Below are 111,607 nucleotides of genomic sequence, written 5' to 3' on the forward strand. Positions count from 1 at the left end.
TGGGCTGCTCGTGTCCTGGTACTGGGGCACCGCCGCCGGGGCAACCATCGCCGCCGTCGCGGTCCTGCTGTTCTTCGTATCCGCAGCGGCCGCGCGCGGACGAGATCGAATTCGCCGGAACAAATCCGCAGAGGAGCATCGTGCTTTCGCGTAGCAAAGTCGCCGTACTGGCCGTCACCGCGGGACTGCTCACCGCATGTGGCGGCGGTACGGAACCCACCGAACCCGCTGCATCGAGCACCCCGCACGGATACGTGGAAGGTGCGGAAGAAACCGCGGAGGCCCAGTCCAAACTACTGCTCGCCGACGCGGAAAGCGGTGCGGTTCGGGTACTTGACCTGTTGTCCGAAGAGGTCACCGAACTCGACGACGTCCAGGGAGTTGGTGGGATCAGCACCGACGGGCGCTTCGGGTTCCTGACCGCCGGCGATACGACCACCGTCGTCGATACCGGATCGTGGATGGTCGATCACGGCGATCACGTGCACTACTACCGCGCGGAGATCCGCAAGGCTGGCGAGCTGGATGGCAATACCATCGCCGCGCATTCGGACTCGGCGATAACCGCCACTCCGCTGTCGAACGGTACGACGGCGCTGCTTGACACCGAAGCGCTTGCCGACGGCGAGACCAAATTAGACGATCCAGTCGCCGGGATCGCTGTTCCCTACGCGCAACATCTGGTCGTCGCGAGCGAAGACCAGGTCGAGGTTCGGGACCGCAAAGGTGGCTCTGCGGCGGAAATCGACGAGTCCTGCGCTGAGCCGAAAGGTTCGGCGGTGACCGGGCGGGGCGCGGTGCTCGGCTGCGCGGACGGCGCCCTGCTTGTGCACGAGGAGGACGAGCGGTTCGCGGCAACCAAGATCCCCTATCCCCGCTCGGTTTCCGCTACCGAGCGGGCAGCCGAGTTCGCGCAACGCCCCGGCAGTGAAACGCTTGCCGCCACCGCGGGTGGCCGGGGTTTCTGGGCGCTGAATACCACGGAGCGCGAGTGGACCTTTGTGGCGGAACGTCAGGTGGTCGCGGTGAACGCGGTAGGTGCGGGCGGCCCGCTACTGGCGCTGACCTCGGACGGGGTACTGCACGCCTATGATCCGGCGACCGGTGAGCAAACCGCGAGTAGGGAACTGCTCAGTGAAGGGGTTCCGGATGGTGCTTCGCCGACGATTCAGGTTGATACCAGCCGTGCCTATGTCAATGACGCCGCCGGCAGCAAGGTCTACGAGATCGATTACACCGATGAGTTGCGAGTAGCCCGCACTTTCGATCTGGACATCAAACCTTCCTACCTGGTGGAGACTGGCAGATGAGGGCGAAGCTAGGTGTACTCGGAGTTGCGCTGCTGCTCACGATCGCCGGTTGCGCGGGTTCCGGCTCGGCATCGGGTGAGGGCGGCGTCGTGGTGACGACCAATATTCTCGGTGACCTGACCGAGGCTGTCGTCGGTGACCAGGTTCCGGTGACGGTGCTGATGAAACCCAATGCGGATCCGCACTCGTTCGCTATCTCCGCGCAGGAGGCCGCGCAGTTGGAGCAGGCCGACCTGGTAGTCCATAACGGACTTGGCCTCGAGGAAGGCGTGCAGCGCAACGTCGACGCGGCCGAGGAGTCGGGAGTGCCGACTCTTGCCGTCGGTGACCAGGTCGATCCGATCAGCTATCGGGACAATGAGTCTGCTGGCGAGCCGGACCCGCATTTCTGGACCGATCCGCGCAGGGTGCATACCGCGGTCGAGCTCATTGCCGACCAGGTTGTGTCCGAAGTAGATGGCGTGGACGAGGAGACCACGCGCGCCAACGCGCGGGCCTACCTTGCCGAAGTCGAGGAGTTGGACGGCTGGATGGCGGATCAGTTCGCCGCTATCCCGGAGCAGGACCGCAAGCTCGTCACCAACCACCATGTGTTCGGTTATCTCGCGCAACGCTACGAGTTCGAGGTACTTGGTGCCGTACTGCCGAGCGGGACCACGCTGGCCTCGCCAAGTGCCTCGGACCTGAGTGAGCTGGCCGGAACCATCCGCAAGGCCGGGGTGGCAGCCATCTTCGCCGACTCCTCACAGCCTGATCGGCTGGCCAAGGTGCTCGCCGAGCAAGCCGGACTCGAGGTTCGAGTGCTCTCGCTCTACTCCGAGTCGTTGACCGGTCCTGAAGGCTCCGCGTCAACCTATCTGGACATGATGCGGGTGAACACCACGACGATCGCGGATGGGCTAAGCCGGAACTGAAGTGTCGCAACGGGAAGGATACGAAGACAATGCGAAGTAGTCCCCGGTCAAGAAACCTAGCCGGACTATCCATAGTGGCCACATCAGTGATCGCACTGAGCGCCTGTGGTACGGGCGAATCGGAGCAGGCGGAGCAATCCGGGAAACAGATCGCGGACCCGCTGGTCACCACCTATGACGGCGGGATCTACGTACACGACGGCAACACGCTCGAGGTGAAAGCGGATATCGAGCTGGACGGGTTCAACCGGATCAATCCGGCTGGCGATAACCAGCACGTCATGGTGTCCACACCGGATGCTTTTCAAGTACTGGACGCGACCGGCGGTGAACTCACCGATGTCCAGTTCACCGGGGCCGAACCCGGCCACGTCGTCCGCCATGCCGGCCGTACCGTGCTGTTCGCCGACGGCACTGGCGAGGTGACCAGCTTTGCCTCCGACCAGCTTGGCGAAGGGGAGCCGGAGACCGAAACCTACGAGGCCGAGGAGCCGCACCACGGGGTAGCGGTTGAGCTGGCGAACGGCGAAATGCTGGTCACCATTGGCAACGAGGAAGAGCGGCCGGGCGCGATCGTCCTGGACGAGAACCGCGAAGAGATCGCGCGCAATGAGCAGTGCCCCGGGGTGCACGGGGAGGCGACCGCCGAGGGCGAAGCGATCGTGATCGGCTGCGAGGACGGCGTACTGGTCTACCGGGACGGCGAGTTCAACAAGATCGACAGCCCCGACGATTACGGCCGGATCGGAAACCAAGCCGGGACGGACAGCTCGCCGATCGTGCTCGGCGACTACAAGCAGGATGAGGACGCCGAGCTGGAGCGCCCGACCAAGGTGTCGCTTGTCGACACTGAGCGGAACTCGCTGCAGCTGGTGGAGCTAGGCACGAGCTACACGTTCCGATCGCTTGCTCGTGGGCCCGAAGGCGAGGCACTGGTGCTCGGTACGGACGGCGCCATTCACGTGATCGACCCGCGCAGCGCGGAGGTCACCGACACCATTCCGGTGTTGGATGAGTGGGAAGAGCCGTTGGAGTGGCAGGAAGCGCGCCCAGCGATCTTCGTGCGGGGTGCTACCGCCTATGTGACCGACCCGAGCAAGCGTGAACTGCACGCGGTGAACCTGGAATCGGGCGAGCAGACCGAGTCGGTGCAGTTGGACCAGGCGCCGAACGAGCTGAGTGGGGTAGTGGCACAGCGCCACTAGTGCCCCAGTAGCGCGCTGTGACCGCGCTCTTTGAGAATCCTGCGGTCACAGCGCGCCGGCCTGGGTGATGTTGAGGCTGAACAGCGGCTGTCGGTATATCGGCTCGCTAGTATGCGATGCATGGCCATCAAACTCGAGAACGTCGGCATCGCCGTCCGGGATATCGAAGCAACGATCTCGTTTTTCACCGATCTTGGTCTCACCGTTATCGGTAGGGACACGGTCAGTGGCGAGTGGACAGACACCGCCGTTGGCCTCGATGGCAACCATGCCAAGATCGCGATGCTCCAGACGCCAGACGGGCACGGCCGGCTGGAGCTTTTCGAGTACATCCACCCGGAAGCGATCGAGTCGGAGCCCACCCGGCCCAACGAGATTGGCATGCACCGCGTCGCGTTTTCCGTCGACAGTATCGACGATGCCCTCGAGATAGCCGCGAAGCACGGCTGCTACCCGCTTCGCGGCGTAGCGAACTACGCGGATGTGTACAAGCTCAGCTATGTTCGAGGCCCGAGCGGCATCATCGTGATGCTCGCCGAGGAGCTACCGCAGAACTGACGGCTCAGCTGCCCTGGTCGGCGTTGCCGAAGGTCTTGGTCAGGGTACGCAGGCACTGGTTGAGTACGGTGTGTTTCGGCACGCAGGAATCCAGCGCGTGCATCCAGGCGGCGTAGAGTAGTGCCCAGAACACCTGCTGTGCCCAGTCGACGTCCAGCTCGGGGTCCAGCGTGCCGTCCGCCCGCCCTCGCTCGAAGAGCTGTACCAGCTCGGGGTCGGACTCCGAATCGTTTTCCCACGGTGTGCCGGTAAGCAGCTGCGGATTGTTGAACAGCAGCTGCAGCGTCTCGCCGAGTTCGAACAGTTCCTGGCACAACCGGCTCAGTGCGGCCGATGCCGGGCCATCGGCCAGCCGTGCCCGTTCGTAGGCGGCGTTCACATGCTCGTCCGCATCGGCGGTCAGTGCGATGAGCAGGTCCGAGCGTTCCGGGAAGTAGCGGTGCATGGTCGTCCGCCCGACGCCGGCGACTTTGGCGATCTCGCCGAGTGATGCCGAGACGTCCTTGGAGAGCGTGCTGACCGCGGCGTCCAGGATGGCGCGCCGGGTGCGGGCTCGTGGGCCGGACGTGGCCGGCGCTGAGCTGGGCTGACTCACGAAGTTGAGGATAACAGACGACCTATTAAGAAACCGATTGGACAAATCTGGAACATCAGTGTTCCATTGAGAACCATGAACGTTCCGACAAGAGATCAGGCTCAACCAAGCCGGCTGTCCATCTTGTGGTCGCTCGCGCGGCCGCACTGGGGCAAGCTGCTCCTCGGGCTCGCACTCGCGCTGGTTACCTCCGCGATGGGCCTGGCCACGCCGATGGTCACCAAATGGGTGTTGGACGCGCTGGCCGCATCGACGTCACTTGCCGGTCCGATCTGGATGCTCGTCGTATTGCTGGTGGTGGGCGCGGTCGTCGGGCTCTGGCAGTGGGTCCTGCTCGGTTCGCTCGGCGAACGGGTGGTGCTGGATGCCCGTGAATCCATGGTGCGGCGGCTGTTCCGGGCGAAGGTGCATGCGGTGACCGGCCGGCCCAGCGGCGAGTTCGTCACCAGGGTCACCTCGGATACCGTGCTGCTCCGCGAGGCTGCCTCGTCGAGCATCATCGGGCTGATCAACGGCGCCGTCATGCTGATCGGCTCGCTGATCTTGATGGGCGTGCTCGACCTGGTGCTGCTTGGTACCACGGCGATCGCGATCGCGCTCGTGGGTGTGCTGTTCGGGATGCTCATGCCGGCGATCGCCAAGGCGCAGGAGCGCGCGCAGGAACACGTCGGACGCCTTGGCGGCATGCTGGAAACCGCCCTGCGCGCGGTGCGCACCGTGAAGGTGAGCCGTGCCGAGCAGCGGCAGTCCGATCGCATCCTTGCCGACGCACGGCAATCCGCCGAGTACGGGGTGCGGGCAGTGCGCCAGGAGGCGGTGAGCTGGACGATCGCCGGCTCCGGTCTCCAGCTGGCGATCATCGTGATTCTGGGGCTCGGCGCTTGGCGGGTGAGCCAAGGACACCTCGAGGTGTCCGCGCTGATCGCCTTCCTGCTGTACGCGTTCGGTTTGATGGAGCCGATCAGCGAGCTCACCGAGAACGTGACCGGTTTGCAGTCGGGCATCGCGGCGGCTGGCCGGATCAGGGAGGTCAACGAGATCGATGTGGAGACCGATCTGGTCGAGACTCGTCAAGGCGGGCGCGGATCCACACCGAACACGGGGCCGGTGCTCGAGTTCAGTGGGGTAACCGCGGCGTACGGACCAGATCTACCCCCGGCACTGGCGGAGGTCGACCTGGCGATCCCCCGGCGTGGACATACCGCGATCGTGGGGCCGTCCGGGGCGGGTAAGACGACGATGTTCTCGCTGATCCTGCGGTTTCTCGAGCCGCAACAGGGCAGCCTGCGGCTGAACGGCGAACCGTATCTCGCGCATACGCACAACGAGATCAGGTCCGCACTGGCCTATGTGGAGCAGGAATCGCCCACGGTTCCGGGCACGATCCGGGAGAACCTGTTGTTCACCCACCCGGATGCGACCGAAGCCGAGCTACGCGCCGTGCTCGAGGAGGTCCGGCTCACCGACAAGATCGCGGAGCTGGACGAGGGGCTGGACACCCCGTTGTCCTCGACCTCGCTCTCCGGTGGGCAGCGCCAGCGGATCGCGCTGGCGAGGGCGATCCTGCGGACCCCGCAGGTGCTGCTGCTCGACGAGGCAACGGCACAGGTCGATGCGCTTACCGAAGGCGCCATCCACGACTGCATCCGGGATCGGGCAAGTAAGGGCGCCGTGGTCACCATCGCCCATCGACTGTCCACAGTGGTAGATGCGGACACGATCGTGGTGCTCGACGAGGGGCGGGTCAGGGCGATGGGTACCCATCACGAGCTACTGGCGACCGACGAGCTGTACGCCTCACTGGTGGCGGCGCTACGCCTGACGGAGGCGCCGCCGGTACCGGTCGCCAGCGAGTGAGGCGGCGGTTCACCCGGTGGGCCGTTCCGTGAGGGCACCGTCACGCAACTCGAGTACCAGGTCGGGCGCGAAGCTGCGGAGGAACGCCTCGTCGTGGCTCACCACCAGGACGGCGCCCCGGTAGGCGCGCAGCGCGTCGAGTAGCTGGTCAACCGTGTCCAGATCGAGGTTGTTCGTCGGCTCGTCGAGGACCAACAGCTGTGGCGGCGGATCGGCCAGCAGCAGTCGCGCCAGCGCCACCCGGAAACGTTCACCGCCGGACAGCGAGCTGACCGGCCGGTGTGCGGTATCGCCCCGGAGCAGGAAACGAGCCAGCCGATTGGTCAGCTCGCTATCCGGGGTACCGGGTGCCGCGGCGCGCACCACCTCCAAGACCGACGCGGCTTCGTCGAGTCCGTCGATTCGCTGCGGCAGATACCCGATCCGATCCGTGTACAGCGTGGATGCCGCGCGTACGGCCGCACTCGGATCGGCTTCGGGCTGCTGGCCCGGTGCTGTGGCAAGTGCTTGCAGCAGCAGGGTTTTGCCCGCGCCGTTGGGTCCGGTCAACGCAACCCGCTCGGGGCCCTGCACGATCCACGAGCGATAGTCGTCGCCAAGCTCGGCGATCCGGCGCGATTTTGCCACGCCAGGATCCGGTAGATCGATGCGTACGGAGGGATCCTCGCGCACCCGCCGTTCGGCCGCGTCGAGCTGGCGGCGAGCCTCGTCCTCCTTCTGCTGCACTTCGCCGCGCAGCCGCCCAGCGGATACCTGTGCTTCCCTGGCGCGCAGCTTCATGACCACACGCGGGCGCCGCTTGTTCTCGTAGTCGGTATTCGCATAGCGGGCGCGCCGGGCCAGCTTGGTCTCCGCCTCAATGCGCTGCCGTTTCTCTTTCGCGAGGGCCTTCCTCGCGTCGACCTCGGCCTGGCGGGCGGCGTCCTGCTCGGCATCCAACCAGGCGCGCCACTGCGAGTAGGGGCCACTGATGGTCGTCAGCTCGTTGCCGTACAGCTCGGCGGTGTTGTCCATCAGCTCGAGCAGTTCGACGTCGTGCGAGACGACCACGAGCGCGCCACGCCACGCTCGGACCATCTGGTAGACCAGTTGGCGGGCGTCGCGATCGAGGTTGTTCGTCGGCTCATCGAGCAGGGTGATGGCGGCGCCGCGCAACCGGATTCCGGCCAGTGCCACGAGCATCGCTTCGCCACCCGACAGCTCGCCGATGCTGCGCTCGAGCGTGCCGGGTGGAAGTCCAGCCTCGGCAAGGGCCGCATGGGCCTTGGCCTCGATATCCCAGTTATCGCCGATCTCGTCGAAGCGCGCCGGATCCGCGTCGCCAGCCTCGATCGCGCGCACCGCATCGAGTGGTGTCGCCACGCCGAGCAATTCGGCGACGCGGGTGCCGGTGTCCAGTGTGAGGTGCTGCGGCAGGTACGCCACCGTGCCGGTAGCGCTGATCTGGCCGGAGGTGGGCGTCAGTTCGCCGACCGCGAGGCGCAACAGCGTGGTCTTGCCGGAGCCGTTGCGGCCGATCAGGCCGGTGCGGCCAGCGCTGAACGCTCCGGACAGCTCGTCGAGTGCGACGGAGCCGTCCGGCCAGGTGAAGGAGAGATGGTCGAAAGTCAATGCGGTCAACGAAGCCTCCGGGGGTTGGGTGCACGAATGCGCTGACCCCGGCATGGGTATGCCTCGATGAGGGCTCGAAAACAGGCGAGCATCGACGGATCAGCGCGGGATGCGCTGCGCGATGCTCCGGCCGTACGGCGGGCGTCGACGATCAGCGCGGATCACGCGATGGCGTCGGGATTCCTCACCGGTTCATCCGTTCCTCGGGTACACGGCCGCCACGAGTGTAGCAAGCTTGTGGCGCGGCGGCATCCGGAATCGTCGGATCCATATTGGATGGTCGACTACCGTGCCGCCCCGGTTGGTCGCAGATTCACAGGAACAGGAATCCGATCGCAAGGGCGGCGATCACCGTGCCGATCAGTATGGCCAGCGCGATCTCTGTACTGCTCGCGCGGGACTGCCGGCGGAGCCAGGTGAAGTAGAAGACGGTGGCCGGGATCGCGACGACGGCGCCGGTTACTGCGCCGGGGGCGTAGTCGCCGAGCACGATCCAGCTGGTCAGGTGGAAGACGGCGTTAACGGCGAACTGCCATTGGAAAGCCGTTGCCATGACCACCCAGCCACCGTGGTGGCCAGTCCGCATGGCTCGCCAGGAGCACAGCAACACCAGCAGCATCAGCGGGATGTGATATGCGGCAAAGGTGTCGGTGGTTTCCGGGCCGAAGTGCGTGCTCGCCCAGGAGGCGAATCCTGGCAGTTCTTCGAGGGTGTGCAGGACATAGACCACGAACGGCAGCAGGAAAGGCATGGCGCGGAGGGTCTGCTCGCTGGCTGTGGAGCTGGCCCCCTCCAGGCCGAGTGCACGGGAAGTCATTGTCGTCCTCTGGTGGTTGGCGGGTCTGGCCTGAGATTCATATAAACATAGCAATGTATGCATATGTTGTCACCTCCAGCACTGCGCCGATAAAGCCGGCTCGCATACCCTTGTCGGCGGAGTCGCCAACCTGTTGGAACTGTGCTCAGCGCCGATCGGAGACATGATGAACTTGGGTGAAGTGATCGCCGCGCTACAGGCAAAGGCCAATGAGCTGCCTACTGGGATGGACACCAGGGTCGAGGTGTGTATGTGTAATGGCAGCGATGTCCAGCTGACCAGCGAGATCGTGGTCGACCATATGGCTGAGCTGGCGACCGACGGGGAACTGCTTGACCTGTTCGCGATCGTGCAAGGTCATCCGCACCGGGACGAGAACGCCCGAACGCTGCGCGGCGCCGCGGAAGACGCGGACGAGCAACTTCGAAACTGGACCGCGGAAGAAGACTGACTAGCCGAACTCGGCCGTGGGCAGCTCGGCGCATAGTTCGAGAAACCGTGCCGCGGCTGGTGAGAGGTGCCCAGTGCGGTGCAGCACCGCGATGCGCCGGTATACGGCGGGATCGAGCTCGGCAACCACCGCGCCTCGTTTACGCGCTCGCTCGGCCTGTGCCGGTCCGATGAAGGTCGCCCCTGCGCCGGCCATCGCCATCGACACGAAGGCGTTCCGATGCGCGATACGCACGGTGATATGCCGATTGATATCCGGACAGGACGTCAGCAAGGACCGGTAGAACGTGGAGCTCTCCCAGTACGGCCCGACGATAATGCCGTACTCCAGCACGGTTTCCAGTGCAACGCGCGCTCCGACGCGCCCGCGTGCTGCTGGCGGCAGCACCACCCGCATCTCCTGCGCGGGCAGTTCCAGCGTGGTCAACTTCGGGTCCTGTGCCGGCATCTCGGACAGCCCGATCTCTGCCATGCCAACGCGTACCGCATCGGCCACGGCTGAGGTAAGCGGTTGCGGGGGAGCACTGATCCGCACTGAGATACCGGGATGTCGTTGTCGCAACTGGCCGATCAGCCCAGCGGTTGGATCATACGACAGCGTTGAGATGGTGGCGATGTTCAGCTGCGCCCTGGCGAGGCCGCGCGCCTCGGCCGTCGCCTCGGTGACCGCGTCGAGGCCGTGCAGGGCATTACGTGCCGGGCCGAGCGCCGCCGTGCCCAGCTCGGTGAGCCGCATCCGCCGGTTGACCCGTTCGAACAGCCGGCCGCCCAACGTCCGTTCCAGCTTGCGGATCCCGTGTGAAAGGGCGGACTGGGCCAGGAAGAGGCTTTCCGCCGCGCGCGTATAGCTACCATGCTCCACGACCGCCAGAAAGTACTCCAGCTGACGGCGATCCACTTGGCTGACCGCGGGCTTGCCATCGTCCGATGTGGAGTCCTGTTCCGTCATCCCGGAACTCCCATCAGCTGGAGAAAGGCGCGGGCCGACGGCGACAGCGGGCCATGCCGGTGGGCCACAAGAATATCCCGCCGCATCTCCGGTTCCGTGGCGACAGCGACCAGCCCCAACCGGTCTGCTTCCGCCGCGAGTGCCGCTGGCGCGAAGCATGCACCAGCACCGGCATGCACCAGTGGGATCACGGCTTCCTCGAAGTCCGTTTCGGCCACGATCGCGCCGGTAACGGTCGGCTCGCCGAGTAGGTCCTCCAACATCCGCCGCACCGGTCCGCCGCGCTCCGTGGCGACCAACCCGTGGGCGAGCACTTCCCGCACACTCGGGTTCGCGGAGATCGCGGTGCCCGGCGGCAGGAAGGCGTAGAGCGGTTGGCTGTCGTACACCGTGGTGACCAGCTCCGGGCTGGCTGGCTCGCCAACCGTCACGCCGATCTCGGCCTGGCCAGATTCCACGAGCCCATGCGTGGTAAGTCCGGATTCCGGCGCGTGCACATGGACCAGCACACCCGGATAGTGCAGGTGAAACGCGCCAATCAACTGGGCAAGCGGCTCGGCGGCCAACGTCGAAGGGCAACCGACATCGAGCACCCCACTGTCGAGTTCGCGCACACGAACCACCGCTTCGGTCGCGTTCTCGAAGGCACGGAGCGCTTGCCGAGCCGGCCCCCGCATCGCCTGCCCCGCGGACGTCAGTTGAACACCTCGGGGCAACCGGAAGAACAGCGGTGTGTCCAGCTCGCCCTCCAGTGTCGCGATCGCCTGCGACAGGGTTGGCTGCGCCACGCCGAGCTGGCTGGCGGCACGGGAGAAACTGCCCTCCTCGGCAACCGCGAGGAAATACTCCAACTGCCGCCGCTCCACCACGCTATTGTTCCACCCGCTCCCGGTCAGCGGAGGCAGCCGCGCTGGCGCGCCGGCGACGGACGAGCCCGGCCAGTGCTGGAACCACAAGGTAAAGCGCGGTGGCGGCGAGCAACACGATCGCGAACGGCGAGTCGACGAAGTAGCCGAGGTCGCCCTGCGCCACGGTAAGCCCTTCCCGGAAGTACTTCTCCGCGAACGGTCCGAGAATGAGCCCGACCGCCATCGGCGCCAGGTGGAAACCCGTTCTGTTCAGGAAGTAACCCACCACACCCGCGCCGAGCAGCACGTAAACGTCGAGCATGCTGTTGTTCAACGCGTAGGTTCCGGCAAGCGCGATGACCACGATGATGGCGACCAGCACGCCACTTGGCACCATCAGAATCCGTACCCAGACCCCGATCAACGGGAGGTTCAGGATCACCAGCAGCACGTTGCCGATGTACATCGACGCGATGACACCCCAGAACACATCGGGATGCTGGTCAACGAGCAGGGGCCCGGGCGTGACGCCCTGGATCATCATCGCGGCGACCATCAGCGCAAGCGGCGCGGTGAACGGGATGCCCAACGACAGCAGTGGCACGATCCCGGCGGTAGCCGCGGCGTTGTTGGCTGCCTCCGGCCCGGCGACTCCCTCGATCGCGCCGGTACCGATCTCGGCACGGTTCTTGGCTACCGACTTCTCGACCTTATAGGACACGAACGTGGACATCGTCGGTGCCGCGCCAGGCAGCAGACCAAGTACGAAACCAATAATGCCGCCGCGCCCCCATGGCGCCAGCGATCGGCGCCACTCCGCCTTCGTTGGTACCAGGTCAGCGATTCGGACCTTGCGCACGGTTGGCGCCTGTCCCGGGTTGACTACCGTGCGCATGAGCTCGGCCAGCCCGAACACGCCAACGGCGACCGCTACCACGGATATCCCTTGGGCCAGCTCGGTACTGCCGAAGGTGAATCGCGGTGCTCCGCTGATCTCGTCGAAACCAACGGTGCCGGCGATCAGGCCGATAGCCAGCGGTATCAGACCGTTGGACAGGCGACCGCCCATGACCCTGGCAAGTACCACCAGGCCAGCAACGACCAGTGCGAAGAAGTCCGCGGCGCCGAACTGCAAGGCAAGCGAGGCAGCTGGCGGCCCGAACAGGGTGACCAGTACGACCGCGACGGTGCCGGAGATGAACGAGCCGATCGTGATGATCGTCAGCGTGGCACCAGCACGACCCTTCTGCGTCAGCTTGTAACCGTCGAAGGTGGTGACGACCGAACTGGACTCACCAGGGATATTCAGCAGGATCGCGGTAGTCGAGCCACCGTACTGCGATCCATAGTAGATTCCCGCGATCATGATCAGCGCGGCGACTGGGTCCAGTGTGAACGTCAACGGGAGCAGGATCGCCGCGCCCGCCGTGGGACCGAGACCGGGTAAGACACCGATCAGCGTGCCAGCGAAGGTGCCGGCGAAAGCCGCAAGCAGATTCTGCAGCGTGAAAGCAACCTGTAAGCCGTAAAGCAGTCCGTCCATCGGCCGCGATCACCCGCCGATCAACGGGAACGGCGGCAACTGGATGGCGAACAGCTCGACGAACGCAAGATGGGTGAGTACCGCGATCGCGGCCGCACCCAGCACGGCCTTGATCCAGCCGAGCTGAGCGGTTAGCCGCAGTACGGTGAGCGCTGGTACGAAAGCGCCTACGGAGAAACCAAACAACGGCATCAACACGATGCCGACCAGCACCGAGCCGGTAAACAGCAGCCAACGCAGCGCTGCCGTACGGTCCGACCAGCGCCAATCCCGCAGACTCCCGATCGCCCCGCGCGACTCCCAACTCACCAGCAAGCCAGCGAAAACGGCCAGGCCGCCGGCAAGCAGTGGGAACACACCTGGCCCTGGGCGCTCGATACTGCCCCTTGGCACATCGAGCGCCATCAGCAGGTAGCCGGCACCAAGCAGTACCGAAAGCAGGCAGATCATCAGCCGAGCCCTGGCCTGGTTGTCCTGTTCGGCGCCTTCGGGTTGGTCCGCCGTTCGGGCTGCCTCAGCGTCGGGCGTGGACATGTTACTGACCACCCGTCAGTTCTGGCTCGCGTTCGAGGATCTTGTCGTAGACCTTGGTGCGCTTGGCCAGTTCGTTCGCCGAAGCGGCCGAGTCGCGATAGTCGACGATATAGCCCAGGCCGCTGACCCGGTTGGTGAACTCCTTGTCCGAAGTCACTTCCCGCACCGCGTCCTCGAGCGTGGCGACCACGTCGTCAGGGACGTCCTTGGGAATATTCAGGTAAACTTCACTGTCCAAGATGGTCTGATCGGATACGTCAGCCTCCTCGAGGGTCTGCGCGCCCGGCGCCCCGGGTGCTTCCTCGTTGGCAAGTACGCCGAGAATCTTCAGCTTGCCCCCTTCGACCAAGCCTTTCGCTACTGGAACGGTGGTTGAAGCGAGCTCGACTTCACCGGAAAGCACCGCGTTCACCGCATCGGAGCCGCCGCCACTGAACCCGGCCATGGCAAGATCCGCTCCCGACTCGGTACCGAAAGCGCGCGCGGCCAGGTCGTTCGACGAGCCATCGCCTGGCGTGCCTACGCGGATCTTGCCGGGCTGCTTCTTGGCGGCCGCGATCAGCTCGGCAAGGTTGTCGTAGGGCGCATCGGGGGCGGCGACCAGGACGAACGGGACCCGACTGAACCCGATCAGGGCGAAGTCCTCGTAGGTGTAGTCGATATCCGGCGTGATACTTGGTTGCAGGGTGAGATTCGAATCAATCGCGACACCCAGCTGGTAACCGTCCGGTTTGGCCGCGGCGATCTTCGCGGTGCCTACGGTTCCGCCACCGCCTTCCTGGTTGACGATCACGACCGAGCTGCCAAGGCGGTCCTGCAACGACTCGGCGAGGGCGCGGGCGGCCGTATCGGTGCCGCCGCCCGGTCCGTATGGGACGGTGATCTGGATGTTCCGCGCCGGGTAGTCGCCGGCGCCGTTGGCCGCGCAGCCAGCGAGAGGGGCGGTGAGTAGCGCGGCGATCGCAAGTACGCCGGTCCTGCCGAATCGCGCACGACGCTGTGCCATTCCCATCTTCGAGTCCTTTCTGGACTAGATCGTCCCGCGTTCCCGCAGGGCGGAGATCTCGGTATCGGTGAGCCCGGCGGTATCCCGCAACACCTCGTCGGTGTGCTCGCCGAGACGTGGTCCCGGGTGCCGCACTTCGCCGCTGATGGTCGAGAAAGTGGGCACCGGGGCCTGCATGAGTAGATCGGTGCCCAGCTCGGGGTCGTATACCGTGGTGAGGTTGCCGCGGTGGTTGATCTGCGGGTCGGCGACGATATCCGTGACATTGTTGATCTTCGAAGCGGCCAGCCCGGCTTCGGCACAGACCTCGAGCAGATCAGCCAATGGGTACTTCTCCGTGAAAGCGCGGACCTTGCCGTCGATCAGCTCACGGTTGGCGAGCCGCGCGGCGTTGCTCTCGTACTGGGTCAACTCGGGATCATCGAGGAGCTTGACCAGCCGGAGCCACATGCTGTTGGTGGACACCGGGAGGATGACGAACTCGCCGTCCGCGGTCGGATACACGTCGTTGGGTACGACATGCGCCTGGGCGTTTCCGCTGCGCTGCTTGACCCAGCCGGTGGCGCCGTGACCCACGACGAAGTCTTCCATCAGCCGAAGTACTGGCTCGTAAAGCGCAAGGTCGATCAGTTGGCCTTCGCCGGTCCGGTTCCGGTGTTCAACCGCGACCATCGTCGCGAAGGCCCCGTAGTAGCCGGTTATCCCGTCGGCGAGCGGGTAGCCGGTGAAAACCGGTGGTCGGTCCGGGTAGCCGGTGATATGGGTCAACCCCGCGAAGGATTCCGCGATCCTGGCGAACCCTGGTTTGTTGGCATACGGCCCGGTCCGGCCGAATGCACTGATATGCAACATGATCAGACGAGGGTTGTGCTTCACCAGATCCGCGTAGTCGATCTTCCATTCCGCCAGCTTGTCCGGTCGGAAGTTCACCACGACGATGTCAACCTCGCGCACCAGCCGATAGAACAGCTCAACCCCGGATTCCTGATGGAAGTCCACGGTGACGGATCGCTTGTTCCGGTTCGTCACCTTGAAGCTCAGCGACCGCTCGTCCTTGGTTGGCTCGAAAACCCTTGCTGGGTCCCCGGAACCTGGATGCTCCACTTTGATCACATCCGCGCCAAAGTCCGCCAGCAGGCTGGACACCAGCGGCGCGGCGATGACCGTGGAAGCATCCAGCACGCGAAGCGCGGACAGGCCTCCGGTGGCTTCAGTCATTGTGGCCCAACCGGTTGCGCAGCGCGCCGGTGGCGGTGCTGGTCTGGGTCGCCAGGTCGGCCATGAGTTCGGGCACTGTGGTTTGTCCGCTGAAGTAACCGACGCTCTGCCCGGCTTCGGACTTCATCAGCGGCTCGATCCGGTTGCGTTCGACCGATCCCAGCAGATCACCCACCAGAATGTCCTGGTAGGGCATGCCGAGCGGGGTTGGTGCCGCCGCTGCCGACCACTCCTCGGTCCAGGCGCTTTTGATCTGCCGCAAGGTTTTACCACTGTCCGCCCTGGAGCGGACGGTATCGCCGGAACCGGCGCGCACCAGCTTGGCCGCGATGATCGGGTCGATCTGGTGTTCCGTGGTAAACAGCCAGGCGGTGCCCATCCATACGGCCTGGGCGCCGAGTGCGAACGCGGCCAGGATATGCCGGCCGGTGGCCACCCCGCCGGCGGCGATCACCGGTATCTCGCCGGCGAGTTCGACGATCTGCGGTACCAGGGAGAACGTACCGATCTCACCGGTATGCGCTCCGGCGTCATAACCCTGCGCTACCAGGATGTCCGCGCCGGCATCGATCGCTCGCTGTGCGTGCTTCGGCGCGCCAACCAGCGAGATGATCCGCTTACCCCGCTCCTTCGCCGCGGTCACCGCGGCAGGCGGCGTGCCCACGCCCATCGCGACCAGTGGGACTTCGCTGTCCAGCACGGCATGGAGCTGGTCGGTGGCCATCTCTTCGGAGCGGACGAACCGGGACCGCACGCCGGGCAGGCCGTCGTCGGGAACCTGGTATTTCCGGCGTAGCCCGTCCACGAACGCGCGGTGCTCGGTGGGGATCGCTTCCTCGATCGCGGAACGATCCTGCCGCGCCGGCATGTCCTTGGGTAGCACCAGATCAACGGCGAAGGGCGCCCCGGCGGTTTCCGTGGCGAGCCGCGCCAGCCCCGACTCGATCTCGGCCGGCGTGTTGCGGGTAGCGCCCCATACGCCGATCCCGCCGGCTCGGCTGATCGCGACGACGACGTCCAGGGAATGGCTGAACCCGAAGATCGGGACGCTGGCGCCCAGTCGCGAACAGAGCGGGCTGTCCGGGTATTGGCTCATGGTCGGCGCCCTTCCGGTTGAGCAGGGTATGACCTGAGCAATACTCGGCGCCTGGTTAACCAGGGTCAAATAGATCTAATCGAGGCTACCTATTGGTATTTCCTATACCTCTAGGTCGCTCGATTGTTGCCAGTGCTGGCCGACTCCGCGCTGGCCGCTTTGCCGAACAGGTAGTGCTGCTCCGGGATGCTGGTGGTCAGGCGGGCGGCGAGGCGAAAGGCTTCGACCGCGCCCGCGTTGTCCCCGGCCATCTCCAGCAGATGCGCGCGCACCGCATGCAGCCGGTGGTGCCGGATCAGCCGCTTGTCGGCAGCCAATGGTTCGAGCAACCGCAGCCCCTCGGCGGGGCCGTGCACCATGGCCACGGCGACGGTGCGGCCCAGCGTGACGGTCGGGTTGGGCGCGGCCGCTTCGAGTAGCCCATACAGCTCGACGATCTGCGGCCAGTCGGTATCTTCCGCGCGGAGCGCCTCGCCATGCACGGCCGCGATGGCGGCCTGTAACTGGTACGGGCCAACGCGGGAACGCGCGAGCGTCCGCTCGACGAGTGCCAGTCCCTCCTGGAGGGACTCCCGGTCCCATTGACTACGGTCCTGTTCGGACAGTGGAACCAGGCTGCTATCCGGCCCGGTACGCGCAGGGCGCCGGGCGTCGGTAAGCAGCATCAGTGCCAGTAGCCCGGCGACCTCGCCGTCATCGGGGAGTGCCCGATGCACGATTCGGGTCAGCCTGATGGCCTCGCTGGTCAGTTCGGCGCGGTAGAGGGCCGATCCCGAGGTGGTGGTGTACCCCTCGTTGAAGATCAGGTACAGCACGTGCAGCACCACGGGCAGGCGCTCGGCCAGTTCGGGCCCCGCAGGCATCCGGAACTCGGCGCCAGCTGCCCGGATGCGTTGACGTGCCCTGCTGAGACGCTGGGCCATGCTCCTTTCCGGAGTCAACAACGCCCGCGCGATTTCCGCCGTGCTGAGGCCGCCGACCGCGCGCAACGTGAGCGCGAGCTGAGACGACGGGGTAAGACTCGGATGGCAGCAGAGCAGCAGCAGGATCAGCGTGTCGTCCGCATCGGATGGCTGGCTGTCGCCCAGTTGCACAGCCGGCGGCGTCCGCGCGAGCTCCCGTTCCGCCCGCTGCCGGCTGGCCTGCTCGCTGCGCGTCTGGTCGGTCATCCTGCGGGAGGCGACCTTGATCAGCCAGCCAAGCGGTTTGTCCGGCGTGCCACGTTCCGGCCATTGTGTCGCGGCGGCCAGCAGTGCTTCCTGGACCGCGTCCTCGGCGGTCTCGAAATCGCGGTGCTGGCGTAACAGCGCGGCGAGGACCTGCGGCGCCAACGGGCGCAGCAGGTCCGCCAGCTCGCGGTTACTGCTCACATCTCCTGGCCAGACATATCCATGATCGGCTGGATCTGCACCGCGCCGAACCTGGCGTCCGGGATGCGTGTGGCGATCTCGACCGCCCGTTCCTCGTTCTCGCAGTCCACCAGGAGATAACCAGCCAACTGCTCCTTGATCTCCGCGTACGGGCCGTCCGTGGTAAGCGGTACCTCGTCTCGTACGCGGATCGTGCGAGTGTTGACCGGATCCGCCAGTGCCGCGGCCACCAACAGCTCACCGGACTCGGTGATCTCCCGGTGCAGCGCGTCCGACTGCTCGGTCAGGGCGTCCTTTTCAGACTCGGACATGGCCAGGAACTCGGGGTTGCGCAAGAAAATCGGGTGCTCCCAGTTCTCCGGATTGCTGTAGATCAGCAACAGGTACTTCATCGCGCCTCCTTTCTTTGCACCATACGGCGCCAAGGACTAAGCCGAGGGGCCGGCCACGCCGACCACATTGCCCTCCGGATCGGTGAACTGGCCGACGGTGAAATCGCCCGATTTCGGTTCCGGGCCGAACACCCGTTTCCCGCCCAGACTCTCGGCATTACGCAGCGCTTCGGCTACATCCGGCACACCGACGTAGCAGAGCACCCGGCGCTCGTAGCCAGCGCCGCCGCAAACGCCGCCGTTGATACCGTCGCCGTCGCCGGTCGTTTCGCCGGCCACGAAGTGGTACTTCCCTGGCTGGGAAACCTTCTCGGTGACGGCGTCACCAGTGCTGAACTCCCAGCCGAACAGTCCTGCGTAGTAGTCGCGGAGCGCGTCCGGAGCGGTCCCGACGATTTCGAAATGCACCACTGGCATGCCCATGCTCGATCCTTCCGGTGAGGTGTGGTGACCACGGTGGCCACCACACCTCAAGGTCGGAGCCGAGCTTCCTGGATCTACATCACGGCGTAGCTGTGGTCCGTATCACAGTGGGCGCTGTTGGGTGGCGCAGTGGATACCGCCGCCACCGTCGGCGAGGGTATCGATCCGGACCTGCACGACATCGCGGTCTGGATGCAGGTCGTGCAGCAGGCCAGCCGCTCGGTCATCGGCAGCGAGATCACCGAAAGCGGGTACCAGCACAGCCCCGTTGACCACGTAGTAATTGATGTACGAGGCAAGAAACTCCGGGCCGCGTGGGCCGAGCTTCCTTGGATCGGCTTCCGGTAGCTCGACCACGGTCAAGGCTCGGCCGGCCGCGTCCGTGCTGGTGGCAAGGGTTTCCTTCGCTAGCTGGAAAACCTTCTGCTCCTCGGCGGGCGCATCGGGGCCCGGGACGTTGAGCACGACCTGTCCCGGCGCGGTGAAGCGGGCGAGACCATCGATATGCCCGTCGGTGATATCGCCCCCGATGATGCCCGGCATCCACAGCACACAGTCCACACCGAGCATCCCGCGCAGGGCAGCATCCAGTTCCGGGCGGGTACGGCCGGGGTTGCGGTTGTCGTTGATGACGCTGCTTGTGGTCACCATCAGCGTGCCTTCGCCATCGACCTCGATACTGCCGCCCTCGGTAACCAGCGGAGCGACAATTCGAGGGATGCCGAGACAGTCGAGCAACCGTTCGGCGAGCTTCCTGTCGTTCTCGCCGTCCTGCTTGCCACCCCAGCCATTGAACCGGGGGTCGATGCCAGCGACCCCGCTGGGCGTATGCACGAAAGTTGGGCCAGTGTCCCGTATCCAGAGGTCGTCGACGGGCAGCGGTAGTACCTCTACGGCACTACCGACCGCCCTCGCGGCCTGCGCTGCGTCCTTTTCGGATGCCAGTAGAACAACCGGTTCATAGTCCGAAATGGCACGGGCAAGGCCAGCCACATCGGACCGTACGGCATCGAGCAGATCGTCCCATTCCGCGGTGCGAGCGGGCCAGGCCAGGAAGGTGCAGTGGTGCCGACTGCCTTCGTGCGGCATCCATACCGTGCTGGCTGGCGTTGTCTGGGGATCAGTGGTCATCGCAGACCCCCGGCTCACGCGTCGTCGCTCTGGCAGAAGCGCAGGTTGTTGCCCGATGGGTCGATGACATCCAGCGTGGGGCCACCGGGCGCGTCGGGTTCTACCCCCGGACGCTGCGACGAGTAGCGTTTCTGTTCCAGCTCGGCATGTAGCCGATACACGTTCCGGACGTTGATCCAGACGACCGAACCCGGTGTCCCGTCACCGTGGTGTTCGGACAGGTCGAGCCGGGTGTCGCCACGGGTCAGCCGGATGTAGAGCGGCATGGACGGTTCGAAGCGATGTTCCCATTCGACGGTGAAGCCGAGGAAGTCGAGATAGAACTCGCGGACATCGTCGAAGCGCTGGACACGTAGCACGGGTACTGGCACGCCAATGCCGGCACCATCAGTTTCCCGATTGCCGAGAATCGCGCTGGCGGTGTTCCAGTCCTGCAGGCCGAGTTGGTGTGCGACCAGCTCGAGCGCAGTACTGTGGCTGATGGGGAAGTCGCGGTCGGCGAGATCGGCACGCAAGGCTCGAGCCGCCGCCTTTGCCGCTTCCACGGTCATTTCCATGAGGGTCCTCGTCCTGGTGCCAGTTGCCCAGCGCCCGCGTTACTGGACAGACACCGTGACGTAGACCGACGGTGACGACCTGATCTGGTGTGTTCACCACGCCTTACGGCGAGCGGGCGGCAGGCCACACCAGTGCCTTCGATTGCGAGGCTAGCGCAGGATGTCGAACTCCGCCACCGATAAGCGCGCTGCGCGGTTGGGGTCACCGCGCACCCGCGTCGAGCAGCAGGTCTAGTTGCGCGCTGAGCAGTTGGTCGATTCGTTTGACCGGGAGCCGGTCTGGTTCGACGACCCCACCGGTGGCCAGCCCATCGAGGGTGGCGAGCAACAGTGCGCCGCCAGCTCGATCGACGGCGAGAGGTCTGCCCCGGTTCCCGGCGGCCGCGAGCAACCTGGCGAAAATGTCCTCCAGCTGTTGCCAGGTTTGCCGGTGCTCGGTGGCCACGTCATCGTCGACCGCTGCCCTGGCCAGGAAGGCGAGCCAGATTCGGGCGTGCACCATGCGCTCATCGTCAAGCGGGACGAGCATCCGGCAGATCGAGCGCAATGCCGAGCCTGGCGGCAGGCCCGTTTGCGCCTCGGCGACCAGTTCAGCCAGATTCTCGGTGATCGCGGCCATCGCCGCGCGAATCATCTGCTGCTTGGTCGAGAAATGGTGTTGCACCATACCGCCCGTGACGCCGGCCTGCGCCGCGACCTGGCGGACGCTCACCGCCTCGAGTCCCCGTGTCGCAACGAGTTCGACCAGTGCGGTCAGGATCCGCTCGCGCGCCGAAGGCTGCACGAGTCCATCGGATTCGCTAATCAAGTTGCCTCCGTTACGTCTGTATGGGACAGTCTTGCATATGGTCCATTACAGTCGTAACGGAGGGCGTTTGGCGTTGCGCGCGCCGGCCGCGCTGCTGACGCTGATCGCGTTCCTGCTTACCGTCACGCCGGCGGCCAGCGCGGACGCGCGAACAGAGCACCCGTCCTGGGCGGGTCGGTTGCTGAGCGCGAAGCCGGTACAGCCAGCCGGGGGGCTGCCCGAGGGGACACGAGTTCACCGGATCAAATACCTGTCCAGCACGCCAGAGGGTGCGCCAACCGTGGTCACCGGGCTGACCCTGGTGCCGCCCGGCCCGGCACCGGAAGGCGGTCGGCCGGTGATCTCCTGGGCGCACGGCACCACGGGAATCGGGGACAGCTGCGCGCCTTCGGTCGATCCCGCAATGGCCGGCTACGGTCCGCAGTTTCAGCAGTTCCTCGCCGCTGGTTACGCGATCACCGCCACCGACTATCCAGGGCTGGGCACTCCTGGTGTGCATCCGTACCTGATTCCCGAATCGGAGGCGCGTTCGGTGATCGATGCGGTTCCGGCGGCGCGGGCAGTTGACCCCGCGTTCGGTACCCGATGGTTCGCCGTCGGTCACTCGCAAGGTGGCCAGGCAGCGCTTGCCGCCGCGGAGATCGCTGGGGAGTACGACCCGGGACTGTCCCTGCGTGGCACGGTTGGCTACGCACCGGCGCCAAACGCGAACGTGGCCAACGAGCTGTCCCCCGTACTGGATCCGGTTTCCCAAGCCTTCTACACAATGATGTTGGTGGGGCTGAAAACCCAGTACCCGCAACTGCGCTACGCCGACTATCTCGGCCCGCAGGCGCGGAAGTTGTTGCCAGCCGCCCACTCGCTGTGCTTTGACGAACTCGCCGAACGGTTCACGCTGGCCGAGATCCCGCCGGAGGAGTTCGAGACCAGGGACGTAGCGGCGGACCAGCGCCTGCGCGAGTGGTTTGCGGCCAACGAGATCGGTCACAAGCGGGCCGAGGGGCCACTGTTGGTGCTCCAGGGCGACGCCGATCCCGTTGTGCTGCCCGAATTCACCGAATCCTTTGTGGCGGACAGCAGGGCACATGGATCGGACCTGCGATACCAGGTTTACCCGGGTGCGGATCACGGCGAGGTGCTCGACGCGGCCGCTTCGGATGCGCTGGCCTGGTTAGCGCAACGACGCTGAGCCTCGGATCGCGGCCAAGTGGGAACCTAACGGTATTGACATGACGGTGTGACGCTTTAATACGATATGTAACCCATGAAGGTGTTGCGCGTCGTGTTGTTGATTGCCGGACTCGGCTTACTGGTGGGTGGCGTGGTGGAGGCGGCTTCCGTTAGTGGCGACGACACGAGATGGATATGCGAGGAGCCGCCGGAGCCCAACGGCACGTTGATGCGGTGCGCAACAAGTGGGAGCCCCGGGCTGGTCGATGGTGCCGGGCCGGTCACGTTGAGCCTGCTCGGGCTCGGACTGCTGGTGGTCTTCGCGGCACTGGGGCAGTACCCACGCCGGCAGCCAGCCACGCCGTACGGACAGCCAGCGCCGCAGCCGTTCTACCAGCAGCACGAGCAGCCAGCTGGGCAGCCACCGGCAGGAATGCCGCAACCACAGCAGCACTGGGGGCAACCCGGCCCGTCCGCGTGACCTGCGCGCGGTTGCGCGTGGTGCCAGGATGGGCGGTATGGCCACCAACACCGCAGATGTGCTCGTGCTCGGAATGGGACCCGGCGGCGAGTCGCTTGCCGGCCAGCTCGCCGAGGCAGGGCTGTCCGTGATCGGGATCGAGTCTCGCCTGGTTGGCGGGGAATGTCCGTACTACGGCTGCGTGCCGAGCAAGATGATGATCAGGGCGGCCGATGCGCTCGCTGAGGCCAGGCGCGTTTCGAGCCTGGCGGGTAGCGCGACGGTCCAGCCGGACTTCGGCCCCGTAGCGGATCGGATCCGCGTGGAGGCAACGACCGACTGGGACGACACCGTCGCGGTGGAGCGGTTCACCGGCAAGGGTGGCCAGCTGGTTCGCGGTCGGGGCGAGGTGACCGGGCCACGAACGATCCAGGTGGCTGGCGAGGAACTGACCGCGAAACGCGCGATCGTGCTGAACAACGGCACCGACCCGGCGGTCCCACCGATCGATGGGCTTGCCGACACGCCGTACTGGACAAACCGGGAGGCGGTTAAGACGCGTGTCGCGCCGGAATCACTGATCGTGCTCGGTGCCGGCGTGATTGGCCTGGAACTCGCGCAGGCATTCGCCCGATTTGGCTCCACGGTGGATGTTGTGGAGATGGCGGACCAGATCCTGCCGCCCGAGGAGCCCGAGGCCGCCGAGGTGGTACTGGAAACACTTGCCGCGGAGGGGATCGCCGTGCACACCGGGGTTGCCGCCGAGCGGGTCGAGCACGACGGCAAGGCATTCACCGTGCGCGTCGGTGCCCAGACGTTGATCGCGGAACGTCTGCTTGTGGCGACCGGGCGGGTCAGCGACCTGGCCGGGCTGGGGCTGGCCTCGATTGGCGTGGACACGAACAGCCGGTTTGTGTCGACCGATGAGTACCTGCGCGTCCGCGACGGGGTTTACGCGATCGGCGACGTAACCGGTCGCGGGGCATTCACGCATATGTCGATGTATCAGGCAGCGATTGCCGCTCGGCATATTCTCGGTGAGCAGGCGCACGGCGCCGAGTATCACGCGGTTCCCAGGGTCACCTTCACCGATCCGGAAGTTGGCGCGGTCGGGCTGACCGAGCGGCAGGCGAGGGAGCGCGGGCTACGGGTGCATACCGCCACCACGCAGCTGGCCAGTTCGGCGCGCGGCTGGATTCATCGCGCAGGCAACGCGGGAGTGATCAAGCTGGTAGTGGATGCCGATCGTGGCGTGCTCGTCGGTGCCACCTCGGCGGGACCGTCCGGGGGCGAGATGCTTTCCGGATTGACCGTGGCCGTGCATGCCGAGGTTCCGGTGGCCAGGCTACGGCAGATGATCTACGCCTATCCCACGTTCCACCGAGCCATCGAGGACGCACTCGGACGGCTTGCCGGCTGATGTTCTCCCGAGGGGTCGGATCGCGGATATCTGTCGAGATTGGACATATTCGTGGCGACCGTGAAGTGCTTACTGGGCGTCGTTACTCATACGAGATATGGCCGATCGATGTCCACAGGCCAGAAGAAGGTGAGCGGACCGTCGCCGCGGAATGCCCGTGCGGCGCTTCAGTCAAGTTCACCGTGTACAGCGCGCCGGAAACGGTGCGCCGACGTCAGCGATGGGGGCTACTAGCCCTGCTTGGCATTGTGCTGCAAGCGTGCTTGGTGTGGTGGGTCTTCGGTTATGCGCTCGACCACGGGGCGGTCTGGGCTGCTCTCGTCACGGCGGCGGGGCAGCTGGGTGCCCTCCTCGCGATCATCAAAGGCTTCGCTTCGCTGGTGAGCGAGCGCGGGGTGCGCTCGCTGGAGACGCCGTTCGCGAAGCATGCGGTCTTTCTGTCTGGTCGGCCGGTGAGCAGTACCCGCTAAACCGCGGTCGGGGTTGGTTACGCCCCGTAACCGCGTTCTTTAAGGTTAGCGACGTTGTTGGGCAGCCGTGTTCGTGTAAGTATACTTTTGAGTATATACTTTCCTGTAACAAAGGAGGCTCGCATGTCCGAACAACTGCCAGAGCTGCCCGTTGGCCAATCCTCGGTGCTTGCGCATGATCCGCGGCTGCTCGCCTTGCGCGACGGCGGATGTCCGATCAGTCGAGTCCGTATCGGAGCCACCGATGAAGCCTGGGTTGCTACCCGGCACGCCGAAGTGCGCGCGATCTACGCGAACAGTGAACTGGGCAGAACGCACCATGATCCGGACACGGCAGCCAGAGTCAACGCGCATCCGGTGTTGGGTGGCCCATCCGAGCTGTACTCGCACGCCGATGAGGAGACCGAACACAAGGAGATGCGCCGGCTGCTTGGCGGCTACTTCTCCGCGCGGCGGCTACGGGATCTTCAGCCATACATTACCGACGTCGCGGCGGAACTGCTGGACGCGATGGCGCAGCGCGCCCATCCGGTTGACCTGCATGAGGCGTTCTCCTACCCATTGGCGCTCCGGGTGTTGTGTGAACTGCTCGGTGTGCCGTACACCGACCGGGACCTCTTCGAGCGAATGGTCGTCCGGATGGACAATCTGGACGATGACGATGAGGTCAACGCCGGGCACCAGGAGCTGTTCGGGTATCTGTGCCGGATCGTGCCAGGTATCCGGAAAACGCCCGAAGGATCCAGCGTGCTCGCCGGTCTCTGCGCGCAGGGGCTCGACGACGAGACGATCGCCGGGTTCGCCTCGTTGTTGCTGTTCGCCGGGCATGCCAGCACGGCTTTCCATATCGACGCGGGCGCGGTACTGCTGGCGACCCATGCGGCGGAGTTCCGCAGGCTGGCCGAAGAGCCGACGCTTGTAGACGGTGCGGTCGAGGAGGTCCTGCGTACCGCCGAGCGTGGCGCGATGGGCTTTCTCCGTTATGCGCGAACTTCCACCGAACTGTCCGATGTGATCATCGAGCGTGGCGAGGCGATCGTGCCGCAGCTGTCCCTTGCCAACTTCGATGAGCAGGTATTCGCGGACCCCGCTCGATTCGATATTGGCCGGCGCCCGAATCCACATCTGAGCTTCGGGCATGGTCCATGGCATTGTCTTGGTGCGCCGCTGGCTCGCGCGGTACTGCGCACCGCGTTTCGCGGGCTGACCGAGCGGTTTCCCGGGCTCGAACTGGCCGTGCCTTTCGAGGAGTTGCGCCAGGGCGACTCCGGCTTCGTCGCGCTGCCGGTGCGCTGGTAACGCTTGGGGTTAGTTCCGGGTGCCGCGAATGCTGCCGGCGAGCATGCCGAGTAGGGCCAGCCCGATGGTCGGCCCGGCTATCGTCCACGGCGCGCGCTCCAGATAGCCAAGCGACTGGGCCAGCATCGCGCCCCACTCCGCGGAATCGTGCGGCGCGCCAAGGCCGAGAAAGCTCAACGCGGCAATCCCGAGCGCGTTATGCGGCACCCGAACCACCGCATGCCGTAGCACCTGTGGAAACACCGAAGGCAACAGGTGTCGGCGGAGGATCCAGCCGCGACGCGCCCCGCCAAGCGTTGCCGCCCGCACGTACCCGGAGCCGCGCGCCTGCACCGCGAGCGTCCTTGCGTGCACCGCGAGCGGAATCCAGCCGACCAGCACCACGGCAATCGCCGCGCCGAACAGACCGCTGCCGAACGCCGCCGCGATCACGATGCCCACCAGCACCGGCGGTAGCGCGTTGAGTACATCGGGCGCGCCCGCGCGTCCCCGTCGCGAGGCGAGGCCGACCAACAGTCCGATCAGCAGACATACCGCGGAAACCAGCACGGCGGTGCCGATACTGAGCAGCGCGCCGGAACTGAATCGCGCCAGGATGTCCCGCCCGACCGCGTCGGTACCGAGTGGATGCGCTGCCGAGGGCGCGGCCAGTCGCTCGGTGAGCAATACCGAGCTACCGTCCCTTGGCAGTCCAGCGAGGACAATGAGTCCGAGTAGGACGGCCAGTACGGCAGGAAGCTTCGAATTGGGCTGCGATACCGGGATCGCCGCTGGCACCTCCGCGGTGTGCAGCACTGAGCCAAGCAGCGCGCGATGTGCCAGCATGCCCGCGCCGCCAAGACCGAGACCGAGCAGGATCAACACCAGAACGCAGCCCTGTACCAAGGGCAGATCCTGGGAAAGCAAGCCATCCAGCGCGGTCTGCCCCAGACCGGGAATCGCGAACGCGGCCTCGACCGTGACCGCGCTGCCGAGCAGTCCGACAAACAGCAGTACCAGCTGCGGGATCGCCACCGCGATGCCTCTACGCAACAGTGCGAGCAACACCTGTGGCCGACTGAAACCGTTCGCACGCCAGGTGCGTACCCACGGTTCGGCGATCGTGGCGTCCAACCCGCCACTCAACGCCCTTGCCAACAGCCCGCCGGCCGGAACGCCAAGCGCCAGCGCCGGCAGCGGCAGCGACTCGACGCCGGACCAGCCGAAGGTCGGTAACCAACCCCAGTGCACCGCGACAACCGCGAGCAACAGGGCGGCAAGCACGAACTCGGGCAGCGAGCCGAGCAGGCCGGCTACCGCACCGCTGGTGCGCCCCAACGGTTTCCCGGTCCGCGTCGCCCGCCACAACCCTGGCAGCAGTACCGCCGCGGCGAGCAACACCGCGACTGTGGCGGCGGTTCCCGCCAGCGTCGCGGAAACCCCGAGCGCACTGGCTACCTCGGGACCGACAGGTTGCCTGGACACCCAGGAGATCCCGAGGTCACCGCGTGGCAACCCGGCCAACCAGTGCAGCACCCCGAGTAGCGGGTTGGCCGGGATATCTAGCTCGGCACGGATCGCCTCGAGTGCCTGTTGATCCGGCTCGCGTTCGGCGAACCGCATACGCAGTACCGTTCGGGCTGGGTCGGTACCGCTCAACCACGGAAGCGCGGCGACCACGAGCAGCACGGCAAGGCAACTGGCCAGCACCGTGCCGGCGGTGCGCGCGGTTCCCGCGCCGAGTGTCCGCAAGGTCATTGCTTGGCGGTGTCCTTGGTGATGATCTGCCGCTCGAACGGGTCTTCCGCGATCCCGGTTACCCCTTCGCCGAGCCCGAACCGGGTCTTCTCGTGGGCAAGCGGGACCAGCACGTCCGCGGCGAGGATTTGCTCGGATATGTCGACGGCGGCCGCGTTGCGCTCGGCCGGATCGCTGATCTCCGCGGCATTCCTGATCAGACCGTCCACTTCGGCATCGCAGTACCTGGCAAGGTTGTAGCCGCCGTCGCAGGCGAGATCGCTTGCCAGCCACCCGATCGGATCGCCGGTGTCCAGCACATAGGAGCGGGCGCCGATCACCGCGTCGTAGTCCCCGCGTAGCAGCGCCGGCTCGAGCGCGGCGTATTCCTTGACCTCGACCGACACCTGGAAACCGGCCTTGCGCAGAGCTTCGGCCACGGCCGATGCGGCTTCGGGAAGTTCGGCACGATCCGAATAGGTCGCCAGGCTGATCCGCCTGCCGTTCGGGTCGGCCGCCTTTGCCTCGGGGTAGCCCGGTTTCTCCGCCCAGGAACTGGCCGGCCCGAACAGCCCAGCTGGCGGATCCGCGTCGCCTTCGTAGATGGTCTTCGCGATATCCAGGTCGGCCACGGCCGCCCGTGCCGCGGCCCGCAGCTCGGCATCCCGGAACACCGGGGATTCCTGGTTCAGGCTCAGATTCACGGTACGCGGCAATGGAACCGAGACCAGCTGGTCCGCGTCGAGGGAGCCAAGCTGTCCGGCGGGTAGCGCCTGCGCGATATCCAGTTCTTCGGCGCGTAGCGCGCGAGCGCGGGAGTCACCCTCGCTGAGGAATCGCACGTCGATCCCTGGCGTGGCTGGCTTGCCACCCCAGTAGTCATCGAAGGCTTCCAGCGTCGCACTGGTTGCCCCGTTCACCTTGGTGAGTACGTACGGCCCGGTGCCGGCGCGCACTGGATTCGGCGCGGTCGGATCGTCTTGGTATGCGCGCTCCGCGAGGATCATCAGCTCGGGTGAGGAAAGGCGCTGGATCAACACCGGGTCGGCCTCGGCGGTGCGCACCACCACGATGTGCTCGCCTTCGGCGGCGAAGTCGATATCCGTCTCGGCGAGCGAGCGCGGTGTGGGTGTCGCCTCCTTCGCCTGTTGCAGGCTGGCAACGACCTGTTTGGCGGTAACCGGGGTGCCATCGTGGAAGGTGGCGCCGGTGCGTAGCCGCAGCCGCCACGTGGTCGGATCGCTCTCCCGCCAGCTGGCCGCGAGTGCTGGCTGGGGCGTACCCTCAGCGTCCAAAGTGACCAGAGTCTCCGCCGTGCCCATCCGCGTCGCGGTTGCGGCGTCATCACTGAACGGCGACATCGCCTTGACCGGTGGGAAGGCGAGGCCGAGCTGGATGCGGTCCGTCCCCTCGCCCTGCCCGCCGGCGAAACAACCGGAAACCAGCGTGGCGGCGGCGAGTACGCAGAGCAAGCTCCGCTTTCGGTGCGGCACGGCACTATCCTTTCTCGATTAGCAATGCACGTCCGAGCGCAGCGCGGGGCTGCGCCGGGTGAGCCAGATCAGCACAACGGCGCTGATCGCCGGCAACGCGGCGGTCAACGCCCATGGCAACACCGCGGCGGGGCCGCTCGTGCGCGCACCGTCCAAAAGGGAGCCGAGCGCGGAGCTGCCGAGCAGCACGGCCACCCCGCCGGCGGTATGCAGTACGCCGAAGTGCGCGCCGAGCCGCTGCTCCCCGGCAAGGCGGGCAACCGCGTCCTGCGCCACCGGGACCGCGGCCATCTGACCGAGGGTGAGCAACACGACCAGCGCCACGGCAGGAGCGTAGGCCAGCGCGCCCGCTGGCGGGGCGAAACCCACGGCCATCGCCACCGTGGCAAAGGAAGCCGCGAGTAGCGCGAAACCGATCGGCAACGCGCGGGCGCTGCCGAGCCGCCGTCTGGCGAAGGTGGCAATCGGCAACTGGCCGACCACCACCATGCCGGCGGCCAGTGCGAACAGCCAGCCAAGCGCGGACGTTCCGCCGGTCGCTCGTTCCAGTTCCACTGGCAACGCGAGGTAAAGCTGGTTGTAGCTGAGCAGCCAGGTGCTGTAGGTCGCCGCGAAGATCAGGAACTGCCGGTTGTGCAACACCTGTGCCCAGCCAGCCAGCATCGGTTCGCCCTGATGTGCGGCCGGTTCGCGCGGTAGCCAGCGCAGGAAGGCGAACAGGATCAGCACGAAGACCCCGGCCGCGGCCAAACAGGTCACCGTGAAGTCCACGCTGAGCAGGAATGCGCCCGCCAGTGGCCCGGTGACCGCGCCAACCTGGGCGAATACCGCATAGAGCGCGAACATATCGGCACGGGCGATGACCTCCCGCTGTTCCAGCTCGCCCGATTGCCGTGCCAGTTCGGCCTCCACCGCGGGGGAGAAGAGGGCCGCGGCGAACCCGGTGAGCACCGTGCCGATGATCAGCATGGGTAACTCGGCGGCGAAGGCGAGTACGACAAAGCCCGCGATCCGGATGATGCAGCCGTAGAGCACCACCGGTTTGGTGCCAAACCGGTCCGCGAGCGCACCGCCGAGAAAGAACAGGCCCTGCTGGCTGAACGTGCGCAACCCGAGCACCATGCCCACGATCCAGCCGGCCATTGCCAGGTCCGTGGCCAGATGCGTCGCCAGAAACGGCAACACCAGGTAGAAACCCAGATTGAAGGCCAGCGAGCTGAGCAGTAGCAGCTGCGGCACGATGGGCAGGGCACCGAAGCGCCCGAGCAGGGCCCAGCGCCTGGCCAGGTTATCGGTGCTCCGGGCGCGCACCTTGGTCCGCGTGCTCATGAGCCGGCCACCGGCAGGCGCGGTGCGGCGCTCAGTAGTTGCCGGCTTGCCGCACTGGCCGGGGTGCGAAACACCGTGTCAACGGTGCCGAACTCGGCGAGCTGCCCCTCGGCGAGCACTGCCACATCATCACAAAGTCGTTCCACCACGCCGAGATCGTGCGAAACAAGCACCAGCCGCAGGTTTCTTGTTGCCGCGAGTTCGTCGAGTAGTTCGAGTAGCTGCACCTTGGTGTGCGGGTCGAGCGAACTCAGTGGTTCATCTCCGATCAGTACCGATGGTTCTGGGGCGAGCGCGCGAGCGATCGCGATTCGTTGCCGTTGCCCGCCGGAGAACGCCGCCGGTTTGTGTTTGGCGGCACCGGAATCAAGGCCAACGGCGGTGAGCAGTTCGGTCACCCGCGCCGCGTGGTTTCCTGCGATTCGCAGGCAGTGCAACGGTTCCCGGATGATGTCCGCGACGGTCATCCGTGGGTTCAGTGAGCTGGCTGGGTCCTGCGCGACATGCTGTACTTCGCGGCGGAACCACGCGAGCTCGCGTGCCGCAGCGGGAGCGATCTCCTTGCCGCGAAACCAGATCTGTCCGGAGTCGGCAGTTTCCAGTGCGAGCAGCAGGCGTAGCAAGGTGCTCTTGCCTGCGCCGGATTCACCGATGATGCCGAGATGCCGGTCGGCCGGCATGCTGAGGTCGATGCCGTGTAGCGCGATTCGCGCCTGCCCTCGATGCATCCGGTATTGGCGATGCACGCCCTGTAGTTCGAAGAGTGGAGTGTTCATCAGCCAACGGGTTCCGGGGTGCTGCTCGGGCAGAGCGCGTGGGCGGCTGCCACCAGCTCGCGGGTGTGTTGCTGGGCTGGTTGTTGGATGATCTGCCGCACCGGGCCCTCTTCGACCAGTTTCCCGTTTCGCAACACGGCAATCCGGTCACACAGCTGGGCAACGACGGCCAGATCATGGCTGATGAACAGCAGTCCGGGCGGCTGCTCGGCCTGCCCTTGTTGGGCGCGCAAGGTCTCGTCGAGCACGCCGAGGATTTCCCGCTGCACCGTGGTATCCAGTGCGGTAGTCGGTTCGTCGGCGATCAACAGCCGAGGTTGGCAGGTGAGTGCCAGTGCGATCCCGGCCCGTTGCCGTTGCCCACCGGATAGTTGCGGCGGGCGTAGCCGAGCGATCGCCGGATCGGTCAGCCCCACCTCGGCTAGTAGTCGCTGTGCTTCGGTCTCGGCGGCCGCCCTGCTGAACCCGCGCAGTCGGCGAAGCGGGTGGCGCAACTGTGCTCGTACCGATGTCAGCGGGTTGAGCGCCACGGCGGAATCCTGGAAAACCACCGCGGTGTGCCGGCCGCGTAGCGGTGCGAGCACCTTTTCCGGCTGGTTCAGGATCTCCGTGCCGCTGATCCGCACACTGCCGCTGCTGCGCGCGGCATCGGGCAGCAGACCGGCGATGGCCAAGCCGGTGAGTGATTTCCCCGAACCGGATTCGCCGATCAGCCCGACTCGCTCACCCGCTCTGATCCGCAGTGAAAGGTCGTCGACGGCGGGGCCGCCGGTGAACCGGACGGTCAGCCCGGCTAGCTGGGCGACATCCACGCGATCCTCCATCGTGCCCGCTGTCGAAAACGAAAATAACATTCAATAACACGACGGCGGGTAAGAGGGCCGGCTGGCCCTCAGGCGGTCATCCGGTGGTCAGGTTACCCGGTTGCGTTGGCCGCGATAGCTATGCTGTGACGTGTCGAATTGGCAAGTATGTCCAGGTTGTGGCGTTGCACGCACTCGCCGTGACGATTAATGGAAATGAAAATCAACTCCATGTATCCTGAGGCGCGTATGCCGGCATGGAGGATGTTATGAAGGTGCGTAAATCGTTGCGGTCGTTGAAGAATCGACCTGGTTCGCAGGTGGTTCGCCGGCACGGCAAGGTGTTGGTGATCAACAAGCGCAATCCGAGGTTCAAGGCACGCCAAGGCTAGCGGGCTGGGCACGCTCGGTAACCGCGTTCTTTAAGGTTAGCGCGGTTCCTGGAGGAGGGATGGCTGGTTGGGTACGCGCGGCATTCCGGTGACGATCATCGCGGGTTTTCTCGGCTCCGGAAAGACCACGCTGCTCAACCATCTCCTCGGTAACCGCGCTGGCCTGCGGATCGGGGTGATCGTCAACGATTTCGGCAGCGTCAATATCGACGGTATGGCGGTTGCCGGTCAGGTCGATTCGATGCGCATGCTGGACAACGGCTGCCTGTGCTGCGCGGTGGATGCGAGCGGGTTGGACGCCATGCTGGATCGGCTCGCCAGGCCGGGCGCTCCGATCGACGCGATCGTGATCGAAGCGAGTGGCCTCGCCGAACCGCGCGCCATGATCAGGATGCTGCTGGCGAGTGGTAACCCGTTGATCGAGTACGGCGGGCTGGTCGAGGTCGTGGACGCCGCTGAGTTCCCGGCAACCCGACAGCGCCATCCGGAACTGGATACGCATATCGGTCTCGCCGATCTGGTGGTGTTGAACAAGACCGACCGGTTGACCGCTGGCGAGCTGGCTGACCGTCATGCAGCCGTCGCGCGGCTGGCCGGGGATGCCGCGGTGCTGCCGGTAAGTCACGGCAGCGTGCCGACCGAGCTGCTCTTCGAACCCGCTGAAAGGCCGGTCGGCACGCGGGTTGGTGAACAACTCTCCCTCGCCGACCTCGTTGCGGACGCTGCGGAGTGTGCCGCTGACGAGGAGCACCCGCATCTGCATTCGATGTACCAGACCATGACGTATTTCGCGCCGGATCCCTTGCATCCACGGGAGTTTGTCCGTTTCGCGACCGAGCGGCCGAATGGTTTGTACCGGATGAAGGGTTTTGTCGATTTTGGTTCGCCGGGCGATCGGCGGAAATACAGCGTGCAGACCGTTGGCGCTTTCCTGCGGTTCGAGCGATCTCGCTGGTCACCGGGCGAGCAGCGGGCCAGTCAGCTGGTGCTGATTGGGGCCGGGTTGGACGAGCCGGCCGTACGCGAACGGCTGGACAGCTGTCGTGTTGCCGTGCACGGCGCCGTCGATGACCAGGCCATGCTGCCGGTACATCGGTATCTACGCGGCTGAGGAATGCACTGGATCGGGCATTGCCCAGCGGATTACTCTTTTGCTGAGACAACCTAGGGTCTATCTGTCACGTTAGTGGGGTAGGGCCGAAGGGGATGCCAGGCCGGCCGGGGGGCGGCTGAGCTGGGCTCAAGCGATACGGGTGGTGCATATGTGGCAGGTCGCGGGCTATCGCCAGGTGCGGGAACTGGGTTCCGGCGCCTCCGGGAGAGTGGTACACGCGGTACACGAAGCCAGCGGCACGGCGGTGGCGATCAAGTACATCGCACCCCAGTTACTGGCGGATTCGGCGTTTCGCGAGCGATTCCGCGCCGAGGCGCGGCTGCTCGCCGGGTTGTCCGGGGCGAACGTGGTGCGCTGTTACGACTACGTCGAGGACGGTGCGGGCGCGGCGATCGTGATGGAACTGGTTGACGGCGTGACGCTGCGGCGAATGCTGGACCAGTACGGACCGATGCCGCCAGAGGCGGCGTTGCTGCTGTTGAAGGGTTCGCTGCTGGGGTTGCAGTCCGCGCATACGCAGGGTGTGGTGCACCGCGACTACAAACCCGCGAACGTGATGGTGCGGGGTAGCGGCGAAACCGTGCTTACTGACTTCGGAATCGCGGTGCCGGCAGGCGCGACGGTGACCGCCGAGGGCACCCCGGCGTATCTCGCGCCGGAACAGTGGCATGGCGTACCGGCCTCGCCTTCGGCCGACGTGTACGCGGCGACCGTGGTGTGCTTCGAATGCCTAACCGGTCAGCGGCCGTATCCGGAAAGCGACCTGGACACCCTGAGTCGCGCGCATGCCACGGCGCCGATCCCGGTGCAGGCCGTGCCGGAGCCGGTGCGCGGGCTGGTCGCGGCTGGGCTCGCGAAGGATCCAGCGATGCGGCCTGGCTCGGCTTCCGGGTTCCTGGCCGAACTCGAATCCGTGGCAAAACGGACTTATGGCACTGACTGGGAGGCGACCGGGCGCAAGACGCTCGCCGGCCTTGCCGGCGCCCTTGCCGCGTTCTTCCCTGCCGCGCTCGCGCTCGGCAGTGGGTCCGAATCGGTATCCGGTGCCGCCACCGCGGCGCCAGACCCGGTGGGCGCGACGGGGACACAGGTCGCGTCGCCTGCCACACCGCCGGCAGGGCCGGAGGTGCTGGGTTCCGCGGGGACGAAGGTGGCAACGGCGGCAGCCAAGAAGGGTTTGCTGGCGAAGGTGCTTGCCTCCAAGGCAGCGTTGATCGGCGCCAGCGCGGTGGCGGTCGGTGCGATCGTGACCGGCGCGGTGCTCGTGGGGAACTCGGGTTCGGAGTCGCCGCCGGCGCAGCCGGGTTCGGGTGGGGTGGAACGTACCGAGCCGACCGGTGCCCCTGGCCCGTCCGGCGAGAACGGCCCCAGCAAGACCGATGGGAACGGCCCGGGACCGAAACCGACGGAGGAGACCGCGCGGCCGAAAACGGCCACAGCGGAGCCGAGCCCGGCGAGTGATGCGACACCGGAGGGCGACTCGGGTCAGCGATGCGAGGTCACCGAGTACCCGGATGGCTCGAGGGAGAAGAAGTGCTACAGCAACTAGCGCCGGGAAAATCGCCTGCGGTCCGGAGCGCGGTCATGTGACCATACGGTCATGCGGCCCGAGGTCGGGGACAGCCTGCGCAGCTGCGCGGACTGCGGTGGTTTCGAGTACGGCGGCGCGCCGAACTGTGCCCACTGCGCGGCCCTCGTCGACGAGATCCTGGAAGCGCAGTGGCGGCGGTTTTACGCCGAGACCGGCTGGTCGGATGAGGCCGAGCTGGCGCAGCTGGTCGCGCTCGAGCCGGACAAGTATGACTGGCGGGTGCTGGACGCCGCGCTGGACCGGATCGGCTGCACCGAATGCGGCGGCCGGCTCAGCAGGGGCCCGATGGACTGTGCCGCATGCAATCTCGCGCACGGGTACCGCTACGTGGCCATCGAGGTGGACCGACCGCGCGTGCCGCCGGGCAATGAACACGCGATCCGGGTGAACGTCTCGGTCGTCCGCCGGCCACAGATGACCTCGGCGCAGGAGTTGTTGGGCCGGCGGTTGTCGTTGCCTGGCCTGCTTGTTGGTTTCCTGCCGACGCTGGCGCACGCGCAGGCGGCGAGCGCGCGGCTGAAGCAGGGCGCGTCGGCTGCGGAGTTTCTGGCCGAGCTGTACCAATGGAACCAGGGGTAAGGGGTAGCCGGGATGAGCGAGTGCGCCGTCCGCGCCGCGCGAGACGACGAACTGCCCGCCGTCGCGGGGCTGCGCTGGCGGTGGGTCGTCGATCAGGGCGCTACGCCGGCGATAGACCGGGGTGAGTTCGTCGCGCGGTTCGTCGACTGGGCGCGGCTCAATACCGCGACTCACCACTGTCTGGTTGCGCTGCGGGATGAGGTCGTGCTCGGGATGGCGTGGCTGGCCGTCCTCCCGAGGGTGCCGGCCCCGAATGCGCTTGACCGGATTTCCGGTGATGTGCAGTGTGTTTACGTTGTGCCCGAGGAACGCGACAGCGGGCTTGGCGGACAGCTCATCGAGGCCGTACAGAGCCTCGCGCGGCAGCTCGGCGCGGAACGGGTAACCGTGCATTCGAGTGCCCGCGCGGTTCCTGGCTATGCGCGCTGGGGATTCGAAACCTCGGACCGGTTGCGGCAGGTCAAGCTGAACTATCCGGCCGAATAGTGGCAAGTGGACTGTCGAGTCCACTTGCCCAGTTTCGCGGTGGTTCAACGAAAAGCTAAGGCCAGGTGGCTCGGATGTCGTTGTGGCCAACCGCGTACGCGCGTGGCCCGCCACGTTCCACGGCACGATATATCTGGCGCTGCGAGCGATGCAGGCGATTAATCATTTCTGTTACCAGAAGTCGCTGGTTATCCAGGTAAAACAACACACCACGGTGAGTTTCCAGCGGGGCACGCTCAGCGTGGCGACCTTTAATCCGGCCATCCTTGCACAGCGGGGACCAGCCTCGTTCGAGTCCGTAGGCCAGCCAGATCTCGTCCACGACATCCTGAGCATCGTTCGGAAAGTGATCCGCGATGCGATGAATCCGCCAGCCGAGAGCCGTAAGACCCTCTGGTACACGACGGCCAAGCCCGCGATCAACGAAAAATTCAGGCTGCTCGAGTGACACGGCAGATTGCCTCGACCTGTTCCCTGGTCAAGTCGTAGTCGTCGGCAACGTCCTCTAGCGACTCGCCGGCAAGCCAAAGATCTACGACGGCGTCAACCGGAACTTTCGTGGAGGCAACTACCGGCGCTCCCCAGCCGAATCGCGGATCGATAACTACTGGCGCAATATCTGGGTACTGGCGAAGTTGCAAGCTACTGGCGAATCCGTCGTTCGCGTCCCAGCTGACATATCGCAGGTAGTCGTCGATGACTTCCCGAATGGGCCGCTGACCATCGGCAGCTCGCGCGAGATCGTCATGTGCATAATGCACAAAGATGTCAATGCCGTCAGTAGCGATCTTCTTGGTAGCAAGTGCGTACGGGGTATCGAAAGCACGCCGGACTTCGGCCGCAGCATCCCGGATCTTACGCTTTGTTAAGCCGAGATCGCGCAGCGCGCGCAAAACGTACGCTTCTACGACGGCCACAAATGGTACGGATGGCCAGCCACGCTTTTCGGCTCCGACACGATGGACGAGCGGCGTGCCATCTGCTTCTTCTCCTAGCCAGTAGTACACAGTTGACTCGGGGATTCTGAGGTGGCGTGCTAGCTCTTTCGGCGTCAGAAGCGGGTCGGTGAACTTGTCAACCATGTCCCCTCCCAACTGTCGAAGTAATCGTCCCACATGACTGTGCTGACATAGTGTAGCTCGGCCGACCCGCGCAAAACGGGCAGCCGCCTGGCTTGTTTTGCGGGATCGGCCGGCGAACGCGTCGCATGCGAAGATGGACCGTATGGCCAAGAAGCTGCGTCTCACCGGCGACGCCGAAGCCGACAAACTGCTGAGCTCGGACCCGTTCGCGCTGCTCACCGGGTTGTTGCTGGACCAGCAGTTCCCCATGGAACACGCCTTCGCCGGGCCACGGAAGATCGCGGACCGGATGGCGGGGTTCAGCATCACCAAGATCGCCGAGTCCGACCTGGACGAGTTCGTCGAGCTGTGCGTGCAACCACCGGCGATCCACCGGTACGGCGGGTCGATGGCACGCCGGGTACACGCGCTCGCCAACCACGTGCTCGAAGAATACGACGGCAAAACCGACGCGATCTGGAAACGTGGTAAGCCGGACGGCAAGGAACTGCTGCGGAGGGTGAAGGCGCTACCCGGCTACGGCGAGCAGAAAGCGCGGATCTTCGTCGCGCTGCTCGGCAAACAGCTCGGCGTCACCCCAGACGGCTGGCGCGAGGCGGCCGGCGCCTACGGCGAGGACGGCTCCCGGCGCTCCATCGCCGATGTGACCAGCGAGGAAACCCTCGCCGAGGTGCGCGCCTTCAAGAAGGCAGCGAAAGCGGCCGCGAAAAAGTAGCTCGTTAAGAGCCGCGGACTTCGCGTTCGGCATGGTGCAGCGGATCCCGCTGCGCGGCGGCACGCAACCGCTCAAGGCTGGCCATCGCCTCCGGCTGGGACCACTCGGCCGCGAACGCGCCACTGAGGATGTCCTGGTGCAGCACACGCTCGAAGTACTCGCGGAGCGGGTTGTCCCGCGCACCCAGTTCCGCCAGCCCGCGCAGCTGACCGTACTGCGAGGTCCGCGAGTGCAGCGGTAACTGGCCGAGCAAGCCGTGCTCTGCCGCCCGCGCGAACACTTCGGCCGGCTCCGCGGACAGGTACATCTCGTGCAGGATCGCTTCATCGGAGAAACCCACGTCCCGCTGCACCGCGTAGGCAGCACTCAGCAAGTCCATGATCGCCGGCCAGATCGCCTGCTCGGTGAACAGATCCAGCGCCGCCTCCTCCCGGGCACTGGATTCGATCGCACCCTGCACGGCCGCGCCGATACCAGCCGCGATCGCCAACGCGGTTGGCCACGCGCTGCCACTCGCATCCCGTTCCACCGACACGAAACAGGGATAGCCCTGCCTGGCGACGAACCGATCCCGCACCGCGGCGCCGATCATCCGTGGTGCCACCATCACCACGTCCACCCCCGCGGGCACCTCGAGCAGTCCGAACGCCCAGTTGTAGCCGCTGGCCAAGACCAGCGTGTCGCCCGCCCGCAGGCCCGGTGCGAGCTGTTCGGCGCATACCTCCGGTTGTACCTCGTCCGGGATGAGCAGGAGCACTACCTGCGCTCGGTCGGCCACCTCGGCGATCGGCAGCGGAGCGAAGCCGGCCTCCGCCGCCGGCCCGAAGTACTCGTCGGCTCGGTTGCCGACCAGCACCGGAACCCCGCTGTCACGTAGGTTCCGTGCTTGCGCGGCGCCCTGGTTGCCGTACCCGATGATGCCGACCGTGCGCTCGCCGAGCGCCGCGATATCGGCGTCGGTCTCCCGGTATATCCGTGCTTTGGTGCCCACCGGCGAACCTCCGTCGTTCGTGTCAGCTGGCGGATACCCAACTGGCAGTTAACCCAGTCCAGCAGGCCACAAGGGCCGTCGGAAAGCCCGTTTTCGGGTGATCGCCGCGCCGAAGTTCTTCCGATGCCTCGCGGTTCGGTCGGGCACTGCATACGGTTGGCTCGGCAGGTGGATCCTGGGCCACCCAAATCGTGGATGAATACGGAGGCAGAGGGATGAGCTGGTTCGAGGGCGCGCGGATCGCGGTCACCGGGGCCGCTGGCGGGATCGGTCAGGTGACCTGCGAGGTGCTCCGCGAGCGAGGTGCCAGGGTGTTTGCTTTGGACCGCGCGGAAACCGACGCGGGCGAGTACGTCGCTTGCGACGTGACCGACGAGGACAGCGTTGAGCAGGCGGTGGCCCGGATTCAGGAGCTCGCCGGGGGCGTGGACGGCCTGGTCGCCGCGGCCGGGGTGGTCGAGGACGATGTTGCGGCCGAGGAAATGAGCGCGGCGGAGTTCGACCGGGTGCTCGGTGTGAACCTGCGTGGTGTTTTCCTGTGTTGCACCGCGTTCGGCAGGGCCATGCTGGCCGAGGGGGCCGGTCGGATCGTGACGGTGTCCTCGATGTCCGGCAACCACGTGGTCAACGTGCCGCAGAAACAGTGCGCGTACAACGCCTCCAAGGCAGGGGTGAGCGCGTTGACTCGCTCGCTCGCGGTCGAGTGGACCTCCCGTGGTGTTCGGGTGAACACCATCGCGCCCGGCTACGTGCGTACCTCGTTGCTGGACCTGAAACAGCACCAGTTCGACGGCTGGCTGAGCAATACGCCGGCTGGGCGGTTTGCCCAGCCGGCGGAAATCGCCAAGGCGATTGCCTGGCTGCTCAGCGACGAAGCGGACTTCTGCTGTGGCAGCGAACTGCTCATCGACGGTGGTTACTCCCTCGCCTGAGCGTGCTGGCCGGGTGATCAGTTCAGCCCGATCACCCGGCCATCGTGCAGCTGTAACTGCTGGCCTTGCCATCGTGCACGGAGCCACCGGTCGTGCGAGGCGATCACTACCGCGCCAGGTGCGGCGCGCAGTGCCTCCTCCAACTCCTCGGCGAGGCTCAGCGAAAGGTGGTTGGTCGGCTCGTCCAGCAGTAACACCTGCGGCGGATCCGCTAGTAGCAAGGCAAGCGCGAGCCGGCGTCGCTGGCCGACCGAGAGCTCGCCGACCGGCCGGGCCAGATCGCGCGGTGCGATCAGTCCCAGATCGACAAGCGGCACCGCGGCCCGTTCTTCCGGGTACAGCTGTAGTGGAGTGCGTTCCGGACGCGGAAAGACCACATCCTGCTCGAGTAATCCAATCCGGACTCCGCGAGCCCGGTGCACCGAGCCCTCGATGGCCAGCTGGCCGGCAAGGGCCAGCAACAGTGTCGACTTGCCCGCACCGTTCGGTCCAGTCAGCAGTAACCGTGACCGCGTTGAAATGTCCAATGCGGACACCTCGACTCGGCGGGGAACCCGCAACTCGCGCACCGAGATCGCTAGCTTGTCCACCGGTGCGGTACTGGTGAGCGTGCCACCAAAGCGCAGTTGTGCCGGCGGTTTACGGACCTGGTCCCGCTCCAGCTCGTCCAGTCGCTGCTGCGCGTTGCGCACTCGTCGGGAGATCTGCTTCTGGATGCGACCGGCCTTGAAATCGTAGGCCATCTTCGCGTTGTCCGTCGGTTTGCGATTCGGCGCAACGTTTCGCGCGGTTACCCGAACCGCGTAGCGCAGCGCGCCCAGCTCATCCTGTTCTTCGGCATAACGTTGCTCCCAACGGGCTCGTTCGGCTTGTTTCGCCGCCAGATAGTCGGAGTATGCGCCGCCGTATCTGGTCGGTCCGTCCTGCGCCGGGTCCAGATCGACGATCTGCGTACATACCGCATCCAGAAACACCCGGTCGTGCGAGGCGAGTACGACCACGCCCGGCAGCTGGCTCAGGTGTTTTTCCAGAAATCCCGCGGCGTCGTCGTCCAGGTGGTTGGTTGGCTCGTCGAGCAGTAGCGTGCTCGGCTGCCGGATCAGCAGCGCGGCCAGACCGAGCCGGGATCGTTGCCCGCCGGAAAGCGTGCCGAGTTGGCGATCCTGTGCGATATCGGCAAGGCCGAGACCAGCGAGTACCAGCTCCGCTCTGCGGTCGGCGTCCCAGAGGTCGTGCAGCTGCGCCCATTCCAGCAACTCGCCGTATTCCCCGAGGGCATCGGTATTGGTCGGATCCGTGGCCAGTGTGCTGGCCAGTGCGACCAGCCTGCGCTCGATGAACCGGATATCCGCGAGCGCATCGTCCAGTACCTCGGCAACCGTCTGGGCCATCGTGAACGGGAGTTCCTGAAACAGGAAACCCAGATCACCTGGCCGTTCCACGGTTCCGGTGTCCGGCTGCTCGATGCCGCTGAGCAGTCGGAGCAATGTGGACTTACCGACGCCGTTCTCGCCGACCAACCCCAGCCGCCCGCCGGGCGCGGCGGTCAGCGAGACGCCGTCGAGTACCGGCCGCCCCTGGTAGGCCTTCGACAGATCGCGCGCGATCAACGGAAAAACAGACATAGTCGACACCACCGAGAAAACTCGCAATGGCTGCCCGCCGGGCACACGTCCCATCCATGACAAGGGGCCTCGGACGCGGGCAGTGGTGATGTCAGTTCCTCATGATGCCGACCATGATAACCCTGAGTGGTCGGCGTCGCGCAACCCGGCGGTGCGCCGGAAACGGTGTGTGCCGTGGCACATACGCAAACTTCCGGGGAAGCTGGTAACGTTCGCGGTGCGAAGGGGAGTAGCCCCCAATGCCATGGTCGACAAACTGACACCGGTTCGGTGTCCGGCCAGGCAGCCTTCAGCGGAGGCGGGCGAGACCTTCGACCCATGGCAATATGCCGGGTCGATGGTCGCTTGCTGTCCTTTCGGTCCGGTGTGGATCGAGGGGAAGCTTCGAATGTGGACCGCTTTCGCAGTCAGTTTTCTGGCTATTTTCGTGGCCGAGTTAGGCGATAAATCGCAGCTAATGGCGATGGTGTTCGCCACCCGCTACAAGGCCTGGCAGGTACTACTCGGCATCACCATCGCAACCACCGTGGTGCACGCCCTTTCCGTCGCGCTCGGCTTCGGGCTGGGCGAAGCGTTGCCCACCGGCTGGATCTCGCTGGTTGCCGCGGTCGCCTTTCTGGGCTTTGCCGCGTGGACACTGCGCGGCGACTCGCTCAGTGAGAACGAGCAGAAAAAGGCGTCGCATGCCAACAAGCGCTCCGCGGTCATCGTGGTCACCGTTGCCTTCTTCCTCGCCGAACTCGGCGATAAAACGATGCTGGCCACGGTCACTCTCGCGGCACAGCACGACTGGCTGGGCATCTGGATCGGTTCCACGATCGGCATGGTGGTCGCCGATGCGCTCGCCATCGTGGTCGGTCAGCAGCTCGGCAAGCGGCTGCCGGAGCGTGCGATTCGCTATGGCGCTTCGGCGCTGTTCGTTGTGTTCGCCATCTGGCTCGGTTGGGAGGCAGTGACGGAACTCGCTTAACGAACCATAACCGTCCGATCGGGATTACCGTGTCCCGATGACCGGGCTGGAGATGCTCAGTGTTGCGCTTGCCGGGGTGCTGGCCGGTGGGATCAACGTCGTCGTTGGATCGGGCACGCTGGTGTCCTTTCCGGTGCTGCTTGCCGTTGGTTATCCGCCGGTCATCGCGAATATCTCCAACGGGCTCGGTCTCGTGCCAGGATCGGTGTCCGGCGCGATCGGCTACCGGCGGGAACTCGCCGACCAGTGGCCACGGGTGCTTCGGTTGGGCGTCGGCTCACTGCTCGGTGGGATAACCGGCGCGGTGCTGTTGCTCGTGTTGCCACCGGAAGCGTTCGAGATGATCGTGCCGGTGCTGATCGTCGTTGCGATCGTGCTTGTTGTGCTGCAACCGAAACTCGCCAAGCGGCTGGCGGCGCGGCGCAGCGGAGCGCGCGTGGACGTGGGACCGGTGCTGCTGTTCGCGGCGTTCGGTACCGGTGTCTATGGCGGCTATTTTGGTGCGGCGCAGGGTGTCCTGCTGCTCGCGTTCATGGGTGTGTTGCTGGACGAGAGCCTGCAACGCCTGAACGGCGTGAAGAACGTGCTCGCCGCCTTGGTGAACCTGGTCTCCGGGCTAGTTTTCGTGCTGGTGGCGGATGTGGCCTGGGAGGCTGTTGGCCTGCTCGCCGCGGGGTCCATTGTGGGCGGCATGATCGGTGCGAAGATTGGCCGCAAGCTGTCGCCGACCGTGCTGCGTGCGGTGATCGTGTTGGTCGGCCTGGCCGCCCTCGGCCAGTTGCTGTTCTAGCGCGTGATCTTGGGGCCTGGTGTTGATCATGGGTCTTCGACGTAGCTGTACTTCGAGAAGTCCTCATCGGTCCGTTGCGCGATACCGATCTGCTGTCGCGCGGTCGCATCCAGCGCGGCGAAGACCGCGGGGTGCGTCGCCGCCTTGCCGGAGGCGATATCCGACCAGGCCAGCTGTCCAGCATTGACCAGCTCTACGACGTCCCGCCACTGCGCGGGTGCGGTTGACCCGGTGGCAAATGCGATCAACTGCTCGACGTCCTCGGCCGGTGTGGTCATCGCCGTCGCTCCTACCGCTGAAAGGACTGGTTGACCGAACCAGCCCGCCTTGCGTGACATCTACTGTGATGATGTCACATGGCTAAGCGGTTCCACGGTAAGAACTATTGTTTGCGTTCGAAACGGCCGGCAACGCGGTATCCCGGGTTAGGCCTGGGTCTCTTCGTCGGGCCGGTCCGGGTGCCGGCGCAGCAGCAGCAGGGCAACGCCCAATCCACCCCACACCACCACGATGGCGATGATCAGCATGACAATCGCGCTGGCGGACATCAGTTCTTCGCCTCCTCGCCGGCCTCGGTCGGCTGCGTTTCCCTACCGCCGTGCTTCCACGGCAGCACGGACATGATCACGGCAAACACGATCACCCCGAGCGCTACCGCCCAACCCGCGCTGATCAGCAGGGAAGTCGGGTAGTCCTCGTAGTTCGCGGACAGCTCGGTACGCAGGCTGTCCCACATCATCCAGCCGAGCACGATCGGCGTAATCAGGCCGAGCATGATCCGCCACCAGCCGCCGAGCGGCACGGCGGAGGTCTGATTCGCGTGTCGCTGCAGCACCGGCAGCTTGCGCATGATCCAGGAGACCGCGATCACCACGACCAGGCCGGCAAGCGCGATGCCGTACTGGTTGATGAACCGGTCGACCACGTCGAGGATGTACATCCCCTCGTTGGTCGGGAACAGCGCGATCGACACGAGCGCGGTGACCCCGCCGGCGCCGAGTACCGCGGGCACCCTGCCGATCCCGGTACGGTCCTGTACCGCGCCGACGACCACCTGCACGATGCTGATCAGCGAGGTGAACCCGGCAATGGCAAGCGAACCAAAGAACAGCACGCCGAACAGCGCGCCTGCCGGCATGTTCGAGATGATCTCCGGGAACGCCACGAAGGCGAGTCCGATGCCGTCCGTAGCCAACTCGCCGACCGGGACCCCGGCGGCGCCGGCCATGAACCCGAGGGTGGCGAACACGCCGATCCCGGCAAGGATCTCGAAGGAGCTGTTGGAGAAACCGGCCACCAGTGCCGAGCCGGTCAGGTCGGCCTTGCGGCGCAGGTACGAGGTGTAGGTGATCATGATGCCGAAGCCAATGGACAGCGAGAAGAAAATCTGTCCATAGGCGGCAACCCAGACGCTGCCGTTGGTGATCTCCGACCAGTCCGGGGTGAACAGCGCGTTCAGCCCATCCACGGCGCCAGGCAGGGTCAACGCGCGCACCACGAGGACAAGGAACAGCACGACGAGCAGCGGGATGAAGATCCGGTTCGCCCGCTCGATGCCCTTACGGACACCAAGCAGCAGCACGCCGAGCGTGATCACCCATACGGCGATCAGTGGCCAGGCCACCCCACTCACGTAGGACGTTGGCGCCCCTGGTTCATCGGCGACCTGGAGGAAGTCGTTGAAGAAGAACGAATCCGGGTCGTTTCCCCATTGCTTGTTGATCGAAAAGCCCGCGAAGCGCACCGCCCAGGCGACGATCACCGCGTAGTAGACCGCGATCACGAAGGAGACGCCGACCTGCCACCAGCCGAGCGGCTGCGCGGCCTTGGACATCCGCAGGAACGCAGTCGGCGGGGCGCCCCGGTACTTGTGCCCGATCGTGTACTCGAGGATCAGCAGCGGAATGCCGGCTGTCAGCAGCGCGACGAGATAGGGCACCAGGAACGCACCCCCGCCGCCGTCGTAGGCGACATAGGGGAACCGCCAGATGTTCCCGAGCCCGATCGCCGAACCAATCGCGGCGAGCAAGAAGCCCGCTCGAGTGCCCCACTGTTCCCGTGGCCTGTCCTGCATGGCCGAGACTCCTTATTTGTCCCGTATACGCACACCTGTGCGGGGGAACTCTAACGCTGCCAGCTGGCCGCTGCGGCCAAAAACGCGTCGTTTTCCTCGGGTGATCCAATCGTGACCCGGCAGCCATCCCCGGCGAAGGCGCGCACGATGACCTTGTTGGTCAGGCAGTGCTCGCTGAACTCCGTGGTCCGCTCGCCAAGCGGGAGCCAGACGAAGTTGGCCTGGCTCGGCGGTACCGCGAAACCTGCCTCGTTGAGGACACCACTGACCCGCTCGCGTTCCTGCGCGATCTCGCCGCAGCGGGCGAGTAGCTCATCGGCCGCGTCCAGCGATGCCTGTGCCGCCGCCTGGGCGATCCGGTTTACGCCGAACGGCACGAAAACCTTGCGCAGTGCCTCGGTGACCACGGCCGGCGCGATGCAGTAGCCGACCCGCAGGCCGGCAAGCCCGTACGCCTTGGAGAAGGTGCGCAGCACCGCGACATTACGTCGTTGCTTGGCCAGGGTCAGGCCGTCCGGCACCTGTTCGTCGGTGACGAACTCGCGGTAGGCCTCGTCCAGCACCACGAGTACATGCTCGGGTACCTCGTCGAGGAAGCGCTCCAGCTCCGCCTGACGTACCGCGGTGCCCGTCGGATTGTTCGGGTTGCAGACAAACACCAACCGGGTTGCCGGAGTGATGGCCGCGCGCATCGCGTCCAGGTCGTGCACATGCCCCGCGGTCAGCGGCACACGGCGCTGGCCGACCCCGACAACCTGCGGCACGATCGGATACATCTCGAAGGACCGCCAGGCGAACACCACCTCGTCCACCGGCGTACACAGCGCTTGCACCAGCTGCTGGCAGAGGGTCACCGAACCGCAGCCGATCGCCACCCGCTCGGCGTCCACCCCGGCGCGGGCGGCCAGCCGTTCGGTCAACGCGGTCGCACCGGAGTCCGGGTAGCGGTTGATCTCGGCGGCCGCCGAGCCGATCGCCTCGAGCACGCTCGGCAGTGGTCCCGCGCTGACCTCGTTGCTGGCCAGCTTGATCGCGCCGGACACGGTTCGACCAGGTACATACGCGGGCAGGGCGGCGAGGTCGGCGCGCACCCGCACCCCGGCGGGCACCTCGTCCTCGGACACGGCGGCTCCTCGTTCTTGGGTTCTTCGGCTCTTGAGTCGGCCTGACGTTAGCCGCTCCATGCCAGGCTAGCCAGCGGGTTCCCGCATCCTGCCGGCCGCTACGTCTTCTTTCTCACCTTGACTGGTGTTCACCCCGGCGTGGTTGGGTGAATCTATGCCGCACGCCCGAATCGAGACGATTTCGCTGCCCGACGGGAACGACTTGCCGGTCAGTTACGCCGAACCCGACGGCGCGGTGCGGGGTGGCCTGGTGGTGCTGGCTGAACCGGAGGGAGCCGGGCAGGCCGCGGACTGGCTGGTGGCCGCGCTGGCCAGCGAGGGCTGGCTGGCCGTTGCGCCGGACGTGTACCGGGGCCAGGGCGGTGCGGATGCGCTCGCCGGCGTGGAACTCGCCGTTGACTGGCTGGCCGCTTGGGGCGTGAAGCGCGATCTCACCGGAGTGCTCGGCTTCGACCTCGGTGGCGCGCTCGCACTGGTCACCGCGGCCCGGGTACCGGTAGGCGCCGCGGTGAGCGTGGCGGCCGGCGGCATCAGCGAACCACCCGCGGCGGGGTTGCCCGCGCTTGCCACCGTGGCCGGGCGGTTGACCTGCCCGTGGCTCGGGCTCTACGGCGACAGGGACGCCTCGATAGCCGTATCGGAGATCGAGCGACTGCGTGGTGCCGCGGACACGGCCAAGGTAGCCACCGACGTGGTGCGCTTCCCGGCTGCGGATCACCGCTTCGACACCGATCCGGACGCCGCGCACGAGGCCTGGTTGCGGACCCGCAACTGGTTCGACTCGCACCTGCGCTAGCGCCGTGCGCGGCTTCGCGTTCGCGTCCGCAACGTGCTGCTCGAGCGGTGGAACCCAGAGCGTTGTCGGCTCATCAGAGGTATCGAGTCCAGCACACGATGAGCGGTGGCCGAGAGACGCGATCCTTGGTTATCGCCGGCTGGGCGATGTTCACGACAGGCGGCCACGCCATCCCTGGGGGTGTTGGCGTGGCCGCCTGTCCGCACCGGCAAAGTTTCGTGACGATGTTTTACTTGTTAGGGCAACTATTCTCATCGACAAAGCGTCATTGCGATGGAACCCGGTCGGTACAGTCGGGGTCTAAGTGTCACGTCATGCGGGGTCAGTTGCCCCGGCCAAACTCCAGTTGATCCGGGAGTGGGAAGAATGTCCGAATCGTCAGAGGCCGTCTACGGTCCGCCGACCGACCAGCTCGGGCCTTCGCTGCCAGGTTCGGCGCAGGCATCGCTCGGCCAGGCGGCGAGTGGCGTGCGGGAGACCAAGGAACATGCCGAATCCGGTGACCTCTACCTGGACACGGAGCGGGGTCGCAAGCTGCTGTTTGACCTCACTCAACTCCGCGCGCGGGTCACGCAGCTAACCAAGGACTCCGGTGTGCTGGACAGCCCGCTTGACCTGGGCGATAACTGGGTGGGCCAGGTGATGAATCACAAACTGCGTGGAAAGGCGAACGGCGAGGAGGCCTCCTTTCAGCAGGTAATCGCCGAGTTCGACAAGGTGCTGGACGATCTGCGGCTGACCGTGAAGTACGCGGCTGGGCTGTACGAGGAAATCGACGACGACACCGCGCGAAAGCTGCGGAGCTCGCTGGCTGACCTCGGGGTGCCGGCGCATAACCTGCCAGGACGCGGTGTGGAGGAAGCGCGATGAGCGGCGAGAGTTTCACCGAGCACTTCGATGGCGGGTCAGCGGACGGTACGAACCCGAGCCTGGTCGTGGGTAGCCCGTGCATTCCCGGGCCGCCGCTACCACCGCCGGAGCTACCGGATTGTCCGGACGGTCCGCCACCGGAGCCAGAACCCGGCGAGGACGAGCTTGGCCAGTACGTCGACTGGGAAACCTGGTCGCATCCCGAACTCGCGCGGATGGCCGAGCCGGGCGATGGCCTCTACAACGCGGACGTAGCACTCTGGTCCGAGTGGAAGTCGGTTGGCGAGCAGTTGACCGAGGTTGGCGAGGATCTGCGCCGGCTGTTCAACGACGCGGCGGATACCTGGCAGGGAGTCGCCGCGCAGGCCGCGCGGGAACACCTGGCCAGGCTGGCGAACTGGGCGGTCGACAACGGCGAGCTGGCGAACAAGATGGGCATCCTCGCACGGGAACAGGACCAGCACGCGGAAGTGATGCGTCGGGAGATGCCGCCGCCGATCATGACGGCGCAGGGCGGATCGGCCTCTGCCGCGCCTGTTTCAGACGGCGCGACCAGCCCGATGTCGGCCGGCGACTTCAGCAGTGCCCCGGGAATCGTCGCGGATCCGTCCGACTCCGATGGACCGGTGCAGGAGTCGCATCGGAAGGCCGCTGAGGTCATGAGTCGCTACCAAAAGGGCAGCTACAACGTGTACCAGCGGCTACCTGATTTCTCGCACCCGAACCCGGACGACCGAGTACGGAGCAATCCGCCCGAGCAGGACCAGCCGCGCCGCCGGCCGGATGATGAGGACGACAGCACGACGACATCGAGCACCCCAGGCGGCGGTGGTGGCACCGTAGGAGGTGGACCCGCCGGCACACCCGCAGGTGTGGGCAGCGGTGCCGGAGCGGGTGCCGCTGCGGGCGGTGCCGCCGTCGGCGGAGTGGCCGCCGGAATGCGCACCGGCGCCGAATCGCCAGTGCGTGCCGGCACGTTGACCGGTAGTGGCGAGGCCGGTGCGGCTGCCAGGGCCGCAAGCGCGGGGAGCGCCGCTGGCCAGGCCGGTGGTCGTGGCGGCATGATGGGCGGCGTGCCGATGGGTGCCGGCATGGGTGCTGGGCGCGGCAACGACGAGGAGCGCAAGGTACCCAGCTACCTCACCGAGGATGAGGACATCTGGAAGGTCGACGGCAAGGTAGTGCCACCGGTGATCGGGGAGGAAAAGCGGCGTGCGTGACGAGAACTCCGGCTGGATCCAGCTGAGTTCGGCCGAGTTCTTTCTGCTGTGGTCTTTCGCGGAACTCGGTGAGTTCCCGGTGCCGCTGAACGTCGCGCATGTCGGCCGTACTGAAGCGCACCGTGCCCGACTGGTCGAGGAGGCCAGCCGGACGCTGACCGAGCGTGGGCTTGGCACGGTACATGCGCCAGCCCGTGATCTCGGTATCTATCTCCGGTTGCTCGCCGATCACAAGCTGTCCGTGGATCTGCATGCCGAGGGCCAGGGCGCGGGATTGCGGGCGATGACCGTGTCCGGCTCGTCCGGCGTTGCCGGGGCGGCGATCGTCGGTAACGAGGTGCGGATCGGACCGGTGGGCGATCATGGCATGATCTCCGCGCTGCTCGCCGCGCTCCCGGAGTTGCCGGCTGGCAACGGGATGGGCGCGAATGTGCGCTGGGACGATTACCTGCGCGCCTGTGCGGAAGGTGATCGACACGGGGTTTCCGGCTTCGTCGAGATACTGCGGGATTCCGGGGTCCGTGGCGCGGAGGCGAATACCATCGCCACGGCCGTTTCCGAGCGAGTCGGCGGCGGTCGGCTGGGCTGCAGTGTGCGCGGGGTGCGCGGGCGGGCTCGGACCCCGCATACGGTGAACTGGGTGGATACCCCACATGGCAGGTACAGCGTTCGACGTGGCGGCGACTGGGTGATGGTCACCCCGGTGAGCACCAACCAGCTGCGCGCGATGGCCGAGGAAATGGTCGACGACCTCCGCTGACGCGCACGCTAGTGGAACAGGCGCATCCGCGCCCAGGCCGCTTCGGTCCGCTCCATCGCGCGCTGGCACTCCGGCCCGGCGAGTACGGTCAATTCCGCGAGAATCCCGTGCACTACGGCCATCGCTGGAGTGAGTGAGGGAAACGAGCTGACGCCCTCGCTCGGCACGATGATCACGTGATCGGATACCTCGGCGAGCGGCGAGCTGCCGAGATCGGTGATCGCGCAGGTGGTGACGCCTTGCTCGCGGGCGATCCGGCTCGCCTCGAGCACTTCCTTCGGCAACCACCACAGGTTTACCGCTAGTAGACAGTCCTGCTTGGTCAACCGGGTGACGGTATTCGCCAGCTGCGTGCCGAAGTGTCGCTCGAGCAGCACGTCCATGCCCATACTCGTGCTCGCGTGCGCGAGCTGGACGCCGGGCGCGGCGAAGGTGCCCGAGCCGATCACCACGGTTCTGGACGCGGCCGTGATGGCGCCGGCGATCGCGCGAATCGCCTCCATATCAACGGTGCGTGCCAGCAACGCGAGGCTTTCCATATCGCGCTGGATCGCCTCCGCGGCGGGGTTGCTCGGGTTGTCGCCGTGTTCGGCGAGTACCTGCGGCGCGGACAGCGAGGCGAGGTAGCGGTTGCGCAGTTCCAGCCGCAGTTGCGGCCAGCCGGAGAAACCCAGTTGCCGCGCCGTGCGTACCACGGTCGCCACGTTCACCGCTGCCCGCTCGGCGAGGTCGGCCGTCGACGCGTAGGAGGCCAGATGCGGCTGGGTCGCCAGGATATCCACGACTCGACTGGCCGCGGGGCCAAGCGCGACCTCGCCCGCTCGCCCGGCCAGCCAGTCCTGGACCGTTGTCGAACCCGGTGCGCCCATCCCTTACCTCCCACCCTCGGCAGCCGGCTCCCAGCGTATTGCCACCCGCGATGTGTACAACAAATATTGCATCAATCGAATGAGTGATGTAACTATTGCATCCACTTCGGCGTTCGGAGGCGGAATGCAAACGGTGCATCTGGCAATGCTCATCGGCTACCTCGCGGTGATGCTTGCGATCGGCCTCTATTTCTCCAGGGCAAGCAAGATCCGCAGCGGTGAGGAGTTCCTGTTCGCCGGCCGGCGGCTGCCGCGCATCGTGCTGATCGGCACGCTGCTTGCCACCTGGGTTGGCTCCGGCACGGTGATCGGCGGCGCGAACTTCGCGTACAACTACGGCCCGCTCGCCGCGATGATCTTCTTCGGCGGCACGCCGGTCGGCATCATCATCCTGTACTTCGCGGCGGCCAAACTGCGCAAACTGTCCAACCACACCATTCCGGAACTGCTCGAACTGCGGTTCGGGCACGGGGTCCGGATGGTTGGTGCCGTGGTGATCCTGCTCGCCTACGTGGGGATCACCGCATACCAGTTCATCGGCGGCGGCTACATCATCAGCCTGGTGACGCCACTTTCGGCTGGCCAGGCGACCGCGCTCGTCGCCGTGGTGGTGACCTTCCTTGCCTTCTCCGGCGGGCTCTTCTCGGTGGCGTGGACGGACTTCCTCTCCGCGGTACTGATCGTGTTCTCGCTACTTGCCGCGGTGCCGATCGTGCTTGTCGCGATTGGTTCGCCAGCCGAGTTCATTGCCCAGCTTCCGGAGAGCTCGCGGACACTCTCCGGTGGGCTCGACTTCATGCAGCTACTCGGTTACTTCCTGCCCCTGCTGTTGCTGATCCTCGCCGACCAGAACCTGTACCAGCGGCTTGCCGCGGCCCGCGACGCCGGAACTGCGCGTAAGTCAACCATTGGTTTCTTCCTGGCCAGCTTCCTGATCACCATCCCGGTGGCGATTCTCGCCGCTGGCGCCTCGATCCTGCTGCCCAAGCTGGCCGACCCGGACGCCGCGGTGCTTTCCCTGGCCTCCGAAGGGGTCCTGCCCGCCGTGCTCGGCGGAGTGCTGCTCGCCGGCACGCTGGCGTTCATCGTGACCACCGCTACCTCGTTCATGCTCTCGGTCGGCGGCAACATCCTCTACGACGTCTACATTAGACACACAAAGCGGGAGGTCGGCGACGCCGCGCGACTGCGGCTGCACCGGCTGGCGGTGCTGCTGGTCGCGGTGCTCGCCTACGGCATGGGCCAGTTCTTCCCGACCGTGCTTGATCTTCAGGTCTACTCCTACACCGTGTACGGCGTGGCGGTCACCCCGGCGGTACTCGCGGTGCTCTTCTGGCGCAGGGTCACCACCTTCGGCGCACTGGCCAGCATGCTGCTCGGCACGGTGACCCTGCTGGTCTGGGAGTTCGGTCTGGACAAGCCGATGGAGTGGAACGCCGTGGTGATCGCGCTGCCCGCGGCGCTGCTCGGGCTGGTCCTTGGCAGCCTGCTGACCAAACCGAACGAAGAGCGGCAACGCAAGCTCGCCGAAGCAATGCGCTGAGAAGGGTGCCCTTGATGGAAGATGTACTTCTCGACAACGCGACCGTACTTGACGTGCGTACCGGTGAGCTGTTGCCGGACCGTCGGGTACTCGTCCACGATGGACTGATCGCCGAAGTCGGCGGTACGGAGGTCGCCGCGTCCGGCGCGCGGGTGGTCGACCTGGCGGGTAAGACCGTACTGCCCGGCCTGATCGACGCGCATGTGCACGTCACGGCGGTCACCGCGGACCTCGCCGCGCAGGCCGAATGGTCCCCGAACTATGTGGCCGCACGGAGCGGGCGGATCCTGCGGGACATGCTGCTGCGCGGCTTCACCACGGTTCGCGATGTCGGCGGCGCGGACTACGGGCTCGCCGAGGCGGTGGCCGAGGGGCTGCTTCCCGGGCCCCGGATCGTCTTCGGCGGTAAGGCACTCTCGCAGACTGGCGGGCACGCTGATCTGCGCCATCGCGGGCGACTCGCCTTTGACCAGCATCGCTGTTGCCCGAGCATGGGAGTGGTCTGTGACGGCGTGCCGGAGGTGCGCAGGGCGACGCGGGAACAGCTGCGCACCGGCGCCGATCACATCAAGATCATGCTTTCCGGGGGTGTCGCCTCACCGACCGACCGGGTGGACTCCACCCAGTTCGCGATCGAGGAGATCCGTGCCATTGTGGAGGAAGCCGAGGCGGCCAACCGTTACGTGACCGGGCATGCCTATACCGCGGCGGCGATCAACCGAGGGTTGGCCAACGGGGTGCGCTGCATCGAACACGGCAATCTGCTCGACGACACGAGCCTTGCGCTGTTCCGCGAACACGACGCCTTCCTCGTGCCCACGCTGGTGACCTACCACCAGCTCGCCGCGGCAGGACTGGACTACGGGTTACCACCGGAATCGCACCGGAAGGTCGATGATGTGCTCGGGCGCGGTCTGGACGCCCTGCGGCGTGCGTACGAGGCTGGCGTGAACCTGGTCTACGGCACGGATCTGCTCGGTGGCATGCATCCGCATCAGCTCGGCGAGTTCGCGATCCGGGCGCAGGTGCAGCCGCCGATCGAGGTGATTCGCGCGGCCACGGTGAACGCGGCCCGATTGCTGCGGATGACTGGCGAAGTCGGCGAGGTCATTCCGGGCGCGACCGCGGATCTGCTCATTGTGGACGGTGATCCGACCACGGATATCGGGATACTTGACGGTTCGCGCCATGAGTTCGTGATGCGCGCCGGGCAGCTGCACGAGGTGCGCGGATGAGCATGGTGTTGCGGCACGGCATGGTCTGGGACGGGCTGGCCAGCGAACCGATACCAGCGGATCTGCTGCTGGACGACGGGGTGATCAGCGGGGTGTACGGCGTGGGAAAGGCGCCTGGCGGTGCGCTCGAGGTAGCGCTGGACGGCGCCTTCGTGGTCCCTGGGTTGGTGGACAGCCACGTGCATCTGGTGTGGTCGGGCGGGCCGGATCCGGTTCGGGTCGTGGACTCCGAGGGCGAGCAGCTGACCGTGGTGCGCGCGGTGGCCAACGCGCGAGCACAGCTGGACTCCGGGGTGACTATGGTGCGCGATCTCGGTAGCAACTGGGATATCGCGGTGACCGTGGCCCGCGCCATCGACAGGGGCATTGTGGACGGTCCGACGGTGGTGGCCGCCGGACGTACGGTGATCATGACTGGCGGACATGATCCGTTCTGGGGCATTTTCAGCGACGGCGCCGATGCGGTGACCCGTGCGGTCCGGCAACAGGTGAGCATCGGCGCCGGGGTGCTCAAGACCGCGGCGACCGGTGGCGTCTACGGCCAGTCCGAGGGGGAGGAGATCGGCCAGAGCGAGCTCAGCTACGCGGAGCTGGCCGTATTGGCGAAGGAGGCGCACCGGTTCGGCAAGCGAGTCGCCGCGCACGCCCTTGGTACCGAGGGCATCCGCAACGCGGTGCGTGCCGGAGTGGACACCATCGAGCACGGGGTGTTCCTCACCGAGGAGATCGTCGAGGCGATGCGTACGCAGGGCACGGTGCTCTGCCCCACACTGGCAACCTACCGTGCACTCGCGGAGGGCCCGGAGGTACCGGCCTACGCGGCGGAGAAGGCACGCACCGTGGTCACCGCACATCGGGAGAGTTTCGCGATGGCGCTGGACGCGGGGGTGCCGGTGATCGCCGGTACGGATGCGGGCGCTCCGCATATTGGGCATCCCTCGCTGGTCGCCGAACTGGAGATGTTGCACGACTACGGCTTGCCGCTGTTGGATGCGCTGCGCGCGGGAACCTCGCGGGCGGCTACCGCACTTGACCGGGTGGGCGGGGTGATCCAGCCGGGCGCGCCGGCCGATCTGCTGATCGTCGAGGACGATCCGTTCCAGTCACTGGCCAACCTGCGCCGGGTGTGGGGCGTGGTCCGCCGCGGCACTCCAGTGTCCGCGCTGCGTAACCGCGTTCGGCACGGTTAGCGGGGGTGGGCGGGCCCTCGAGGGAAGGGCGCGCGGGCGATTAAGCTTGCCGGAGTGAGCGCTAAGCCTAGTATCCCGAACGTCCTCGCCAGCCGGTACGCCTCGGTCGAGCTTGCCGAACTCTGGTCGCCGGAGCACAAGATCAGGCTGGAGCGGGAGCTGTGGCTCGCGGTGCTGCGCGCGCAACTCGAGCTCGGCGTGCAGGTACCGGACGGTGATCGGGTACTCGCTGACTACCGGCGGGTGCTGCCAGAGGTGAACCTCGCCTCGATCGCCGAGCGGGAACGGGTGAGCAGGCACGACGTGAAGGCGCGTATCGAGGAGTTCAACGCGCTTGCCGGGCACGAGCAGGTGCACAAGGGGATGACCTCGCGGGACCTGACCGAGAACGTCGAGCAACTACAGATACGGCGCTCGCTCGAGCTGCTCCGCGGCCGGTTCGCGGCGGTACTCGGCAGGTTGACCAGCCTGGCTGTACAGCACAGCGAGCTGGTGCTGGCCGGTCGCTCGCACAATGTCGCCGCGCAGGCCACCACGCTCGGCAAGCGGTTCGCTACGGTCGCGGACGAGTTGCTTGTCGCCTTCGAGCGGCTGACCGAGCTGATCGATCGCTATCCACTGCGTGGGATCAAGGGGCCGGTCGGCACCAGCCAGGACATGCTGGACATTCTCGGCGGCGACTCCTCCACTTTGGAATCTTTGGAGCGCCAAGTAGCCGAACATCTCGGCTTTGATCGGGTACTTGCCAGTGTCGGGCAGGTCTACCCGCGCTCGCTCGACTTCGACGTGGTGTCCACTTTGGTGCAGCTGGCCGCGGCGCCGTCCAGCCTGGCCAAGACGATCCGGTTGATGGCCGGGCATGAGCTGGTCACCGAGGGCTTCCAGCCAGGTCAGGTCGGTTCGAGCGCGATGCCGCACAAGATGAACACTCGATCCTGCGAGCGGGTGAACGGTTTCGCGGTGATCCTGCGCGGCTATGCCTCGATGACCGGGGAGCTTGCCGGTGACCAGTGGAACGAAGGAGACGTGTCCTGCTCGGTGGTGCGTAGGGTGGCGCTGCCGGACGCGTTCTTCGCGTTGGACGGCCTCGCGCAGACCTTCCTTACGGTGCTCGACGAGTTCGGCGCCTACCCGGCGGTGGTCGCTCGTGAGCTGGACCGCTACCTGCCCTTCCTTGCCACCACCAAGATCCTGATGGCCGCGGTGCGCGCGGGTCTTGGCAGGGAAACCGCGCATGAGCTGATCAAGGAACATGCCGTCGCGGTGGCGCTGGCGATGCGCGAGGAGGGGATCGAGCGCAACGATCTGCTTGACCGGCTCGCCGCCGATGATCGTTTGCCGCTGAACAGGGACGAGCTGGCCGGGCTGATCGCCGACCGGCTTTCCTTCACCGGTGAGGCCGATGCACAAGTAAAATCGGTCGCCGCCCGAGTGTCCAATGTGTTAGACCGGTTCGGTGATGCGGCCGACTACCTGCCGGAGGCGATTTTGTGACCGCGACCGTCGCCGAGCTCTGGTACTACCCAGTGAAAAGCTGTGCGGGCAGTCGAGTCCGCACCACGCGGGTGCTCGCGACGGGATTGGCGCAGGACCGATCATTCATGCTGGTGGACGCCGATGGTGGCGTGCTGACCCAGCGCAGGGCGCCCGCGCTGGCCGCGTTACGGCCGGAGCTGAACGCTGACGGCACGCGACTGCTACTGCGATGGCCGGATGGTGCCGAGTTCGACCATCCGGTGCGCTTCGCGGGCGAGCAGCTGGCCGTATCGGTGTTCGTGTGGGCCGGCACGGCAGTCGACCAGGGCGATGCGGTTGCCGAGTGGTTGACGAGCCGGCTTGGCATGCAATGCCGGCTGGTCCGGGCCGACGCGGAGCACGATCGCGTGGCGGCTGGCCGGCATGACAGCTTGCTGTACTTCGCGGATTCGGGCGCGCTGCTCGTCACCTCACTGTCCTCTTTGGATGGACTGAATGAGCGCATTCTGGAATCTGGCGGCGATCCGGTACCGATGAGCCGGTTCCGGCCGAATATCGTGGTGCGCGGCTGGGCGCGGGCGCATACCGAAGATCGGGTGCACACGTTGACGATCGGCACCGCGAAACTCGGTTTCGGCAAGGATTGTGTTCGCTGCGCGGTACCCACCGTGGATCAGGAAACCGGGCGCAAGGCAGGGCCGGAACCGATTCGTACGCTGGCGAGCTACCGGCGCGCCCCGGATGGTGGCGTGACCTTCGGGATGAAAGCGGCCGTGCTCGGCGAAGGTGAGATCAGCGAGGGCGACCAGCTCATCGTGCACGACTGGTCCTAGCGGGCTACCCGCGTCACGCTGAACATCGGGACCGAGCGGGCGGCCAGCCGGTCGGCCGCGGAACCACCGTGTACCGCAAGGGCTACGTAGCCGGCCGAATCCACCAGTACCAGCAGCTCGCCAGGCACCGCGTCGCCGAAGGTGTGGTGTACCGAGCATTCATGGGCCGCCGTACCGGTGCCGATCCGCACCCGGGTGCCCGGTGTCAGGCCGCATTCGGCGAGGGCGCTCGCGGGTGCGGCGAGTTGCACATTGCCGAAGTGGTCGATGGTGCGTACCTCGCTGCGCAGCCCGTCCCGTTCGACCTCCACCCGAGCTTCCGGCAACTCGACCAGCTCCGCCAACTCGATGGGGCGGCCGAACTCGGCCGCCGGCACCCCGCGTGTGAGGTGCGCGGCCGCCGGCGCGAACACATCCCTGCCGTGGAACGTGGCGGAAACCCTCGGCAGCTGATACTCGGCGTTCTCCAGTTGATAGGCCGCGCGTGGGCCGCCGAGTGCCCGGGCGGCCGGCAGCAGCAACCCGTTGTCCGGGCCGACCAGTGTGCCCCGTTCGGCCAGCAGCACGATCCCTCGGCGGGCGGTGCCCACACCGGGGTCGACCACGGCGAGGTGTACCGCGTTCGGCAGGTAGGGGGCGGTTTGCGCGAGGACCGCGGCGCCGCCGCGGATATCCTGTGGTGCAACGGAATGGGTGATGTCGATAACCCGGGTAGTTGGGGTGATCCTGGCGATCACGCCATGGCAGGCAGCGACGAATCCGTCCTGTAGGCCGTAGTCGGTGGTGCAGCTGATGCAGTCGTAGCCCATCTGATCAGTGTGCCGATTCGGGCCGGACTCGGCGAGCCGAGCAGCGTGTCCGCGCGTCCAGCGTTGCGGTGGCTCACTGGCCGAATAGGGTAGGCGTTATGTCGAAGCTCGCCGATTATCAGCATGTCGCCCGCGGCAAGGTGCGTGACCTTTACCGGGTTGACGACGAGCACCTGCTGTTCGTCGCCTCGGATCGCATTTCCGCTTTTGACCACGTGCTGCGTACGCCGATCCCGGACAAGGGTCGGGTGTTGACGGCGATGAGCATGTTCTGGTTTGAACTGTTCGGCGATTCGGTGGCCAACCATGTGCTGGCCGTGGATGATCCGCGGATTCCGGCCGAGGTAAGCGGGCGGGCGATGCTGGTGCGCAAGCTCGACATGCTGCCCGTGGAGTGCGTAGCTCGCGGTTACCTTGCCGGTTCGGGCTGGACGGACTACCAGCAGACCGGCGCGGTGTGCGGGGTGGCGTTGCCCGAGGGGCTTGTGGACGCGGCGAGGTTGCCTGAGCCGATCTTCACCCCGGCGACCAAGGCCGAGATCGGTGCGCATGACGAGAACGTGAGTTTTGCCGCGGTGCAGCGGATGGTCGGCGCGACAAGAGCCGAACAGCTGCGCGAGGCTACCGTGGCGATCTATCAGCGAGCCGCCGACTACGCCAGCGAGCGCGGCATCATCCTTGCGGACACCAAGTTCGAGTTCGGTGTGGACAGCAACGATGGGCTGGTGCTCGCGGACGAGGTGCTGACGCCGGACTCGTCTCGGTACTGGCCGGCAGACGAGTATCAGCCAGGGCGCTCGCAGCCGTCGTTCGACAAGCAGTTCGTGCGCGATTGGTTGACGTCGCCGGCCTCCGGTTGGGATCGCGATTCGGATACCCCGCCACCGCCGTTGCCCGAGGATATCGTGGTCGCCACGCGGGCGCGCTACGTGGAAGCCTACGAGCGGATCAGCGGTCGCTCGCTCAGCGACTGGCCCGGCTAGACGGTGGCTGATTCGTCGCGCGGTAGCACCCGGACCTCGGTTCCGTCCGGTGCGAGGTTCGTGAACAGTCCGTAGTGCATGGCCGGGTTGGCCAGTACTGCCTCGTGGATGGGTACGGCGAGGCGAGGATGGACCGCACGCAGGAAATCGACCGCTTCGGCTGCCTTGAGCCAGGGTGCGCCGGTGGGTAGCGCGAGCACGTCGACCGGCCGTTCTGGCTGGTGGAAGGAGTCGCCGGGGTGGTAGAACTCGCCGTCGCCGAACAGGTAGCCAACGTTGGGGATCATCGGGATGTCCGGGTGGATCACCGCATGTGAGCCGCCGACCACGTGTACCTCGGTATCGCCGAAGCGTAGTTCGTCGCCGGGTTGCACGGTGCGTGCCGGCAGTTCGAGCTTCGCGACGGTTTCCGCCGAACCGGGGTCGGTGATCAACTGGGCGTTCGGATTCTCCGCAAGCAGCGCGGGCAGCCGCTCCGCGTCGATATGGTCGAAGTGCTGGTGCGTGATCAGAACCGCGTCGAGCTCCCGCTCCCGCTCGAAGTTGGTGGAGAACGCGCCGGGGTCGATCAGCACCCGAGCCGAATCGGTCTCAACTAGTACACAAGCGTGTCCATAGTGGACAATACGCATCTCGGGGCTCCACTCACTGCACTGGACTCACTGCGCTGGCTGCACTGCTCGGCCCCGAGACTATTCGCATTCCAGCCGCGCGACAACGCCCGTGTGTGGATCCGTGCCGCCGGCAAGCAGCGCTTCGCCGAGACGGGTGCACTCGTAGTACACCGACCGACCCACCCGGGCGCGTGCGACCAACCCCGCGGCCCGCAACGCCTGTAGATGCTCGGAGACCGTGCTAGGCGCGCTGTGCAGGGTCGCCGCGAGGGCACTCGTGCTCGCCGGCTCACGCAGTACTCGCAGCAGGTCCGCCCTCGCGCGACCGAGCACGCCCGCAAGTGCGGCCGAAGGTTCGGCTGGCTGTGGGCCGAACAGCTCCCCGGCGCCCCGCGCTGGGTACACCACCGTGGGCTGCCACGGTGGCACCAGCATCACGTTCAGTGTGGGCCAGCCGAATACGCTGGGCAGCAACAGCAGACCGCGCTCGTCGAGAGTGGTTCGGCCGCGCCCCTTGCCGTCCACCAGCACCGTGTGCTCGGCGAGACGAAGCTTGGCGTGTAACCCGGTGAGCGCATGGGCGATCCCGGCCGTGGCGAACCGCCTTGCCCGGTACTCGATATCCGCGTGCAGGGTCATCCGCAGCCGTGGCCATGCGGGTTCCAACAGTTGCCGCCATACTTGTTCTAGCTGGTCGGCGAGTAGGTCGCGGGCGCTTGCTGGGTTTGCCGGTAGGTCCGCAGGTCGCGCATCGGAGCTAACCAGCTCGGTGGCGACCTGGTTAGCCGGGGTGGCTCGAACCTGCGCAAGCTGCCATTCTGCCGTGGTGTCCGGTCCTTCCGGCGGCGGAGTGAGGAAGTCCGGGCAGTATCGCCGGCCGGATAGCAGCGTGGCCAGCTGTGCGACCTCGGGCGGTGTGCTCGCGGCAAGCCAGTTGGCGTAGACCGGATACCTGCGCGTGCCGTTCAGTACCTGTACGGCCGCAAGCGTTTCCTGTAGTGGCGAGCACGCGAACCGCAGCTGCACCGCGGCCTGCGTGCCGAGTACGAGCTCCAACATCGGTATCCCTCCGTGCCGGGTTGCCACCATGAACAGATTCGGGCGTCGCCGAATTGATGTCGAACCTGGTAGGGGTCACGCGACCGTGGTCGGCATGGCCGGACTGTATCGCGACGCCACATATTGGCGCTGGTCAACCGGGATGCAGCTAACCAGGTTGCCACCCGCGATGGCGCCGCTTGGCTATGCCCTCCTGGCCACCGAACTGACCGGCTCATACCAGTTGGGCGGTGTGCTGATGGCGGTTTTCGTGATCGCCGAAGTGCTCGGTGCGACACCGGTCAGTCGACTGCTCGACCGGATTGGCGTAGCGCGTGGGCTGCGCTCGCTGCTGGTGCTTGCCGCGCTCTGTCTGTCGGCCCTGACCGGGCTGCTCCTGTTCACCGACGATCGGGTGCCGACAGCAACGTTGTTCGTGCTCGTAGCTATGCCAGGGTCGGTTGCCGGCGCGATCTCGGGCGGCTTTCGAGCGCTACTGCCATACGCCGCGCCGGCGGGTGCGTTGGAACGGGCGATCGCCGTCGATGCCGTGCTGATGGACCTAGTGATCCTTGCGGGCCCGCTGGTCGTCGCGGGCCTCGCGAACTTTGGCGCACCTTTCGCCGTGGGCGGGATGGCACTTGCGTACCTGGTTGCCGCGGTGATGGTGCGCTCGACGACGGTGCGTAGGCCGGAACGAACCGGTGCACCATTTCCGGTGCGGGCGATCGCTCGCTGGTTGGCGTGCGCATTCGCGGTCGGACAGCTGCTCAGTGTGGTCGAGGTGGGCACACTTGCGCTGGCCAGCCGGTTGTCCGGAGGTGCAGGGACCGCTGCCGCATTGATCGCGGTGGTCTCCGGCGCGAGTGCGACCGCGGGGATTTGCTACGCCTGGTTGGCCCCGCGCCTGGTGATCGACGCACGAGCGAGGGCTCGACTGTGTCTGCTGGCGCTGGTCGCCGGCGGGCTGGTTATCGCCTTTGCCTCGGGCTGGCCGGCGATTCTGGGCGGGCTCACGTTGCTCGGCATCGGAACCGCGCCGCTCGTCGCGATCGTCGCGTTGCAGTTGCAGCAGGTCTTGCCAGCGCACCGGCGTGCCGAAGGGTTCGGCGTCCTACAGGCCGTGCAGGGCGTCGGCTTTGGCCTTGGCGCATTGAGTATCGCCCTGCTTGCTTTGCCTGTGTCGTTCCTGGCCGGCGTGTTCAGCTGCTTGGTCGCCTTCTTGGCATCCTGCCAAAAAGGCGGGTGAAACCTCTCGTCAGCGGTATTACCGAGCGGTAGCCTGGCGACAGGCGACCTGAAGGGCAGGCTCATGACGACGGTGCAAACCACGGGCGGCGAATCGGCGCGAGCGGCACGGGACACCTTTGACTCCCGCAATCCAGCGACCGATGAGGTCGTCGGCAGCTACCCGGTACACACCGAGGCGGAGGTAGCTGCCGCGGTGGAACGGGCTACGGAGGCCGCGCGCTGGTGGGCGGAGCTTGGCTTCGCCGAGCGCGCGAACCGGTTGCGGCAATGGAAGGCCGCGATCGCCCGAGGCTCCGCGGAGCTGGCCGAGGTGGTGCGCGCGGAAACCGGCAAACCGAATGCGGATGCGATGCTGGAGATCGTGCTCGGCCTCGACCACATCGCGTGGGTGGCAAAGCACGCGCGCAAGGTACTGAGCCCGCAGCGCCGACCGTCCGGCATGTTGATGGCCAACCAGGCAGCCACTGTCGAGTACCAGCCGCTTGGCGTGGTCGGGGTGATCGGACCGTGGAACTATCCGGTGTTCACCCCGACGGGATCGATTGCCTATGCGCTCGCCGCGGGTAACGCGGTGGTGTTCAAACCCAGTGAGTTCACCCCTGGGGTGGGCCGCTGGCTGGTTGACCGGTTCGCCGAGGCAGTGCCGGAATACCCGGTGTTCCAGCTGATCACCGGGTTCGGCGCGACGGGCGCCGCGTTGTGCCGGAGCGGGGTGGACAAGATCGCCTTCACTGGTTCGGCGCCGACCGGGCGCAAGATCATGTCGGCCTGCGCCGAGACGCTGACCCCGGTCCTGCTGGAATGCGGCGGTAAGGACGCCCTGCTGGTGGACGCGGACGCGGACCTGGATGCCGCGGCCGACGCCGCGGTCTGGGGCGGGATGGCCAACGCGGGGCAGACCTGTATCGGGGTTGAACGGGTTTACGTGCACGAGCGGGTGCACGATGAGTTCGTGGCGAAGGTGACCGGGCTGGCCGGAAAGATCAGGGCTGGCGGGGACGCCGATGCGAACTACGGGCCGATGACGATGCCCAGCCAACTGGACGTGATTCGCCGGCATATCAGCGATGCGCTCGCGCGCGGCGGTCGTGCCCTGGTCGGCGGTGCCGACGCGGTTGGCGATCGGTACGTGCAACCAACGGTGTTGGTGGATGTGCCGGAGGACGCGGCCGCGGTGCGGGAGGAGACGTTCGGGCCGACGCTGACCATCGCCAGGGTGCGCGATATGGACGAAGCCGTGCAGCGCGCGAACGATTCGGATTACGGTTTGGGCTCCGCGGTGTTTGCCAAGGAGCGTGGGATGGAATTGGCTCGCCGGCTGCGTTCCGGGATGACTTCGGTCAATTCCGTGCTCAGCTTCGCGGGTGTTCCGGAATTGCCGTTCGGCGGTAGCAAGGAATCCGGGTTCGGGCGTATTCATGGCCCGGAGGGATTGCGTGAGTTCGCCAGGACCAAGTCCATGGTCCGCCAGCGGTTCAGCCTTCCGGTGAACCTGACCAGCTTCAATCGTCCGAAGAAGATGGACGCCGCGGTCGGCAAGATCGTCAGCTTCCTACACGGCCGCCGCTAACCCCAACAAATCTCGCTAACCTTAAAGAACGCGGACACGGAGCGTCGCCACTCGGTCAAGCGGCATCGCCTCGGCGGGCTGCTATGGCCTCACGGACCGCCTGGATCACTCCACGCGGATCATCGCGTAACCAGCGGCGGGTGACGACGATGACGGACCAGCCTGCTGCGGTCAGTCGTGCCCGCCGGCGGTGGTCGTGCTCTGGTTGCGCGCCCGCGGTATGCCATTCGCCGTCGTACTCAACCGCAACCTTCTCTTCCGCGAACCCGAGGTCCAACCGGGCGACGAACCGGCCAGCCACCCGAACCTCGAGTTGTGGCACCGGATGGAGGCCACCGAGGACCAGGAGTACACGTAGTTCGGATTCGGGCAGGGATTCCGCCCTCGGGTCGGCAAGTGCGAATACTTCGCGCGCCCATACGATTCCGTGATCATTGCGGTGAGCCAGCGCAGGAGCGAGTATCTTCCGATCCACGAATCCTGCGCGCAGTAAGGCATCCAGCGGAGCCACCGCGCTGGGTAAGGTCCTGCGCAGCCGGAAATTTGTCAGCATGTCGATAGTCGCCCGCAGTGGATTGGCCAGATATATGCCTTGCCACGGCACGCATTCGTCGCGCGTCAGTCTTCGTTGCCGTACATCGAGTCCGCGACGGGTATTCGGTCGCGCGTAGCTTGGCAGGATTACCTCGACAGGTTCCCAGTAGTTCGCGAGATCCAAGCCGTGTATGGCCATCGCCGAACAGCCGCTGAGCATTGTTTCTGCCGGTGCAACCAGCGCAACCGCACGGCAACGCAGTTCGTGGGTGATCGGGATGTTTGACGGGACATACACATCCTGGAACAGCCGCTGAAAGAGTCGGCCGCGTAACTGGGTCTCGGTGACTAAGCCCTCCGCGCGGGCATGTGATCCGCGGAATGGGCCGGTTAGTTCCGGTGCTGCTGTCTTGATCATGCGAGTGCTCATGGCAAGAGCATGCCGCGATTTTCGCCGTTGTTGGCCAGACCGCGGAACTTCGGCTTACGAGTGGTCCTCTCGTTCCGAAAAGCACTCCACCGGGGTGGCGCGCGGGTGCGCCGAGCACTCAGCGTGACCGCGTTCTTTAAGGTTAGCGGGAGTCAGGCGAGGGCGGTGGTTTCTTCTTCGGGGGTGAGGCCGGCGATCCGGGAACGCACCAGGCCACCGAGCTCGTGTTCCCTGGCAAGCGCCGCGCGCACGGTGTCGGCCAACGGCCGATGCGCCAAACCAGCGCGAGCCGCGCGATCATGCGCCCGCGCCGCTAGCCCCAGGTGGCTGTCCGGCAACCACATCGGCAGCGAGCGCGGCCCCGCCCACGGGTTGATCCCCGCCGCGAACAGCTCCGCTGGCCCGCGCGGCACCAGCTCGACCTGGGCATTGAGCACCCCAGCGATCTCCCGCAGCAGCTCCGGCAACGGCCGGGCCGGCCCCACCGCGTCGTACACCCCGGCGATCCGCTCCCGCGCGGCGAGCAGTAGCCAGTCCGCGAGGTCACGCACATCCACATACTGGATCGGCTGCTCCGGCACATCCGGCACCAGTGCACGCCCACCGCGCTCGAAACGCGCTGGCCAGTACCCGAACCGATCGCTGCGGTCATCCGGCCCGACAATCAGCCCCGGCCGCACGACGAAGGCCCGCGAGCCGAAGGCATCCAGCACGGCACGTTCGCTCGCCACCTTGACCGCGCCATACACGGCGGGATCGGCGGACGGCTCGGCTGGCCCCGCGTCGTAGCGCGGTTCGACCAGCGGCGCATCCGTATCCTGGCCCTTACTGGCCGTATCCGCGTAGACATTGGCACTGGATACAAAGGTCCAATGCGCGGCGCGCCCGGCAAGCGCCCGCAACGCGTCGGACACCCATGGATACGACATCGTCGCCATGTCGAACACGGCGTCGAATCGCTCATCGGCAAGCGGTGCGTACGGATCGGCGCCATCCCGGTCCACGGGCACCAGCCTGGCGCCAGCCGGCACCGCGCCGGACTCGCCGCGCGCCCCGCAGACCACTTCGTATCCAGCGGCAACCCCAGCAGCGGCGACCGCGCGTCCCACCATTGACGTACCACCGAGCACCAGCATTCGCATGCGCTCGACCCTGGCCCAGAACCAGACATAATTCCAGTGAATCCGCTTCCGGCGAACACCGTAAAATGCTGGATGTTCCGGACACAGCGGGCGCCTAGCTTCGGTACATGGCCCACTTACGGATTCGTCGACTGCCCGCACTGCTCGCCACCCTCGCCGTGGTCATCGGCCTGACTGGCCTGGCCCAAACCGGACAGGCCCAAACCGGACAGGCGGCGGCGAACGGCACGGCGGCTCCTGGCGCCTACACCGTTTTCAACATGCCGAGCGGGGACACCCCGGATACGGCGATCGAAGAACACATCGTGCAGCTGGTGAACGAGGCGCCGGAGGGTGCCGAGATCCACGGTGCGATGTACACCTGGACCCGACCCCAGGTCGCCGAGGCGCTGGCCGATGCCCAGCAGCGCGGTGTGCAAGTCCGGCTGGCGATCGATTCGGAAGGCTCCGGCGGTTCGAACGCAAAGCCGGACAACGAGGCCATGGCCGTGTTGCGCGACGCCAACTTCACCGAACTGGTGTTCTGCAGCGGCAGCGGAAGCAATTCCTCGTGCATCGGGGATGGCGACGGGACGATCAACCACAACAAGAACTTCACCTTCTCCGCGACCGGCGACAAGCAGAACGTGGTGCTGGTCAGCTCGCACAACCTGACCAGCTCGCAGACCAAGAGCTACAACAACGCCGTAGTGCTGCACGATGACCAGGACTTCTACGACAAGTTCGTCCAGCACATGGGCAATCTGCTCGCCCAGGACAAGGACGCCAACTACTACGAGAACTCGCCGGTGGGGCAGATCAGCTCCACGGCAAGTAAGGCGACCGCGCATTTCTCCCCGAGGGCCGACTCGAACGGTGGCACTGAACCGGAGGCGAGCACGGACACGGTGGTCGACGTGCTTTCCACCATCACCGAGGCGGAGGACGGCTGCTCGGTCGATGTCGCGCAGGCGATGTTCACCGGGTCACGCGCGCCGGTTGCGGACGAACTGATCCGGATCGGCAAGCTCGGCTGTACGGTACGCGTGCTCGGCGGTGCCGACCTCAGCGACTACATCATCGACCGGCTCGGCGGGGCGGAGAACGTCACGGTACGTGGTCGGCTGGATCCGCTGCATTCCAAGTATCTGGTGCTGCACGGCAATATCGACGGCACGGCAGGTAGCAGCATGGTGCTCGCCGGTTCGCACAACCTCACCGGGCCCGCCCTGCGTGGTCATGACGAGACGCTGCTCACGTTGGACAACGACGGGGTAGTGGCGGATTTCGACGGGAACTTCGACACGCTCTGGGCACAGGCCGGCTGACCCGGCCTGGAGGCGATGGCGCTATGACGGATGCCTCGGCGCCGGCCACGGGCAGCTCAGGTACGCTGCGGTGGTACCGCCGACCTGCGCAAATATCAGGAGCAGCACGCTGTGGCCCGAGTTGTCGTCGACGTCATGCCCAAACCGGAAATCCTTGACCCACAAGGCAAAGCCGTAGCCGGAGCGCTACCGCGCCTTGGCTTCACCGGGGTGACCGAGGTTCGTCAGGGAAAGCGCTTCGAGCTGGAGGTCGACGATTCCGTCGATGACGCCACGCTCGCCAAGATCGCGGAATCCTTCCTGGCCAACCCGGTGATCGAAGACTGGTCCGTGCGGCGGGTGGAGCCGTGAGGATCGGCGTTATCACCTTCCCCGGCACGCTGGACGATGTGGATGCCGCGCGTGCCGTGCGCTTCGCCGGCGCGGAAGCCGTTTCGCTCTGGCACGCCGATGAGGACCTACACGGCGTGGACGCCGTCGTCGTGCCAGGCGGGTTCTCCTACGGCGACTACCTGCGCTGCGGCGCGATTGCCCGGTTCGCGCCGGTGATGACCTCCGTCGCGGAAGCCGCCCGAGGCGGCATGCCAGTACTGGGCATCTGCAACGGTTTCCAGATTCTCTGTGAGGCCGGCCTGCTGCCTGGTGCGCTGGTGCGCAACGCGAAACTGCATTTCGTCTGCCGGGATCAGTGGCTGCGGGTGGAGAACACCAGCAGCGCCTGGTCGGCTCGGTACGAGCCGAACGCGGAGATCCTTGTCCCGCTGAAGTCCGGCGAGGGCGGCTACCTCGCCGACAAGTCCACTTTGGATGAGTTGGAAGCTGAGGGTCGGGTGGTCTTCCGCTATGTTGGCGAGAACCCGAACGGTTCCGCGCGGGATATCGCGGGCATCTGTAGCCAGAACGGTCGGGTCGTTGGGCTGATGCCGCATCCCGAGCACGCCATTGACCCGCTCACCGGGCCGACCGACGACGGGCTCGGCATGTTCTATTCGGCGCTCGATTCTTTGGTGGCAGTGTGACTTCCGTATCGGTAATCGACAGCGTCAGCCAGGCGGCGACGACTCCGGATACCCCGCAGCCGTACCGCGAGCTCGGCCTTGCCGAGGACGAGTACGCGCGGATCAGGGAGATCCTCGGCCGGCGCCCGACCGAGGCTGAGCTGGCCATGTACTCGGTGATGTGGAGCGAGCACTGCTCCTACAAGTCGTCCAAAGTGCACCTGAAGTACTTCGGGGAAACCACCACCGAGGAGATGCGCGCCAAGATGCTCGCCGGTATCGGCGAGAACGCCGGCGTGGTGGACATCGGGGACGGTTGGGCGGTCACCTTCAAGGCGGAATCGCACAACCATCCGTCTTATGTGGAGCCGTACCAGGGCGCGGCAACCGGCGTCGGCGGCATCGTTCGCGACATCATGGCGATGGGCGCGCGCCCGCTCGCGGTGCTCGACTCACTGCGGTTTGGCCCAGCTGACGCGCCGGATACTCGCCGAGTGCTGCCGGGCGTGGTTGCCGGCGTCGGCGGCTACGGCAACTGCCTTGGCCTGCCGAACGTTGGCGGCGAAGTCGTCTTCGATCGGACCTATGCGGGTAATCCGCTGGTCAACGCGCTGTGCGTGGGCGCGATGCGCGCCGAGGACCTGCATCTGGCGCATGCATCCGGGGTCGGCAACAAGATCATCCTGTTTGGCGCCAGTACCGGGCTGGACGGGATCGGCGGGGTATCGGTGCTCGCCTCGGAGTCGTTCGACGGCGACGAGTCCGCCGCCGGCCGCAAGAAGCTGCCGAGCGTGCAGGTCGGTGACCCGTTCACCGAGAAGGTGTTGATCGAATGCTGCCTCGAGCTGTTCGGCCGCGGCATTGTCGTGGGCATCCAGGACCTCGGCGGTGCCGGACTTTCCTGCGCGACCAGCGAGCTGGCCAGCGCGGGCGACGGCGGGATGCATATCGACCTGGATCGGGTTCCGTTGCGTGCCACCGGAATGACTCCCGCGGAGATCCTGTCCAGTGAGTCCCAGGAGCGGATGTGCGCGGTCGTCAAGCCATCCGATGTGGACGAGTTCCTGGCGGTCTGCGCGAAATGGGATGTGCAGGCGACCGAGATCGGCGTGGTGACGGATGGCGACCGGCTGGTCATCGACTGGCACGGCGAAACCGTCGTGGATGTACCGCCGCGCACCGTGGCACACGAAGGCCCGGTGTATCAACGTCCCGTGCAGCGCCCGGAAAAACAGGACACCTTGCGCGCCAACGGTTCGGCCGCGCTTACCCGGCCGAGCGGCGCTGCCGAGCTGGAGCAGACCCTGCTCCGGATGATCGCCTCGCCCAACCTGGCATCCCGGTCCTGGGTCACCCAGCAGTACGACCACTACGTACGCGGCAATACCGTGCTCGCACAGCCAGCCGACACCGGCGTGGTCCGGATCGACGAGGAGACCGGTAGGGGAGTCGCGATCGCCACGGACTGCAACGGCCGGTTCTGCGAACTCGATCCATACCAGGGCGCGCAGCTCGCCCTGGCCGAGTCCTACCGGAACGTGGTGGTCAGTGGCGCTGAGCCGGTCGCGGTGACCAACTGTTTGAATTTCGGCGCGGCCACCGACCCCGGGGTGATGTGGCAGTTCCAGCAGGCAGTCCGTGGTCTCGCGGATGGTTGTGTGGCTCTGGGTATCCCGGTTACCGGCGGCAATGTCAGCTTCTACAACCAGACTGGCGACACCGCGATCCTGCCTACGCCGGTGATTGGCGTCCTCGGCGTACTCGATGATGTGCGCCGGCGGATTCCCACCGGGATCGGTGCCGAAGCTGGCGAGACGCTGCTGCTGCTCGGTGAGACCGCGGACGAGCTGGACGGCTCCGAATGGGCGCACGTCGTGCACGGGCACCTCGGCGGAACTCCGCCGAAGGTCGATCTGGCCAGGGAGAAGCTGCTCGGTGAGATCCTGATCGCCGGATCGCGGGACGGGATGATTTCCGCCGCGCACGACCTCTCCGAAGGCGGGCTCGCGCAGGCCGCGGTGGAAACCTGCCTGATCGGCGAGACCGGGGCGCGGATCATTCTTGATCCGGATCAGGACCCGTTCGTACAGCTGTTCGCGGAATCCGCGGGCCGGGTACTGGTTGCCGTGCCACGCACCGAAGAGCCACGGTTCACCGAGATGTGCACTGCTCGCGGGCTGCCCTGGCGCAAGACCGGCGTGGTGGACGCGGAGTCCGGCTCGCTGGAGATCCAGGGCGTGACCACGCTCTCGCTGGAGAAGTTGCGGCAGGCATGGGAAGGCACGCTACCGCGGTTGTTCGACTAGTCGACTGGGTTTCTCGCCGGTGGCTCCACGTGCGCCACCGGCGAGAACCGGATCAGGAAGTCGATGGGTAGAAGCCCGAAACGCACCACTCGGTCTCGTTCGCGGCTTCCTTGAAGATGTACAGGCTGCCGCTGACCTCGTCGCCGTTCAGGGTCCCCTTCACCTCACCACTACTGGTGGTGCGGCTTGGGGATGGCTCCTCGTACGGCTCGGTCAGCTCGAGCTTGGCGTCCCCGTTGATGTAATCGTCGAAGTCGTACGGCGCGCTGTCGGCCTCACAGAACAGCTCTTCGGCCTTGGCCCGGTCGCCGTTGTTCACCGCCTTCAGCAGCTCGTCAGCGATCTGTTTGGGCTCCATACCACTGGTGTTCGGGCTCCCACCGGCGCCGGAACCCGAGTCGTCCTCCTCGGTTGGCTCGGTTGGGGCGCCCGTCGGGTCCTCCACGTCTGGCGCGGGGATCTGGTTCGACGAGCGAGTCTGCGAGGTGGTGTCCGAACCCGAGGCGGTGTTCGAGGAATCGTCCTCGTCACTCAGGAAGAAGCCGGGGGTGAGGAATCCGGTGATCAGCACCGCGGCGATGACCACGACCGCGCCGACGGACAGCGAGATCCACAAGGTCGCCTTGCTCTTCTGGGGTGGGCCCCCTGGGCCTCCTGGGCCGCCGGGCTGTCCGTAAGCGCCCGGGTACTGCGCGTACTGGCCGTACGGGTCCTGCTGATAGGCTGCTTGACCGTAGGGGTCCGATAAGCCGGGTTGTTGGGCGTAACCGCCCTGGCCACCGTACGGATCTTGCGGGTAGCCACCCTGCTGGTAGCCGCCCTGGCCATATGGGTCCTGTGGGTAGCCGCCTTGGCCGTACGGGTCCTGTGGCTGGTACGGGCCGGGCTGCGGCGGGTAGGTCATCGTGCTCGTCTCCGGGATCGATTATCTGCGCTGAAACACTAACCCGTGCGGTGGAGTCGGTGTGTCCGGATACCGATATCGCGTGATAATGCGTACCACAAACAGCAGAACGGGTGGCCCGCAACTAACCGCGGACCACCCGTTGTGCCCTACTTTTAACCCTTCGCTAGCGCCTGTAGCCGGTCGTAGGCGCCGTTGAACCGGTTCTGATCAATCGGATCGGCACTGTGCTGCCAGATCGTGTGGAAGTTCCAGCCGTTCGGCAGTGGGCCAACGGTGGAGTTGTACCTGGCGATCCACAGCGGCACGGTCTTACCGAAGCTCTGCGCGTTGCCGACACACATGTTCCACCAGCTGGTCGAGGTGTAGATCACCGGCCAGCGCCCGGTGCGCTCGTGGTATCGGTCGTGGAAGCCCCTGATCCATGCCGCCATCTGGCTCTGGTTCTTGCCGTAGCAGTCCGCGCCGTACGGGTTGTATTCCATATCAAGCGCACCCGGCAGCGTCTTGCCATCGCCGGACCAGGCGCCGCCACGGTCCACGAAGTAGTCGGCCTGGGCCCGGCCGGTCGAGCGGTCAGGGAGCGCGAAGTGGTACGAACCGCGGATCATGCCCACGTTGTACGAGCCGTTGTACTGCTGGGTGTGGTACGGGCTCTTGTACCCGGTCCCCTCAGTCGCTTTGACGTAGGCGAACCGGTAGCCGGCATTCCACTGTTTCTTCCAGTCGACGTTTTTCTGCCAGCCACTCACGTCGATCCCCGGCACGCTCGCCTTGGCCTCGACGCCGCCCGCACCGATTCCCTTCGGCTCGATTCGCCGCGCTTCGGCGCTGCTGATCTGATTCTCGCTGCCTTCCCGTTTGGCAATCTGCGAGCCCATCGGGTGATCGTTGGCCCGGACCATTTCGTCGATCGAGCGATCCGCGGCAGGGTTCCCGGTTCGCTCGTTCGTGCTGGTGGTTCCCGGTGTACTTGCGGTGGCCACCGTCGCGAGTAGCAGGGAACTCGCGGAAACAATTGCGGCGGTACCAAAGGTTCTCCGCCATCTGAATCGTTTAACAAGGTTCATTGCAGTTTTCCTCTCAAATGCCCTCGCTCTGGCCGGCTCACTCCCAGTAGCCGGCCAGGCGGTTAATTGTTATCGAGGAAGTTCTGCTTTGTCACGACATACGGTTAATTGATCACGACTACCTACTGATAAGTCAGTTAACCGCTACACCCACTTTTGGGTGATGTATCCCGTCGGAGGGTACTCAACTGAGGGATACTTTTTTACGGACAGAAGCTGTCAAGACAGTTACATACGGCCGAGTCGGCGTTATGCTGGGCGGTCGAAACGGGTGATATTGCAACCGCGACTGAGGACGGCTGACCGGATGTGTGACCGTCGAACGATCGCTGTGAGGTGACGGGGGATGTTCGGGTCAACGGTTGACAGCACTCTCCGTATTGTCACAGTGACCATCGTCCCGGTTACTTTGGGCTGGTAGTCGAGCGATGGCATCCGGCGTGCGGATTGAGCGCTCGGCCAGGGTCCTGCGCGACCGTGGCCGCACCGTCGAGCCCTATGTGCGCGAGTGGGGGATGGAGCTTCGGCGTACCTCGCATCTGGCGCTCAGCGGTACCGCGCTACTTGATCGGCTTGGCGAGTTCTGCGCGGCGCTGAGCCAGATGTTCCTCGAGGACACCTGGCATGAGGACACCGCGCAGTGGCTCGGCGCCGAGCTGGTACGGCTGAACGCCACCTCGCCGGAAGCGCTGGCGAGCACGATGGACCTGATCGCCTCCGAGCTCGCACCCCGGTTCGGCCGGCTCGAGGTTGGCCGGTGCGGTCAGATCCAGGGCGCGGTGGCCGCCGGATACGTCGCCGAACTGCGCGGCAGGGTGCTCGATGAGCAGGAATCCGTGCGGGTGGCCATGGTCCAGGCGGTGGAACGGGCAGAATCGGACCGCTACACCACGGCCGCCCGGTTCAGCGCGGTGTTCTCCCAGACCAGCGTCGGGGTCGCGATCTCCGATATGCGTGGCAATACCGTTCGGGTGAACCGCTCGATGGCCGAGCTGCTCGGGCGCGCCGTGGACGAGGCGGCCGAGCTGCGCTTCCCCGAGTTCTTCTACGCTGCCGAGCCGGACGAGGTGTGGCAGTCCTATCAGCGGCTGCTCGCTGGCGCGGTGGACCAGCACGCGATGGAAAAGCAGTTCGACCGGCCGGACGGCACGGTGGTCTGGACACATATCAGTGCCTCGGTGATCAAGGACTCGCGCGGCGAGCCGGAGTACCTCGTCTTCCTCGTCACCGACATCACCGAGCGCTACCAACTGGCCGAGCGGCTGCGCCACCAGGCCACTCATGACCCGTTGACCGGTTTGGCCAACCGCAGTCTGTTCCACGAACAGCTGCGCGCGAGCTTCCGGTCCGGGGCGGCGAGCAGGGTCGGGCTGTGCTTCCTCGACCTGGATGGCTTCAAGGTGATCAACGACAGCCTCGGGCACGATGTCGGTGATCAGCTGCTCGTCGCGGTGGCCAGCCGGCTGAACGCGCTGGTCACCGGGGAGAACCAGCTGCTTGCGCGGATGGGCGGGGACGAGTTCGTCGCGCTGATCAAGGACAGCGGGGGTACCGCGGAGCCGATCGAGCTGGCCGAGCGCATCCTGCACTGCCTCGCCGAGCCGGTGCATATCGGCGGGCACGAGCTCAGCGTCTCGGCAAGTATCGGCATCGTCGAACGAGAGCTGGTCGGCAGCACTCCCGAGGAGATCATGCGGGATGCCGACATCACGCTCTACTGGGCGAAAGACGACGGTAGGAACCGCTGGGCCTGCTATGACTCGGTGCGTAACGCGCGCGAGCTGACCAGGTTCACGCTATCCGCGACGATGCCGGCCGCGCTGGAACGCGAGGAGTTCTTCGTCGAGTACCAGCCGATCGTCGGGCTTGCCGAAGAGAACCTGCTCGGTGTCGAGGCGCTGGTTCGCTGGCAGCATCCGACCCTCGGCGTTCTCGGGCCGGACCGGTTCGTGGACCTTGCCGAGGAGACCGGGCTGATCGTGCCACTCGGTCGCTGGGTGCTGCGTACCGCTTGCGCGCAGGGCGCGGAATGGTTGCGGCGCTACGGCGACCAGGCGCCAGTGGTCAGCGTGAACCTGGCCGCGCGGCAGGCACGCGATCCGGCGATCGTCGGCGATGTCGCTGCCACGCTTTACGAGTTCGGACTGCCGGCGGATCGGCTGCAACTCGAGCTGACCGAAAGCGACATCATGGGCCCGACCGGCGAGTCGCTCGATGTGCTGCACAAACTGGCCGATATGGGTGTCCGGATCGCGATCGACGACTTCGGTACCGGCTACTCCAACCTTGCCTATTTGCGCCGGTTACCGGTGCACGTGCTCAAGATCGCCGGCGCGTTCATGGAGGGCTTGCGCGGCAGTGACCGGTCCGACTGGCCGGTGGACGTGAAGATCGTGGAATCCCTGGTGTCCATGGCGCATGTGCTCGGCCTGACCGTCACCGCGGAGGCGGTGGAGACCAGGGCGCAGCTTGATCAGTTGCGCTGGCTCGGCTGTGACTCCGGGCAGGGCTGGCTGTTCGCCAAGGCGGGACCGCCCGGTCGGATCGACGAATGGCTGGACCGCGCGGGCAGTTTGGCCGGCTGACTACCGTCCCCCGAACGGCGGGTACCTGCTTGGGCCGTCCGAGTGAGTATCTACCGGTAGTTCCAGCGAAAAGATCACCCGTTCCGGGGATACTGCGGTCAGGCGTCCAGCGCGGCCCGTAGCTCTGCCGCTGGGATGACGGCGCTGAGCAAGGTGTCCGGATTGAGTACCAGGGCCTGCTCGCCGAGCAGCGGAACCAGCTCCTGGCCGGTGAGGGTCTGCCAGCCTGGCCATTTCACCGGCACCTGCCCCTCGGCCGTGCAGGCGGGTACCAGCAACTCGCCCTCCTTGGTGCGGAAGCCGCTGATTCGCGCTGGCTCGGCTGGACTCGCTACGTCGTCGGCTTCCTCGCTGTCCGAGTAGACGTGCAAGGTCGCGGTGAGCACCGCGGGGGCGAGCGCCGAATGCGGTTCGTGTTTGGCGTAGACCAGTTGCAGTAGCCGCTCGAGCTCGTTGGTCGGCAGTGGCAGGTGCAGTGCCTGCGGCGAGGGCAGATACTCGGCGTTCGGTCGAAAGTCCGGTTCGATCTCGCCGTCGGCGTCTACCGGATAGGCGCCAACGACGCCCCACGGCGGCGCTTCGTGGCCGTGTTCGAAGGCAGGGTCGAGTACGTAGAGCCAGCTGTTCGGGTTTTGCTTCGCGCTCAGGCGCATCTGCTCGGTGATCTCGGGTGCAAGGTCACCCGCCAGCCGCTCGTCGGGCGCAGGCATTGGAAGTCCCCTCGATTCCCCAGTTTGTGTTCCCCAGTTTGTATGCCCCAGTGCGGCGTGCTTGTCCAGCAGGCGACGCGAGTTCATGGTACGGGCCGGTGTCGATCGACTTGACGTCGTATTGAACGATCGGTGCATGGCCGCCACCCGAAGGGTAGATCCACATGAACTACGTGCCGCGTTGGAATCCATGCGGGACTGGGTATCGGGCGAGGGAGCGGAACCACCTCGGGCCGAGGTGGCCAGGGCCGTCCGGCTCAGCCTGCACCTGTTGAGCGAACTCGCGCCTGGCCGGACCGTGGAGGTGCGGGTGCCGCCACACGCGGCCGTGCAGTGTGTCGCGGGTCCGCGACACACCCGGGGCACTCCGCCGAACGTGATAGAGCTGGACGCGCGCACCTGGCTCGGTCTGGCGATGGGTGCGGACAGCTGGTCGGCTGCGGTGCAACGGGGTGCTTTGCGCGCTTCCGGGCAGCGCGCGGATGTCTCCGCGTGGCTGCCATTGGTCCGGTTGTGACCTGGAGCGCCGTCACACGGACCAGCGCGCGAACTGACGCGCGTGGCGCGACCCACGTGGCGAACTATCACGCGCGCTTTACACTGAAGGCGTAGCTATCTCCGCCCTGCAATAAGGAGCGCCTCGGTGCAACCCGAAGCGGTAGCCGGACTTGAGCAAGAACCACGCGAGGAATGCGGTGTTTTCGGAGTCTGGGCTCCGGGTGAGGACGTCGCCAAACTGGCCTACTACGGGCTGTATGCGCTACAGCACCGTGGGCAAGAGGCGGCCGGGATCTCCGTGTCGGATGGTTCCCAGGTCGTGGTGTTCAAGGATCTCGGTCTGGTCAGCCAGGTCTTCGACGAGCAGGCGCTTTCCACGCTGCGTGGGCATATCGCCGTCGGACACTGCCGATACTCCACGACGGGTTCGACCACTTGGGAGAACGCTCAGCCAACGTTTCACACCACTGCCGCAGGTACCGGGCTGACCTTGGGGCACAACGGCAATCTGGTGAACACCGCCGAGCTGCTCGAGCAGATCAACAGCTCCGGTAACCGGGATTTGCTTGGCGCCACCAACGATTCCAGTCTGATCACTGGGCTGATCGCGCAGCGCGCCGCTGATCTGGGCATCGAGCAGGCCGCGCTGGAAGTACTGCCCACCCTGCGCGGCGCCTTCTGTCTGGTTTTCGCCGATGAGAACACGCTGTACGCGGCAAGGGACGCGCATGGCGTGCGCCCGCTCGTACTCGGCCGGCTGGAGCGCGGCTGGGTGATCGCCAGCGAGACCGCGGCGCTGGACATCGTCGGTGCTTCCTTCGTGCGTGAGGTGGAGCCGGGCGAGCTGGTCGCGATCGACGAGAACGGGCTGCGTTCCGCGCATTTCGCCGCGCCACAGCCAAAAGGTTGTGTCTTCGAGTACGTGTACCTCGCGCGCCCGGACACCTCGATCGCCGGGCGTTCGGTGCATGCCACCAGGGTGGACATCGGCCGGCGGCTCGCCGAGGAGTACCCGGCGGAGGCGGATCTGGTGATCCCGGTGCCGGAGTCCGGAACACCGGCCGCGATCGGCTACGCGCAGGCTTCCGGCATCGCCTATGGCTCGGGCCTGGTGAAGAACTCCTATGTGGGGCGTACGTTCATCCAGCCTTCGCAAACAATTCGCCAACTCGGTATCCGGCTGAAGCTCAACCCGTTGCGAGATGTGATTCGCGGTAAGCGGTTGGTCGTCGTTGACGATTCCATCGTGCGCGGGAACACCCAGCGTGCGTTGGTGCGAATGCTGCGCGAAGCTGGCGCGCTCGAGGTCCACGTGCGGATCGCCTCGCCGCCGGTGCGCTGGCCGTGTTTCTACGGCATCGACTTCGCTTCACGGGCCGAACTGGTCGCGAACGGGCTGGATACCGAGGGCGTGCGGCGCTCCATTGGCGCTGACTCGCTTGGTTACATCTCGTTGGAGAGCCTGGTTGCGGCAAGCGACCAACCACGTAGCCGCCTGTGCGCTGCCTGTTTCGACGGCGAATACCCGATCGAGCTGCCAGATGCGGAGCTGATCGGAAAGCACCTGCTTGAGGGCCTTTCGGCGCAAAGCACGGTTGGCGAACCCGAGACCGTTCCCCCGACCGGGTACGGTGCGGAGGACGCGGTACGCCGGCCATGAGCGGCGGTCCGGTGGGTGCCGCGGACTTGTCTTGCCCCTGACTTGGAGACGCGACGTGATTAGCCCTGCTGGGCCCCAAGAGAGCGCGACGCAGGAGAAGGCGACCTACGCTGCCGCCGGAGTCGATATCGCGGCCGGCGATGAGGCCGTGGAGCGCCTGAAACCGCTGGCATCGAAGGCCACTCGGCCGGAGGTGCTTGGCGGCGTCGGTGGTTTCGCCGGCCTGTTCCAGCTGAAACTTGATCGCTGGACCGAGCCGGTGCTCGCCTCGTCCACCGACGGGGTGGGTACCAAGGTCGCGGTGGCCCAGTCGCTGGACGTGCACGACACGATCGGCATCGACCTGGTCGCGATGGTGGCCGATGACCTGGTGGTCTGCGGCGCGGAACCGCTTTTCCTGCAGGATTACATCGCGGTGGGCAAGGTTGTCCCGGAGCGGATCGAAGCGCTGGTCGCGGGCATCGCGGAGGGCTGCCTGCGCGCCGGCTGCGCGCTGCTCGGTGGCGAGACAGCGGAGCACCCAGGACTGATGTCCGAGGGCGCCTACGACGTGTCCGCGACCGGTGTCGGCGTGGTGGAAGCCGCCGCGACGCTCGGCCCGGAGCGAGTTCGGCCCGGCGACGTGGTGCTCGGCATGCGCTCCTCGGGTTTGCATTCCAACGGTTACTCGCTGGCCAGGCACGTCCTGCTGGATATCGGGCGGATGCCGCTTGATGGGCACGTCGAGGAGTTCGGGCGCACGCTCGGCGAGGAGCTGCTCGAACCAACCCGGATTTACGCGAAGGACTGCCTCGCGCTGGCCGCCGAGACCGAGGTGCGCACGTTCGCGCATGTCACGGGGGGCGGTTTGGCCGCGAACCTGGCGCGGGTGTTGCCGAACGGGTTGGTCGCCACGCTGGAGCGCGGATCGTGGACACCGGACCCGGTGTTCGCGTTGATCGCGCAGCGTGGCCGGGTGGACCGCGCGGAGATGGAGAGCACGTTCAATATGGGCGTGGGCATGGTCGCCGTGGTCGCGCCGGAGGACGTGGACCGCGCGCTTGCCGTACTTACCGCGCGCCATCTGCCGGCCTGGGTGCTTGGCGAGGTTCGGCCAGCCGAGAAGGGCGCCGATCCGTTGGCGAGCCGCGCGCAACTGCGCGGCGACCACCCGCGCTTCTAGTTCGTTTTTTGCACAGTGGAGGAAACGTGCGACGCGCACGGACAATGTGGACTGTCGGCGCGGCTGTACTCGCCGTCGGGATGTTGCTACCCCTTGCCCCGATGGGCATCGCGAGCCCCAGTGAGGCCGGGGATGATTCCCGTAACGCAGGGAGATCGACCTCTTCGGACAAGAGCTTCGCTGTCTACATTGGAAAGAATCGGACTGAGAGCGGGAACACGCTGCTTGGCGGATTCGGGCACGAACCGTCCAGCCATTGGCTCGACATCGTGCCGAAGCAGCGGCATGCGGAGGATGCGACCATCGAGGTCGGTGCCACCGGCGAGGCGGATATCCCCGGTGAGCTGACCGAGATCCCGCAGGTGCCGGAGACGGCGCGTTACATCACCTCGAACTACTCCGAGTTCGCCGGCTTTCCCGCGCCGCTGACCAATGGCGGGCTGAACGAGCATGGTGTCGCGGCGCGCGATGTGTGGTCCGATTCGCGTCCCGAACTGGTGGAGCAGACCCCGACGCCGCAGCGCGGTCCGAACTACAGCGACCTTTCCCGGATCGCGATGGAGCGGGCGACGAGCGCGCGGGAAGCCGTGGAGATCGTCGGTGGTTTGATCGACGAGTACGGTTACACCACCTATGGCGGGAACTCGCATATGTTCGCCGATGCCAACGAGGGTTGGGTGTTGGTGGAATTCGCTGGTGGGGAAGGGCTGTGGGCGGCCGAACGGCTCGGCCCGGACGATGTGCGGGTCTCGTATCCGGGATATATCGGCGAATTCCCGACCGATTTCCGGGACAACGATGACTACCTGGCTTCGGACAACATCGTGGATTACGCCGAGCAGCGCGGCTGGTGGAATCCGGATTCCGGCCGCCCGTTCAACTTGCGTGAAGTCTACGGCACGCCGTTTCCTGGCGAATCATTCGAGCTTGGCGAGGTCGCCGACGAGCAGGACGAGTCACCGTACCGGCATCCGCCGTCGCTCGAGGCCGAGTTCCGGGAGCTCGGGGATGTGCGACTCGAGGACATGATGCGGATCGTTCGCGATCCGCGCTGGTCGGACGATCGTGCGGGCTACGGTCAGGTCGCCGAGCTGGACGATTCGCTCGCCGATCCGTACCTGAACAAACTGTGGGTCGCGGTGACGTCGGCGGTGACCACCCCGTACGTGCCGTTCTACATTGGCAGCCGGTCGGTGCCGGTGGAGTTTCGGCAGCATCGGTACCTGACGCACAACTCGGCATCGGAGTATCTCGATCCGGAGTTCGCCGAACAGGAAGCGACCGAGTACGCGACGCAGACGTTCAAGCGACTGCTCTACTCGACCTGTTCGCGGCCGGAGAAGTACCTGACCGACGTGACTGAGGCGATCGAAGGGCTCGAGTCGATCGCGATCGACCGGACGCGCGCGGTTGAGCGCACCGCAGCGGAGGATTTCGCCGCCGGCAGGAAGAACAGCGGGCAGAACGAGCTGAACAACCTGACCGTGGTCTGGTCCGGGCATATGCTCTCGCTCGGTAACTACCTGCTGGAGGACCAGCTGCGCCGTACCGCGGCCGATGGTGGGCCGAACCAGCCGCGGATCGAGCCGGCGGAAGGGGTTGCGGCGAACTCGCAGAGCCTGGACATGTCGCTGCGTAGCGATGCCTCGGCGCGGGATCGAGTGAACTGTGATCTGGGTGGCGGCTGGGCGGACGGCAGCACCTTGGACCGGCAGGGCAGTTACGGCGATCCGGAAAACGTGCCGGAGGACTTCGCCGATGGCCTGCCCGAGGAGACTGACGCGGCGTGGCTGCCGTACGTGCTGACCGGCGCTGGTGGGCTGCTCGTCGGCGCGGCCGGTTTCTGGCTGTTCACTCGAACCCGCGCACGTCGCTAACCACGTTCTTTAAGGTTAGCGAGGTTTAGTGGGCTGACCAGCAGTAGAGGCGTTCAGGGCGACCCGCGCCGCCGTAGCGCAGGGTGACCTCGGCCTTGCCGTGGTCCACGAAGAACTCGAGGTAGCGGCGCACGCTGACCCTGGACAGCTGTACCCGCTCGGCACAGGCGCTCGCCGAGATCGGCGTCCCGGTCTCCCGCAGCGCACGCTCGACCAGCTCGGCGGTCTGCGCGGTGAGCCCTTTCGGCAGCGTCGTGGAACCGCGCGGCCGAGTGCCGAACACCTGGTCCACATCCGCCTGCCCGAGGGCGGTGGACCCGGGGTGACCATCCAGCTTCGCGCGCAGCGTCGCGAAATGTCGTAGTTGATCATGCAGTGCCGGGTAACCGAACGGTTTGATCAGGTAGTGCAGTACGCCCCCGTGCATCGCAGCGCGAATGGTGTCCACATCGCGCGCCGCGGTGATCACGATGACATCCGGTCCACTGTCATCCGCGCGCAGCTCACGCAGCACCGAGATGCCGTCCATATCCGGCAGGTAGATGTCCAGCAGCACGAGATCGGGTGCCAGCTCGCGGACGGCGCGCAGTGCATCGGCTCCGGTATGCGCCACCCCGGCCACGGTGAACCCTGGCGTTCGCGTCACATAGCCGCCGTGCACCTTGGCGACCATGAAGTCGTCATCGACCACGAGTACCGAGATCACCGGGCACCTCCTTGTGCTCCTCATTGTGACCCACCGGAAGCCGCGCGGAAAACACCGCGCCGCCGGCATTGCGCACCCAGACCGAGCCACCCCGCCGCACGCAGATCTGTTTGGTCAGCGCCAACCCGATCCCGCGTTGACCGCTCTGCTCGGCCGCCTTGGTAGTAAAGCCATTCCGGAAGATCTCTTCGGCGATCTCCGGCGCGATTCCCGGGCCGGAGTCCGAGACCTCAACGTCGACAACGTCATCCTCTAGTCTTATGTGGACCTCGATCGATCCCGGTTCGGTGGTGGTCGCGAGCGCGTCCAGCGCGTTGTCGATCAGGTTGCCAAGCACGGTGTTCAGGTCGATGGACAACTGATCATCCACATTGGATAGGTAACTGTGCTGCGAGAGCGTCAGCCCGACGCCGTGTTCGGCCGCGAAACTTGACTTGGCGATCAGCAGTGCGGCCACCGATGGATCGTGCACCTTCCCGCCGACTTCGGTATGCCATTCGTGCCTGGTAGTGCTCACCCGGTGCACATAGTTCTGCGCCTCCGTGTGCTCGCCGAGTTCGAGTAACCCGGAGATCGTGTGCAGCCGATTGCTGAACTCGTGCGCCTGCGCCCTGAGTGCATCCGTCGTCGACCGATTGGAGTCCAGTTCGGACTGCAGAGCGACAAGCTCGGTGCGATCCCGCAGGGTTACCACGGCGCCGGCATGCTTGCCGGGAAAGGAGATCGGCATCCGGTTGAGCACAAGCACCGAACCGCCGCTGAACACGATCTGGTCCGCGCCGAGCGCCCGCCCACCGAGGACATCGATCAGCCGATCGTCCAGATCCAGCTCGTCGAGCGACTTCCCTTCGACGTCCTCCGGAAGCTCCAGTAACAGCCGGGCTTGGTCGTTGGCAAAGGTGATCCGTTCCTGATCGTCGAGGCCAAGTACACCTTCCTTGATGCCGTGCAGCAGGGCGGCGCGGTGTTCGGCCAACCTGGTGATCTCGGCCGGCTCCATGTTCAGGGTCTGTCGCTTCACTCGCTGGGCGAGCAGCAGCGAACCGGCGACGCCGAGCACGGTGGCGATGCCGAGTGGGCCGAGCACGGCTGCCGGTGAGTTGGCGATCCGTTCAACCGCGTTCGGCAGCAACTTGCCGGCCGCGATTACGCCGATGACGTCGCCATCGTCCGCGATCACCGGTACGTGAGCCACTACTGTCTCGTGGTCGGACCAGGATGCGTCGCCGACCCAGGATCTCCCGGTAAGCACGGTGCTGTCGCCAAGGCCGAGCCGATCACCGACCTCCGATGGGTCGGGCGAGGCAAGGATCATCCTGTTCGGACCGGTAATGATCACGTAGTCCGCGCCGGACAGATTGCGTGCCGCGGTGGCGAATGGCGCGAGGGTTTGGTGGCGCAGCGGGTCCTCGAGGCGTAGCCGGACACCAGGCTGCGCGGCCACGTCCTCGGCGACCGAGAGCACCTTGCGCCCTTCGGTTTGCCGGAAGCTGGCCGCGGACTGCATCGTGGAGATCAGCGCGACAAGCGCGAGCAGCGCGAAGACGATCGCCAGCTGCCAGCCGAGCAGCTGGCGGGCAAGCGAGCCCTTCTTGCGCACGATGTCGCTCCTTTACGCCATCCGTCCGTGAACAAAATGACCACAAGTATCGATATGCGGAAAACGGCGACATCACGTTAACCGCAGGGCAATATTCCCGCCAATTGTGATCCTAGGCTCTCGATGAGGAGAGGTGACCGTAATGCGCGCGCGGAACTGGCTCGCGGTGCTTGCCGCCGCGGCCGTCGCGTTGCTCGTGCCGCCATTACTCAGCGCCGGGCAGGGCGATGAATCCGGCGATATCAGCGGGCTGCGAGTAATGGTGCCGAACACGCCGGGCGGTGGCTATGACGTGACGGCTCGGACCGCGGCCAAGGTGATGGAAGACGCCAAGATCAACACCGCGCCGGAGGTGTTCAACCTGCCGGGGGCGGGCGGTACCGTCGGGCTTGGCAGGCTCGTCAACGAGCGCGGCAATGGCAAGCTGGTCATGTCCATGGGGCTCGGTGTCGTCGGCAGTGTCTACACCAACAAGTCGCCTGCTTCGCTTACCGACACCACGCCGATCGTCAAGTTGCTCGAAGAGCCGAATATCGTTGTGGTGTCCCGAAACTCGCCATATCGGACCTTCGACCAGTTGCTCGCGGACTGGCGGAAGAACCCCGGTGGCATTCCGGTCGGCGGGGGCTCCTCGCCGGGCGGGCCGGACCATCTGGCGCCGATGCTGATGGCGGATGCGGCAGGGATCAATCCGCAGCAGGTCAACTACATCTCCTATGACGGCGGTGGCGAACTCCTGGCTTCGGTGCTCGGCGGCAAGGTCGACTTCGGTGTCTCCGGCCTTGGTGAGTACCGCGACCAGATCGAGGCCGGCGAGCTGCGCGTGCTTGCGGTGACCAGCAGGGAGCGCGTTCCCGCCGTGGACGCGCCGACGCTTACCGAGCTCGGCGTGGACATGGAGTTCACCAACTGGCGTGGGATCGTCGCGCCACCGGATATCCCGGACGCCGACCGGCAGCGGTTGATCACCCTGTTCACCAAGATGCGCAACTCGCCGCAGTGGCGGGAAGCGCTGGTCCGCAATGGCTGGACAGACGCCTTTGCCTCGGGTGATCGCTTCGGTGACTTCCTGCGCGCGGAGAACCAGCAGGTGGCCAGGATTCTCGGTCGGTTGGGGTTGGCATGAGCGATTCGACGAGAACCGAACAGTCGAGTGCCCGCGACTGGTTGCGCCGGCACTCGGAGCTGGGCATCTGTGTACTGCTGCTGGCCATGGGCGTGCTGGTGCTTACCGATACGTTCAGCATGAGTGTGGAGTTCACCCAGCGTGGGCCGGTTGGGCCCCGGACTGTGCCACTGGTCGTGGGTTGCGCGCTGATCCTGGTCGCCGTGCTGCTGGCGAGGGATGTGTTGCGGGGCGGTCGCGGTGAAGCCGAAGGCGGCGAGGATATCGACCTTTCCGCGCCGAGCGACTGGCGTACCGTGCTGCTGCTTTCCGCCGCATTCCTGGCGAATGCCGCGCTGATTGACGTGATCGGGTTCCCACTGTCCAGTGCGATCATGTTCTGGGGCGCCGCTTTCGCGTTGGGCAGCAGGAACTACACGCGCGATCCGCTGATCGCCGTCGCACTGTCCACAATCACCTATGTCGGTTTCGATACGCTACTCGGCGTCCCCCTGCCAGGTGGTCCGTTGATGGGGGTGCTCTGAAATGGATTCGCTGAACCTGCTGCTGGACGGATTCGGCGCCGCGATCACGCCGGCGAACCTGCTTTTCGCCGCGATCGGCGTAGTGCTCGGCACCGCGATCGGGGTGTTGCCTGGCATCGGCCCAGCCATGGCCGTCGCGTTGCTGCTGCCGGTGACCTACGGGCTGGACCCCACCGGTTCGTTCATCATGTTCGCCGGCATCTACTACGGTGGGATGTTCGGTGGCGCGATTACCTCGATTCTGCTGAACACGCCGGGGGAAAGCGCTGCCGTGGTGACGGCGATCGAGGGACATCCGATGGCCAAGAAGGGACGTGGCGCGCAGGCGCTCGCCGCTTCGGCAATCGGCAACTTCATCGGCGCGCTTGCCGGGACGATCCTGCTGGTACTGCTGGCGCCGACGATCGCCAACCTCGCGGTGGACATCGGCGCGCAGGACTACTTCGCGGTGATGCTGCTCGCGTTCATCGCGGTAACCTCGGTGCTCGGTTCCTCCCGGCTGCGCGGGTTCGCCTCGCTGTTGATTGGCCTGACGCTGGGGCTGATTGGTTTGGACCAGCTGACGGGGCAGCAGCGGCTCACCTTCGGTTCGTTGGAACTGGCGGACGGGGTGGACGTGGTTATCGTTGCGGTCGCGCTGTTCGCGGTTGGCGAGTCGCTGTGGGTGGCCGCGCATCTTCGGCGTACCAAGGACAAGCCGATCCCGGTGGGAACACCTTGGCTCGGCAAGAGCGATCTGCGCCGTTCCTGGCGGCCGTGGCTACGTGGTCCGGTGATCGGTTTCCCGTTCGGTTCGATCCCGGCTGGTGGTGCGGAGATTCCCACGTTCCTGTCCTATGCGGCGGAAAAGCGGCTCGCCAAGCACGATGAGTTCGGCAAGGGGGCGATCGAAGGCGTGGCAGGGCCAGAGGCGACGGCCAGTGCCTCGGCATCCGGAACGTTGACCACCATGCTCACGCTTGGGCTGCCGACCACGGCGACCGCCGCGGTGATGCTCGCTGCGTTCCAGCAGTTCGGCATCCAACCGGGACCGTTGCTGTTCGAACGGGAATCGGCTCTGGTGTGGACACTGATCGCGAGCTTGTTCATCGGTACGGTGCTGTTGCTGGTGCTGAACCTGCCGTTGGCCCCGATCTGGGCGAAGCTACTGCGGATTCCCCGGCCATACCTGTATGCCGGCATCCTGTTCTTCGCGAGTGTTGGTGCCTACGCGGTCGGCGGCGATATCACCGATTTGCTCCTGCTCTTCGTGATCGGTCTGATTGGCTTCGGGATGCGCAGGTACGGGCTGCCGATCCTGCCAGCGGTTATCGGGGTGATCCTTGGACCGAGCGCGGAACTGCAGATGCGCAGGGCGTTGCAGATCAGCGATGGCGACCTGATCGGCTTGGTGAACAGCCCGTTCGCTATCACCGTGTACGCCGTGGTAGCCCTGATCCTGCTCTGGCCACTGATCCGCAAACTGGTCGGCAACCGAACCAAGGAACACGCCGCGTGATCGCGTTCTTTAGGGATCTTGCGGTTACTTCGCTGGGGCGAGGCCATGATCGTAGGCGGCAATGACCAGCTGGGCACGGTCCCGCGCGCCGAGTTTCGCGTGCAGTCGGTTGATATGGGTCTTCACCGTGTTGATCGAGACAACCAGCCGTTCGGTGATCTCGTCGTTCGACAACCCGCGACCGATGAGCGCGAGTACTTCGGTCTCCCGCGCGGTGAGTTCCGGCGGCAGCCGGACCGACCGGGTACCCGGATGCTCGAGATAGGTTTCGATGAGCCGGGTGAGCACGGTGGGCGCGAACAGGGCTTCGCCATGCCAAACCCGCCGGACGGCGTCGGTGAGTTTGTCCGGAGTGGAATCCTTCAGTAGCAGACCGCTCGCGCCGGCACGCAACGCGCCGTAGACATACTCGTCGAGGTCATGCATGGTGAGCACCAGAATCCGCGTGTGGGCAAGCTCGGGGATTCTGGTTATCTCGCGGGTGGCGTCGATGCCGTTTCCCCCGGGCATCCGGATATCCATCAGGATGACGTCCGGTCGCAGCGTGCGGGCAGCGGTGATCGCGTCGGTTCCGGTTGCCGCTTCACCGACGACCGCGATATCGGGCTCACGGTCGAACGCGATGCGGAGGCTGTGCCGCAGCAGCGCCTGGTCATCGACGAGGAGCACGCTGATGGGCGATCCGGTAGCACGGTCGGCGATCGTCACGGCGTTCTCCCGGAAAGTTCGGCGAGTACCCGGAAGCCGTCGTCCCGCGCGTCGGTGGTCAGCGTGCCACGGTGCGCCGCGAGGCGTTCGCGCAGCCCGGTCAGCCCGTGTCCCGCCCCCGGCTGCGGATGCCAGCCGGCGACCGGCCCGTTGTCGTGCACCGAGACGCGGATCAGGTCGCCCGCCCGCCGTAGTGTCACACTCGCGGTGGTCGGGCCGGCATGCCGAGCGGAGTTGGCCAGTGCTTCCCGGACGATCGCGCAGACGGTGAGTTGAGCGCTGGCCGCCACCGCGCCGAGATCGCCAAGATCCGTGTGGACCGTCAAACCGGCCAGCTCCGCGCCCGCGATGATCTCGGGCAGGTCATCGAGTGATTCGGCCGGTCGAAGCGGTCCCGGCGGTGTTTCCGCATCGCGCAACACCGTCAACAGCTGCCGTAGTTCAGCGGTGGCCTCCCGGCCTGTTCGCTCGATATCGGTCAGCGCCTGCCGTCGTTCGGCGTCCTCGTGCTCGCCGGTGAGATTCGCGGTCGCGGCGCGGACAGTCATCAGGCCGAGACCGTGCGAGGCCAGATCGTGTAGATCGCGCGCGATGCGCAGCCGCTCGGCCTGCACCGCGCGCTCACCCGCCCATGAGGCCAGCTGTTCCTCGAACTCGCGCCGCTGGCGGCGGGTCCGCAGCAGGGCCCAGCCGGTTACTCCGCTCGCGGTGAGGGCGATGGCCACCAGTACGACGATGACCGTCGTCCCGCTGAGATTCGAGCCGAAGGCGAGTACGACGAGTAGTAGCGCGGCGAGCACGCAGCTGGCCGCGCTCCACGCTCGCGAGCTCCAGACCGGCCGTTTTGTGATGGCCATACCGGCCAGCCTAGGTGCTGGCGGTAGCGCGGTCGTCACCTCAGGGGTTGATCCAGGAATCGCGATGTTCACCGCTGGCTACGACGCGGATCGTGCCGCCGCCGAGGTGGGATCATGGCCATGCTTACCTTCGAGCGGTTGACCAAACGACGCCGGACGAAACACATCCTCAGCGAGGTCACCTTCCAGGCCCGGCCAGGACGGATCACCGGCTTCCTCGGTCCGAATGGCGCCGGCAAAACCTCCACCCTGCGCATCCTGCTCGGGCTGGACCGAGCGACCTCGGGAACGGCGCTGGTGGATGGCCGGCCGTACCGTACGCTGCGCGATCCGGCCCGCAAGGTAGGTGCGCTGCTGGACGGTTCGGGCGCGCACCGCTCGCGCACTGGCAGGGCACATCTGCGCTGGGTGGCCCGATCGGCGGGGATCGATGCCGCCAGGGTCGAGGACGTTCTGGAACTCGTGGGCATCGCGGAAGCCGCGGGCAGCCGGGTCGCCACCTACTCGCTCGGGATGGGCCAACGCCTCGGGCTCGCTACCGCGCTGCTCGGCGATCCCGAGATGTTGGTGCTCGACGAGCCGGTCAACGGGCTCGATCCGGACGGGATCCGGTGGATTCGTGGTTTTCTGCGCGATCAGGCCGATGCAGGCCGTACCGTCCTGCTGTCCAGTCACCTGATCGGTGAGCTGAGCGAAACCGTGGACGACGTCGTGGTGATCCGCGCGGGAAAGATCGTCGCCAACGGCCCGCTCGCGGACGTGACCACCGGCTACCGGAACCTCGAGGACGCGTTCTTCGCGGCCATCGGTCAGCGGAGCGCTGACCGATGAGGACGGTGCGCGCCGAGCTGTCGAAGCTGGCTTCGCTTCCCGCGTTCTGGTTCGCCTGTGTCGTGGGTGTGCTGGTGCCAACCGGAATCGTGCTCCTCGCGGGCCGGGCGGCTCCCCGCGTCGATGATGGCTACCAGGAGCTGGCCGTCGGTGTGCTCGGCGCGATCGTTCTTGGGGTCATCGCGATGAGTAGCGAGTACACCAGCGAGGGCGCGGAATCGGCCGGTGGGCGGCAGATCAACACCACACTGACGGCGGTACCTACACGGGGTCGACTGTTCCTGGCGAAGGCGCTCGTGGTGGGCAGCACCAGCTTCGTACTGGCGATCCTCGCAACGACTGCCGTGTTCAGCGTGCTGCGACTCAGCCAGGGCGTTGGTGTGCTCGCGCTGACCGGGGATGATCTCGCGCGAATGGGCGGCGTTATCGCGTACTGGGTGCTGATGTCCTTGCTTGGCTACGGGCTGACCGCCTTCACGCGTAGCGGGATAATCCCGCTTGCCGTGTTGCTGGTGAACTCGTCAACGGTCAGCGTCAGCTACCTGCTCACCAAGGCAACGCCATTGGCCAACTACCTTCCGGATCTCGCTGGTATGCGGATGTTCTCCCGCGACTTGGCGACGGATGTCGAACTGTCCCCGTTGCTCGGTGGCGCGGTGATGGCAGTGTGGGTTGCCGGACTACTCATCGTCGCCAAGCTGGTGTTCGCCAGGAGGGACGCGTGAGCGCATTGCTCCGATGTGGACGAATACACGTGTTCTGCCGTGCTATGCACAGCGAACTGGTCAAACTCTGGTCGCTGCCGGCGTTCTGGTTGACACTGGCTGGTACTTTCGGCGGCGCGCTGCTGCTCACCCTCGCGCTCAGCTCGGCGCCGCCGACCGGTCCAGTTGAGTTGGACAAGGTGCTTGTTCAGCCCGTTGCTTACGCCCAGGCGGGTTTCGTGCTGCTCGGCGTACTGGCGGCCTGCTCCGAGTACGCCGGTGGCCAGATCCGCACCACCTTGCTCGCGATGCCGCAACGCGTTAGCCAGCGACTCGCCGCCACGGCGGCACTGCTGTTGCTCGCGCTCGTAGTAGCCGCGCTGGTCGTTGGCGGCGGTGTCCTGTTTGGCTACGTCCTGCTCGCCGAGGCGGCCGGCGCGCTCGATGCCGGCCTGCTCGTGCCGAGCGCGCTGAACGCGATCGGCTACCTGGCTGTGTTGACGGTACTGGGCGCTGCGCTTGGCACGCTTACTCGCCGAGTGTTACCAGCCGCGGCGGCACTGTTGCTGTACCTGTTCGTGCTCAGCCCGCTGGTTTCCGGTCAGCCGGTCACTGATACGCAGCCCGATACCGCTGGTCTTGCGCCCTGGTCACTCGCGTTCCTCGTCGCGTCTATTGTCGTGGTCAAGCACCGGGATGCCTGAGCTAGCCTTGCCGGACCTCGGCGAGCGCCACCGGACGCCGCTCGCGGCGGGATAGCTCACAGGCTTCCGCCACATAGAAGGATTCCAGTGCGTCGGCGACCGTGCAGGGATTCGCTCGGTCGCCGCGAACGACCTCGGTGAACGCGCGTAGCTCGGCCGCGTAGGCATCATGGAACCGATCCATGAACATCGGATAGGCCGGACCACTTGGCCATTCGACACCCGGCTCGGTCGAGCGCAACGGCAACCGGTCATCCAGTCCAACCGCGACACTGTCCTGCGATCCGAGCACTTCGAGTCGGACGTCGTAGCCAGCCGCGTTGTACCTGGTTCCGGCGACCTGCGCCAACGTGCCGTCCACAAGGGTCAGTACCGCGCTTGCCGTGTCCACATCGCCAGCCTCGGCGAAGTACTCGGCGCCCCGGTTGGAGCCGACGGCGTACACCTCAGCCACTTCCTGCCCGGTCAGCCAGCGGATGATGTCGAAATCGTGCACGCTGCAATCGCGGAAGAAACCACCGGAAGAACGGACATACTCGGCTGGCGGCGGCGCAGGGTCCAATGTGGTCGCACGAAGGGTGTGCAGCCAGCCAAGCGAACCCGACCGCACCGTCTCGCGTGCGGCGAGGTAGCCAGCGTCGAACCGGCGCTGGAAGCCGATCTGCACCGTAGCGCCGGCCTGTTCCACGTGCCGCAGCACGGCGACGGTGCCCGCGACATCCGAAGCGACCGGCTTCTCGCAGAACACCGGAAGCCCGGCATCGACCGCCCTGGTGATCAGCTCGGCGTGCGCATCGGTAGCCGCGGCGATCACCAGGCCATCCAGGTTCGCCTCGAACAACTCGTCGATGCTGGCCGCCGCGGTGCAGCCGAGGTCATCCGCGACCTGCTTGGCTCGCTCCACCGCGGTATCCGCGATGATCAACGTTTCGACGCCTGTCGCGGAGTTCAGCGTCGCGGCGTGGAACGCACCGATTCGCCCAGCGCCGGCAAGTCCGAGTTTCATGTCTCGCGTCCCTTCGTTCGTGGCCCTGCGGTCGTATCCCGGATCACCAGCTCCGGGTTGAGCAGGTGGCGGGCGGCAGCAGTGCGCTCGCCGCGAATCCGCTCCACGAGCGCCGTCGCGGCGAGCCTGCCGAGTTCCATCCGCGGTTGGTCAATCGTGGTCAGCGAAACATGCCGGAGCGCGGCCAGGGAGGTGTTGTCGTAGCCGACCACCGAAACGTCGGCGGGCACGCGGTAGCCGGCGTCCTCGAGCGCGGAGATTGCCCCGATCGCGTTGAAGTCGTTCCCGGCCACCAGCGCGGTGGGCATCTCGTTGCCACGCAACAGCTCGGCCACCGCCTTGGCGCCGGCCTCGTCGGTGTGTTCGCTGCGGATCACCTTCGGTCGCAACTCGTGTTCGCGCATCGCGGCGAGGTAGCCCCTTCGCCTGCTGGTGGAGTTCGCCCCGCCACCGCCGTCCAGGTGGACAATCTCGGTATGTCCAAGGCGGACAAGGTGGTGCACGGCGAGTGCGGCGCCGGCTTCACCATCGTCGTTCACGGTGTCTACATTGCTCAGCCGGGAGCCCCGGGAGACGAGCACTACCGGGCAGGATTCCGCCGCCTTGCCGATCGCACCGCTTGGCAGCACTGGGGAGAGCAGCGCGATTCCCGCTGGTCGGAAGGAGAGCAACCGATCCAGCGCCTCGCGCTCGCGGGCCGGCTTCCGGCCGCCAGTGTTCAGCACGACTTCGAACCCGACCGCCCGCGCGGCCGCGTCCAGCCCTTCCACCACCTCGGCGAAGAAGGCGTTGCGCAGATCGGAAACCAGCACGCCGAGTACCGTCGAGGTACGGCTGGCCAGCGCGCGAGCCAGCACATGCGGCGAGTAGCCGAGCTCTTCGGCCGCGCGCAGTACCGCCGCTCGCCTTGCCGGAGCGACCTTTGGCGAATCCCGCATCACGAGGGAGACGAGCGCGCGGGATACGCCAGCATGCCGTGCCACATCGTCCATCGTTGGCCGAGCCGGCATCGGCGTCCCCTTCCTCGTGCACCCTGCCTCTTGACACGGTGTGACGCGCACTACACGATTAGAGCGCTTCAACATATTAGAGCGCTCTAATTCAGAAGGGAAGCCGATGGCGGTACGGATCGCGGCAGCGCCGATTTCCTGGGGTGTCTGCGAGGTCCCCGGTTGGGGCAAGGTGCTCGACCGGGAAGTCGTGCTCGGTGAGATGGCGGAGCTCGGGCTGCGCGCGACCGAACTGGGACCACCTGGGTACCTGCCAACCGAACCGGCCGAGTTGCGGGCCGCGCTTGGCACACTGCGACTTGTCGGCGGGTTCTACGCGACCGTACTGCACGATGAACAGCGGCAGGCCAGTTCGATAGCCGAGGCGACCGAGCTGGCGGAACTGCTCGCCTCGGTCGGCGGCGAGGTGCTGGTGCTTGCCGCGGCGACCGGGCTGACCGGTTACGACGAACGGCCGGCGCTCTCCGCTGCCGAATGGCGGACCCTGGTGGAAACCTGTGCGCTGATACGGGATGCGGCCGCCGAGCATGGTCTGGCCACCGTGCTGCATCCGCATGTGGGTACCCATGTGGAGCGCGCTGACGAGGTGGCCCGGTTCGTCGCCGATTCGGATCTGCCGCTGTGCCTGGACACCGGGCATCTGCTGATCGGCGGGGCGGATCCGGTGACACTGGCCCGCGAACACCCGGAGCGGATCGGCCACGTGCACCTCAAGGATGTGCGGGCGGATCTGGCCGATCGGGTTCGTTCCGGGGAAATCAGCTACACCCAAGCGGTAGCCGAGGGGATCTACGTACCGCTCGGTGCGGGCGACGTGGATCTACTTGCCATGCTGAGTTCGCTGTCCGAAGTCGACTATCGCGGTTGGTACGTACTGGAACAGGACACTGCCTTGCCGCAGGACGGTACGGCGGACGAGGATCTACCCCGGCGGGACACCGAGCAGAGCCTGGCGCGGCTGCACGAACTGTTGCGCGCCACCGGCGCCGAGGTGTAGCCACGCCGGTGGCGCTAGCGAGGAGACAACGATGTCTTGTGGTTCAAGAACCCGATGGCGAGGAACCAGGTTGCCGTGGGTGCTCGCGGTATGCGCGGCACTGGTCCTTGCCGGCTGCACCGGTCCTTCCGCGCAGCAGCCAGTGGACGACGCCGGTGCGGCGGCCGATAGCGACGCGCCCTTGCGGGTCGCCGTGATCTCGCACAGCACACCGGGCGATGCCTTCTGGGATGTGGTCAAGGCCGGCGCTGAAGCCGCCGGCGAGGAGCTGGGTGTTGGCGTGGAGTACAGCCAGAACCCGGACCCGGCCGGCCAGGCGCGGCTGATCGGTAACGCGGTCGCGCAGGGCGCGACTGGCCTGGTGGTCTCCATGGCCAACCCGGACGCGCTGCGGGACGCCATCGCGAACGCACGCAAAGCCGGCATCCCGGTGGTCACGATCAACTCGGGAGCCGAGGAGAGCAAGGAGTTCGGCGCGATCGGCCACGTCGGCCAGGACGAGCGGATCGCGGGCGAAGCCACCGGTGAGCGGCTTGCTGATGGCAACAGGCGCAACGTGCTGTGCGTGATCCACGAGGCGGGCAACGTCGGGTTGAACGATCGGTGCGGCGGCGCGCGGGACGGCTTCGGCGGCAACAACTTCCGCAACCTCCAGGTGGATATCAACAACCCCGCCGATGTGGAGGCCAGGATCACCGGTTCGCTGCAGACCGATCAGAACATCGACACCGTGCTGACGCTGAACCCGCAGATCGCGGCCAACGCGGTGAACGCGGTTCGCTCGACGGGTACCGACGCCAAGGTGGCGACCTTCGACGTGAACCCGGATGTGCTGAGCGCGATCAAGGCGGGGGACGTGCTCTTCGCCGTGGATCAGCAGCAGTACCAGCAGGGCTACCTGCCGATCGTGATGCTCAAGCTATACCGGGACAACGGGAACACCCTCGGCGGCGGCGAGCAGGTGTTGACCGGGCCCGGATTCGTGGATTCCTCGAACGTGGACGAGGTCAACAAGTACGCCTCGCGCGGCACCCGGTAGGTCGGTGAGCACAGATGACGACAGACATCCAAACTGAGCCGGAGCGCGATGAGCGGATCGGCCGGCCACGAGTACTCGAACGGCTCGTCGTTCGCCCGGAGATTGGCGCGCTGATCGGCGCGATCGTGGTGTTCCTGTTCTTCTCGATCGTGACCGACCAGTTTCTGACCACCGGCGGGGTGGCGGTCTGGCTGGACGACGCCGCGACGCTCGGGATCATGGCCGTGGCCGTTTCACTGCTGATGATCGGCGGCGAGTTCGACCTCTCCGCCGGCGTGATGACCGCCTCGACCGCGTTGGTCACCGCGATCTTCGCGGCCAACGTCGGCCTCAACCTGTGGGTTGCGCTGCTGCTCTCGTTGCTGTTCGCGCTGGCCGTTGGCCTGTTCAACGGGGTGCTCGTGATGCGGACCGGGCTGCCCAGCTTCATCATCACGCTCGGCATGTTTCTCGCGTTGCAGGGACTGAACCTGGGCGTCACCAAGGCGGTTACCGGAACCGTGCAGGTTTCCGGGGTCGCCTCGGCGCCGGGATACGAATCGGTCGGCTTCTTCTTCGCGTCTACTTTCGAGTTGTTCGGTACCCAGTTCCGGGTTTCGATTCTGTGGTGGATCGCGTTCACCGCGGTGGCCGCGCTGATCCTGGTGCGCACTAAACCAGGCAACTGGATCTTCGCCGTTGGCGGCGCAGCGCAGAGCGCGCGTGCCGTTGGCGTGCCGCTGGTCGGCACCAAGATCGCGCTGTTCATGACCACCGCCTTCGCCGGCTGGCTGGTCGGCAATATCAACGTGCTGCGCTTCACCACCGTGCAGGCGAATCAGGGCATCGGGCTGGAGCTGCAGTTCATCATCGGCGCGGTGATCGGTGGCTGCCTGCTCACCGGCGGTTTCGGTTCGGCCGTAGGGGCCGCGGTTGGCGCGCTGATCTTCGGCATGGCCCGGCAGGGCATCGTGTTCGCCGGCTGGGACAGCGACTGGTTCATGCTCTTCCTCGGCGTGATGCTGCTGGCCGCGGTGCTGGTGAACAACGCGCTGCGGCGTAGGGCGGAAAGGGTACGACGATGACGCACGAGCTGATCCGGGTCGAGGACGTCGGCAAGACCTACGGCAGTGTGCTCGCGCTGCGCGAGGTGTCCACCGTGGTCAACGCCGGTGAGGTCACCTGCGTGCTCGGGGACAACGGCGCGGGCAAGTCGACGTTGATCAAGATCCTGGCCGGGGTGCACCAGCACAGTTCCGGGCGGATGCTGGTGGACGGCGCGGCGACCACCTTCGGCTCGCCGCGCGAGGCGCTGGATGCCGGGATCGCCACCGTGTACCAGGACCTCGCGGTGGTCCCGCTGATGAGCGTCTGGCGGAACTTCTTCCTCGGCTCCGAGCCGACGGTGGGGTTCGGTCCGCTGCGGGTACTCGACCGGAAGAAGGGCAAGGCGGTCGCGAAGCGCGCGCTCGCCGAGATGGGGATCGATCTGCGGGATGTGGAACAGCCGGTGGGCACCCTTTCCGGTGGCGAGCGGCAGTGCGTGGCGATCGCCAGAGCGATCCACTTCGGCGCGAAGGCGTTGATCCTGGACGAGCCGACGGCGGCGCTCGGCGTGAAGCAGGCGGGCGTGGTGTTGCGCTACGTCGCCCAGGCGCGCGATCGGGGACTGGGCGTCGTGTTGATCACGCATAACCCGCACCATGCGTATCCGGTCGGCGACCGGTTCCTGGTGCTCAAGCGCGGGCGAAGTCTCGGTTCGGCGGAGAAGGCGGAAATCACCCTCGCGGAACTCACCAGGCAGATGGCCGGCGGTGCCGAACTCGAGCAGCTCGCGCACGAGCTTGGTGGGGTGGACAGCGAAAGCGGTGCCGGCTAGTCCGGCACCGCTTTACCGTTCGCTGCGCTCAACGGCGCACTCGAACGCCGCGCGTCAGCGTCGGCGCTCCTCGTACTCGTCGTCGTACGGATCGACGAACGAGTCGTCACCATTTCCGTCATCGGAGGGCTGGCCCGACAGCTCTCGCTGCAGCGCCTCCAAATCCGTTTGGGGAGTGCTGTACTTGAGCTCCCGGGCCACCTTCGTCTGCTTGGCCTTAGCTCGGCCGCGCCCCATGGCTCGACCCCCTCGCACAGGGACGGGGCGGCCGGGGGAATCGGCGGCCCCGCTCGGTCTCGACAACTATTTCCTTGGTCTACCGTACCTTGTCCCTGGGGTTGGATGCGACGTGGCTCGGTGTGCCTAGCGCGACACTGCGGCGGGGGCAGCGAATCGTGGCCGGGGCGTGCCACGATTCAGTCGTGCTACGTCCGTTCGTCGCTTACCTGCGCGTCTACGAACCAGTGTCCGCCTTTGGGTCGGAGCTGGCCGGGCAACTCAGGGAAGCAATTGCCGCCAGCCGGGTGACGCGTGCCAATGCGGGGGAGCGCGAACAGCTGCTATGGCTTAGGTCACAAATGGCTGTTCCCGCGCGGATGCTGCCCGCCGAGCTGCCCGATGGCAGCGCGGCGCCGAGTGGTTTGCGCGAGGTACTGGTCCTCCGGACCGCCGATATCCCGCCGGCCGGCAAGACCAGCGAGGGCGATTCGGTGGTGGTCGGGCCTGGCCCGCTGGTGTGCCCGCTGGAGATCAGGGCGCGCTCGGCGGCGGCGCTGGTGAACTTTCTTGGTACCGCGCATCCGGTGCTGCGAGCGGCGTCGATCTCGCCACCGGTCGAGGAGATACGGGCGCATGCCTCGGCCGCGCTCGCCGATGTGGCTGGCGCCGCGGTGCACGTGCTCTCCAGCGCGTACTCGGTGCCGCTGCCGTGGTTCACGCTGATCGACCCTGCGCAGCGGCAGGTGTTGCTCGGCGAGCGCAACGACCCGGAGCGGCAGGTGGTTTACCGGACGTCGATGGGGCAGGCGCGGCAGCGGGTGGAGCATGCGCGGCAGCTGGCCGTGGACTCGTTCGGCGAGCAGGGCCCGGCGAAGCTGCTTTCCGATACCCGTGAGTGGCTGGGGCGGTTCCACCCGCATTCGGCCGTTGAACTGGACTACGGCGGGTTGGTGCAGGTGATGAGTGACGAGATGCTTGCCGAGGACAGCTCGGCCGCGGACGTGCACGGCATTGTCACCGCGCTGGAGAGCGGGGATGCCGAGGAGGTTGCCGAGCGCTTCGAGCGGCTGCGGGACTTCTGGAGCGAGCTGGCTTCACGCGAGCGCATCAACTAGCGCCCGCGCGGGTGCGCTCCGTGATCGCGTTCTTTAAGGTTAGCGAGCTCGGGGCCGGGGCGGATGGCGCCGACCTCGGCGCCCCCACCGTAGACGGGCTCGACGATCCCGCGCGCTCGCTCACTGAGGGTGATGCCAAGCTCCTCGAGTAGCGCGAGCAGTACGGTGGGCCGTGCCCGCGCGGCACCGTCGTCGATCTTGAACACCGCGGCCGTGCCATCGGCGAGCGCGAACGCGTGCACCCCTTCCGCGCCGCCCTTGAGCAGCAGGCCGTCGACCTCCTCGAGCAGCACGGTGTCCTCCCGGCCGGTGCCCGCGACCAGGAACGGGTTGGCCCGCATCGCCGCGGCCACCTCGGTGTCCACCAGCTGGCGAAACGCCGAACAGAGCCCAGCGGGCGAGTATCCGAACAGCGGCGCGCCGCAACCGTCCACCGCGCTCAGCGCGATCGGCTCACCGGTGAGTTCGGTAATCGTCGCCGCGATCGCCCGCTGTAGCGGATGCTCGGGTTCGAGATACCTCGCCGGATCCCAGCCGTTCACGGCGCAGGTGGCGAGCATTCCCGCGTGTTTGCCCGAGCAGTTCATGGTCGCCTTGCGCCCGTCATGCGGGCCGACCGGACACTTCAAGTCCTCCTCGGCGAACCCGAACGTGTCCAGTAGCGCGAGAACCCGGCGCACGTGCTCGGCCTCGCCACTATGCGAGGCACTGATCAGCGCCAGGTCCGCGGCCGGCACGGACAGCCCGGCACGCAGCATGGCAAGCGCTTGCATCGGTTTGGCGGACGAGCGAGGGAGGAACGGCGCATACGGGTCACCGAGCTCGCGCAGCGGCTTGCCATCGGGGTCGAGCACCAACACGGTCCCCCGATGGACGCTTTCCACAACGCCGTTTCGTTCGACTTCGGCCAGTACCGGATTCATTCGTCGTCTTTGGCGGGTTCGCGCGCGGCGTCCAGCAGCTCGTCCACGGAAGCCGTGCCCGCGCGATAGCGTTCACCGATCTCCGCGTTCAGCGTGTCCATCACCGCCTGCACCTCGCGCCTCCGGGTGGAGACCGATTCCTCCTCCGTGCGGTAGGTGCGCAGCGCCGAGGCCAGCTTCTCCGCGCTGAGCTCACCGACGTTGGACAGATCGGCGTCCGAAACCAGCGCTTCCACATGCCTGCGGTGCGCCTCGGCGCGCGACGGTTCGACCAGCCGGTGCCGGCCGGAACCCATCGCCGGGCCGACGGCATTGTCCGAAAGGATGCTGACCAGCTGGTCAACGACGGTATGCGAACCGCCTTCGGCGCGCCGCTGCTGCTCGGCGAGCACGATGTCGATTCGCGCATGCAGCATCCGACGCAGATACGAAAGGTCGGCTTCTTCCTGCGCCGCCTCGTCGCGCCGGCCGCGCAGCTCGGTCAGCGCCAGCTGCGCGATATCCGTTACGAAATCGGCGGCAAGTACCCGGTCAATCCGCCTGCGCCCACCCGGACGAACTTCGATCACGGAATCATCCTCCGGCATTCCCTCGCCGCGTGCCAGTGCCAGTTCACCCATGCGGACCTCACCCGGCTACGCCGATCAGCGCACGCGCCTCGGCGACCGGCATCGGCGGGCGCTGGGCGATCTTGGCCAGCCCGGCTGCGCGGGCCACCAGCTGAGCGTTGTCCTTCACCCGTTCACCACGCGCATAGTTGATCGTGTCCTCCATGCCGACCCGCAGGTGGCCCCCGGCGCCCAGCGCGGTGAGCATCACCGGCATGGTCGTCCGGCCGATGCCGGTGGCGGAGAAGCTTGCGCCGTCCGGCAGCAGCCGAAGCGCGGCGGCGACGGTTTCCGCGTCACCGGGCATCCCGCCAGGCACGCCCATGACCAGGTCCACGTGCACCCGTCCGCCGGCAGGTGGGCCCTCGCTGTCCAGTAGCCGGCGCAGCGTCGCGAGCTGGCCGAGATCGAAGATCTCGTACTCCGGCACGATGCCCCTGTCCCGCATGCGGCGGTGCAGCTCAACGATGAAATCCCAGCGATTCATGAAGACCGCGTCGCCGAAATTGACCGTGCCCATGGTGCATGACGCGGAGTCGGGCGCGGCTTCGAGCACGCGCAGCCGGTCTTCCTCGGCGTCGGTCACCGCGCCGCCGGTGGACAGCTGCACGATCAGGTCGGTGTTCTCCCTGAGCGCGGCAACCGTCTCTCGGAGCCTGCCGAGATCCAGCGTTGGCTCCGCCTCGGCGCCACGGATGTGCACGTGAATCATCGCCGCGCCGACCCGCTCGCAGTCCCGTGCGGTGCCGACCAGCTCGTCCAGGGTCACCGGCAGGTTCGGTACGGCTGACTTGTCGTGTTCCGCCCCGGTGGGCGCGACGGTGATCAAGGTCCCCGCAGTAGTCATGCCCCGATCCTGGCACGTCGTAGCGAGCGCATGCACGCCAGGACACAGGGCGCCCCTGGGTTAAGCGCCTCTGGGATAAGCGCCTCTGGGTTAAGCGCCTCTGGGGTCAGGCGCCCCTGAGGTTACGGGCGGCGACCCGACCGGCGCCTTCGTGTCCCTCGGGCACCGAGTCCGGATCGATGGCCGCCTGCACCACCTCGTCGTCCGCGCCCGCGTGCAGTTCCGCATCGACCGGCACGGACCGTTTGATCAGCGCGAGCGCGATCGGGCCGAGCTCGTGGTGCTGGGTTACCGATCCGACACGGCCGACCACCCGCTCGCCGCGCCGCACCGGCTGGCCCGCTTCCGGATACACCTCCGGCGAGCCGTCCAGGTGCAGTAGCAGCAACCGGCGCGGTGGCTGGCCGACGTTGTACACCTTCGCCACGGTTTCCTGCCCCCGGTAGCAGCCCTTGTCCAGGTGGACAGCCGAACCGAGCCAGTTCACCTCGTTCGGGATCGCCTTCTCATCGGTGTCCACACCCAGCCGCGGCCGCAACGACTCGACGCGCAGCGCTTCGTAAGCCCAGGAACCAGCGGGCCGTGCGCCCGCGTCGGTCAACCGGCGCCACCACTCGGTGAGCTCGGCGCGCGGGACAAGCAGGTCGACCGAACCGGTACGCGGCCACGGCATCCGCCTGGCGAATCCACCCTCCGGTAGCGCGCGGACCGCGTACGGCTGGATGGGCAGCGCGATGTCGAGTGCCGCCAGAATCTCGTCCGCCTTCGGCCCGAGCAGGCTCAACACCGCGAGTTCGGCACTCGCCTGCCGCGGCTCCACCTTCGACCAGAAACGCATCGAGTCGAGATAGCCGAACAGGCCATCGGCGTACCCGGGCTCGGTGTCCAGCCATACGCAGCCGTCCAGATTGGCTACGACCGCGTGGTGCTGGATGCGTCCCTGCAGGTCAAGTACCAGCGCCTCGCTGCCAGCCGCTTCACCGAGCGCGTTGAAGTGCTGGGTGGTCAGCGCGTGCAGCCAGTCCAGCCGGTCGTCGCCGGGTACCGCGACCACTTCCCGGTGCGAGCGGTCGACCACGATGGCCGCCCTGGAGGCGGTGCGCTGTTCGGCGAACGGGTCGCCGAAATGCCACGGCACGCCCGCGTCGTGGTGGCCGTCCGGTGCGGGGACGGCGCCCGGTACCTCAAGCAAGGGTGAGCTCACGAATTCTCCATGCAGTCTGCGCAGTGCCCGGAAAGCGCGAGATGACTCGCGTCTAGTTCAAACCCGTATTCGGCACGTAATGTTCCCGCGACCCCGTCCAGTAGCTCGCAGGCTACTTCGCTGATCTGCCCGCAGCGGTGACAGACCAGGTGCACGTGCTGGTGCTCATCGGCGGAGTAGGTCGGCGCGCCGTGGCCGAGATGGGTGTGCCGTACGACGCCGATCTGTTCGAGCAGGTCCAGCGTGCGGTAGACGGTCGTGATGTTCACCGTTGGCGCGGTCTGCTGTATCTGTTGACAGATCTCTTCCGGAGTAGCGTGCCCGAGCTGTCGTACGGCTTCGAGGACGAGCTGACGCTGTGGGGTCATGCGCAGGCCGCGTTCGTGCAGCGTTTTGCGCAGCCCGGTGCGCGCGCTCGGCGCTGTGCCCGCTGCCCCATCCTGGGATACCACGTTCCCATGGTAGGACGCCCTGTGAGGTAGCTGCCGGGAAACCGTAGGCTCGCCGGTATGCGCGTACTCGTATTCCTGGACGGCACCGTTGGCGATCCGGAAGCCGCTCATATCCGAGTGGACGACCTCGGACTGCTGCGTGGCGATGGCATTTTCGAAACCGTGCTCGTGGTGGACGGCAAACCGCGCGAGCTGGACCGGCATCTGGACCGGCTGGCGAGTTCCGCCGCCAAGCTGGACCTGCCGGTGCCGGACCGGGAGGCGTGGCGGCAGGCGGTGCACACCGCGCTGGTCAACTGGCCAGCCGAACGGGAATGCGCGGTCAAGCTGGTGTACACCCGCGGTCCGGAGGGTTCCGGGGAACCGACCGCCTTCGTGCTTGCGCAGGAGATCGCGGACAAGGTGCTGCGGCAGCGCGCGGCCGGCGTCGCGGTGGTCACGCTGGAGCGCGGCTTCGGCCCCGAGGTCGCCGAGCGGGCGCCGTGGCTGCTGCTCGGTGCGAAGTCGCTGTCGTATGCGGTGAATATGGCCGCGCTGCGGGAGGCGGAGCGGCGGGATGCCGATGACGTGATCTTCCTTGCCGCGGATGGTTCGGTGCTGGAGGGCCCGACCTCGACCGTGGTGATCGCGCAGGGGGAGACGCTGCGTACCCCGCCGGCGCGCACCGGGATCCTGCCGGGCACCACGCAGGCCGGCCTGTTCGACGGCGCGGAGAGCAGTGGCTGGTCGGTCAAGGTGGAACCGTTGACCATGGACGATCTGCGGGCGGCCGACGTGGTACTGCTCGTGTCCAGCGTGCGCAAGGTGACCAGGGTGGTTTCCATCGACGGCGAAGCGCTGCCGGACGCCAGCGGGCTGCACCGGCAGCTGCTGTCGATCTACGAATCGCTCTACTGACTCCCAGTAACCGCGCTAGCCCTAGAGAACGCGGTTACTGGGAGTCGTCGCTACTGCTCAGTCCGCTATTGGGCGGCCGTCCTTGATCACGGCGGCGAGCCCGCCCGGTTTGCGCAGCAGCCCGAGGTCAGCGAGTGGATCGCCGTCCACGAGCAGGAGGTCGGCCCGTTTACCGACCTCCACGGTGCCGATCTCGGCTTCAAGGCCGAGCAGCTCGGCGCTGGTCCGGGTGCCGGACACGATCGCCGGGTACGCGCCGAGCACGTCGGCCTTGAGCTCGAACTCGCGCGCTTTGTCCCGCGCGGACTCACCGAGCAGATCGGAACCGGACGCGATGCGCACACCATTACGTAGCGCGGTTTCCAAGCTATTGCCCGCCTGCTCCAGCGCGAAGCGCACCTTGCCCATGCTGTGCTCGGGCACCCCGTACTCGGCACCCCGTTCGTACAGGTTCTGGTAAACGCTCATCGTCGGCACCAGGTAGGTGCCGGCCTCGGCCATCATCCGCGCGGTCGGCTCGTCGATCAGATTGCCGTGCTCGATCGACCGCACACCCGCGGCTACACAGTTCTGGATCGCTTCCGGCGCGATGGCGTGCGCCATCACCGGAATACCCGCGCCGCGCGCCGCGGTCACCGCCGCCTGCAACTCGGCGGTGGTGAACTGGACGGCGTCCAGCGCGTCGGTCGGTGACATGGCGCCGCCGCTGGCCATGATCTTGATCTGATTCGCCCCGCGCCGGATCTGCTCCCGCGCGGCCTTGAGTACCTCGCCTTCGCCGTCGCAGACCTGCATCACGTAGCCGATCTCGGAGCAGCAGGAAAGCGGATCGTCGACCTCGGCCATCCGCCGGAAATCGCCGTGCCCGCCGGTCTGCGACAGCGGGCGGTTCGCCACCAGCACCCGGGGGCCGTCCACCAGCCCCTGCTCGACGGCAAGGCGGAACCCGTAGTCTGCGCCGCCCGCGTCCCGCACGGTGGTGAAACCCTGCCGAAGGGTCTCCCGCATGATCCGGCCAACCTTCAGCGCGGCCAGGCTCGCCGGGTAGTTGCGATGCTGTTCGAGCACGTTCACGTCGATAGCGCCAAGGTGCACGTGACAGTCGATCAACCCGGGCAGCAGGGTCTTACCCCGCCCGTCGATGACCCTGGCGCCAGCGCTCGCCGGCGGTGTGGTCGTGCTGACCTCTTTGATCTGGGTACCTTCCACGACAACCGTGGCGCCCTCGATCGGCTCGGGGGAAACACAATCGAGCAAGGTGACATTCTCGATTACCAGCATTTCGGGCACCGGATCTCCTTACGCTGCGGGGCTTTTACTGGGTTCGTGGGCCGATGTGGACAGATCGCGGCGCGAGGTTTCCGGCAGGGTTCGCGCGGAAACCAGGGACAGTACGGCCACGATCGTGAGGTAGTACGCGGGTGCGAGTGGATCGCCCGTCTGGTCGATCAGGAAGGTCGCCATGAACGGCGCGGTGCCACCGAAAACCGTGTATGCCAGGTTGTAGGTGAGCGCCGACGCCGTGTACCGCACCCGGGTGGGGAACAGCTCGACGAGTAGCACGGCGGTCACCACATTGCAGCTGACCGCGCCGAGCGCGAGCACTACCTGGCCAGCGAAAGTGGCCGGGACACCGCCGAGGCCAGCAAGCAGATACGCGGGCACACTGCCGACGACCAGTAGTGCCGCGGCGCTGAACATGGTGGTCCTACGGCCAACGCGGTCGGAGAACCTGCCGACGAATGGGCAGAGAGCTGCCGCGAACAGCAATGCGAGCACATTGGACAGTAGGGTGCGTGCGGTTCCTTCGCCCACGGTGACCTGGATATAGGTCGACATGTAGGTGGTGAACATGTAGAAGGAAAGTGCGGTTGCCGAAACGAATCCACCGAGCCTGAGCATGGCGCGAGAATGGGTTCGGATGGTTTCCCGCAACGGCGCCGCGGCAACCTTGTCGCTGTCCTCGATGCGGCGGAAGTCGGGTGTCTCATCCAGCTTGTTACGAATGTAGAAACCCGCGATACCAAGTGGCGCGGCGAGCAGGAATGGGATTCGCCATCCCCATTCAGTCATCGCCTGCTCACCCAGCGCGCTACTGCATACGAACGAGATAACCGCCGCGCCGCAGAAGGCGGCGAAGGTGCTCACCGGAAGGAAACTGGAGTACCAGGCACGCCGGTTACGACGGGCATGTTCAAGTACGAAGGCGCAGGCACCGGCGTACTCGCCACCGGTCGAGAACCCTTGCACGCATCTGACCAGCACAAGCAGGATAGGTGCGGCGATGCCGATCGCCGCGAAGGTGGGCAGCAGGCCGAGCGCCAGTGTCGCGGCGGACATCAGCACGATCGTGATGGCCAGCGTTTTCTTGCGGCCGATCCGGTCACCGAGCCCGCCGAAGTAGGCGCCACCGATCGGGCGCAGCGCGAAAGCCACCGCAAAGGCCGCGAAGGTATTCAGTAGCGCTGCCGTATCGTTGTCGCTGGGGAAGAAATTATGCGCGATCTCCGTCGCCAGGAAGCCGTAAAGCGCGAAGTCGAACCATTCGACAAAATTCCCGATGGCAGCGGCTCGGATCACCTTCCGAAGTGTTTTTGCATCCACGGCTTCGGTCGTGTTTCCACTATTCATGACGCCCTCTCGCCTGCGGCAGGGTCGTAATCGTGACCAGGCAGCTACCCGGGGTCTATTTGGTAGCTAAGGCAACTCGGTCAGTTACTTGCGAATACGCACGCTTCGTCGCCGTTGATTGCACAGTGCGTTTCTTGGATTGTCAACGGTGACGAATTCGTCAATGTTGGGCCAATGAATTCGAGTGCACCCTGTAGCCAGCCCTCGAACACATAGCATGACCTGGCGACGTCGCGCCCGGAAATCAACGCTGAATGCGCGACCCGGATGCGGCAGTGCCCGGTCTCCTCGTCGAACTCGTCGATGGTGAACTGGCCCCAGCCTCTGCGGGAGAGGCGGTCCAGGTAGTGCCGCAGTACCGCGGCGCCGGAGAGGTCGAGTCGCGCCGATTCATGCGCGCACCATTGCCGCGCCGAGCGGTTGCCCGAGGCGCGAAACACCTCCATCGATTCGGCGCCGAGTCGATCTTCAAGTGCGGCCAGGCTGTTCGTGATCAGGTGCTGTGGCACCAGGACCATCGGTAGCCCGTCCACCATCCACCGGCCGGTGTTGTCCTCCACCTCGACCGGGACCGGCAGTTCCGCTCGCGTCCCGTCGTTTTGCATGCAGAAATAATACAGAAGGGTGGGCTTGGGTCAAGGGCCGGCGGCTGGCATGCCAGGATGGGCAGGTGGGACGGCGACAACGAACAGTCATGGACCGGGTCTACGCCGAGATCAAACGGCGGTATATGACCCTGCAGCTCCCGCCTGGCGAGTGGATCGATGATCTCCAGCTGAGCAAGGAGCTCAGTGTGAGTCGGACGCCGCTGCGCGAGGCACTGTTCCTGCTCGCGTCCGAAGGGCTGATCCGTGCGCATCCGGGTGGCGGGTTCACGGCAAGGCCGCTGGACCTGGCCGGGATCAGTGATCTGTTCGAAGCGCATATCGTTACCGCGAAGGCGATCGCGCGGTTGACCGCGATCCGTGCGGAGCCGGAGGAGATCGCCGAGCTTCGGGAGCGCGAGGCCGCGGTGAACGACGCCATCGCGCGTCGCTCGGCGACGGATATCGCCGCCACCAACGCCGCGTTGCACAGCGCGGAGGCGCGGATCGCGCGCAACGAGTACCTTTCCGTGCTCGCCGACCGCATCCACGATGAGGGGCAGCGCCTTGGCTATCTGGCCTTTGGCGGTGCGGAGCAGTGGAGCCAGCGTCGGCTGGATGACCACTTCGCCAAGGTCAGCAAGGATCACGCGGCGTTGATCGACGCCTATGCCGCGCGTGATCCGGATGCGGCCGAACAGGTGGCTTGCGCGCATGTGCGGCTGTTCCGGGAACGCATCCTGCAGTTCGTGGCAAGCAGCGGCGCGGATGATGTTGATTTCAGCGGCGACGTGCTCACCGCGATGCGGATCAGCCGGGCCGATCTCACTTCTTGAGCAACCTCGGCCAGCCTCACGTGATCTTGCGGCCAGCCGTAGCGATTCGCGGGCTTTCCGGGACTGCGCGTGCGGGTGGTGGCACGGGAAGATTGGGGTATGGCCGAAGAGATCGACGAGCATTTCCGCCGGGTGATCGGGCAACTGCGTACCGTAGGAAGCAGGGACGCGGGCGAGCCGATCGTGCCTGGTGGGGTGCTTACCGGGGAGCAGGTGCGCCAGCTGTTCGACGCCCAGCTGGGCAGCCGGCAGCTCGACCTGATGGCGCGCGAACTGGGCAAGGCGAAGGCCGGCTACTACAGCATCGGCTCCTCCGGGCACGAGGGTAATGCCGGGGTCGCGGCGGCGCTGCGACCGACCGACCCCGCGCTGCTGCACTACCGGTCCGGTGGCTTCTTCCTGGCCCGAGCCGCCCAGGTGGCTGGCACCGACCCGCTGCGGGACGTGTTGCGCGGCGTGGTCGCCTCCACCCACGAGCCGATTTCCGGTGGCCGGCACAAAGTGTTCGGGAGCAAGCAACTTGCCGTGCTGCCGTCGACCTCCACGATCGCCTCGCATCTGCCGCGCGCGGTCGGATTGGCCTTCGGGCTGGATCGCGCCAACCAGGCCGGGCTGCGCCCGGAGTGGCCAGCCGACGCGATCGTGGTGTGCAGCCTCGGTGATGCCTCGGCAAACCACTCGACTGCCGTCGGTGCGATCAATTCGGCATTGCACTGCGCTTATCAGGGCGTTTCCATGCCGCTGCTGATTGTCTGCGAGGACAACGGTATCGGCATCAGCGTGCGTACCCCCGGCGGGTGGATCGAGCACAGTTACGCGCAGCGCCAAGGTTTGCCGTACTTCGATGCGGACGGCTCTGATCTACTGTCCACAGTAGAGACAACGCGGGATGCGGCGGATTTCGTTCGTACCAACAGAAAACCGGCGTTCCTGCGGTTGCGCACGGTTCGCCTGATGGGCCATGCCGGCTCCGATCTTGAGCAGGGCTATCGCAGCCGGTCGGAGATCACCGCGGACTACCCGAAGGACCCGGTACTCGCCACCGCGCGACTGCTCGTCGAATCCGGCGTATGCACGCCGGACGAGATTCTTGCCGCGTACGCGGATAAGCACGCCGAGGTAAGCCGGATAAGTACGCAGGTGCAAACCGAGCCCCGGTTCGCCGCCACCGACGAGGTGACCGCCGCGATCCCGCCACTGCCAGCCACGCCCAGCAGTTCCGCCACGCCGGCCGAGGTCGCTGGAGATCCGGTAACCCTTGCCCAAGCGATCAACCACACGCTTGGCGAACAGCTCGCCGCCGCCGAGGATGTACTGGTATTCGGCGAGGACGTCGCCCGTAAGGGCGGCGTGTACGGCGTGACCAAGGGCCTGCAGCGGGCCTCCGGCGCCACCCGAGTCTTCGATACCTTGCTGGACGAGCAGACGGTGCTTGGCACCGCGCTCGGTGCGGGGCTGTGTGGGTTCCTGCCGATCCCGGAGATCCAGTATCTGGCCTATGTGCACAATGCCATCGACCAGATCCGAGGCGAGGCGGCGACAATGGGGTTCTTCTCCGCCGGGCAGTACCGCAATCCCATGGTGGTGCGGATCGCCGGTTACGCCTACCAGAAGGGTTTTGGCGGGCACTTCCACAACGACAACTCGGTGGCCGCGCTGCGCGATATCCCTGGCGTGCTCGTCGCATCGCCGAGCAGGGCGGACGACGCGGCGGGGATGCTGCGCGGTTGTGTTGCCGCTGCCCGGGAGCAGGGCAGGGTCGTGGTGTACCTGGAGCCGATCGCGCTCTACCACACCAGGGACCTGCACGAGGCCGGCGACGAGCAGTGGCTGGCCCCGGTCGGCACCGCGAGCATTCCGGTGGGTAGCGCGCGAACCTATGGCACGGGTACGGATCTGACCCTGGTCAGCTTCGGCAACGGGGTCCCGATGAGCCTGCGGGTGCTACGCCGGCTCGCCGATCGCGGGATCAACGGGCGAGTGCTCGACCTGCGCTGGCTGGCCCCGCTGCCAGTGACTGATCTGCTCGCCGCCGCAGGCGCCAGCGGGCGCGTGCTGGTGGTGGACGAGACGCGGCAGTCCGGCGGGGTGTCCGAATCGGTGTTCGCCGCGCTTGTCGATCACGGGTTCACCGGCACGATGCGCAGGGTGACCAGTACGGACAGTTTCGTGCCGCTCGGCCCGGCCACCGAGCAGGTGCTCCTTGGCGAACCGGAGATCGAGAAAGCCGCACTCGACCTGCTCAGCTGACTCCGCGTAGCCGCGTTCTTTAGCGGGGTTGGAAGTGGATGATGCTGCCTGGACGGGCCTGGGCAAGCGCGGGGAGCGCGGTGGCGTCGACAACACCGATAACCGGGTAACCGCCCGTGGTCGGATGGTCGGCGAGGAAGATCACCGGCTGGCCGTTCGGTGGCACCTGCACCGCCCCGGTACGCACCGGCTCGCTTGGCAGCTGCGTCTCGCAGTCGAGTTGCCGTAGCGGTTCCCCGGACAACCGCAGCCCGACGCGGTTGCTCTGCGCCGTCACCGACCAGTCGTGCCCGGTCAGCTGCCCGGCCGGATCGCTGAACCAGTCGTCACGCGGGCCGAGCAGCAGGTCAACCACGAGCCGGCCGGGGATCGACGGATAGGGCAGCTGGTCAACGCCGCTCGGCGGGCCCGTAGCCGCACCGAGCGCCAGCACATCTCCGGCACGCACCGGGGCGGGGCCGAGCCCGGACAGGACATCGGTTGCCAGGCTGCCGAGCTCCGGCTGCGCGGCCACGCCACCACCGACCGCCAGGTAGTTACGCAACCCGTGCCCCGGCGCGCCCACACTGAGCTCGGCGCCAGCCGCCAGATGCAGCGGGGTATGGGTGTCCACGGCGCGCCCAGCCATGCGCACCGGCACATCCGGTCCGGTGATCGCCACCGTGCAGGAACACTCGGCGCGCAACCGGACCCCGCCGAGCAGCGCCTCGAGGCCCGCAGCGTTCTCGGCGTTGCCGACCAGCCGGTTCGCCAGCCGCAGCGCAGGCTGATCCAGCGCGCCCGAGGGCGGCACCCCGAGATGCGCATACCCCGGCCGGCCGAGATCCTGCACAAGTAGTTGTGCCCCGGTCGCCAGCACGGTCAGCGCGCGCCTCATCGAACGACCTCGAAGCGCACCCGATCGCCGGGAGAAAGCAGCGCGGGCGGTTCCCTGCGCGGATCGAAAAGCGGTGCCGCGCAACTACCGATCAGCCGCCAGCCGCCCGGCGAGCTACCCGGATATATCGCGCTGAACTCGCCGGCCACGCCAACCGCACCGGCCGGCACCGAGGTACGCGGCGACTCCAACCGAGGCTGCTGTAGCAGCGGATGTAACCCGCTGAGGTAGCCGAATCCCGGCGCGAAACCGCAGAACGCCACCGTGTACAGCGAATCCGCGTGCAGCGCCACAACCTCCGAAGTGGATACACCGGCGGTTCGGGCGACCAGCTCGAGATCCGGCCCGTCATAGCGGACTGCCAACGTTAGCTCGCGCGAGTCGCGCGCGGGCGGATCGGTCAGGTCAGCCTCGCTGAGTAGTTCCCTGATCGTGTCCAGACCACGGGAACCCGGCTGGACGACGGCGAGCAGCGTGCGGGCGCCCGGCAGCAACTCGGCCAGTTCCGGCAGCGCGCCGCGCTCGGCGGCAGCGGTGAGCAGCGCTCGCGCGGCATCCACTTCGGACAGCTCGCGGAATTCGGCGAGCAGACCGTCCTGGCCGCAACGGCGGAACTCAACCAACGACGCGGGTGAGGTATGCCGAGGTGTGTGGCTGCATCGGTTGCCCCTGCATGGCGCGCTCCTCGACATAGGCGAGATCGCCGTTGCCGACCAGGCCATAGAGGCGTTTGGCCGCGTTCACGTCCTTGGCGCTTCCGGTGCGCATGACCATATCGGTGGCCAGCTCCCAGGACGTCTGTCCCTTCGGCTGGCCGTAGAAGATCTCCACGATGCCACTGGAATGGGTAAGCAGCAGCTCGAGCGTGTCGTCCGCTGGCTGTGGGCGCCACCAGCCCATTTCGCGCGCCGCCGGTCGGATCACCTCGCCAGCGTCGTCCAGTAGCCACGACCTGGCCTCGTAGTACACGAACGGACGACCGTCGTGCGCGAAAGTGATCTGCTGACCGAACTTGAACGGCCCGTCAATGGTCGGGTAGACAACTTCGCCCTCGCCGCGCCACACACCGATCAGCGGGAGCAGCGCAAGGCAGGCATCGTTGAGGTTCGGCCCCTCGCGCAGGTTCGCCGTATCGTCGGCGATCGGCAGGTCGGCGAACTGCGGCAGGTTGCGGTCGCGAGTCGACTCGGCCCGTTCGGCCGCAGCGGCGATCGCGGCGTCCCCGCTGGTGAGTGGCGGTGACGGGGTGGTGGGTCCGTCCTGGTCGGCAGTCATCGGCTCACTAAAACACGTCGAAGTCAGTCTGTGTACAACCGGTACACCACGTAGACGGCGAACCAGGTGGTAAGCAAACCCACCACGATCAACAGTGCGGTAAAGAAGATCTCCACACCGTCAAGGATATCCGGCGCCGCCCGGATCACCGAGCCGGCCAGCCGGTGACCCGCCTCATGAAATGCGAAACGGGTGCCACCGGACTCGCTCGGTGGCACCCGTTCTCGGCTGGTTAGGCGACCGCGATCGCTACCTGGTGTAGGCCGGGGCCCTCCGCCCGCACCGAGGCCTCACCGTTGCCGGTGCGGTGCAGGGCACGCACGGTCCAGCTGCCCGGCGCGGCGTAGAAGCGGAAATCTCCGCCAGCCGAAGCCTGCACCTCGCCGGCGAAATCGCCGTCGGCATTGAGCAGCCGGACGTAGGCACCGCCAACCGGCGCCTGGCCGGCGAGCACCTTGCCCGCGACAACTACCTGGTCCCCGGTGTCCTCGCCGGCCACCACGGCGGCCTGGGCGGGTGCGCCGCAACCATCAGCCATGATCATGCTCCCGTTCCGGTCTCGACCGGCACGCCCACCAGGGAGCCGTACTCGGTCCAGGACCCGTCGTAGTTCTTCACATCGGACAATCCGAGCAGCTCGTGCAGGGCGAACCAGGTGTGCGAGGAGCGCTCGCCGATCCGGCAGTAGGCGATGGTGGCCTTACCGCTGTCCAGCCCGGCCTCCTGGTAGAGCTCGCGCAGCTCGTCATCCGACTTGAAGGTGCCGTCCTCGTTGGCCGCCTTCGCCCACGGCACGTTCAGCGCACTCGGCACGTGCCCGGCGCGCTGCGCGGATTCCTGCGGCAGGTGCGCGGGCGCAAGCAGCTTGCCGGTGAACTCGTCTGGCGA

Annotated in this window: 115 protein-coding genes (2 of these 115 cut by a window edge); 56 read left to right on the forward strand and 59 right to left on the reverse strand. The window is 66.3% G+C overall.

What is annotated here, in order from left to right; genetic code table 11:
- The 5 genes from aztB to EV191_RS11745 all read left to right on the forward strand — a co-directional run.
- Positions 1-154, forward strand: partial view of a zinc ABC transporter permease AztB gene (gene aztB, locus EV191_RS11725; protein WP_132876998.1) — the 3' end only. 704 nt of this gene lie to the left of the window's left edge; only the last 154 of its 858 coding nucleotides appear in the window; its start codon lies beyond the left edge, outside the window; its stop codon occupies positions 152-154.
- Positions 141-1,310, forward strand: a complete 1,170-nt coding sequence (locus EV191_RS11730) for a PQQ-like beta-propeller repeat protein (protein WP_132876999.1) — start codon at positions 141-143, stop codon at positions 1,308-1,310. Before aztB ends, EV191_RS11730 begins: the two co-directional genes overlap by 14 nt.
- Positions 1,307-2,224 (forward strand): zinc ABC transporter substrate-binding protein AztC, encoded by a 918-nt coding sequence (aztC, locus tag EV191_RS11735; protein ID WP_132877000.1) that lies wholly within the window; start codon positions 1,307-1,309, stop codon positions 2,222-2,224. The genes EV191_RS11730 and aztC overlap by 4 nt, the downstream gene beginning before the upstream one ends.
- A gap of 29 nt (positions 2,225-2,253) precedes the next feature.
- Positions 2,254-3,429: a zinc metallochaperone AztD gene (gene aztD / locus EV191_RS11740; RefSeq protein WP_132877001.1), complete on the forward strand. Its 1,176-nt coding sequence runs from the start codon at positions 2,254-2,256 to the stop codon at positions 3,427-3,429.
- Between the two features lie 120 nt (positions 3,430-3,549).
- Positions 3,550-3,987 (forward strand): VOC family protein, encoded by a 438-nt coding sequence (locus EV191_RS11745; RefSeq protein ID WP_132877002.1) that lies wholly within the window; start codon positions 3,550-3,552, stop codon positions 3,985-3,987.
- Positions 3,988-3,991: 4 nt separating this feature from the next.
- Here the strand turns inward: EV191_RS11745 and EV191_RS11750 are convergent, their stop codons facing one another.
- The gene (locus EV191_RS11750; RefSeq protein ID WP_132877003.1) at positions 3,992-4,582 is read right to left on the reverse strand and encodes a TetR/AcrR family transcriptional regulator; all 591 of its coding nucleotides are present in this window, start codon (positions 4,580-4,582) and stop codon (positions 3,992-3,994) included.
- Positions 4,583-4,657: 75 nt separating this feature from the next.
- On the opposite strand from EV191_RS11750, the gene EV191_RS11755 reads away from it, so the two are divergent.
- The gene (locus tag EV191_RS11755; protein ID WP_243658897.1) at positions 4,658-6,439 is read left to right on the forward strand and encodes an ABC transporter ATP-binding protein; all 1,782 of its coding nucleotides are present in this window, start codon (positions 4,658-4,660) and stop codon (positions 6,437-6,439) included.
- Positions 6,440-6,448: 9 nt separating this feature from the next.
- Here EV191_RS11755 and EV191_RS11760 read toward each other — a convergent pair whose 3' ends face one another.
- Positions 6,449-8,059 carry an ABC-F family ATP-binding cassette domain-containing protein gene (locus EV191_RS11760; protein ID WP_207894501.1) on the reverse strand — a complete coding sequence of 537 codons (1,611 nt, stop codon included), beginning with the start codon at positions 8,057-8,059 and terminating at the stop codon, positions 6,449-6,451.
- A gap of 304 nt (positions 8,060-8,363) precedes the next feature.
- On the reverse strand, positions 8,364-8,867 hold the full coding sequence (locus EV191_RS11765; RefSeq protein ID WP_165912923.1) for an HXXEE domain-containing protein: 504 nt from the start codon (positions 8,865-8,867) through the stop codon (positions 8,364-8,366).
- Positions 8,868-9,033: 166 nt separating this feature from the next.
- Between EV191_RS11765 and EV191_RS11770 the strand changes: the two genes are divergently transcribed.
- Positions 9,034-9,318 carry a hypothetical protein gene (locus tag EV191_RS11770; protein ID WP_132877006.1) on the forward strand — a complete coding sequence of 95 codons (285 nt, stop codon included), beginning with the start codon at positions 9,034-9,036 and terminating at the stop codon, positions 9,316-9,318.
- On the opposite strand, the gene EV191_RS11775 is transcribed toward EV191_RS11770, so the two are convergent.
- The 13 genes from EV191_RS11775 to EV191_RS11835 all read right to left on the reverse strand — a co-directional run bounded on the left by EV191_RS11775 (position 9,319) and on the right by EV191_RS11835 (position 21,192).
- Complete coding sequence (locus EV191_RS11775; protein ID WP_132877007.1) at positions 9,319-10,266, reverse strand: LysR family transcriptional regulator; 948 nt, start codon at positions 10,264-10,266, stop codon at positions 9,319-9,321.
- Entirely contained in the window at positions 10,263-11,135 is an 873-nt protein-coding gene (locus EV191_RS11780; RefSeq protein WP_165912924.1) for a LysR family transcriptional regulator, read from the reverse strand. The genes EV191_RS11775 and EV191_RS11780 overlap by 4 nt, the downstream gene beginning before the upstream one ends.
- 1 nt (position 11,136) lies before the next feature.
- A complete protein-coding gene (locus EV191_RS11785) occupies positions 11,137-12,657 on the reverse strand; it encodes a tripartite tricarboxylate transporter permease (RefSeq protein ID WP_132877009.1) in 1,521 nt (506 codons plus the stop codon).
- 9 nt (positions 12,658-12,666) lie between these two features.
- Complete coding sequence (locus EV191_RS11790; protein ID WP_132877010.1) at positions 12,667-13,191, reverse strand: tripartite tricarboxylate transporter TctB family protein; 525 nt, start codon at positions 13,189-13,191, stop codon at positions 12,667-12,669.
- Between the two features lies 1 nt (position 13,192).
- Complete coding sequence (locus EV191_RS11795; protein ID WP_132877011.1) at positions 13,193-14,203, reverse strand: Bug family tripartite tricarboxylate transporter substrate binding protein; 1,011 nt, start codon at positions 14,201-14,203, stop codon at positions 13,193-13,195.
- A gap of 18 nt (positions 14,204-14,221) precedes the next feature.
- Positions 14,222-15,415 (reverse strand): CaiB/BaiF CoA transferase family protein, encoded by a 1,194-nt coding sequence (locus tag EV191_RS11800; protein ID WP_132877012.1) that lies wholly within the window; start codon positions 15,413-15,415, stop codon positions 14,222-14,224.
- Positions 15,408-16,511: a nitronate monooxygenase gene (locus EV191_RS11805; protein ID WP_132877013.1), complete on the reverse strand. Its 1,104-nt coding sequence runs from the start codon at positions 16,509-16,511 to the stop codon at positions 15,408-15,410. The genes EV191_RS11800 and EV191_RS11805 overlap by 8 nt, the downstream gene beginning before the upstream one ends.
- Positions 16,512-16,621: 110 nt before the next feature.
- The gene (locus tag EV191_RS11810) at positions 16,622-17,881 is read right to left on the reverse strand and encodes an RNA polymerase sigma factor (RefSeq protein WP_132877014.1); all 1,260 of its coding nucleotides are present in this window, start codon (positions 17,879-17,881) and stop codon (positions 16,622-16,624) included.
- The gene (locus EV191_RS11815) at positions 17,878-18,273 is read right to left on the reverse strand and encodes a YciI family protein (protein WP_132877015.1); all 396 of its coding nucleotides are present in this window, start codon (positions 18,271-18,273) and stop codon (positions 17,878-17,880) included. The genes EV191_RS11810 and EV191_RS11815 overlap by 4 nt, the downstream gene beginning before the upstream one ends.
- A 36-nt stretch (positions 18,274-18,309) precedes the next feature.
- Positions 18,310-18,696 carry a VOC family protein gene (locus EV191_RS11820; protein ID WP_132877016.1) on the reverse strand — a complete coding sequence of 129 codons (387 nt, stop codon included), beginning with the start codon at positions 18,694-18,696 and terminating at the stop codon, positions 18,310-18,312.
- Between the two features lie 102 nt (positions 18,697-18,798).
- Positions 18,799-19,827 carry an agmatine deiminase family protein gene (locus EV191_RS11825; protein ID WP_243658898.1) on the reverse strand — a complete coding sequence of 343 codons (1,029 nt, stop codon included), beginning with the start codon at positions 19,825-19,827 and terminating at the stop codon, positions 18,799-18,801.
- Positions 19,828-19,841: 14 nt separating this feature from the next.
- The gene (locus tag EV191_RS11830; RefSeq protein ID WP_207894502.1) at positions 19,842-20,378 is read right to left on the reverse strand and encodes a glyoxalase superfamily protein; all 537 of its coding nucleotides are present in this window, start codon (positions 20,376-20,378) and stop codon (positions 19,842-19,844) included.
- A gap of 208 nt (positions 20,379-20,586) precedes the next feature.
- Entirely contained in the window at positions 20,587-21,192 is a 606-nt protein-coding gene (locus EV191_RS11835) for a TetR/AcrR family transcriptional regulator (protein WP_132877018.1), read from the reverse strand.
- A gap of 67 nt (positions 21,193-21,259) precedes the next feature.
- On the opposite strand from EV191_RS11835, the gene EV191_RS11840 reads away from it, so the two are divergent.
- From EV191_RS11840 to EV191_RS11860, 5 genes are all read left to right on the forward strand, one after another.
- On the forward strand, positions 21,260-22,381 hold the full coding sequence (locus EV191_RS11840; protein WP_165912925.1) for an alpha/beta hydrolase family protein: 1,122 nt from the start codon (positions 21,260-21,262) through the stop codon (positions 22,379-22,381).
- Positions 22,382-22,456: 75 nt separating this feature from the next.
- Positions 22,457-22,843, forward strand: coding sequence for a hypothetical protein (locus tag EV191_RS11845; protein WP_132877020.1), 387 nt, complete (start codon positions 22,457-22,459; stop codon positions 22,841-22,843).
- Between the two features lie 37 nt (positions 22,844-22,880).
- Positions 22,881-24,242 (forward strand): dihydrolipoyl dehydrogenase family protein, encoded by a 1,362-nt coding sequence (locus tag EV191_RS11850; protein ID WP_132877021.1) that lies wholly within the window; start codon positions 22,881-22,883, stop codon positions 24,240-24,242.
- A 182-nt stretch (positions 24,243-24,424) separates the two neighbouring features.
- The gene (locus EV191_RS11855) at positions 24,425-24,712 is read left to right on the forward strand and encodes a hypothetical protein (protein ID WP_132877022.1); all 288 of its coding nucleotides are present in this window, start codon (positions 24,425-24,427) and stop codon (positions 24,710-24,712) included.
- 123 nt (positions 24,713-24,835) lie between these two features.
- Positions 24,836-26,011 carry a cytochrome P450 gene (locus tag EV191_RS11860; RefSeq protein ID WP_132877023.1) on the forward strand — a complete coding sequence of 392 codons (1,176 nt, stop codon included), beginning with the start codon at positions 24,836-24,838 and terminating at the stop codon, positions 26,009-26,011.
- 9 nt (positions 26,012-26,020) lie between these two features.
- Here EV191_RS11860 and EV191_RS11865 read toward each other — a convergent pair whose 3' ends face one another.
- The 5 genes from EV191_RS11865 to EV191_RS11885 are packed head-to-tail and all read right to left on the reverse strand — an operon-like array spanning position 26,021 to position 32,137.
- Positions 26,021-27,748 carry an ABC transporter permease subunit gene (locus tag EV191_RS11865; protein ID WP_132877024.1) on the reverse strand — a complete coding sequence of 576 codons (1,728 nt, stop codon included), beginning with the start codon at positions 27,746-27,748 and terminating at the stop codon, positions 26,021-26,023.
- Positions 27,745-29,220, reverse strand: a complete 1,476-nt coding sequence (locus EV191_RS11870) for an ABC transporter substrate-binding protein (protein ID WP_132877025.1) — start codon at positions 29,218-29,220, stop codon at positions 27,745-27,747. Before EV191_RS11870 ends, EV191_RS11865 begins: the two co-directional genes overlap by 4 nt.
- A gap of 18 nt (positions 29,221-29,238) precedes the next feature.
- Positions 29,239-30,549: an MDR family MFS transporter gene (locus tag EV191_RS11875; RefSeq protein WP_132877026.1), complete on the reverse strand. Its 1,311-nt coding sequence runs from the start codon at positions 30,547-30,549 to the stop codon at positions 29,239-29,241.
- The gene (locus EV191_RS11880; protein WP_132877027.1) at positions 30,546-31,325 is read right to left on the reverse strand and encodes an ABC transporter ATP-binding protein; all 780 of its coding nucleotides are present in this window, start codon (positions 31,323-31,325) and stop codon (positions 30,546-30,548) included. Before EV191_RS11880 ends, EV191_RS11875 begins: the two co-directional genes overlap by 4 nt.
- Positions 31,325-32,137 (reverse strand): ABC transporter ATP-binding protein, encoded by an 813-nt coding sequence (locus tag EV191_RS11885; RefSeq protein ID WP_243658899.1) that lies wholly within the window; start codon positions 32,135-32,137, stop codon positions 31,325-31,327. Before EV191_RS11885 ends, EV191_RS11880 begins: the two co-directional genes overlap by 1 nt.
- Before the next feature lie 260 nt (positions 32,138-32,397).
- On the opposite strand from EV191_RS11885, the gene ykgO reads away from it, so the two are divergent.
- The 5 genes from ykgO (at position 32,398) to EV191_RS11910 (ending at position 36,290) form a co-directional block, all read left to right on the forward strand.
- The gene (gene ykgO / locus EV191_RS11890) at positions 32,398-32,520 is read left to right on the forward strand and encodes a type B 50S ribosomal protein L36 (protein ID WP_132877029.1); all 123 of its coding nucleotides are present in this window, start codon (positions 32,398-32,400) and stop codon (positions 32,518-32,520) included.
- Between the two features lie 67 nt (positions 32,521-32,587).
- Positions 32,588-33,631, forward strand: coding sequence for a CobW family GTP-binding protein (locus tag EV191_RS11895; protein ID WP_132877030.1), 1,044 nt, complete (start codon positions 32,588-32,590; stop codon positions 33,629-33,631).
- Between the two features lie 151 nt (positions 33,632-33,782).
- Positions 33,783-35,183, forward strand: coding sequence for a serine/threonine-protein kinase (locus EV191_RS11900; protein ID WP_132877031.1), 1,401 nt, complete (start codon positions 33,783-33,785; stop codon positions 35,181-35,183).
- A 51-nt stretch (positions 35,184-35,234) separates the two neighbouring features.
- Positions 35,235-35,804: a hypothetical protein gene (locus EV191_RS11905; RefSeq protein WP_207894503.1), complete on the forward strand. Its 570-nt coding sequence runs from the start codon at positions 35,235-35,237 to the stop codon at positions 35,802-35,804.
- A gap of 12 nt (positions 35,805-35,816) precedes the next feature.
- Positions 35,817-36,290, forward strand: coding sequence for a GNAT family N-acetyltransferase (locus EV191_RS11910; RefSeq protein ID WP_132877032.1), 474 nt, complete (start codon positions 35,817-35,819; stop codon positions 36,288-36,290).
- A 55-nt stretch (positions 36,291-36,345) separates the two neighbouring features.
- On the opposite strand, the gene EV191_RS30960 is transcribed toward EV191_RS11910, so the two are convergent.
- A complete protein-coding gene (locus EV191_RS30960) occupies positions 36,346-36,741 on the reverse strand; it encodes a PIN-like domain-containing protein (protein WP_132877033.1) in 396 nt (131 codons plus the stop codon).
- On the reverse strand, positions 36,722-37,372 hold the full coding sequence (locus EV191_RS11920) for a DUF433 domain-containing protein (protein ID WP_132877034.1): 651 nt from the start codon (positions 37,370-37,372) through the stop codon (positions 36,722-36,724). Before EV191_RS11920 ends, EV191_RS30960 begins: the two co-directional genes overlap by 20 nt.
- Positions 37,373-37,514: 142 nt before the next feature.
- On the opposite strand from EV191_RS11920, the gene EV191_RS11925 reads away from it, so the two are divergent.
- Complete coding sequence (locus tag EV191_RS11925; protein WP_132877035.1) at positions 37,515-38,087, forward strand: HhH-GPD-type base excision DNA repair protein; 573 nt, start codon at positions 37,515-37,517, stop codon at positions 38,085-38,087.
- 4 nt (positions 38,088-38,091) lie between these two features.
- On the opposite strand, the gene EV191_RS11930 is transcribed toward EV191_RS11925, so the two are convergent.
- Positions 38,092-39,078, reverse strand: coding sequence for an NAD(P)-binding domain-containing protein (locus EV191_RS11930; protein ID WP_132877036.1), 987 nt, complete (start codon positions 39,076-39,078; stop codon positions 38,092-38,094).
- A gap of 215 nt (positions 39,079-39,293) precedes the next feature.
- Between EV191_RS11930 and EV191_RS11935 the strand changes: the two genes are divergently transcribed.
- The gene (locus EV191_RS11935; RefSeq protein ID WP_132877037.1) at positions 39,294-40,010 is read left to right on the forward strand and encodes an SDR family oxidoreductase; all 717 of its coding nucleotides are present in this window, start codon (positions 39,294-39,296) and stop codon (positions 40,008-40,010) included.
- Between the two features lie 17 nt (positions 40,011-40,027).
- On the opposite strand, the gene EV191_RS11940 is transcribed toward EV191_RS11935, so the two are convergent.
- A complete protein-coding gene (locus tag EV191_RS11940) occupies positions 40,028-41,635 on the reverse strand; it encodes an ABC-F family ATP-binding cassette domain-containing protein (protein WP_132877038.1) in 1,608 nt (535 codons plus the stop codon).
- A gap of 388 nt (positions 41,636-42,023) precedes the next feature.
- Here EV191_RS11940 and EV191_RS11945 point away from each other — a divergent pair, with 388 nt between their 5' ends.
- Both EV191_RS11945 and EV191_RS11950 read left to right on the forward strand, forming a co-directional pair.
- A complete protein-coding gene (locus EV191_RS11945) occupies positions 42,024-42,605 on the forward strand; it encodes a TMEM165/GDT1 family protein (protein ID WP_132877039.1) in 582 nt (193 codons plus the stop codon).
- A gap of 37 nt (positions 42,606-42,642) precedes the next feature.
- Positions 42,643-43,395, forward strand: coding sequence for a sulfite exporter TauE/SafE family protein (locus EV191_RS11950; RefSeq protein ID WP_132877040.1), 753 nt, complete (start codon positions 42,643-42,645; stop codon positions 43,393-43,395).
- Positions 43,396-43,421: 26 nt separating this feature from the next.
- On the opposite strand, the gene EV191_RS11955 is transcribed toward EV191_RS11950, so the two are convergent.
- The 4 genes from EV191_RS11955 to hisC form a co-directional block, all read right to left on the reverse strand.
- Positions 43,422-43,673, reverse strand: a complete 252-nt coding sequence (locus tag EV191_RS11955; protein WP_132877041.1) for a hypothetical protein — start codon at positions 43,671-43,673, stop codon at positions 43,422-43,424.
- Between the two features lie 147 nt (positions 43,674-43,820).
- Positions 43,821-43,943, reverse strand: a complete 123-nt coding sequence (locus EV191_RS11960; protein WP_132877042.1) for a methionine/alanine import family NSS transporter small subunit — start codon at positions 43,941-43,943, stop codon at positions 43,821-43,823.
- A complete protein-coding gene (locus EV191_RS11965) occupies positions 43,943-45,469 on the reverse strand; it encodes a sodium-dependent transporter (protein WP_132877043.1) in 1,527 nt (508 codons plus the stop codon). The genes EV191_RS11960 and EV191_RS11965 overlap by 1 nt, the downstream gene beginning before the upstream one ends.
- 50 nt (positions 45,470-45,519) lie before the next feature.
- Positions 45,520-46,593 carry a histidinol-phosphate transaminase gene (hisC, locus tag EV191_RS11970; RefSeq protein WP_243658902.1) on the reverse strand — a complete coding sequence of 358 codons (1,074 nt, stop codon included), beginning with the start codon at positions 46,591-46,593 and terminating at the stop codon, positions 45,520-45,522.
- Positions 46,594-46,747: 154 nt separating this feature from the next.
- Between hisC and EV191_RS11975 the strand changes: the two genes are divergently transcribed.
- The 4 genes from EV191_RS11975 to EV191_RS11990 all read left to right on the forward strand — a co-directional run bounded on the left by EV191_RS11975 (position 46,748) and on the right by EV191_RS11990 (position 50,239).
- Positions 46,748-47,389: a dienelactone hydrolase family protein gene (locus tag EV191_RS11975; protein WP_132877045.1), complete on the forward strand. Its 642-nt coding sequence runs from the start codon at positions 46,748-46,750 to the stop codon at positions 47,387-47,389.
- Positions 47,390-47,755: 366 nt separating this feature from the next.
- On the forward strand, positions 47,756-48,259 hold the full coding sequence (locus tag EV191_RS11980) for a hypothetical protein (RefSeq protein WP_132877046.1): 504 nt from the start codon (positions 47,756-47,758) through the stop codon (positions 48,257-48,259).
- Complete coding sequence (locus EV191_RS11985; protein ID WP_132877047.1) at positions 48,256-49,479, forward strand: hypothetical protein; 1,224 nt, start codon at positions 48,256-48,258, stop codon at positions 49,477-49,479. Before EV191_RS11980 ends, EV191_RS11985 begins: the two co-directional genes overlap by 4 nt.
- Positions 49,472-50,239, forward strand: coding sequence for an ESX secretion-associated protein EspG (locus EV191_RS11990; protein WP_132877048.1), 768 nt, complete (start codon positions 49,472-49,474; stop codon positions 50,237-50,239). The genes EV191_RS11985 and EV191_RS11990 overlap by 8 nt, the downstream gene beginning before the upstream one ends.
- 8 nt (positions 50,240-50,247) lie before the next feature.
- On the opposite strand, the gene EV191_RS11995 is transcribed toward EV191_RS11990, so the two are convergent.
- Positions 50,248-51,108: a MurR/RpiR family transcriptional regulator gene (locus tag EV191_RS11995; RefSeq protein ID WP_132877049.1), complete on the reverse strand. Its 861-nt coding sequence runs from the start codon at positions 51,106-51,108 to the stop codon at positions 50,248-50,250.
- A 124-nt stretch (positions 51,109-51,232) separates the two neighbouring features.
- Here EV191_RS11995 and EV191_RS12000 point away from each other — a divergent pair, with 124 nt between their 5' ends.
- From EV191_RS12000 to EV191_RS12020, 5 genes are read left to right on the forward strand one after another with little or no spacing between them, the layout of a single operon-like run.
- Positions 51,233-52,651: a sodium:solute symporter family protein gene (locus tag EV191_RS12000; RefSeq protein WP_132877050.1), complete on the forward strand. Its 1,419-nt coding sequence runs from the start codon at positions 51,233-51,235 to the stop codon at positions 52,649-52,651.
- 14 nt (positions 52,652-52,665) lie between these two features.
- A complete protein-coding gene (locus EV191_RS12005; RefSeq protein WP_132877051.1) occupies positions 52,666-53,886 on the forward strand; it encodes a metal-dependent hydrolase family protein in 1,221 nt (406 codons plus the stop codon).
- A complete protein-coding gene (locus EV191_RS12010; RefSeq protein WP_132877052.1) occupies positions 53,883-55,076 on the forward strand; it encodes a metal-dependent hydrolase family protein in 1,194 nt (397 codons plus the stop codon). The genes EV191_RS12005 and EV191_RS12010 overlap by 4 nt, the downstream gene beginning before the upstream one ends.
- A gap of 54 nt (positions 55,077-55,130) precedes the next feature.
- Complete coding sequence (purB, locus tag EV191_RS12015) at positions 55,131-56,570, forward strand: adenylosuccinate lyase (RefSeq protein ID WP_132877053.1); 1,440 nt, start codon at positions 55,131-55,133, stop codon at positions 56,568-56,570.
- The gene (locus EV191_RS12020) at positions 56,567-57,385 is read left to right on the forward strand and encodes an MOSC domain-containing protein (RefSeq protein ID WP_132877054.1); all 819 of its coding nucleotides are present in this window, start codon (positions 56,567-56,569) and stop codon (positions 57,383-57,385) included. The genes purB and EV191_RS12020 overlap by 4 nt, the downstream gene beginning before the upstream one ends.
- On the opposite strand, the gene EV191_RS12025 is transcribed toward EV191_RS12020, so the two are convergent.
- Positions 57,382-58,194: an SAM hydrolase/SAM-dependent halogenase family protein gene (locus EV191_RS12025; RefSeq protein WP_132877055.1), complete on the reverse strand. Its 813-nt coding sequence runs from the start codon at positions 58,192-58,194 to the stop codon at positions 57,382-57,384. The two genes, EV191_RS12020 and EV191_RS12025, sit on opposite strands and share 4 nt — an antisense overlap.
- 98 nt (positions 58,195-58,292) lie before the next feature.
- On the opposite strand from EV191_RS12025, the gene EV191_RS12030 reads away from it, so the two are divergent.
- A complete protein-coding gene (locus EV191_RS12030) occupies positions 58,293-59,177 on the forward strand; it encodes a phosphoribosylaminoimidazolesuccinocarboxamide synthase (protein ID WP_132877056.1) in 885 nt (294 codons plus the stop codon).
- Here EV191_RS12030 and EV191_RS12035 read toward each other — a convergent pair.
- On the reverse strand, positions 59,174-59,809 hold the full coding sequence (locus EV191_RS12035; RefSeq protein WP_132877057.1) for an MBL fold metallo-hydrolase: 636 nt from the start codon (positions 59,807-59,809) through the stop codon (positions 59,174-59,176). The two genes, EV191_RS12030 and EV191_RS12035, sit on opposite strands and share 4 nt — an antisense overlap.
- 60 nt (positions 59,810-59,869) lie before the next feature.
- Positions 59,870-60,850 (reverse strand): ArsR/SmtB family transcription factor, encoded by a 981-nt coding sequence (locus EV191_RS12040; protein WP_132877058.1) that lies wholly within the window; start codon positions 60,848-60,850, stop codon positions 59,870-59,872.
- A gap of 94 nt (positions 60,851-60,944) precedes the next feature.
- On the opposite strand from EV191_RS12040, the gene EV191_RS12045 reads away from it, so the two are divergent.
- Together EV191_RS12045 and EV191_RS12050 are read left to right on the forward strand one after the other, a co-directional pair.
- Complete coding sequence (locus tag EV191_RS12045) at positions 60,945-62,078, forward strand: MFS transporter (protein WP_132877059.1); 1,134 nt, start codon at positions 60,945-60,947, stop codon at positions 62,076-62,078.
- 63 nt (positions 62,079-62,141) lie between these two features.
- Positions 62,142-63,650, forward strand: a complete 1,509-nt coding sequence (locus EV191_RS12050; protein WP_132877060.1) for an aldehyde dehydrogenase family protein — start codon at positions 62,142-62,144, stop codon at positions 63,648-63,650.
- A 55-nt stretch (positions 63,651-63,705) separates the two neighbouring features.
- On the opposite strand, the gene EV191_RS12055 is transcribed toward EV191_RS12050, so the two are convergent.
- Positions 63,706-64,614 (reverse strand): endonuclease domain-containing protein, encoded by a 909-nt coding sequence (locus EV191_RS12055; RefSeq protein ID WP_243658903.1) that lies wholly within the window; start codon positions 64,612-64,614, stop codon positions 63,706-63,708.
- A gap of 152 nt (positions 64,615-64,766) precedes the next feature.
- The gene (locus EV191_RS12060) at positions 64,767-65,756 is read right to left on the reverse strand and encodes an NAD-dependent epimerase/dehydratase family protein (protein ID WP_132877061.1); all 990 of its coding nucleotides are present in this window, start codon (positions 65,754-65,756) and stop codon (positions 64,767-64,769) included.
- A 107-nt stretch (positions 65,757-65,863) separates the two neighbouring features.
- Between EV191_RS12060 and EV191_RS12065 the strand changes: the two genes are divergently transcribed.
- The 4 genes from EV191_RS12065 (at position 65,864) to purL (ending at position 70,367) form a co-directional block, all read left to right on the forward strand.
- Positions 65,864-67,063 (forward strand): phospholipase D-like domain-containing protein, encoded by a 1,200-nt coding sequence (locus EV191_RS12065; RefSeq protein WP_132877062.1) that lies wholly within the window; start codon positions 65,864-65,866, stop codon positions 67,061-67,063.
- 111 nt (positions 67,064-67,174) lie between these two features.
- The gene (gene purS / locus EV191_RS12070) at positions 67,175-67,414 is read left to right on the forward strand and encodes a phosphoribosylformylglycinamidine synthase subunit PurS (RefSeq protein ID WP_132877063.1); all 240 of its coding nucleotides are present in this window, start codon (positions 67,175-67,177) and stop codon (positions 67,412-67,414) included.
- A complete protein-coding gene (gene purQ, locus EV191_RS12075; RefSeq protein WP_132877064.1) occupies positions 67,411-68,082 on the forward strand; it encodes a phosphoribosylformylglycinamidine synthase subunit PurQ in 672 nt (223 codons plus the stop codon). Before purS ends, purQ begins: the two co-directional genes overlap by 4 nt.
- Complete coding sequence (gene purL, locus EV191_RS12080; protein ID WP_132877065.1) at positions 68,079-70,367, forward strand: phosphoribosylformylglycinamidine synthase subunit PurL; 2,289 nt, start codon at positions 68,079-68,081, stop codon at positions 70,365-70,367. Before purQ ends, purL begins: the two co-directional genes overlap by 4 nt.
- A gap of 52 nt (positions 70,368-70,419) precedes the next feature.
- On the opposite strand, the gene EV191_RS12085 is transcribed toward purL, so the two are convergent.
- Complete coding sequence (locus tag EV191_RS12085) at positions 70,420-71,271, reverse strand: hypothetical protein (RefSeq protein WP_132877066.1); 852 nt, start codon at positions 71,269-71,271, stop codon at positions 70,420-70,422.
- Positions 71,272-71,426: 155 nt separating this feature from the next.
- Positions 71,427-72,341, reverse strand: coding sequence for a lysozyme (locus EV191_RS12090; protein WP_132877067.1), 915 nt, complete (start codon positions 72,339-72,341; stop codon positions 71,427-71,429).
- A 428-nt stretch (positions 72,342-72,769) separates the two neighbouring features.
- On the opposite strand from EV191_RS12090, the gene EV191_RS12095 reads away from it, so the two are divergent.
- Positions 72,770-74,926, forward strand: coding sequence for a putative bifunctional diguanylate cyclase/phosphodiesterase (locus EV191_RS12095; protein WP_132877068.1), 2,157 nt, complete (start codon positions 72,770-72,772; stop codon positions 74,924-74,926).
- A gap of 98 nt (positions 74,927-75,024) precedes the next feature.
- Here the strand turns inward: EV191_RS12095 and EV191_RS12100 are convergent, their stop codons facing one another.
- Positions 75,025-75,636 (reverse strand): type VII secretion system-associated protein, encoded by a 612-nt coding sequence (locus EV191_RS12100; RefSeq protein WP_132877069.1) that lies wholly within the window; start codon positions 75,634-75,636, stop codon positions 75,025-75,027.
- A 136-nt stretch (positions 75,637-75,772) separates the two neighbouring features.
- Here EV191_RS12100 and EV191_RS12105 point away from each other — a divergent pair, with 136 nt between their 5' ends.
- The 4 genes from EV191_RS12105 (at position 75,773) to EV191_RS12120 (ending at position 80,833) form a co-directional block, all read left to right on the forward strand.
- A complete protein-coding gene (locus EV191_RS12105; protein WP_132877070.1) occupies positions 75,773-76,153 on the forward strand; it encodes a sterol carrier family protein in 381 nt (126 codons plus the stop codon).
- 126 nt (positions 76,154-76,279) lie between these two features.
- Positions 76,280-77,794 (forward strand): amidophosphoribosyltransferase, encoded by a 1,515-nt coding sequence (gene purF / locus EV191_RS12110; RefSeq protein WP_132877071.1) that lies wholly within the window; start codon positions 76,280-76,282, stop codon positions 77,792-77,794.
- Between the two features lie 58 nt (positions 77,795-77,852).
- Positions 77,853-78,956, forward strand: a complete 1,104-nt coding sequence (gene purM, locus EV191_RS12115; RefSeq protein WP_132877159.1) for a phosphoribosylformylglycinamidine cyclo-ligase — start codon at positions 77,853-77,855, stop codon at positions 78,954-78,956.
- 26 nt (positions 78,957-78,982) lie between these two features.
- On the forward strand, positions 78,983-80,833 hold the full coding sequence (locus EV191_RS12120; protein WP_243658904.1) for a C69 family dipeptidase: 1,851 nt from the start codon (positions 78,983-78,985) through the stop codon (positions 80,831-80,833).
- A 25-nt stretch (positions 80,834-80,858) separates the two neighbouring features.
- Here the strand turns inward: EV191_RS12120 and EV191_RS12125 are convergent, their stop codons facing one another.
- Together EV191_RS12125 and EV191_RS12130 are read right to left on the reverse strand one after the other, a co-directional pair.
- On the reverse strand, positions 80,859-81,539 hold the full coding sequence (locus tag EV191_RS12125; RefSeq protein WP_132877072.1) for a response regulator: 681 nt from the start codon (positions 81,537-81,539) through the stop codon (positions 80,859-80,861).
- The gene (locus EV191_RS12130; protein WP_132877073.1) at positions 81,514-83,139 is read right to left on the reverse strand and encodes a sensor histidine kinase; all 1,626 of its coding nucleotides are present in this window, start codon (positions 83,137-83,139) and stop codon (positions 81,514-81,516) included. The genes EV191_RS12125 and EV191_RS12130 overlap by 26 nt, the downstream gene beginning before the upstream one ends.
- Before the next feature lie 142 nt (positions 83,140-83,281).
- Between EV191_RS12130 and EV191_RS12135 the strand changes: the two genes are divergently transcribed.
- Genes EV191_RS12135 through EV191_RS12145 form a run of 3 tightly spaced genes read left to right on the forward strand, consistent with a single transcriptional unit; the run spans position 83,282 to position 86,287 of the window.
- Complete coding sequence (locus EV191_RS12135; protein ID WP_132877074.1) at positions 83,282-84,265, forward strand: Bug family tripartite tricarboxylate transporter substrate binding protein; 984 nt, start codon at positions 83,282-83,284, stop codon at positions 84,263-84,265.
- Complete coding sequence (locus EV191_RS12140) at positions 84,262-84,789, forward strand: tripartite tricarboxylate transporter TctB family protein (RefSeq protein ID WP_132877075.1); 528 nt, start codon at positions 84,262-84,264, stop codon at positions 84,787-84,789. The genes EV191_RS12135 and EV191_RS12140 overlap by 4 nt, the downstream gene beginning before the upstream one ends.
- Before the next feature lies 1 nt (position 84,790).
- Positions 84,791-86,287, forward strand: coding sequence for a tripartite tricarboxylate transporter permease (locus tag EV191_RS12145; protein WP_132877076.1), 1,497 nt, complete (start codon positions 84,791-84,793; stop codon positions 86,285-86,287).
- Between the two features lie 24 nt (positions 86,288-86,311).
- Here the strand turns inward: EV191_RS12145 and EV191_RS12150 are convergent, their stop codons facing one another.
- Together EV191_RS12150 and EV191_RS12155 are read right to left on the reverse strand one after the other, a co-directional pair.
- Positions 86,312-86,989: a response regulator transcription factor gene (locus EV191_RS12150; RefSeq protein WP_132877161.1), complete on the reverse strand. Its 678-nt coding sequence runs from the start codon at positions 86,987-86,989 to the stop codon at positions 86,312-86,314.
- 2 nt (positions 86,990-86,991) lie between these two features.
- Positions 86,992-87,852, reverse strand: coding sequence for a sensor histidine kinase (locus EV191_RS12155; protein WP_132877077.1), 861 nt, complete (start codon positions 87,850-87,852; stop codon positions 86,992-86,994).
- A 114-nt stretch (positions 87,853-87,966) separates the two neighbouring features.
- Between EV191_RS12155 and EV191_RS12160 the strand changes: the two genes are divergently transcribed.
- From EV191_RS12160 to EV191_RS12170, 3 genes are read left to right on the forward strand one after another with little or no spacing between them, the layout of a single operon-like run.
- Entirely contained in the window at positions 87,967-88,683 is a 717-nt protein-coding gene (locus EV191_RS12160) for an ABC transporter ATP-binding protein (protein ID WP_243658906.1), read from the forward strand.
- Positions 88,680-89,408 carry an ABC transporter permease gene (locus EV191_RS12165; protein WP_132877078.1) on the forward strand — a complete coding sequence of 243 codons (729 nt, stop codon included), beginning with the start codon at positions 88,680-88,682 and terminating at the stop codon, positions 89,406-89,408. The genes EV191_RS12160 and EV191_RS12165 overlap by 4 nt, the downstream gene beginning before the upstream one ends.
- Complete coding sequence (locus tag EV191_RS12170; RefSeq protein ID WP_132877079.1) at positions 89,405-90,091, forward strand: hypothetical protein; 687 nt, start codon at positions 89,405-89,407, stop codon at positions 90,089-90,091. Before EV191_RS12165 ends, EV191_RS12170 begins: the two co-directional genes overlap by 4 nt.
- A 1-nt stretch (position 90,092) precedes the next feature.
- Here EV191_RS12170 and EV191_RS12175 read toward each other — a convergent pair whose 3' ends face one another.
- Positions 90,093-91,097: a Gfo/Idh/MocA family protein gene (locus EV191_RS12175; RefSeq protein ID WP_132877080.1), complete on the reverse strand. Its 1,005-nt coding sequence runs from the start codon at positions 91,095-91,097 to the stop codon at positions 90,093-90,095.
- A complete protein-coding gene (locus tag EV191_RS12180; RefSeq protein WP_243658907.1) occupies positions 91,094-92,107 on the reverse strand; it encodes a LacI family DNA-binding transcriptional regulator in 1,014 nt (337 codons plus the stop codon). Before EV191_RS12180 ends, EV191_RS12175 begins: the two co-directional genes overlap by 4 nt.
- A 106-nt stretch (positions 92,108-92,213) precedes the next feature.
- On the opposite strand from EV191_RS12180, the gene EV191_RS12185 reads away from it, so the two are divergent.
- The 4 genes from EV191_RS12185 to EV191_RS12200 are packed head-to-tail and all read left to right on the forward strand — an operon-like array spanning position 92,214 to position 96,001.
- Complete coding sequence (locus EV191_RS12185; RefSeq protein ID WP_132877081.1) at positions 92,214-93,104, forward strand: TIM barrel protein; 891 nt, start codon at positions 92,214-92,216, stop codon at positions 93,102-93,104.
- Positions 93,105-93,135: 31 nt separating this feature from the next.
- Positions 93,136-94,143 (forward strand): sugar ABC transporter substrate-binding protein, encoded by a 1,008-nt coding sequence (locus EV191_RS12190; RefSeq protein WP_132877082.1) that lies wholly within the window; start codon positions 93,136-93,138, stop codon positions 94,141-94,143.
- A gap of 14 nt (positions 94,144-94,157) precedes the next feature.
- The gene (locus EV191_RS12195; RefSeq protein WP_132877083.1) at positions 94,158-95,207 is read left to right on the forward strand and encodes an ABC transporter permease; all 1,050 of its coding nucleotides are present in this window, start codon (positions 94,158-94,160) and stop codon (positions 95,205-95,207) included.
- On the forward strand, positions 95,204-96,001 hold the full coding sequence (locus EV191_RS12200; protein WP_132877084.1) for an ATP-binding cassette domain-containing protein: 798 nt from the start codon (positions 95,204-95,206) through the stop codon (positions 95,999-96,001). Before EV191_RS12195 ends, EV191_RS12200 begins: the two co-directional genes overlap by 4 nt.
- Before the next feature lie 54 nt (positions 96,002-96,055).
- Here the strand turns inward: EV191_RS12200 and EV191_RS12205 are convergent, their stop codons facing one another.
- Entirely contained in the window at positions 96,056-96,238 is a 183-nt protein-coding gene (locus EV191_RS12205; RefSeq protein ID WP_132877085.1) for a DUF3073 domain-containing protein, read from the reverse strand.
- Positions 96,239-96,423: 185 nt separating this feature from the next.
- On the opposite strand from EV191_RS12205, the gene EV191_RS12210 reads away from it, so the two are divergent.
- Entirely contained in the window at positions 96,424-97,335 is a 912-nt protein-coding gene (locus EV191_RS12210) for a DUF8083 family protein (protein ID WP_132877086.1), read from the forward strand.
- Here the strand turns inward: EV191_RS12210 and EV191_RS12215 are convergent.
- The 5 genes from EV191_RS12215 to EV191_RS12235 all read right to left on the reverse strand — a co-directional run bounded on the left by EV191_RS12215 (position 97,332) and on the right by EV191_RS12235 (position 101,369).
- Complete coding sequence (locus EV191_RS12215; protein ID WP_132877087.1) at positions 97,332-98,258, reverse strand: asparaginase; 927 nt, start codon at positions 98,256-98,258, stop codon at positions 97,332-97,334. The two genes, EV191_RS12210 and EV191_RS12215, sit on opposite strands and share 4 nt — an antisense overlap.
- Positions 98,255-98,827, reverse strand: coding sequence for an RsiG family protein (locus EV191_RS12220; RefSeq protein WP_132877164.1), 573 nt, complete (start codon positions 98,825-98,827; stop codon positions 98,255-98,257). Before EV191_RS12220 ends, EV191_RS12215 begins: the two co-directional genes overlap by 4 nt.
- Before the next feature lie 58 nt (positions 98,828-98,885).
- Entirely contained in the window at positions 98,886-99,713 is an 828-nt protein-coding gene (locus EV191_RS12225) for a beta-keto acid cleavage family enzyme (protein WP_132877088.1), read from the reverse strand.
- Between the two features lie 106 nt (positions 99,714-99,819).
- Positions 99,820-100,917, reverse strand: coding sequence for a CAF17-like 4Fe-4S cluster assembly/insertion protein YgfZ (gene ygfZ, locus EV191_RS12230; protein WP_132877089.1), 1,098 nt, complete (start codon positions 100,915-100,917; stop codon positions 99,820-99,822).
- Complete coding sequence (locus EV191_RS12235; protein ID WP_279388423.1) at positions 100,914-101,369, reverse strand: Fur family transcriptional regulator; 456 nt, start codon at positions 101,367-101,369, stop codon at positions 100,914-100,916. Before EV191_RS12235 ends, ygfZ begins: the two co-directional genes overlap by 4 nt.
- A gap of 57 nt (positions 101,370-101,426) precedes the next feature.
- Between EV191_RS12235 and EV191_RS12240 the strand changes: the two genes are divergently transcribed.
- Positions 101,427-102,266, forward strand: a complete 840-nt coding sequence (locus EV191_RS12240) for an aminodeoxychorismate lyase (protein WP_132877091.1) — start codon at positions 101,427-101,429, stop codon at positions 102,264-102,266.
- Positions 102,267-102,323: 57 nt separating this feature from the next.
- On the opposite strand, the gene EV191_RS12245 is transcribed toward EV191_RS12240, so the two are convergent.
- From EV191_RS12245 to EV191_RS12255, 3 genes are all read right to left on the reverse strand, one after another.
- Positions 102,324-103,547 carry a metal-dependent hydrolase family protein gene (locus EV191_RS12245; protein ID WP_243658920.1) on the reverse strand — a complete coding sequence of 408 codons (1,224 nt, stop codon included), beginning with the start codon at positions 103,545-103,547 and terminating at the stop codon, positions 102,324-102,326.
- An 18-nt stretch (positions 103,548-103,565) separates the two neighbouring features.
- Complete coding sequence (locus EV191_RS12250) at positions 103,566-104,846, reverse strand: MFS transporter (protein WP_243658908.1); 1,281 nt, start codon at positions 104,844-104,846, stop codon at positions 103,566-103,568.
- Between the two features lie 131 nt (positions 104,847-104,977).
- Positions 104,978-105,502 (reverse strand): DUF5943 domain-containing protein, encoded by a 525-nt coding sequence (locus EV191_RS12255; RefSeq protein ID WP_132877094.1) that lies wholly within the window; start codon positions 105,500-105,502, stop codon positions 104,978-104,980.
- Between the two features lie 89 nt (positions 105,503-105,591).
- Here EV191_RS12255 and EV191_RS12260 point away from each other — a divergent pair, with 89 nt between their 5' ends.
- Both EV191_RS12260 and EV191_RS12265 read left to right on the forward strand, forming a co-directional pair.
- On the forward strand, positions 105,592-106,317 hold the full coding sequence (locus EV191_RS12260) for a GntR family transcriptional regulator (RefSeq protein WP_132877095.1): 726 nt from the start codon (positions 105,592-105,594) through the stop codon (positions 106,315-106,317).
- Positions 106,318-106,416: 99 nt separating this feature from the next.
- Positions 106,417-108,567 (forward strand): thiamine pyrophosphate-dependent enzyme, encoded by a 2,151-nt coding sequence (locus EV191_RS12265; RefSeq protein WP_132877096.1) that lies wholly within the window; start codon positions 106,417-106,419, stop codon positions 108,565-108,567.
- Between the two features lie 19 nt (positions 108,568-108,586).
- On the opposite strand, the gene EV191_RS12270 is transcribed toward EV191_RS12265, so the two are convergent.
- The 6 genes in view from EV191_RS12270 to EV191_RS12295 are tightly spaced (at most 23 nt apart) and all read right to left on the reverse strand, a layout consistent with a single transcriptional unit that may run on beyond the window.
- A complete protein-coding gene (locus EV191_RS12270; RefSeq protein ID WP_132877097.1) occupies positions 108,587-109,444 on the reverse strand; it encodes a 5-oxoprolinase subunit C family protein in 858 nt (285 codons plus the stop codon).
- A complete protein-coding gene (locus EV191_RS12275; protein ID WP_243658909.1) occupies positions 109,441-110,067 on the reverse strand; it encodes a 5-oxoprolinase subunit B family protein in 627 nt (208 codons plus the stop codon). Before EV191_RS12275 ends, EV191_RS12270 begins: the two co-directional genes overlap by 4 nt.
- The gene (locus EV191_RS12280) at positions 110,060-110,719 is read right to left on the reverse strand and encodes a heme-binding beta-barrel domain-containing protein (protein ID WP_132877099.1); all 660 of its coding nucleotides are present in this window, start codon (positions 110,717-110,719) and stop codon (positions 110,060-110,062) included. Before EV191_RS12280 ends, EV191_RS12275 begins: the two co-directional genes overlap by 8 nt.
- Before the next feature lie 23 nt (positions 110,720-110,742).
- Positions 110,743-110,937: a hypothetical protein gene (locus EV191_RS12285; protein ID WP_132877100.1), complete on the reverse strand. Its 195-nt coding sequence runs from the start codon at positions 110,935-110,937 to the stop codon at positions 110,743-110,745.
- A gap of 14 nt (positions 110,938-110,951) precedes the next feature.
- The gene (locus tag EV191_RS12290) at positions 110,952-111,257 is read right to left on the reverse strand and encodes a DUF1416 domain-containing protein (RefSeq protein WP_132877101.1); all 306 of its coding nucleotides are present in this window, start codon (positions 111,255-111,257) and stop codon (positions 110,952-110,954) included.
- Positions 111,258-111,259: 2 nt separating this feature from the next.
- A protein-coding gene (locus tag EV191_RS12295) for a sulfurtransferase (protein WP_132877102.1) crosses the window boundary here: on the reverse strand, positions 111,260-111,607 show its 3' end. 492 nt of this gene lie beyond the right edge of the window; 348 of the gene's 840 nt are visible here — the last part of the coding sequence; its start codon lies off the right edge, out of view; its stop codon occupies positions 111,260-111,262.

Origin of the sequence: Tamaricihabitans halophyticus, from assembly GCF_004340875.1 — a bacterium.
In the GTDB taxonomy this organism is placed as follows: Bacteria; Actinomycetota; Actinomycetes; order Mycobacteriales; family Pseudonocardiaceae; genus Tamaricihabitans; species Tamaricihabitans halophyticus.

Bases quoted from the DNA above. Each gene is read 5' to 3' on its own strand.
- EV191_RS12090 (WP_132877067.1), bottom strand. From the start codon at position 72,341: ATGAACCTTGTTAAACGATTCAGATGGCGGAGAACCTTTGGTACCGCC.
- EV191_RS11900 (WP_132877031.1), top strand. From the start codon at position 33,783: ATGTGGCAGGTCGCGGGCTATCGCCAGGTGCGGGAACTGGGTTCCGGC.
- EV191_RS11815 (WP_132877015.1), bottom strand. From the start codon at position 18,273: ATGAAGTACCTGTTGCTGATCTACAGCAATCCGGAGAACTGGGAGCAC.
- EV191_RS12190 (WP_132877082.1), top strand. From the start codon at position 93,136: ATGTCTTGTGGTTCAAGAACCCGATGGCGAGGAACCAGGTTGCCGTGG.
- EV191_RS12185 (WP_132877081.1), top strand. From the start codon at position 92,214: ATGGCGGTACGGATCGCGGCAGCGCCGATTTCCTGGGGTGTCTGCGAG.
- EV191_RS11800 (WP_132877012.1), bottom strand. From the start codon at position 15,415: ATGACTGAAGCCACCGGAGGCCTGTCCGCGCTTCGCGTGCTGGATGCT.
- EV191_RS12025 (WP_132877055.1), bottom strand. From the start codon at position 58,194: ATGGGCTACGACTGCATCAGCTGCACCACCGACTACGGCCTACAGGAC.
- EV191_RS12040 (WP_132877058.1), bottom strand. From the start codon at position 60,850: ATGTTGGAGCTCGTACTCGGCACGCAGGCCGCGGTGCAGCTGCGGTTC.
- EV191_RS11805 (WP_132877013.1), bottom strand. From the start codon at position 16,511: ATGAGCCAATACCCGGACAGCCCGCTCTGTTCGCGACTGGGCGCCAGC.
- EV191_RS11795 (WP_132877011.1), bottom strand. From the start codon at position 14,203: ATGGGAATGGCACAGCGTCGTGCGCGATTCGGCAGGACCGGCGTACTT.
- EV191_RS11905 (WP_207894503.1), top strand. From the start codon at position 35,235: ATGCGGCCCGAGGTCGGGGACAGCCTGCGCAGCTGCGCGGACTGCGGT.
- EV191_RS11865 (WP_132877024.1), bottom strand. From the start codon at position 27,748: ATGACCTTGCGGACACTCGGCGCGGGAACCGCGCGCACCGCCGGCACG.
- EV191_RS11945 (WP_132877039.1), top strand. From the start codon at position 42,024: ATGTGGACCGCTTTCGCAGTCAGTTTTCTGGCTATTTTCGTGGCCGAG.
- EV191_RS12290 (WP_132877101.1), bottom strand. From the start codon at position 111,257: ATGGCTGATGGTTGCGGCGCACCCGCCCAGGCCGCCGTGGTGGCCGGC.
- EV191_RS12100 (WP_132877069.1), bottom strand. From the start codon at position 75,636: ATGCCTGCGCCCGACGAGCGGCTGGCGGGTGACCTTGCACCCGAGATC.
- EV191_RS11850 (WP_132877021.1), top strand. From the start codon at position 22,881: ATGGCCACCAACACCGCAGATGTGCTCGTGCTCGGAATGGGACCCGGC.
- EV191_RS11920 (WP_132877034.1), bottom strand. From the start codon at position 37,372: ATGGTTGACAAGTTCACCGACCCGCTTCTGACGCCGAAAGAGCTAGCA.
- EV191_RS12225 (WP_132877088.1), bottom strand. From the start codon at position 99,713: ATGACTACTGCGGGGACCTTGATCACCGTCGCGCCCACCGGGGCGGAA.
- EV191_RS12095 (WP_132877068.1), top strand. From the start codon at position 72,770: ATGGCATCCGGCGTGCGGATTGAGCGCTCGGCCAGGGTCCTGCGCGAC.
- EV191_RS12000 (WP_132877050.1), top strand. From the start codon at position 51,233: ATGCAAACGGTGCATCTGGCAATGCTCATCGGCTACCTCGCGGTGATG.
- EV191_RS12255 (WP_132877094.1), bottom strand. From the start codon at position 105,502: ATGCAAAACGACGGGACGCGAGCGGAACTGCCGGTCCCGGTCGAGGTG.
- EV191_RS11820 (WP_132877016.1), bottom strand. From the start codon at position 18,696: ATGGGCATGCCAGTGGTGCATTTCGAAATCGTCGGGACCGCTCCGGAC.
- EV191_RS11950 (WP_132877040.1), top strand. From the start codon at position 42,643: ATGACCGGGCTGGAGATGCTCAGTGTTGCGCTTGCCGGGGTGCTGGCC.
- ykgO (WP_132877029.1), top strand. From the start codon at position 32,398: ATGAAGGTGCGTAAATCGTTGCGGTCGTTGAAGAATCGACCTGGTTCG.
- EV191_RS12240 (WP_132877091.1), top strand. From the start codon at position 101,427: ATGCGCGTACTCGTATTCCTGGACGGCACCGTTGGCGATCCGGAAGCC.
- EV191_RS12195 (WP_132877083.1), top strand. From the start codon at position 94,158: ATGACGACAGACATCCAAACTGAGCCGGAGCGCGATGAGCGGATCGGC.
- EV191_RS11960 (WP_132877042.1), bottom strand. From the start codon at position 43,943: ATGTCCGCCAGCGCGATTGTCATGCTGATCATCGCCATCGTGGTGGTG.
- EV191_RS11940 (WP_132877038.1), bottom strand. From the start codon at position 41,635: ATGTCTGTTTTTCCGTTGATCGCGCGCGATCTGTCGAAGGCCTACCAG.
- EV191_RS12165 (WP_132877078.1), top strand. From the start codon at position 88,680: ATGAGGACGGTGCGCGCCGAGCTGTCGAAGCTGGCTTCGCTTCCCGCG.
- EV191_RS12215 (WP_132877087.1), bottom strand. From the start codon at position 98,258: ATGAATCCGGTACTGGCCGAAGTCGAACGAAACGGCGTTGTGGAAAGC.
- EV191_RS11860 (WP_132877023.1), top strand. From the start codon at position 24,836: ATGTCCGAACAACTGCCAGAGCTGCCCGTTGGCCAATCCTCGGTGCTT.
- EV191_RS12245 (WP_243658920.1), bottom strand. From the start codon at position 103,547: ATGCTGGTAATCGAGAATGTCACCTTGCTCGATTGTGTTTCCCCCGAG.
- EV191_RS12280 (WP_132877099.1), bottom strand. From the start codon at position 110,719: ATGACTGCCGACCAGGACGGACCCACCACCCCGTCACCGCCACTCACC.
- EV191_RS11790 (WP_132877010.1), bottom strand. From the start codon at position 13,191: ATGTCCACGCCCGACGCTGAGGCAGCCCGAACGGCGGACCAACCCGAA.
- EV191_RS11995 (WP_132877049.1), bottom strand. From the start codon at position 51,108: ATGGGCGCACCGGGTTCGACAACGGTCCAGGACTGGCTGGCCGGGCGA.
- EV191_RS11755 (WP_243658897.1), top strand. From the start codon at position 4,658: ATGAACGTTCCGACAAGAGATCAGGCTCAACCAAGCCGGCTGTCCATC.
- EV191_RS12085 (WP_132877066.1), bottom strand. From the start codon at position 71,271: ATGACCTACCCGCCGCAGCCCGGCCCGTACCAGCCACAGGACCCGTAC.
- EV191_RS12060 (WP_132877061.1), bottom strand. From the start codon at position 65,756: ATGCGAATGCTGGTGCTCGGTGGTACGTCAATGGTGGGACGCGCGGTC.
- EV191_RS11980 (WP_132877046.1), top strand. From the start codon at position 47,756: ATGTCCGAATCGTCAGAGGCCGTCTACGGTCCGCCGACCGACCAGCTC.
- EV191_RS11985 (WP_132877047.1), top strand. From the start codon at position 48,256: ATGAGCGGCGAGAGTTTCACCGAGCACTTCGATGGCGGGTCAGCGGAC.
- EV191_RS11765 (WP_165912923.1), bottom strand. From the start codon at position 8,867: ATGACTTCCCGTGCACTCGGCCTGGAGGGGGCCAGCTCCACAGCCAGC.
- EV191_RS12200 (WP_132877084.1), top strand. From the start codon at position 95,204: ATGACGCACGAGCTGATCCGGGTCGAGGACGTCGGCAAGACCTACGGC.
- EV191_RS12135 (WP_132877074.1), top strand. From the start codon at position 83,282: ATGCGCGCGCGGAACTGGCTCGCGGTGCTTGCCGCCGCGGCCGTCGCG.
- EV191_RS11955 (WP_132877041.1), bottom strand. From the start codon at position 43,673: ATGACCACACCGGCCGAGGACGTCGAGCAGTTGATCGCATTTGCCACC.
- EV191_RS11875 (WP_132877026.1), bottom strand. From the start codon at position 30,549: ATGAGCACGCGGACCAAGGTGCGCGCCCGGAGCACCGATAACCTGGCC.
- EV191_RS12155 (WP_132877077.1), bottom strand. From the start codon at position 87,852: ATGGCCATCACAAAACGGCCGGTCTGGAGCTCGCGAGCGTGGAGCGCG.
- EV191_RS12030 (WP_132877056.1), top strand. From the start codon at position 58,293: ATGTCGAAGCTCGCCGATTATCAGCATGTCGCCCGCGGCAAGGTGCGT.
- EV191_RS12205 (WP_132877085.1), bottom strand. From the start codon at position 96,238: ATGGGGCGCGGCCGAGCTAAGGCCAAGCAGACGAAGGTGGCCCGGGAG.
- EV191_RS11925 (WP_132877035.1), top strand. From the start codon at position 37,515: ATGGCCAAGAAGCTGCGTCTCACCGGCGACGCCGAAGCCGACAAACTG.
- EV191_RS11845 (WP_132877020.1), top strand. From the start codon at position 22,457: ATGAAGGTGTTGCGCGTCGTGTTGTTGATTGCCGGACTCGGCTTACTG.
- EV191_RS12140 (WP_132877075.1), top strand. From the start codon at position 84,262: ATGAGCGATTCGACGAGAACCGAACAGTCGAGTGCCCGCGACTGGTTG.
- EV191_RS12050 (WP_132877060.1), top strand. From the start codon at position 62,142: ATGACGACGGTGCAAACCACGGGCGGCGAATCGGCGCGAGCGGCACGG.
- EV191_RS12035 (WP_132877057.1), bottom strand. From the start codon at position 59,809: ATGCGTATTGTCCACTATGGACACGCTTGTGTACTAGTTGAGACCGAT.
- EV191_RS12145 (WP_132877076.1), top strand. From the start codon at position 84,791: ATGGATTCGCTGAACCTGCTGCTGGACGGATTCGGCGCCGCGATCACG.
- EV191_RS11965 (WP_132877043.1), bottom strand. From the start codon at position 45,469: ATGCAGGACAGGCCACGGGAACAGTGGGGCACTCGAGCGGGCTTCTTG.
- EV191_RS11775 (WP_132877007.1), bottom strand. From the start codon at position 10,266: ATGACGGAACAGGACTCCACATCGGACGATGGCAAGCCCGCGGTCAGC.
- EV191_RS11935 (WP_132877037.1), top strand. From the start codon at position 39,294: ATGAGCTGGTTCGAGGGCGCGCGGATCGCGGTCACCGGGGCCGCTGGC.
- EV191_RS12180 (WP_243658907.1), bottom strand. From the start codon at position 92,107: ATGCCGGCTCGGCCAACGATGGACGATGTGGCACGGCATGCTGGCGTA.
- EV191_RS11830 (WP_207894502.1), bottom strand. From the start codon at position 20,378: ATGACCGTGGAAGCGGCAAAGGCGGCGGCTCGAGCCTTGCGTGCCGAT.
- EV191_RS12160 (WP_243658906.1), top strand. From the start codon at position 87,967: ATGGCCATGCTTACCTTCGAGCGGTTGACCAAACGACGCCGGACGAAA.
- EV191_RS12265 (WP_132877096.1), top strand. From the start codon at position 106,417: ATGGCCGAAGAGATCGACGAGCATTTCCGCCGGGTGATCGGGCAACTG.
- EV191_RS12065 (WP_132877062.1), top strand. From the start codon at position 65,864: ATGGCCCACTTACGGATTCGTCGACTGCCCGCACTGCTCGCCACCCTC.
- EV191_RS11770 (WP_132877006.1), top strand. From the start codon at position 9,034: ATGAACTTGGGTGAAGTGATCGCCGCGCTACAGGCAAAGGCCAATGAG.
- EV191_RS11825 (WP_243658898.1), bottom strand. From the start codon at position 19,827: ATGACCACTGATCCCCAGACAACGCCAGCCAGCACGGTATGGATGCCG.
- EV191_RS12260 (WP_132877095.1), top strand. From the start codon at position 105,592: ATGGACCGGGTCTACGCCGAGATCAAACGGCGGTATATGACCCTGCAG.
- EV191_RS12010 (WP_132877052.1), top strand. From the start codon at position 53,883: ATGAGCATGGTGTTGCGGCACGGCATGGTCTGGGACGGGCTGGCCAGC.
- EV191_RS12270 (WP_132877097.1), bottom strand. From the start codon at position 109,444: ATGAGGCGCGCGCTGACCGTGCTGGCGACCGGGGCACAACTACTTGTG.
- EV191_RS11975 (WP_132877045.1), top strand. From the start codon at position 46,748: ATGCCGCACGCCCGAATCGAGACGATTTCGCTGCCCGACGGGAACGAC.
- EV191_RS12055 (WP_243658903.1), bottom strand. From the start codon at position 64,614: ATGAGCACTCGCATGATCAAGACAGCAGCACCGGAACTAACCGGCCCA.
- EV191_RS12175 (WP_132877080.1), bottom strand. From the start codon at position 91,097: ATGAAACTCGGACTTGCCGGCGCTGGGCGAATCGGTGCGTTCCACGCC.
- EV191_RS11785 (WP_132877009.1), bottom strand. From the start codon at position 12,657: ATGGACGGACTGCTTTACGGCTTACAGGTTGCTTTCACGCTGCAGAAT.
- EV191_RS12045 (WP_132877059.1), top strand. From the start codon at position 60,945: ATGGCCGGACTGTATCGCGACGCCACATATTGGCGCTGGTCAACCGGG.
- EV191_RS11880 (WP_132877027.1), bottom strand. From the start codon at position 31,325: ATGAACACTCCACTCTTCGAACTACAGGGCGTGCATCGCCAATACCGG.
- EV191_RS11745 (WP_132877002.1), top strand. From the start codon at position 3,550: ATGGCCATCAAACTCGAGAACGTCGGCATCGCCGTCCGGGATATCGAA.
- aztD (WP_132877001.1), top strand. From the start codon at position 2,254: ATGCGAAGTAGTCCCCGGTCAAGAAACCTAGCCGGACTATCCATAGTG.
- EV191_RS11910 (WP_132877032.1), top strand. From the start codon at position 35,817: ATGAGCGAGTGCGCCGTCCGCGCCGCGCGAGACGACGAACTGCCCGCC.
- EV191_RS12005 (WP_132877051.1), top strand. From the start codon at position 52,666: ATGGAAGATGTACTTCTCGACAACGCGACCGTACTTGACGTGCGTACC.
- aztC (WP_132877000.1), top strand. From the start codon at position 1,307: ATGAGGGCGAAGCTAGGTGTACTCGGAGTTGCGCTGCTGCTCACGATC.
- EV191_RS12105 (WP_132877070.1), top strand. From the start codon at position 75,773: ATGGCCGCCACCCGAAGGGTAGATCCACATGAACTACGTGCCGCGTTG.